Raw genomic sequence first — 114,643 nt, 5'->3', positions numbered from 1 at the left:
AGCGCAAGGGCGGTATTGCCGAAGACGGGAAGACGCAGAACTACTACGTCAACGAAAGCGTAGGGATCGCCTGCGGAATGCTTATCGCAACGCTCCACGACGCGGGCCTCGCGACATTGACGCATACCCCGTCCCCGATGGGATTCCTTCGCGAAATCTGTGAACGGCCGGAGCACGAGAAGCCCCTGATGGTCGTAGTTGCCGGCCTTCCCGCAGAAGGCGCAACGGTCCCAAAACACGCTCTCGACAAGAAGCCCCTGTCGACGATCAGTTCTTGGCTTTGACCCGTCAGGCCTGGCGCGCCAGGAGTTTGTGCGGGTCGATATTCTCGTCCTGCCAGATCTCGTGGCAGCGGCGATAAGCTACCGGTTCCGAGAAACCCAAGGTCTGGCGGGCGTGATGCAGGTCCATCTGCAGGACCTCGCGGATGGGATGCCCGATCAGCCCGGCGCAACCCTTGCCCGCGCGGCGTGCTTCGCGTGCAGCATCGATGACGGGCGCCTGCGTCTGCACTGCCTGCCTGATCTTCAGTGCGCCGGAGTATCCGAGAAGCAAGTGTGCCGGGCTCGGCGAGTGGCCGTGCGTGAACAGGAGGATACACGCCTCTCCCAGCGTATCACGGCCATAGCCGGTCATTACGTGAAGCAGATCATGCGTATCGCGCTGTCGCCAGCCGAACCATTCGATCATATCCCCATAGATCGGTCTGCCGGACCATGTTCCCTTCCTCGCCAGCCCTTCCGCAGTCAGGCCCTGCTCCTCCATGAAATCGCAATAGGCCTGTCCGACCGAACCGGTGGGCATAGCGCGCAGTGCGGCGTGATCGTCCAGAATGTACGGAAGGTAAGGCTCCGACTTGCGGAGCATTTCGCCATGATCGGTCAAGGCCAAACGTTCGGCGTCAGGTTCGAAATGTTCGGAAGGTAGGGCGTCGTAGATATGGAAGACATGCGAGGTGTCTTCCTTGTTTTCGACCAGTTTTCGGTAGTGGTGGAGCGCGCGCCGCAGATTGCGCTTGCGATGCGGTCGTGCCGGGTGCCGGAACGGAATTCCGTCTGCAGCATGATCCACGCCCGGTCCGGCCATATGAGTAACGTCGACTACCATCTTTGATCCCGAATAGGATGGTAGCGCAGTATTGGTGATCTCTATTGGATGGATGCGCCAAAGAATCGTTTCAATTTCAGCCTTCTACCCATTCGGTTCGCGCAATCCCTAGAAGAGATAGCAAAACTGTAAGGTCCTCGCTGACTATTCGGCCGCTTGCGGCATCCCGCGCCTTGGGCTTGGCGCGGTACGCTACGCCGTAATCCGCAGCGACGATCATGGGTATGTCGTTGGCCCCGTCCCCGGTCGCCAGAACCCGCGCACCCTGGCCCAGTTGGCCACGCTCTTCTTCCAGCGTTGCAAGCTTCGTCGATGCATCGCTGACGGGCCCTGCAAGCTTTCCGGTGAGCTTGCCGTCGGAGACAGCGAGGCGATTGCCGACCACTCGGTCGAAGCCGAGCATCTCTGCCACCGGATCGGCGAAATGATGGAACCCTCCGGTGACAAGGACAGGGCGGCAGCCATGGCTTCGCAGGGTCTGGACCAGAGTGCGCGCACCCGCGACGGGGCGAATGCGTTCATCGAGACATTGCTGGATAGCCGCTTCATTCAGCCCCTCCAGCAGTGCGACGCGTTCCCTGAGCGCTGCTTCGAAATCGAGCTCGCCACGCATCGCGCGTTCGGTGATTTCGGCGACATGTTTCTTGATCCCGGCATAGTCAGCCAGCTCGTCGATGCATTCCTGCCCGATCATCGTGCTGTCCATGTCTGAAACAAACAGGCGCGGGACTTCGATCGCATGATCGGCCACCAGCATATCGCAATCGCCGAAACTTTCGGACAGGACGCGCGTGACGGTGTCAGCCTGCCCGTCGGGGAAAGTGATTTCGAGTACTTCGCCGCAGAAATTTAGCATGGCAGCGGACGCCAGCGGCATTCCCGCCTCTTCCAATCCGGCCCGCGCTTTTTCCAAGCGGGTTTCCAGGCCTTCCTGCTCTGCTATCAGTCGCGCAATGAGCACTGCCTATTCTCCTGAAGAACCGTCACTTGAAAAACCGGTGGCGCTCATCGCAGGGCCGACCGCAAGCGGCAAGAGCGATCTGGCGGTGCGCCTTGCGAAAGCCATCGAAGAAGGCGGCGGACGCGGCGTCGTCATCAACGCCGACAGCGCGCAAGTCTATTCCGACCTCAAGGTCCTTTCGGCGCGGCCCGACGAGGAAGAGATGCAGGGCGTCGAACACCGCCTTTACGGTGCATGGAACGGTGCGACCGCCTGCTCGGCAGCGGATTGGGCCGGAGCGGCCAAGCGCGAAATCGCTGCGCTTCATGCTGAACGCGCTGTTCCGATATTGTGCGGGGGCACCGGATTGTACCTACGCACTGTTCTGGAGGGCATCGCACCAGTACCTTCTATCGCTCAACATCTACGTGACGAGGTCCGAGCACTATCTCAAACAGAGGCGCGCGAGGCTCTTGAGGCAGAGGATCCGGAAGCCGCATCACGTCTTGCCCCGGCCGATGTTGCGCGAACCACCAGGGCCCTGGAAGTGGTGCGCTCGACGGGGCGGACGCTCAAGGAATGGCAAGCCAGCAAGACCGGAGGGATCGGCAAGGACATCCACCTCTCCCCGCTCGTGCTGCTGCCCGACCGGGAATGGCTGTACGAAAGGTGCGATCGCCGCTTCGTCATGATGATGGACGACGGTGCGCTGGAAGAAGTCGAACGCTTGCTTGCTAGAGACCTCGATCCGCAACTGCCCGTCATGCGCGCCATCGGGGTGCGGGAAATCGCCGGCTATCTCAAAGGCGAACTATCGCGGGATCAAGCCATCGTCGCTGGCCAGATCGCGACACGTCGGTACGCAAAACGGCAATACACCTGGTTCAGGCACCAGCCGCCGGAAGCATGGCCGCGTACGAGTAACATTAATGACGCTTTGGCGGATGATTTTGTTTCTTTGTTACGTAAATCGGCTTGACAACGCGCTATTCGTTACTCATACGGAGGCTCCTGTCGGCCCGGTGCTATGACCCCAGCGCCGGGCCGATTTGTGACTGAAGTGGAGGAATACCCGTGTCGGAAGAGCGCAGCGGCGCCGCAATCCTGATCGAATGCCTTAAGCGGCAGGGTGTCGAATTCGTGTTCGGCTACCCTGGCGGAGCCGTGCTGCCGATCTATGACGAGCTGTTTGCGGACGACGGTATCCGGCACATCCTCGTGCGCCACGAAGCAGGCGCCGCCCATGCGGCGGAAGGCTATGCACGATCGACCGGCAAGCCGGGTGTGGTGCTCGTCACCAGTGGACCCGGAGCAACCAACGCTGTGACCGGCATCGCCGATGCCTACATGGACTCCATTCCCATGGTGGTGATTACCGGACAGGTCCCGACGGGCCTGATCGGTACCGACGCTTTCCAGGAAGCCGACACCGTGGGCCTCACACGCCATTGCACCAAGCACAACTACCTCGTGAAGGATCCCGAGCGCCTGCGTGCCACGATCGAAGAGGCATTCCGCATCGCCACGACGGGTCGTCCCGGTCCGGTCGTGATCGACATTCCAAAGGACGTCCAGATCGCGCTCGCAGCATGGGGGGATCAGGATGATGCGCCCCTTCCCTCGCATCGGTACCAGCCCGAAGTCGATGGCAGCGCGAGCGAGATCGAGCAGGCGATCCACATGCTGGCCCAGGCAGAACGACCGATCTTCTATACCGGCGGCGGCGTCATCAACGCCGGGCCGAAAGCGACCGAGCGCCTGCGCCAATTGCAGAAGGCAACCGGCGCGCCCGTAACCAGCACTCTCATGGGCCTCGGGGCCTTCCCGGCAGACCATCCCGATTGGCTCGGAATGCTTGGCATGCATGGCACGTACGAGGCCAATATGGCGATGAATCGGGCCGATCTCATCATTGCGGTGGGAGCCCGTTTCGATGACCGTGTGACCGGCCGGCTGGACGCTTTCGCCCCCCAGGCAAAGAAAATCCACATCGACATCGACCGCGCACAGATTAACAAGATTGTGCCCGTGGACCTCGGCATCGTGGGCGATTGCGGCAATGTGCTCGACCAGCTGCTGCAGGAATGGGGAGCGCGCAAACCTAACGACCTGTCGGAATGGCAGGCGCGTATCCTCGGCTGGAAAGCACGCGATTGCCTTGCCTATCCGGAACGCTCCGATGCGATCATGCCGCAAAAGAGCATCGAACGCCTGTTTGCCCTGACCAAGGACCGTGATCCCATCATCACCACCGAAGTCGGCCAGCACCAGATGTGGGCGGCGCAGTATTTCGGCTTCATGGGCCCGAACAAGTGGCTCACCAGCGGCGGCCTCGGCACGATGGGCTACGGCCTCCCCGCAGCCATCGGCGCACAGCTTGGTAATCCCGATGCGCTCGTGATCGACATCGCTGGCGAAGCGAGCATTCAGATGAACATCCAAGAGCTCGGCACGGCAAGCCAGTTTCGCCTGCCCGTTAAGGTGTTCATCCTCAACAACGAATACATGGGCATGGTCCGCCAATGGCAGGAACTGACCTATGAAAGCCGCTATTCGAATAGCTATTCCGACAGCCTGCCCGATTTCGTGAAACTGGCCGAAGCTTATGGCTGGAAGGGGATCCGGATCGAGGACGAAAGCCAGCTCGACGCGGGGATCGAGGCGATGCTCGCCCACGATGGTCCGGTGATCGTGGATTGCCAGGTGGCAAAGGACGCCAACTGCTTCCCGATGATCCCCAGCGGCGCAGCGCACACCGAAATGCTGCTCTACGGCGACCAGGTCGGCGGCACGATGGACGACGAAGCAAAGGCGCTTGTCTGATGGGTATGCACATGAAGATCCCCAACCAATTCGCTCAGCGCGCCGAACGAAAGAAGTGGTTCGCGCGTGAAGATGCAGAACGTCTGCTCGACTGGATCGAGGATGACGGACACCGTTTCATCGGCATGGATGTGGCCGAAAAGCGCGAAGACGGCAGCTGGGTCCTGTTGCTGGACCAGCTAGACCTGTCGCGTCAGACCGACAATTTCGAGGCAGTGCGCCGAGGACGCGATTTCCTGCGCGATTACGACGGCGATGGACGGATGTTCGAACCTGTCTGGCAGGAGCGCCAGCCGTGAAAATCGCGCAGCAAGCAAGCGAACGACACGTGCTGAACGTGATCGTCGATAACGAACCGGGCATTCTCGCCAAGATCACCGGCCTGTTCACCGCCCGCGGCTACAATATCGACAGCCTGACCGTGGCTGACATTTCCGAAGACCACGCGATCAGCCGGATCACAATCGTCACCAACGGCCCCGAGCCGGTGATCGACCAGATCCGCGCGCAGCTTGAAAGGCTGGTGCCGGTTCACAAGGTCATCGACCTGACCGAACATGGCGCGCACGTCGAACGCGAATTGGCGCTGGTAAAGGTTGCCGGAAAGGGTGACGACCGAGTGGAGGCATTGCGAATCGCAGAGCTTTTCCGCGCGAATGTCGTCGACACCACGACACAGAGCTTCGTTTTCGAACTGACCGGCGCGCCGGACAAGATCGACAGTTTCATCGTCCTGATGCGTGAACTCGGCCTCGTAGAGGTCGGCCGCTCGGGGATCGTTGGTATGATGCGCGGGCCAGACCGCGCCTAATATGGGGTTAGAAATGCAAGTTTATTACGACGCCGATTGCGACCAGCAGCTGATCAAGGACAAGAAGGTCGCCATTGTCGGTTATGGCAGCCAGGGCCACGCCCATGCACAGAACCTGCGTGACAGCGGCGTCGGCGAAATCGTCATTGCCCTGCGCGAAGGCTCTGCAACGGCGAAGAAGGCCGAAGGCGCAGGGTTCAAGGTCAAGACTGTTTCGGAGGCTGCCGAATGGGCCGACGTGCTGATGATCCTCGCACCGGACGAGCACCAGGCGGCGATCTATGCGAACGAAGTGGCGGGCAAGATGCGTCCCGGGACAGCCCTTGCCTTTGCGCACGGCCTAAATATCCACTTCGGCCTGATCGATCCGCCCGCAGACGTAGACGTCATCATGATTGCCCCCAAGGGGCCCGGCCACACGGTGCGAGGCGAATACATCAAGGGCGGCGGCGTGCCGTGCCTCATCGCCATCCACCAGGAAAGCAATCAGTCGGGCGGCAACGGCTTCGCCAAGCAGCTGGCCCTTTCTTATGCCAGCGCGGTCGGCGGCGGCCGCTCAGGGATCATTGAGACCGACTTCAAGGAAGAGTGCGAAACCGACCTCTTCGGCGAACAGGCGGTGCTGTGCGGCGGGATCACCCACCTAATCCAGGCCGGTTTCGAAACGCTGGTCGAGGCTGGTTACGCGCCCGAAATGGCCTATTTCGAATGCCTCCACGAAACCAAGCTCATCGTCGACCTGCTCTATGAAGGCGGCATCGCGAACATGCGCTACTCGATCTCGAACACGGCGGAATACGGCGACATCAAGACCGGCCCGCGCGTCATCACGGAAGAGACCAAGGCCGAGATGGGCCGCGTCCTCAAGGACATCCAGTCGGGTCGCTTCGTGAAGGACTTCGTGCTCGACAACCAGGCGGGACAGCCCGAACTCAAGGCCAGCCGCAAGGCCGCAGCCGCGCATCCGATTGAGAAGACCGGAGCGCAGCTTCGCGCCATGATGCCGTGGATCGGTGCCAACAAGCTCGTCGACAAAGAACGCAATTAGTCGAAAATCCTTTGCATTTCAGCGCGATAAGGAGAGGGTGAGGTCATGACAGACCTTGCCTTCTCTTGCGCGTGCGGCACCGTGACGGGTGTCGTGACAAATGTCGGCCCCGGTGAAGGGGACCACGTCTATTGTCACTGCACCGATTGCCAGTCCGTGCCCAAGTTTCTTGGTGCCGAAGTCCGCATCCTGGACGAGGCTGGTGGGACCGAGCTTTACCAGACCCGCTGCGCGAGGCTGGCATTCCAGTCGGGCAAGGACCAGCTTGCCGGTCTTTACATGACCGAAAAGCCGACATTGCGCTGGTATGCAAAGTGTTGCGACACGCCGATGTTCAATACCTACGCGAACGGGAAGCTCCCCTATACCACCGTCCTTGTCGCGAATTGCGATGCGAGCGGCCGATCGGCATTGGGTCCGGTGCGGGGACACCTCTTCTTGGAAGACGCTCCGGGCGACACCGAAGGCCTGAAACCGCTTTCCAGGAACGTCCTGCTGCGCAGCTTCTTCAAGCGCCTGATCCGGGATATTTTCTCCGGCGACCGCAGGCGCAATCCGCTGTTCGATCCGGCGACATTGCAGCCGATAGCCACTCCGCGAAGGCTCACACCGGAAGAACGCCGCACACTCGGTTAGAGTGATCGGATTTTCGTGTCGCCTGATCAGGAACGACGCGAACTCTGCGGTTTTCCAAGAGGGCATTCCCGCAGGAGACCGAACATGAGAAAGCCGATCCTCGCCCTAACCCTCGCCACCAGCGCAGGCCTCGCCGTCACTTCCTTCTCTGCCCAGGGACAAGGTCAGGTGCCGGGTGCAGTCGATGCCAGCCGCGTCGCTGCCGGCAACTACGCCCTCGATCCCTCGCACACTCTCGTGCAGTGGAGCGTGAGCCACTTTGGCTTCAACGACTATCTCGGACTGTTCGGAGATATCGAGGGCACCATGACCTTCGATCCTGCAGACATCGAAGCTAGCACGTTAGACATCTCGATCCCCATCACCAGCGTCGCCGTACCAAGCGAGGGTTTGCGCGACCATCTGCTGCGCCCGGGCAAGGACGGGGCTGAACCGGACTTCTTCGGCCCCGATCCCGAAGCTGCACGCTTCGTATCGACTTCCGTCCGCCGTGTCGGCGACACATCGGCGGTCGTCACTGGACAGCTCACGATGAACGGCAAGACCGGCCCGGTCACCATGCTCGTGGACTTCACCGGCGCAGGCCAGAATCCCATGAACGAGGCGCGCACGGTCGGTTTCCACGCCCGCGCTACCATCGACCGGACGCAGTGGGGCATCGATTACCTTGCGCCTGTAGTTGGAAGCGAAGTGGACCTAGACATAAGCGCAGCTTTCGAACTGCAGTAAGACCTCTCGACAAGCGCATCGCGAGCCTCCACGACGTTCGCATGCGCTTGTCCGACTGTCACAATATCGATGATTTCCGAAAGCTGGCCAAGGCACGCCTGCCTTGGCCGGTGTTCGATTACATCGACGGTGCGGCCGACGATGAAATTACCAAAGCCCGCAACACGAGCGCCTTCGACAATGTGGATCTCGTGCCCGGCGTCCTTGCCGGGGTGGGCCAAATCGACACAAGCTGCACCATCATGGGCCGGAAAAGCGCGCTCCCCCTGATGCTCAGCCCGACAGCGCTCCAGCGGGCATTCCACCGCGACGGAGAACGCGCCGTCGCCTTGGCTGCGGAAAAATTCGGTCTGTGGTTCGGCATTTCGAGCCTCGCCACACATTCCATCGAGGAAATCGCAAGCCTCACCAAAGGGCCCAAGCTGTTCCAGCTCTACGTCCACAAGGACAAGGGTCTCAATGCGAGCATGATCGAACGCTGCAAGGACAGCGGCTTCGACGCACTGGCCCTGACTGTCGACACGATCGTCTCCGGCAAGAGGGAACGCTGCCTGCGCTCGGGCTTCACCACCCCGCCCCGCTTTTCCGCCTCATCGCTATGGAGCTACGCGACGCGACCTTACTGGACGCTCAATTACATCTTCTCGCCCAAGTTCCGGCTCCCCAACCTCGACGGCCACGTGCAGGAGGGGACCGGCAAGGCCGTGAGCATCCAGGATTATTTCAACACCATGCTCGACACGAACATGGATTGGGATACCGCCGCGCGGATACGGCAGGACTGGGGCGGTGTGTTCTGCCTCAAGGGGATCATGAGCGCTGCCGACGCGAGACGGGCGGTCGACATCGGAGCCGACGCGATCATGATCTCCAATCACGGGGGCAGGCAGCTTGATGGTAGCCGCGCACCTTTCGACCAGCTCGAGGAGATCGTCGATGCCGTCGGAGGTCAGATCGAGATTATATCTGACGGCGGGGTTCGACGCGGGACCCATGCACTAAAGAGCCTCGCCATGGGTGCGACCGCTGCTTCCGGCGGGAGGCTCTACCTCTATGCTCTTGCGGCGGCCGGCCAGGACGGCGTCGAACGCGCCCTGTCTATCCTGCAGGACGAAATAGAGCGGGGAATGCGCCTGATGGGCGTCACCAAGGTGGAAGATTTGACCCGCGATCGCCTTCGTTGGCGATAGAAAAGAAAACTTCACCTTGTCCCCGGCGCAAATATGCGCAATTCATGGCGGCATGAACCGCATCGGACTACTTCTGCGACTTACACGCCCTTGGGCGTGAACTCGGTGTGCCGCCACGGTGCACCGCGCACCCAAGGGCCTCTCCGATAATAGCCGAACCCCGATACGAGTTTTCCCATGTCCATGCTTAGCGATCCAAGCGCCAAATATTCGGCCTTTCCCCAAGTCCCCTTGTCGGACCGTCAATGGCCGTCACGCACGATCACGGCTCCCCCCCGCTGGCTGTCGACAGACCTTCGGGATGGCAATCAGGCGATTGTCGATCCCATGGACGCGCACAAGAAAAACCGCTTCTTCGATCTTCTTGTCGAGATCGGCGTGAAAGAAATCGAAGTCGGCTTTCCAAGCGCAGGCGCGACCGAGTTCGATTTCATCAGCGGTCTCGTGCGGTCGGGCCGCGTACCTGACGATGTCCTGGTGCAGGTCTTGACCCAAAGCAGGGAAGACCTGATCCGCACCAGCTTCGCCAGCCTCAAGGGTGCGAAGCAGGCTATCGTCCACCTCTATAATGCCGTCAGCCCTGCTTGGCGCGAAGTGGTCTTCGGCATGACGCGGGAGCAAGTGCGCGACATCGCCGTGCGCGGCGCGAAGGTCATGCGCGACGAGGCCTCGTTGCAGCCCGACACCGACTGGCATTTCCAGTATTCGCCGGAGACCTTCTCGACCGCAGAGCTCGATTTCAGTCTCGAGGTCTGCGAGGCGGTGATGGAAGTCCTTGCCCCCACTCCCGAACATCCGATCATCCTCAACCTGCCGGCTACGGTCGAGGCAGCCACGCCTAACATCTACGCCGACCAGGTCGAATATTTCATCCGCAACCTGCCCAAACGGGAAAGCGCGGTCATCAGCCTGCATACCCATAACGACCGCGGCACTGGGGTCGCCGCAGCGGAGTTGGCGTTGATGGCCGGTGCCGATCGAGTGGAGGGATGCCTTTTCGGAAACGGCGAGCGGACGGGGAATTGTTGTCTCGTTACGATGGCGCTCAACATGTACACCCAAGGCATCGACCCCCGCCTCGATTTCTCGGACATCGACCGCGTCATCGAAACGGTCGAATATTGCAATGAGTTGCCGGTGCACCAGCGCCATCCCTATGGAGGAGAGTTGGTCTACACGGCCTTTTCCGGCAGCCACCAGGACGCGATCAAGAAAGGCTTTGCGGCACACGAAGTCCAGAACGATACCCATTGGCGCGTGCCATATCTCCCCATCGACCCCGCCGATCTCGGCCGCAGCTACGAAGCGGTCATCCGCGTCAATTCGCAATCCGGCAAAGGCGGTTTTGCGTGGGTGCTCGAGCAGGACCAGGGGCTCAAGCTGCCAAAGAAGATGCAGGCCGACTTCAGTCCGCATGTGCAAAGAATGGCCGACGAACTCGGACGTGAGCTCGGAGCCGCGGACATCTGGGATGCATTTAAGCGCGCCTACCACGTCCAGACAACCGACAAGCGCTTTCAGCTGGTCGATTATGACGAGCGGCGCGCTTTGGACGGCACCAGACTGTTCAGCGGGACCATCGCGGTCGACGGGGTCGAGCAAACCGTGTCCGGCAGGGGCAACGGACTCATCTCATCCGTCCTTTCGACCATCGAAGAGGCATTCGGCCTCCAGCTCGAGATCCTGGATTACAGCGAACACGCGCTGACTACCGGCCGTGATAGCCAGGCAGCGGCCTATCTCGAATGCCGGGATGGCGCCGGCAACACCTTGTGGGGATGCGGCATCGACGAAGACGTTGCGACCGCAAGTGTCCGCTCGGTATTGAGTGCGGCAAATTCTGCGGCTGGTCGCGCCGGCAAAGAATAGGACTGTCCCATCTCGGGATTAGATGCTTGATGTATACAATCAAATGTTAGCGTGTATGGTAGAGGCAGGGTCACTATCGCATTAAAACAGGCTGTTATCGCCGCTGGATGAGACGCGCTCCGTTGGAAGACCCCTTCTACGTCATCAAAGCTGATAACCTTCCGGCGCTCTACTACCTGGAGCGGGCCCATCCCCGTCCGCGTCACATGGAATGGATCAACCGCGGCACTAACTCGGTTCTGCGCCCTTCCACTGTCGATATGCTCCTGCGTACGCTTTTCCGGCATCCACGCTCCCCGAGTGTAAAGAAGCTGCACGACTCCGCAGGTCTGCGCGTCACGTTTGGCGTCGACGCGGAGAGGGATCGGTTCGCAAAGGCTTTCCTCGAAGCGCGTCGTCATATGCGCTCCAACTCCGCGCGGGTTGTAACGGCTGTATTCGAGGGCTCGGAATCTGCAGAGGCCGCAGTCGAAAAGCTGCGCGAAGACGGCATTCCCGATAAAGCGGTATCGATGGTGTGGCGCACGAGCCAGTATCTCGATGCAGATTACAAGCCGTCCGAAGGCCACGGTTATCTCGGAATTGCATCTGCCATGGCAGGCGGCGGACTTGCGGGCGCGATGCTGGGCACGGCCATTCTCTTTATACCGGGTGTCGGCCCCATAGCGGTGGCAGGAGCCCTCACCGCCTCGGCTTTTTCGTCGGTCGCTGCCTTTTCCGGTATTGTCGGCGCGACCGGCAGCGGCATCGCGAAGATGCTGACTGATCATGACGTCGATGGCGTGGCAGCCACCCTCTACGAACAGGAAATCCGAAAAGGACGGGTTTTCGTTTCGGTCGACTGCGTCGATGCGAAATGCGACCCTGCAAAAGTTCACCAAACGCTCGACAATGCGGGCGGAAAGACCGCAGGACTGGATTCGGGCGGTCTATCTTGATTACACACGGGGAGATGAGGGATGATGGAAGAGATACTCGAGCCAGAACTGCCGATCATCGATCCGCATCACCACCTATGGGATCTCAGGCCCCTGGTCCCCTCTTTTCCAGAACCGCGCCACGACTTCATCGAGGCGATTGCCGGAGCTGACTACTACACGTTCGACGAACTGCTAGCCGACACCGCCACAGGCCATAATATCGTCGGCACTGTCTTCATGGAATGCGGCGCATTCTACGATGCCGGCCGCGATGACGCGATGAAGAGCGTAGGCGAGGTCGAGTTCGTCAACGGCGTCGCCGCGCAGGGAGCCAGCGGCCTCTACGGCGAGTTCCGTCCCTGCGCCGGTATCGTCGGCCATGCCGACCTTACCCTTGGCGACAAGGTCAAGCCGGTCGTCGAAGCCCTGGTTGCAGCCGGCAACGGGCGGTTTCGCGGCATCCGTCATGCCAGTGCTTGGGATGCCGATCCCGAGGTCCTTGGCCCGCCTTTCCACGCTCCGGAGGGTCTTTATCTAAGCGATGAATTCCGGGCCGGCTTTGCCGCATATACAGAATATGACCTCACCTTCGACGCATGGCTGCTGGAGCCGCAGCTCGGCGACGTGATCGATCTTGCACGGGCATTTCCCGACCAGCAGATAATCCTCGACCACTGCGGTACGCCGCTGAATATCGCCAGCTATCGCGGGAAACTGCACGAGAACTTCGACCGGTGGCGCCGGTCGATCCATGCGCTTGCCGAATGTCCGAACGTGACCATCAAATTGGGCGGGCTGGCTATGGCCTTCTGCGGGATGCCCGAAGAAGGACCGGCCAAGGATCTTGGCTCGGACCACTTGGCCGCGCTGTGGCGCCCGTACATCGAGACCTGCATCGAAAGCTTCGGCCCAGAGCGCGCCATGTTCGAAAGCAACTACCCTGTCGATCGATGGGGGGCGAGCTATCCGGTGTTGTGGAACGCGTTCAAGCGGCTTGCGCAAGGACACTCGCCGGACGAGAAGCGCGCTCTGTTCGCAGGCACGGCGGCGCGCATCTATGGCATCGAAGCATTGCAGGCAGGACACTGACGTTTACGTAACGTCAGCCTCGACAAGCGGCGAGGCGCGCCATAGGCGTGCACCTTCATAAGAGATGAGGAGCCTTACCGCATGAGCCTGCCCGCCCCTTTCGACAAGCTGCGAATCCCGGTAATCGGGTCTCCGCTCTTCATCGTGTCCGGTCCCGAACTCGTGATCGCACAGTGCAAGGCAGGCATCGTCGGCAGCTTTCCCGCGCTCAATGCTCGCCCGCAAAGCGAATTGGACGAGTGGCTTCATCGCATAACCGAAGAGCTTGCCGCACATAACCGTGAGCACCCCGATCGCCCTGCGGCCCCGTTCGCGGTCAACCAGATCGTTCATCGCTCGAACGACCGTATCGAAGCCGACATGGCGACCTGCGCAAAGTGGCAGGTCCCGCTCGTCATCACTTCGCTCGGAGCACGTGAGGAGATCTTCGATGCCGTGCGCGGCTGGGGCGGGATCACGATGCACGACGTGATCAACAATCGCTTCGCACACAAGGCCATCGAGAAGGGCGCGGACGGCCTGATCCCGGTTGCTGCCGGCGCGGGCGGCCACGCAGGCACGCTCAGCCCCTTCGCGCTCATGCAGGAAATCCGCGAATGGTTCGACGGGCTGGTGGCCTTGTCAGGCTCGATAGCACACGGCCGTTCCATCCTTGCGGCGCAGGCACTCGGAGCTGATTTCGCCTACATCGGCTCGCCCTGGATCGCGACCGAGGAAGCCAACGCTGTCGAAGGCTACAAGGAAGGCATTGTGGAAGGCAGTGCCGACGGCATCGTCTACTCGAACCTCTTTACCGGCGTGCATGGCAACTATCTTCGTTCCAGCATCGAGAACGCCGGTCTCGATCCCGAAAATCTTCCGCAGAGCGATCCGAGCAAGATGAACTTCGGCAGTGGCGGCAATACCAAGGCCAAGGCCTGGAAGGACATCTGGGGTTCGGGCCAGGGGATCGGAACTGTGAAAAGCGTCGCACCTGTCGAAGACATGGTCGCCCGCCTCGAAAGCGAATATATCGCTGCCAAGAAGGCGCTCCTGGAAGCGACGAGTTAGGCTGCAGCCGCCCAAAGGATTTCGGACATCGCGTCGAGATCCGTGAAGTCGACACCCGGCCCGACCGGGTCCTTGCTATTGAGCTGGATCGGGCGGGTTTCGTCCAGGAGCTGCTTGCGCAGCGTGTTTTGCAGCGTGTGTAACTGGTCGATGGCTGCATGCCCGGCGGCTTCGCAGTCTGAGACACGAAGCGCTGCCCACGTCGCTTCGATCTCGCCAACGCGCTCTATAACCATGGAATTGTAGTCTCGATGCGGCCCGCGATGGAGCGGTAGGGCGGTCCGCCGCGCAACACTTTCGCAGGACGGCAAGAGCAATCCGTTGATCCGGAAATCATCGAAGCCGATGCGTTCCCGACCCAAGACGGCGAACATCGATCCGAAGCACGTTCGGTTCAGCAGCTGCCGGGGCAGCAAATGATGGCGTTGCATGGCAGGATCATGCCCTTGCGTGCCGCGGCGGTTGACCGCACGAAAAGGCACGCGAAAGCGCCGGTCCAAGGATGTGGGGCGACCCAAAGCGACTTCCTTACATCGAACTTCTCACGATCAGGTTTCCATCGATCGGCTCGAGCGACAGCTTCGTGCCGTCCTCGGTCGACATTTCGACAAGTGTATCCAGCCGTCCTATCGCCACGATTTCATGGATTACGCGCATGGCTATGCGCGTCGCAGAAGTACGATCTCGCGATAGTTCGGCAGAGAGAACGATCTCCCTCCCCACGAACCATTCCATCCCGTCGGTGTGGAGACGGCCTTGGGGATCGACTTTGAAACCGGTCAGGCAAAGCGCGGGAAACGGCCCGCCTTCGATCCAGGAGGTAATCGCCGAGTTGAAGAATTCAGGAGGCATCGCGGTTCTGGCCGGCCCCCATGAGATAGCTTCGACACTTTCGAGATGGCTCGCCAGCTGCGCCGCTAGGTCTAGCAGTGCCCGAACGACCGGAAGGCTGTTCGCGGCATCGGCCAAATGCGGCCCGGGCGTGATGGCAATTGCCTCGAACGCGCCGAAGTTCTGATCCACCGGGATATTCAATCGGTATTCGATCGCTGGAATAAATACCCCCGGACCTGGCGAAAGACCGAGGCAATCGAACGTCATTCCCCACTGTAACAATTCCAGCCAGGTCCCATCCGGGATCGATCGGACGCTTTCACGCGCATGGCTGTGGGCGGAATCACGCCTGTAAGGATCGTGGCTTATCGTCACTCCCTGAATGGTGGAGACAGATTCGATCAGGGCGGACCTATCCGGCCGACGGGAGCGATCGAAAATCAGGAATACTGCGCCCACACTTTCTGAGCGATCGAAAATACCTTCTGACCCCTCAGTCATTGCGCGTCCAAAATCCCCGTCCCTCTTCCCTGTGCCTTTAGCGAAAAGCTGAATTGCGTCGAGGGGCTTGCGCCGAATAACGTCCAATTCGGATCAATAAACATTCTTCAAAAAATGCCGTGACGTAATCCTTCAGCAAATGCCTCACCCAGTGCTTTAGCCTTTGATAAGTTTCTACTTTCAAGGAGTTTCGGAGCCAGGATGGCTTCCGGCGTCTGCGCATCGGTATTGACTATGACATGATCGGCAACCCGTTTCAGTCGCCAGCCTTTGGCTATGCGATCGATCTGCCGCTGCGCGCCCTCACCGTCGGAACCTGCGGCGATGATTGTCGCGTAGGCCCGGCCTTCGATCCTGCCGAGGACCGGATAATAACACCGGTCGAACATCTCCTTCATACAGCCGCTCATGGTGGCGAGATTTTCCGGACAGATGAACAGGTAGCCGGAAGCCGCGAGTATGTCCTTCGGTTGGACATCCTCCGCGCTCATCAGAATGGCATCCCCGTCCGCCCCCTTGTGCGCAGCTTCCGCCAGCGCCTTGCTGGCGCCGGTTCGACTGTGCCAGATGATGAGTAGTGACCGGGTCTGCATCCTGCGCCAGACCATCACGCGTGACTGTCGATTGTCAATGCCGGACGGCTTGCTGCAAGCCTCCCCGAACGGGTAAGATCGGCGCATGGCTACATCTGCGCTACCTTACGTCTACGGCGTCTCACGCTCGCTCACCGGAAAGGCTTGGCGGTGGCGCGGCGGCAATATGGATCTGGGACAGGGCAATTTCTCGGACGGGCAGGACATCTTGCGCCAGATCCTGCTTGCCCGGGGTGTCGATGCACAGGACATCGAGCGCCACATGACCCCGACGCTGCGCGATTTCCTTCCCGATCCGTCCGAGTTTAACGACATGGACGTGGCAGCCGAGCGGCTTGCGCAGGCCGTCCTCACCGGAGAGAAGATTACCGTCTACGGGGATTACGATGTGGATGGAGCGACCAGCTCTGCGCTGCTGATCAGGTTGCTTCGCGAACTCGGCGTCGACGCGGACTATTATATTCCGGACCGGCTGCTGGAAGGTTACGGGCCATCCGGCGAAGCATTGGTCAAGCTGGGTCAGGCCGGGTCCAGCCTCGTGGTTACTGTCGACTGCGGTGCAATGGCACACGACGCGCTTTCGATGGCAAGCGATGCAGGCATCGACGTGATCGTTGTCGACCACCACAAATGCTCGCCTGAACTGCCGCGCACGGTCGCGCTGGTGAATCCGAACCGGCTCGACGAAAACGACCTTGCCGCGGCCCATGGGCACCTTGCGGCGGTTGGCGTGGCATTCCTGCTCGCCATCGCAGTCGTCCGCACACTGCGCAACAGCGGTTATTTCGAAGACCGCACCGCACCCGACCTGCTGGCCTTACTTGATCTCGTCGCGCTGGGCACAGTCGCCGATGTGGCGGCGTTGCACGGCCTCAACCGCGCGTTCGTTGCGCAAGGGCTCAAGGTAATGGGCAAGCGCGCCAATACGGGAATGGCCGCACTTATCGATGCCAGCCGCCTGAAGCGCAGCCCCGTTTGCTCCGATCTCGGGTTCGCGCTGGGACCGCGCATCAATGCGGGTGGGCGGGTCGGAGAATCCACGCTCGGTGTCAGATTGCTAACCACGCAGGATCCAGAGGAAGCTGCGCAGATTGCCGCTCAGCTTTCCGCACTCAACGAAGAACGGCGCGCCATCGAGGCAGAAGTCCAGCAGGCGGCGGAAGAGCAACTGGCCGCCCAGCACAATCGCGCCGTTCACGTGCTCAACGGCGAAGGCTGGCACCCCGGGGTTATCGGCATCGTGGCAGGACGGATAAAGGAGAAGACCGGGAAACCGTCCCTCGTCATCGCGGTGGACGCGGCATCGGGTGAAGGCAAAGGATCCGGACGCTCGATCCCCGGGGTCGATCTGGGCGCTGCCATTATCCGTGCCTGCGAGGAAGGATTGCTGGTCAAGGGCGGCGGACACGCCATGGCCGCTGGCCTTACCGTCGATGCCGACAAGATCGATGCATTGGCCGAATGGCTGGACAGCCATCTCGAACAAGCCGTCGTCCGGGCATCTGACAATCTCGAGATGTTACTCGATATCGCGGTCGCTCCCGGGGGTCTTACACCCGAGCTGGTCGAATCGCTCGATGCCGGCGGCCCATACGGCGTGGGCTGGCCTGGACCGAGGGTCGCGGTCGGCCCGGTCCGGCTCGTAAAATGCGATATCGTCGGAACGGATCACGTACGCCTGATCGCCAGCGGTGATGACGGAAAAAGCTTCAAGGGGATCGCGTTTCGGGCGGCCGATAGCGAAATGGGCCAGGCCCTGCTCCATGGCTCGCGCGGACGCCGCTTGTGGCTGGCAGGCCGCGCGAAGATCGACGATTGGGGCAGTCGCCCGCAAGCGGAGCTGCACCTCGAAGACGCAGCTTTCGCAGACTGATCCGCAAGTTGCACAATTCGAGGCTTGACGCTTTCGACGCCCCCGCCTAAGTGCCCCGCCACGCCACCGACCCGGCAACGGGTGTGGCCCGTTCGTCTAGCGGTTAGGACGCGGCCCTTTCACGGCTGAAACACGGGTTCGATTCCCGTACGGGTCACCACGGTGGCGTTATTGCATCTGCAATCCGCGCAAAGCGCCACATGTGTGGCCCGTTCGTCTAGCGGTTAGGACGCGGCCCTTTCACGGCTGAAACACGGGTTCGATTCCCGTACGGGTCACCACTTCTCGCAAACTTCGCTCCGATTACGGCTGGCGCAGGCAAACGCGGCAAGCTAAGCGGCTTGGCATGAGCGCGCGCTCCTTTCCCTGGTCCGCCTTTGCCCTGGCGATTGCGACGGCCATCGGTCTTCTCGTGCTCGAGATCCCTTTTTTCGTCGTCGCGGTGATCCTGCTGGTCTGGGCCGGGTCGCTGTGGCTCGTTGGCTCGACACCACCGCCGCCTGTAGAGAAGAACAGCGAGGGATCGATCTCGCGCGATTCAATGGGCGATCTGTTCGAGCACTCCGAAACGCCCGTCCTGCTTACCGAGCGTGGACGCGTCATCATCGCGAACATTGCCGCGCGCAGGCTGCTGGGCGCACACATTCTCGGACAGGATGTGAAGATGGCTTTGCGCCAGCCGGAAGCGGTGCGCCTGCTGGAAAAGCCGGAAGACGGTGCCGCCGTTGTGAGGGGCCTCGCTCGGAGGAAGGATATCTGGCGTATCAATCGCAAGAAATTGGACAAGAACCTTTCGGTCATCGAACTCGTCAACAAGACGGCAGAGGCAGATATCAGCCGCGCGCATACCGATTTCGTTGCCAATGCCAGCCACGAATTGCGCACTCCGCTTGCGGCAATCCTGGGATATGTCGAGACGCTCCGCGAAGACGGCGCGGAAATCGATCCCAAGATGGCGGACAAGTTCCTTGGCACCATCCACCGCGAAGCAAAGCGCCTGCAGGATCTCGTAAGTGATCTGATGTCGCTGTCGCGCATCGAAGCCGAAAAACACGACCTGCCTGCAAAAACCGTTGCGCTGGGTGAGTTGGCCAAACGCGCCGCGCACGATGGCGCCGGTGCCGAGCGGATGGATCGCCTCGACTTCGAAGCGCATGGAGAATTTCTGGTCCGTGGTGACGAGCAACAGCTCGAACAGCTGGTGCGAAACCTAGTCGACAATGCGATGAAGTACGGTGCACCGGATACGCCCGTCACGGTAAGGCTTGTACCGCAAGGCGATGCCCGGGTCCTAATGACCGTGACCGATCGCGGCGAAGGCATCGCTCCGGAACATATCCCGCACCTGACGCGACGGTTTTACCGGACAGATCCGGGTCGCAGCCGCGCATCCGGCGGAACCGGGCTCGGCCTCGCCATCGTGAAGCACATCGTCGAACGACATCGCGGCAAGCTGGTTATCGAGAGCAAGCAGGGCGAAGGAACGCGGGTAAAGATCACCCTCCCCCTCGCCGACTAAGCGCCCGCAGCGCCCGTTTTCCGAGATTTCCCACCGCTATGCACACGTAATCCACAGGCTTCGAGCGCCTTGTGAACCTGTGTCACAAACTCGTAATTATCGGGTCATAAAGGCGTCTCCGGATCGTAACCTTGTAAGGGATTCGTCACATGAATTCGCCATTCCGGCTCTCTGTTATCGCGGCCGCGTTGAGCTGCACCATCGCAACTCCCGTTTCTGCGCAGGCCGAAGCTGCCCCTACGGCGCCGCAGGAACTCGCAGAAATGCGGGCTCAACTCGCAGCTCTCGTGACCCGCATCGACCAGCTCGAAGGTGAGCTCGCAGAGGAAAAGGCCGCAAATGCCGCGCAGGATGCGACAATCGCCGCCACTGCCCAAGCGGCTGCCGCCCCTGCCCCTGCAGCGGAGCCGCAGGTTGCTACCCTTAAAAAGAAGGATGGCTGGAGCTTCAAGCCGCGCGGTCGCCTGATGTACGACGCCGGCTTCACGAGCGTTCCTGACTCGACCGGACGCGACGATGGCTTCGCAAATGAAGTGCGCCGCGCACGTCTTGGCGCATCCGGCGGGCTTGGCGGAGGTTTCGGGTACAAATTCGAACTCGACTTCGCCGGCAACGAGGTCGAAGCGGCCGATGCGATCCTGACCTACGAAGACGGCGGTCTGGAAGTGGCGATCGGCCACCACAACAATTTCCAGTCGCTCGAAGAACTGACCAGCAGCCTGCACACGACCTTCATCGAGCGCGCTGCTTTCACCGATGCATTCGGTTTCGAACGCCGGATCGGTGCCTCGGTCAGCTACAGCAGCGGCATCGTCTTGGCGCAGGCAGGCGTCTTCACCGATAATTTCGATGACACTGGCACCGACAATCGCGGTTTCGACGGACGCCTGGTGGTGATGCCGAAGAGCGGGAACACGCAATTCCATCTCGGCGGCTCGCTGCACTACAACGATCTGGGCCAGGAAGACGCCAGTGTCCGCTATCGCCAGCGCCCGCTCGTGCACTTCACCTCGGAGCGGTTCGTGAGCACCGGCAACATCGATGCGGAAAGCGAGTTCGGATTTGGCATCGAAGGCGCGATGGTTTCTGGCCCCTTCCACGCTGCGGCTGAAGGTTTCTGGCAGAATGTCGACATGCCCGCGATGACCGACAACCCGACCTTCTTCGGCGGTTATGCCGAGGTCGGCTATTTCCTGACCAAGGGTGACAGTCGTGGCTACAAGGGCGGGAAATTCGACCGCACGAAGCCCGAAAGCCCGGTCGGCGAAGGCGGCATGGGCTCGGTACAGCTGAACCTTCGCTACGATTTCCTTGACCTCAACGATGCAGGAATCGTCGGCGGCATCCAGAACGGCTACCTCGCGTCGCTGATCTGGAAACCGACGGATTATACGCTCTTCAGCCTGAACTACGGCAAGATGGACTACACCGATGCAGTCCATGCCAAGGCGGATGGCGACACCGATTACACCGTCGATGCTTTCGGAATTCGCGCTCAGGTCGATTTCTGATCCATATCCCGCTAGGGGCATCGACAACGATTCGGTGCCCTGGAGCGGAAGTCACACTTTTGTCGTCACCTTGTAACAATCCCGCGCTTTTGCGCGGCTAGTTGGACAACATAGGGGTTCTACCATGACCAAGACTTTCAAGATTGCTCTCGCCGCCGCTTCGGCTCTCGCGCTCACCGCTTGTGGTGACAATTCCGCCGGTGGCGGTTCGCGCGAACAGATCAAGGCCGTCGGCTCCTCGACCGTCTTCCCGTTCTCGAAGGCGGTTTCGGAAGCCTTCGCCCGCGACACCCAGTTCGCATCGCCGATCATCGAATCGACCGGTACGGGCGGCGGCATGAAGCTGTTCTGCTCCGGCGTCGGCGCTCAAACGCCCGATATCGCCAATGCATCGCGCCGCATGAAGGCCAGCGAGTTCGCTGGCTGCCAGAGCAATGGCGTGACCGACATCATCGAAGTACAGGTCGGCCTCGACGGCATCGCCCTCGCCTCTTCGAAGGGCGGCATCATGATGAACCTCACCCCGAAGATGGTATACGAAGCGCTGGCCGCTTCGCCCTATGGCGGTGAGCAGACCACCAAGACCTGGGCAGATGTAGATCCCTCGCTCCCGGCGCAGCCGATCCTCGTCTACGGCCCGCCGAGCACGTCGGGCACGCGCGACGCGCTCAAGGAACTGATCCTCGAAGCCGGCTGCAAGACCGACGAAGCCACCAAGGCGCTCAAGGAAACCGACGAAGACCGCTACGACCAGGTTTGCACGGAAGTCCGCAGCGACGGCGCTTATGTCGACCAGGGCGAGCAAGACAACCTGATCGTCCAGAAAATCGAAGGCAATCCGAACGCGGTGGGGATTTTCGGCTATTCGTACCTTGAGGAGAATCTCGACAAGGTGCAGGGCCTGCCGATGAATGGCGTCGACCCGACCTACGAGAACATCGCCAGCTTCGAATACCCGGGCGCACGTCCGCTCTACATGTACGTCAAGAAGGCACACCTCGACGCCATCCCCGGCCTGAAGGAGTTCCTCGGCCAGTGGGCGACCATGTGGGACAAGGACGGGCCGCTCGCCAAGATCGGCCTCGTCGCCAATCCCGATGATGTAGCAGCCGCAGCCAAGGCTGCTGTCACCGAGTACACCACGCTCGACGGTTCCGAGCTGAAGTAAGGGTAACCACGCACGCTATGTCGCTAACCATTCTGCTCCTCCTGGCCCTCGGGCTCGGGCTCGCCGGATGGTTGGCGGCTCGTGCGCGTGCGTGGACCTTCCGCAAGGCGAGCCCCACCGGGCGGCTCGCCAGCTTGCCGAGCTACCACGCGTGGTATGTCGCGCTGTGGATAGTGCTGCCCGTTCTTGTCTTCATCGCTATTTGGAGTGCGGTCGCGCCGGGTCTCGTGACCCAGTCGGTCCTTGCCGCCCCTGCCGCAGACCAGCTGCCTGCTTTCGGTTTCCAGCGCCAGACGATCCTCAACGAAGCACGCGCTGTCGCCACTGGCGCAGCGCAAGGCGTCTTCAATCCGCTCGCCCGCGAATTCGTCGAACCTTATCGCGACGCGCTGTCCTTCTACAATTGGATCGGCATCGCCGCGACCCTGGTAATCGCCTTCCTCGGAGGAGCCTTCGCGTTCCTGCGTCTGAAACCCGATTTCACCGCGCGCACTCGGGTGGAACGCATCGTAATGGCGATCCTGTTTGGCGCATCGCTGGTTGCCATCCTGACGACCATCGGAATCTTCGTCAGCCTCGTCTTCGAGACGCTGCGCTTCTTCGGGATGGTCAATCCGATCGACTTCCTCTTCGGGACCCACTGGGCACCCGATCCGATGAGCAATCCTGAAAATCCGGACCCGACACGCTACGGCGCCATTCCGCTGTTCTGGGGCACGCTGTTCATCGGCGCGATCATTGCGATGATCGTGGCCATCCCGCTCGGACTGATGAGCGCAGTCTATCTTACGCAGTATGCCGACCCTCGCCTGCGTGCATGGGTGAAACCGACGCTGGAAATTCTCGCTGGCGTGCCGACCGTGGTCTACGGCTATTTCGCTGCGCTCACCATCGCCCCTGCGATCCGTGACCTTGCGGTCGATCTTGGTGCATCCAACCCGTCCTCCGAAAGCGCCCTCGCGGCAGGCCTGGTGATGGGTGTGATGATCATTCCTTTCGTGTCGTCGATGGCCGACGATTCCATTGCTGCCGTGCCGCAATCCATGCGCGACGGCAGCCTTGCGATGGGCGCCACGACGAACGAGACTATCCGCCGCGTTCTCGTACCGGCTGCCCTTCCAGGCATCGTCGCGGGTGTGATGCTCGCGATCAGCCGCGCAATCGGTGAGACCATGATCGTGGTGATGGCCGCTTCGACTGCAGCAAACCTGAGCGCCAATCCGCTCGATTCCATGACCACGGTGACGGTGCAGATCGTAGCCATGTTGACCGGCGAAGGCAGTTTCGACCATCCGGCAACCCTCAGCGCATTTGCGCTCGGCTTCGTGCTGTTCATGGTCACGCTCGGTCTCAACTTCATCGCCCTGCGCGTCGTAAAGAGGTTCCGCGAAGCTTATGAGTGAGCATATCGCCCCCACGCGCACGCCCGCTTTCGAAGCGCGCTTGAAGAAACGCTATGCTGCGGAGAAACGCTTCCGGTCGCTCGGTCTGGCAGCGATCGTGTTTTCGGTCGCGGTGCTGATCTATCTGCTCGGCACCATGACGTTCAACGGCATCGGCGGCTTCCAGCGCGCTGAAGTCGAAGTGCCTATCGATTTCACCCAGGCGGGTCTTTCTGCCGACCCCGCAACGATGAAAACGCCCCAGGCGCTGCAATCGCTCCAGGGCCAGGGCCTGCCGGAAGTCGTCCAGTATTTCGCTCAGGAATCGCTTGGCGAAGCGGGCGCCGCAGAGCTGGGCGCGCAGGCGTGGCGTGACGTCGCGCAGGCGATCATAGACGATCCGTCTATCGTGCGCGGCGAGCAAACCTTCTGGCTCCCCGCCAGCGCGGACCTCGCCAGCGGCTATGCGGGTGAAGGGTCGCGAGAGCTCCAGGCACTGGCCGCCGAACTCGATAGTGCAGGCAAGATCGACAAGAATTTCGATGTCGGGTTCTTCTCCCGCGCCGACGCCACCAACCCCCAGCAAGTCGGGATCTGGGGCGCTCTCAAGGGTTCGATGCTGACGATGGTCGTCACGCTCCTGCTCGCCTTCCCCATCGGCGTTTTGGCTGCACTTTATCTCGAAGAATATGCACCGAAAAACCGCTGGACTGACCTGATCGAGCTTTCGATCAACAACCTTGCGGCTGTTCCTTCGATCATCTTCGGCTTGCTCGGCCTGGCAGTCTTCCTGACCCTGTTCCCCAACTTGCGCTCTGCCCCCGTGATCGGCGGTATGACGCTCGCGCTCATGACGATGCCCGTGATCGTCATCGCGGGCCGCAACGCGATCAAGGCGGTTCCGCCGAGTATTCGCGATGGCGCGCTGGCCGTCGGTGCATCTCCGGTGCAGGTGGTATTCCACCACGTATTGCCGCTCGCCTTACCCGGCATCCTGACTGGCACGATCATCGGCATGGCGCGTGCGCTCGGCGAAACCGCTCCGCTGCTCATGATTGGGATGCGCGCTTTCGTCGCCACCCCACCCGACGGTTTCACTTCGCCGGCCACTGTCCTGCCCATGCAGATCTTCCTCTGGTCGGATGAAATCGACCGCGGTTTCGTGGAACGAACAAGTGCGGCTATCATCGTCCTATTGCTGTTCCTCCTGCTGATGAACGGCCTCGCCATCTACCTGCGCAACAAGTTCGAGAAAAAGTGGTGACCGTAGTTCACGAAAACCTGGAAGATACCGACGCCAAGATGAGTGCGCGTGACGTCTCCGTTTACTACGGCGACAAGAAGGCTATCGACGAGGTGTCGATCGACATCCCGACGAAGTACGTCACTGCTTTCATCGGACCATCCGGTTGCGGCAAGTCGACCTTCCTTCGCACCCTCAATCGCATGAACGACACGATCCCTTCGGCCCGTGTCGAGGGCGAGATCAATCTCGATGGTGAAGACATCTACAAGTCCGGCATGGACGTCGTGCAATTGCGCGCCCGTGTCGGGATGGTGTTTCAGAAGCCCAATCCCTTTCCGAAATCGATTTATGACAACATCGCCTACGGCCCCAGGATTCACGGGATTGCCGAAGGCAAGGACGAGCTCGACGCCGTCGTCGAGAAGTCGCTTCGGCGCGCCGGCCTGTGGGAAGAAGTGAAGGATCGCCTGCAGGACAGCGGTACGGCCCTTTCGGGCGGCCAGCAGCAGCGCCTGTGTATTGCCCGCGCGATTGCGGTCGATCCCGAAGTCATCCTGATGGACGAACCCTGTTCTGCGCTGGACCCGATTGCCACGGCAAAGATCGAGGAACTGATCGACGAACTCAACGGGCGCTACGCCATAGTCATCGTCACGCACTCGATGCAGCAGGCGGCCCGCGTCAGCCAGCGCACGGCCTTCTTCCACCTCGGAAAGATGGTGGAATATGGTCGTACATCTGACATATTCACCAACCCGCTCGAACAGCGGACCCAGGATTACATCACCGGCCGGTACGGATAAGGCTTTGGAAAAGATGCAAGAACATACCGTTAAAGCCTTCGACGAAGACATTACGCGCCTGCGCGGCCTGATCGCCGAGATGGGCGGATTGGCCGAAGTTGCGATCCAGCAGTCGCTCGACGCGCTTGTCCGCGGCGACGACGATCTGGCGAAGAAGGTCGTCAAAGGCGACAAGAAGATCGACGCGCTGGAAAGCGAAATCGATAAACTTGCCGTGCGCATCATTGCCCTGCGCGCGCCCATGGCGGACGACCTTCGCGAAGTCATTGCTGCGCTGAAAATCGCCGGCGTGGTGGAGCGGATCGGCGATTATTCCAAGAATATTGCCAAGGCGAGCCGCGAGATCGGCGACAATCGCAAAAAGTTCGAACCGCTCACCCTGCTGCCCGCCATGGCGGAAGTGGCGAGCGAAATGGTCCACGATGTGCTGACGGCCTATGCAGCACGAGATCCCGAACTCGCCAAGGAAGTCATCCTGGCGGACGAAAAGGTCGATGCCTTCTACAATTCGATCTTCCGCAATCTCGTCAGCCACATGGTCGAAAACCCCTCGATGATCTCGAGCGCGGCGCAGCTACTTTTTGTAGCCCGCAATCTCGAACGTATAGGGGATCACGCCACTAACGTAGCCGAAATGGTGCACTTTGCAGCTACCGGACAATATCCGGTAGACGAGGACGGCTGACACATTCCTGTAGCCTGGGGGTCATAAAGACGTGTCCAACGAGAAACCACGCTCGCATGGAGACGCGAAAGTGCAGGCTGCCAAACTTCTTCTGGTTGAGGACGATCCCGCCCTCTCCGAGCTTCTGGAATACCGCTTTTCGAATGAAGGCTATAACGTCCGGACCACTCCGGACGGCGACGAGGCGATCCTGCTTGCGAGCGAGGAAACGCCGGACCTCGTTATCCTCGACTGGATGATTGAGGGCACCAGCGGGATCGAGGTCTGCCGCAGGCTGCGGCGCGACAAATCGACGGCACATGTCCCGATCATCATGCTCACCGCCCGCGAGACAGAAGACGACCGCGTACGCGGCCTTGAGACCGGCGCCGACGACTATCTGACCAAACCGTTCTCGCCGCGCGAACTGCTCGCCCGCGTCGCCGCGGTCATGCGACGCATCAGGCCGGTCCTCGCTGGCGAGACCATCGAGGCGGGCGACCTGTCGCTCGACCCGGTCGCGCACAAAGTTATGCGCCGCGGAAAGGTGCTCAAAGTCGGACCGACGGAATACCGCCTGCTGAAGTTCTTCATGGAGAGCCCGGGCCGCGTGTTCAGCCGCAACCAATTGCTCGACGCGGTTTGGGGCACTGAAAGCGACATCGAGCTGCGCACCGTCGACGTGCATATCCGGCGCCTTCGCAAGGCATTGGAAGTCGAGGGCATGAAAGACCCGATCCGCACCGTCCGCAGCGCCGGATACTCGCTCGAAGCGGTCTAGCGGCACAGCCCCCCGCGCCGAGCGCCCATGTCGAAGTGGAAGTGGTCGGCGTGGGCTGCGTTGTAATCTGGCGAAAGCACGATGCCGAAGCTGTCGCAGGCGCGGTCGCGGACTTCGCGCAGGAAGCGGGCCTTGTCCCCCTCCCCGTCCCAGTCGCCGAGGACACTGATGCGCGTACCGTCGGCGAGGACGAAGCCGGCAATATCCAGCGCATTGCCCGTGGCGTGCTGGCTCCAAGGCCCCTCACCGCGACCATAAAGACGGCGGCAGGAATACGCGCCCAAATGCTCGATCTGCGCGACTTCGCTGCCGAAAATCTCTTGCGCCGCCGGATCGATGCCGTCGCGCTTCCACAGTTGCAATCCGATTGCCACCGGACATGTCGTAGGCGGAGTATCCGGGCTAAGGGGGAAATCGGAAAGTTGCGTGCGGTCTTCGCGCCGGCACGGCCCCTCGCCCACAGGTTCGAGCGCGTTGAATGCCACCTCACTCCGCTCCAGCACGGCGCGGCATTGCGGCACATCGCCGCGCAGGGCCTGTAGCTTCGCTTCGGTAGCCCAGCCGACCGGGTCGTTCAGGTCGAGCGGCGCCCAGGGATCGTGCTGGGGGTGTGCAGCCAGCCAGGCGCGGCCAGCTACGGCCAGCGCGATCAGGATCAGAACGGCGATTACCCGACGATCCCCGACGAACTTCCCGATGTGGCGCGAAAGCGTAAAATTCAAATCTGCGTACCCATGAGATCGACCAGGATGGCGATCGCTATCAGGATGAATACGATTCCGATGCCCCGATCGATCCAGACGCGTGTTGCCGCGCGCTCCATCAACCGGGCGAGCCGTTTTCCGGCTGCAATATACAGCCACCCGATGACAAGGTCGGCCACTAGGGCGACCAGGGCCAACACGACGATTTGCATCGGCACGCTCCGCTCCGGATCTACGAAAGGCGGGATGATCGCAAGCATGTAGACAAGGGACTTTGGATTGCCGATCGCGACCGCGATACCGTCACGGAAAGCATGGTTGGATACCTTGCGCGACGGCGCTTCACCCTCGCCTTCGTCCGCGTGGAAAGAATGACGGATTGCCTTCAAACCGAGCCACCCGAGGTAGGCTACACCGGCAATTGCGAGGAGGCGGAAAGCCAACGGATAGGCGCTCGCCAAGGCACCAAGCCCGAGCGCCGCGAAAGCCCACCAGACGAAATAGCCGACCTGCATGCCCATCAGTGCCGCCCAGCCCGAGCGCGGCCCGCGCCAGATGGCCTGCCCCATGACGAACATCATCGACGGGCCTGGCACGATGCTGGTCGTGGCCGTGACGATCAGGAATGCGAGGAGGGTTTCGGCGGGGATCACGCCTGCGCCCTTAACCGCGGCCTCAATGGAAGTCGCGCGATTTCGGAATGATGCGCACATCGCGCGGGTGGCTGCCATGCCAGCCGCATTCGCGATTGCCCGGCGGCGGTTCCTGCCACGGCTCGATGGGCTGGTAGGGATCGTCCTTGCCCTCGCGCAGATTATCGCGTGGATTGAACTTATCCGGTAGCGGCGAAGAGACGTGATCGGCACGTGCGAGCGGAGCGTTGAGCATGTCGTCGGACAGCTTGTGCAGTTCCCCGGTCGCATCGGTCATGTGCTGCGCGATCACATGGATCACTTCGTCATCATATTCGACACGCCCGCGCACCTCCATCAGGCGCGCGCCCATGACCACGCGGCGCTGCTTTTCCTTCAGGTCCGGCCAGACGACGAGATTGATCACGCCCGTCTCGTCTTCCAGCGTGATGAAGCACACGCCCTTGGCGCTGCCCGGACGCTGGCGGATCAGCACCACGCCTGCGACATGGACCATGGAGCGGAATTTCTTCGCGCGCAGGTCGCAGGCGCGCACGAAGCCGCGTTCGGCAAGGCTTGCGCGCAGGAAGGCCATGGGGTGCGCCTTCAGGCTGAGGCGCGTGGTCTGGTAATCCGCGACGACCTCTTCCGACAGCGGCATCTGCGGCAGGCGCGTAGGCTGTTTTTCGGCCCCCTCGTCCCGCGCTGCAGCGGCGGCGAAAAGCGGCAGGTCGGGCCCGCCGACAAGGCTGCGCGCATCCCACAGGGCCTGCCTGCGGGTCAGCTGCATCGAACCGAAGGCATCGGCGCTGGCGAGCCGTTCGACATGCGCGGGGCTGGTGCGAGCGCGGTCGCGCAGCGCGCGCACATCGGCATAGGCACCGTTGGCCTCGCGTTCGGCGATCAGCTGCGCCGCAACCGCTTCGGGCAGCCCGTCGATCTGACGCAGGCCAAGGCGCAGCGCGATATGCTTGTCGAGCCGTCCGCTGTCGCCCGCACCCGCCCTGCCTTCTCCGTTCCGTTCCAGCGTGCAATCCCACTGCGACAGATTCACGTCCGCCGGCAGCACGCGCACGCCGTGTTCCGCCGCATCGCGCACGATCTGCGCAGGCGCATAAAAACCCATCGGCTGCGAATTGAGCAGCGCGCAGGCGAAGGCGGCGGGGAAGTGGCATTTGAGCCAGCTCGACACGTAGACAAGGTGAGCGAAGCTCGCCGCGTGGCTTTCGGGAAAGCCGTATTCGCCGAAACCGCGGATCTGGTTGAAGCAGCGCTGCGCGAACTCGCGGTCGTAGCCGCGCGTGACCATGCGCTCGACCATCATGTCCTGAAGCTCGTCCACCATCCCGCGGCTGCGGAATGTGGCCATGGCCTTGCGCAGGCGGTTCGCCTCCTTGGACGAAAACTTCGCCGCGTCGAGGGCGATCTTCATCGCCTGTTCCTGGAAGATCGGGACGCCCAGCGTACGCTCGAGAATGCTCGACAGCTCGTCCGGCGGGCCGTGCTGCGGACTTGGCGCAGGGATAACCACGGGTTCGGCCCCGCGACGGCGCTTCAGGTAGGGGTGGACCATGTCGCCCTGGATCGGGCCGGGGCGCACGATGGCGACCTGGATGACGAGATCGTAGAACTGGCGCGGGCGCAGCCTCGGCAGCATGTTCATCTGCGCCCGGCTTTCGACCTGGAAGACGCCGAGCGAGTCCCCTGTCCGCAGCATGGCATAGGTCTCCGGGTCCTCGCGCGGGACATTGGCCAGCGTCAGCGTGCGGCCGTGATGATCGTCGAGCAGGTCGAGGCATTTCCTGATGCAGGTCAGCATGCCCAGCGCCAGCACATCGACCTTGAGGATGCCTAGCGCCTCGATATCGTCCTTGTCCCATTCGATGAAACTGCGATCGGGCATGGCGCCATTGCCCACCGGCACCGTTTCGGTGAGCGCGCCTTCGGTAAGGATGAACCCGCCGACGTGCTGCGACAAATGGCGCGGCATTCCAATCATTTGCTCGGTCAGCTTGAGAACCCGCTTCAGGTGCGGATCGGTCACGTCCATGCCCGTCTCTTGCGCGTGTTTCTCGCTGATTTCGCGACCCCACCCGCCCCAAACCGTCTTGGCGAGCGCGGCGGTCACGTCCTCGGTCAGCCCCATCGCCTTGACCACTTCGCGGATCGCCATGCGCGGGCGATAGTGGATCACCGTGGCGCAGAGTCCGGCGCGGTGGCGACCGTATTTGCGATAGAGATACTGGATCACTTCCTCGCGCCGCTCGTGCTCGAAATCGACGTCGATATCGGGCGGTTCCTTGCGGTCTTCGGAGATGAAGCGGTCGAACAGCAACTGGTGCTGTGCAGGGTCGACATTGGTGATGCCGAGGCAGTAGCACACGGCCGAATTGGCGGCGCTGCCGCGCCCCTGGCACAGGATCGGCGGGTCGACCTTCTCGCGTGCGAAATCGACGATGTCCTTGATGGTCAGGAAATACCGCGCGAGGTCCATCTTCCCGATCAGCGCCAGTTCCTTGTGCAGCGTTTCGGTCACGCTATCGGGAATGCCCGCCGGATAGCGCCATTGCGCGCCCTTCCATGTTTCGCTTTCGAGGTATTCCTGCGGTTCGACGCCGCCGGGATAGAGTTCCTCGGGATATTCGTATTTGAGCTCGTCGAGGCTGAAGTTGCAGGCATCGGCCACTTCGCGTGCGGCGGAAATGGCGTGCGGCCAGCGTTCGAACAGGCGGCACATGGTCTCGGGCGGTTTCAGGTAACGCTCGGCATTGCCGTGGAGCAGGTGCCCGGCCCGCGCCACGGTGGTCTTGTGCCGGATCGCGGTCATGACGTCCTGCAGCGGACGCCTGTCGGGCGTCGCGTAATGCACGTCGTTGGTGGCGAGGATGGAGAGGCCGTTCGCGCGGGCGAGCGCATCGAGCCGCTCGATCCGCGCCACATCGCTATCGGTGTAGAGGAAGGCCGCTGCGATATGGCGCAGGGTCGGCAGGCCTGCGGCGAGATGCGGCACGATGTCCTTGAACGGGGCAGCGACCAGGTCCTGTACCTTTTCGCCTGCAAGACCCACGACATTACTCGCCCATGCGGGCACGGTGAACTCGCGCGCGAGGTCGCGCGGAGGCAGCAGGATCAGCTGCACCCCCTCGCTATGCGCGGACAGCATCGGCAGGGAGATGTCGCATTCGCCCTTCTCCTGCCATTCGCCCGACAGGGTGCGCATGCGCCCGGCGGAAATGAGGCGGCACAGGCGACCATAGGCCTTGCGGTTCTTGGGATAGGCGAGGAAGGCCAGCCCCTCGACCGTTTCGATCCGGCAGCCGATGCACGGTTTCAGCTTGAGCGTTTTCGCCTCGGTATGGACGCGCACGACGCCCGCCATCGTATTGGCATCGGCGATCCCCACCGCGTCATAACCCAGCGCGCGCGCCTGCAACACGAGGTCGACCGCATCGGACGCCCCGCGCAGGAAGCTGAAGCAGGAGACGAGGCCAAGCTCGACAAAGGCGCTGCGCTGCGGGGCGTCTATGCCCGCAGGATCGAGCTCGATCGTCCGCTTGGGTATCTGGAGGTCGTTCTCGGGCATCTCACGCCAGTTCCTCCAGCCGCGCGCGGACGGCGGCGAGGTCGGCATCGAACAGCTGCGCCTGCTCCTCGCGCGCGGCACCTTCGAGACGCAGCAGGTAGGATGGATGAGCGGTGACCCAGAGCTCGCTGCCGTCCTCCAGCGGGATCGGCGCGCCGCGGACCCTGGAGATACTCACGGTCTTGCCCAGCAACCCTCGCGCCGCGCTGGCCCCCATGGCGAGCACCAGCTTTGGCTGCACGATCGCGCGCTCGCCCTCGATCCACCAGCGGCAGGTGTCGATCTCCTTCGCGCCGGGGTTCTGGTGCAGCCGCCGCTTGCCGCGCTGGACGTATTTGAAATGCTTCACCGCATTGGTGACGTAGGCCGCGCGCCGGTCGATGCCGACCTTCTCCAGATGCGTGTCGAGCAATTGCCCGGCAGGCCCTACGAAAGGCCGACCGGTCTGGTCCTCCTGATCGCCGGGCTGTTCGCCGACGATCATCAATGCGGCATCCTGCGGCCCCTCGCCCATGACGGCATGGTTGTCGAGCTGGCCGATGGGACACTTGCGGCAGGCGTGGATCGCCTTATCGATCGCGGCGAGCGTATCGGGGCGTTCTTCGAACTCCAGCGCGCCTTTTTCGACCATCCTGGCCTCGCGCCCCTGTGCGCCTGCGACAAGCTCGGGAATGAGCGAAGCCTCCGGCATGTTCTTCCAGTATTTCTTCGGCATCTCCTTCAGCATCGCGCCGATCTTCAGCCGCGCGGGGTTGAAGATGGAAGCGTAATAGGTGCGCCACAGGTCCTCCATCGGATCGCCGCCGGGCGCATCGTGGCGCTCGGCGGGCGGGCCTTCGGACATGGTCTCGGTATCCCAGTGCAGGCTTCCGCGCGGGGTCAGGATCGACCAGCGCATGTTCGAGAAGCGGCGCATGAAGAAGCCGGCATTGGCGCGCAGGATGTGGTGGTCGGGTTCGAACCAGGCGACGTAATGCTCGCCCACGTCTTCGTCTTCACTTTCCACCAGCCGGAAGCGGACGAAGGCGTGCATCTTGTGGCTGTCGCGCCGTACATTCTTGTCGAGTTCCTCCACCCGGCGGACATCGGGATCCGCCTTGTCTTCCATCATCCGCGGGGAAGACTGGAGCCGCCAGAGCAGGCGGTAGAGCAGCGCGAACCGTTCCGGATCGGAGTGCAGGATCGCATTTCTTGCCAGGCTGACGAAGCGGCGGTTGGCACGCACCGGCTTCGCATCCATCGGCGGCACGGGCATGCGCCGCTCGCCGTGAGCGAACAGGTCGCCGCTCCCGCCCGGCTCGACCCAGGCCACGCGGTCGGGCGGCACATCGCTCTGGACCAGCGCGCGCGCCCTCTCGCGCCAGAAATCGAAGTCATCGGCTTCGGGCAAATGCACCACGTAATAGGTGCCTAGCTTGACGTGCTGGAGCGCGGTCATGCGGCGAACAATTCAAGCTGTTCCGACTTCGGCGCGAGCAGGCTGCGCAAATCCGCGCGGTCGGTCAGCGTGATAGGCCGCCAATCGACGGTGCAGATGAAAGGTCGCACCTTGGTGATCGACTGGGTGAGCAGTGCCACGTCGTCCAGCCGCAGCGCGCGGTGGCGGCGGCTGGCGAGGATCTTGCCCACCGCCTTCACGCCCAGCCCCGGCACACGCAGCAATTGCTCCTTGCTCGCGCGGTTCACGTCGACCGGAAAAGCCTCGCGGAACTTCAATGCCCAGGCGAGCTTGGGATCGATGTCGAGCGGCAGGTTTCCGTCCGCCTCGGTCGCCTGCATCACATCCGAAGGCTTGTAGCCATAGAAGCGCATCAGCCAGTCGGACTGGTAGAGCCGGTGTTCGCGGATCAGCGGCGGACGCTTCAGCGGCAGCACGGCGCTGGCATCGGGTATCGGCGAAAAGGCGCTGTAATAGACGCGGCGCAGACGGAAATTGTCGTAGAGCCGGCTCGCCTTGCCAACGATATCCGCATCGGTCGCGGCATCGGCACCGACGATCATCTGCGTCGACTGTCCTGCGGGCGCGAAGCGCGGCGCGTGGCGGAAACGCTTCCTCGCATCCTTCGCCTCGACCAGGTCGGCCTTCACCTTGCCCATCGCGCCTTCGATCTGCCGCGCGTCCTTGTCTGGCGCGAGGCGGGTGAGGCCGCTGTCGGTCGGCAGTTCGACATTGATGGAGACCCGGTCGGCATAAAGCCCCGCCTGGTGGACAATCTCCGGATCGGCCTCGGGTATGGTCTTGAGGTGAATGTAGCCGCGAAAATCGTGCTCTTCGCGCAAGATCCGCGCGACCTCGACGATCTGCTCCATCGTGTGGTTCGAATTCTTCACGATGCCGGAGGAGAGGAACAGCCCCTCGATGTAATTGCGCCGGTAGAAGGCCAGCGTCAGGTCGACCACTTCCTGCGGGGTGAAGCGCGCCCGCGCCACGTTGGAGCTCTTACGATTGACGCAGTAATGGCAGTCGAACACGCAGTGGTTGGTAAGCAGTATCTTGAGCAGCGAGATACAGCGGCCATCGGGCGCATAGGCGTGGCAGATGCCCATCCCTTCGGTCGAACCGATCCCCTTGCCGCCAAGGCTGTTCTTCTTCGCCGTGCCGGACGAGGCGCAGGAAGCATCGTATTTCGCCGCATCGGCGAGAATCTCGAGCTTCTGCAGGATAGTTTGCGCGGCCATTTGTTCACTATACGTTCCGCTGTAGGATTCGCAAATATCAAAAGTTATATTTGGCGGGAACCTCACCGCAGCTTCCGCGTATAAACGCCACGGACCGGGCCCCTCTGGCGTGCAATCGCACGTGATGTCGGACGTAAGTAACGCCGACGGCCTGTCAGAAACGAAACTAAGACATCGTCGGCATACCTACATTCAGCGACCCTCTGGTCGCCAGTCTGGAGTATGCAATGAAATATCTCGCTTCTCTCGCCTTGATCGGTCTTGCGGCAACGCCTCTCGCTGCGCAGGAAAAAGACTGGAGCTTCAGTGACGGCGTATCGCCCGAACGCTGGGCTACCGTAAACGCGGCCTATTCCATGTGCGATGCAGGCCTGAACCAGTCGCCGATCGATCTCAGTGCCGCCAATGCACGCGGCGATATCGAACTGGAAACGAACTTCGGCGAAACCGCAGGCACGATCGTGCTCGGCAAGGAGAAGGTCCAGGTGGACTTCCCCGCCGGCCTCGGAATGAATTCGGGTGGCAAGGATTTCGCCCTGATCCAGGTTCACTTCCACACCCCGTCGGAACACGCGATCAGCGGCAAGCGCTATCCCCTCGTCGCGCACTTCGTCCACGCCACCGAAACAGGGGAACTGGGCGTTCTTGGAGTCATGTTCAAAGAAGGCGACGCCAATCCCGCGCTTGAGACCATCGTGGCGGGTGTCGGAGCCGGAAAGGGTGCCGCCGTCGAATTCGACGTGAACGACATGGTGCCCGAAGACACCGGCATCTATCGCTACATGGGCTCGCTCACCACGCCGCCGTGCAGCGAAGGTGTGAACTGGCATGTTGCCGACGAAGTGATGACCGCCAGCGCGGAACAGATCGCGGCGATGGAAGCCAACCTCGGCCCCTCCGCCCGGTCGATCCAGCCGCTGGGGACGCGCCTCCTCGTCGCACCCGAATAACGGCGAATAACCTCTTGAAACGGGTCGGAAGCTTGTCGCTTTCGGCCCGTTTCCTAATGGCGCGGTAATCCTGTCGGGAAGCGCGACATTTACCCTTCGCAACGCACAAGGCGAAACCAAGGGGAGAAAATGTGTGGGGCTATTCCGCAGGAAGCAAGCCATAGCGCCGCAGGAACGGCGAGCGACCGCCCGCTATGCCGTCGATTGCCCCGCTACCCTCAAGATGCTGGGCGGTGATCGGGTCGGGCGCCTGTCCGACCTTTCCGACGCCGGGGCGCGATTGGAGACGAGCAATCCACCTACCGAAGGCGTGTCGGGCCTGCTTTCTTGGAACGGGCACGAACATTTCGGCAAGATCGTCTGGGCGAACGACAAGAGCTGCGGCATCATTTTCGAAAGACCGGTCCCCATGCACGTCGTGGAAGAGACCGTCGAACAGGTTGAGGTCCAGTCCGGACCCGTGGCCAAGTTCGGCAATATCCCGCTTGGCCAGAAGCGCTCGCGCAGGGCATCGCTGGTTTCCGAAGGCTGACGGTTCAGGCACGCGAAAGCGCGCGGCGGTAGAAGTCCGCGCGTAGGAGATTTCCATGCGTGCTGTCCTTTTCGTATCTTCGCTCGTCGTTTTGGCTACCCCGTCGCTTGCCCAGGAAGCCGATACCCCGGTCGAGGAAGACCGCCGCGAAGTGCGCAAGTGCATCGCGCCGCAAGCAATCGTGCCGACCTTCAACAACACGCCCGAAGCGATGGAACAGTCGCGCATCGCGGCGACGATCGTGGCGGGCGACCAGGTGTGCAAGACCAGCGCACTCAATCCCGAACTTTCCGAATTGCAACATGGGCCCGAAGAGGCTGTTGTGCCGGACGAGGAAGAAGTGGGCGAAGAAGCCGCAACCGAGCCCGCCTAGGCGCACAATCCCTGCAGGTACCAGTCGGGAGCTCCGCCGCGCCCGTCTCCCACGATGCCGAGCCGGTAGATCCAGTAGCGGCGACCACGGTCGTCCTCGATCCGGTAATAGTCCCGCAGCCGCGTGCCACCGCGTTCGCGCCACCATTCCGGCGCGATCCGCTCTGGTCCTTCGACCCGCGTGACCTCATGCACCCCGCCGCGCCAGCGAAAACGCTTGGGATAGCCGTCGGGCGTTGCGTAGAGCACCGAAATCATTTCCGGCTTGTCGAGCATTTTCAATGGCCTCTTGTGGAAAGCGAACTCTCCTTGTGAAGCGGGTTCCGGGTCCAGCGGCGGCTGCCAGCGCTGCGCGCGTTCGGGAATGTGGCTGGCAAAGGCGACGGGACGGCTGACCGCCCTCGCCCCCAGCCGCACGGTCAGCCGGTCGATACAGGCCGACAACGATGTGCCATGCGTTTCGGCCGCCGCCTCGATATCGCCCTGCTCCAGCGCCAGCGGTTCGGCCCAGCTAGCGCGCAGGCGCAGCATCTCGATCCCGAAACCGGCATCGACATCGTCCAGCCGTGCAGCGAACAGGCGGCATATATGCCCCGCCTCGCGCGTGGCAGAGGCCATTTCCAGTCGGCGCACGACGACTTCGCCATCGACGCGCCACAGGCCCAGTTCGAGCCGCCTTGCCCCTTCGCCGCGCCCTTCCAGTTCGCGCGCCATGTCCTGCGCCAAGTCTTCGACGACCTTGTCCAGCAGCTGGCGGTGGCGGATCGGCTCCATCAGGCGGCGCTGCACCAGCGGCATGTGCTGCGGGACCACGGGCAGCAAGGGCTCCGGCACCCGGCCGAGGATCTGGTCGAGGCGGATAAGCGGGTTGGCGGCAGGCGACTTGCGGTTGCGAAAGCGGCGCTGGATGGCATCGCGCCCGCTTCCTCCGTTCTCGATACCGGTCAGATCTCCCAGCCGCTTGAGGCCGAGGCGGCGCAGGACCGTAAGCACATCGTCGTCGAGCCGCAGCGCGGCGACAGGCAGTTCCGCCAGCCGGGCCTCGAAATCGCCTCGCCCCTCCAGGATCGCGCCTTGCGGGCCGAAGTGCGACAGCGCCCAGGCCGCGCCCGCCGTGGGGGCGATGGCACAGCGCAGGCCAAGCTCGCGCCGCGCGAATGCCGCCTCGACATCGGCGACCAGCTTCTCCTCCCCGCCGAACAGGTGCGGGACGGCGGTAACGTCCACCAGCAGGCCGTCGGGTGCATCCATCGCCGACCACGGCCCCCAGCGCCGCGCCCAGATCGCCAGCTTTTCGAGAAAGGCGAGATCGCCTGCCGGATCGCTCGGCGCGGTGACGATGTCGGGACACAGGGTCCGCGCGTCGGCCAGCATCATGCCGCGCCGGGCGCCTGCCACCATGCCTGCGCGGTTCGCTGCCTCGATCCGCGGCCCATGCGCGGTATCGGCGATCAGGACCAGCGGCCGACTGTCGAGCGAGCGGCGGTCCTCGTCCCCGGCGTTTCGCCAGCGGTCCATGGCTATAGCGGGCAGCCAGATGGATAGGATGCGGCGGGAAGATACGGCATCCGGTGTCTTCGCGTTCATCGGGCGCGGGGCGAGCGGCGATGCTGCAACCCGGCCGTCCAGCCCGCCACGGCGCGATCGGTATCCTCGCGCAGCTTACTGGCGGTTAGCGAAGTTTCTCCGTCACTCAGCGTCCAAGTACCCGGAGCATGGGAGCGCGCGCGGAAAAGCTCCGCCTTCCACGCCGGATCGCCGGGGGCCTGTGCGTTCCACGCGGGCGCAGAAGACGGCGCGCTGGCCACTTCCCAGCGCATCCGGGCAGACGACAGGTCGTGCGCGGCATCGATCCGCACGAGGAACAGCGGGATGCCGTGCCGCTCGCTCGTCAGCGTCAAGCGGCGCGAGGCGGTGAAATCGAGCGCCTTGGCATTGCCAGCCATCTCGCCGATCACGAATGCGAAATCGCGACAGCGCAGCCCTTCTTCCAGGGCGAAGAGCGCATCCTCGGCCTTCTCGGCCAGCACATGGACGAGCCGCGATTGCAGGCTTTGCGGAAGGCCCGCGCGATAGGGCCGCCCGCTCAGGCGCACCGCATCGCGGGTTTGCACCCACAGCACGTTGCGCCGATCATCGGCTTCGCTGCCATCCGCCCGCGGCAGGTGCCGCAAATCGTCGAGCGCCAATGCCAGCGCCACCCCTGCCCCTGCCGCATCGCCCGAAGCGGTGAACACTTCGGTGTGGTGAGCGGCCCCCTGCACGGCTGCAAGCCCCGGACGCCAGCGCACGCTGCGCCGTGCGGACAGCGCGGCAACGTCTTCGAAGGCCGTTATCGGCAGGGAGGAAAGATCGGCATGGGACATGAGAGAATCGACTCGTTCGTTCTCATTATGTTCCAATATCGCCGTTTGCGCAATTCATCCCTGCACCCCCTCGCTCCGGCGCGCCTCGCGGAACGCAAGACCTCCCCCGAGCGTAGGATAGACAAACGCAAACACGAGAGGTCACTCATGAAATATTCCGAAGGCAATCCCGACGCGCTCAAGAAGAAGTTCTGGCTCGCCATGTCTGATTCGCCGTTCGTCTTCCTCGAACTGGACGGTCGCTCCGACACTGCGGTGCCGATGACCGCCCAGCTCGACAAGGACGCCAACAGCTCGATCTGGTTCTTCACCCAGAAGAACTCGACCTTCGCCCAGCTCGGCAAGGTCACGGCAAGCTTTGCCGGCAAGGACCACGACATGTTCGCCCGTTTCGACGGCACGCTGTCGGTCGAAACCAGCAAGGAACGGTTCGACCAGTTCTGGAACAACTTTGTCGAAGCCTGGTACGATGGCGGCAAGGACGATCCGGACATCCTGTTCCTGCGCATGGATCTTGGCGATGCCGAAATCTGGAGCGGCGACCTCGGCCTTCTCAACACAGCCAAGATGGCGCTGGGCATGAACGTCCATGACGAAGCAGAAGAGCGCCACGCCGATAACGTCGACCTCTAAATCAGACTACATCGAAAACGCAGAAGGGCCGCCCGCAAAGGCGGCCCTTCTTGCGTCAGGACCCTAGGATGCTGGGGAACAGACCGGTTACCAAGATAACCGTCACTGCGAGCGGGCACAGCCATGCCAGCAGGAAACGCCAGACATTGAACGCCAGCGGCGACAGGCCTGTGGTCGTGCGCAGAAGGTTGGCATCCGCCTTCCAGCCGATGAAGAGCGAAGTCAGCAAGGCACCGACCGGCAGCATCACCTTGCCGGTAAAGCCGTCGACCGTGTCGAGGATGTCGGTATTCTCAAACAGCGACCAGAAGCCGAGCGGTCGGACATCGGCCAGCACGTTGTAGCCAAGCAGGCAGAAGATGCCGATGAGGAAGGCGCCAATGCCGAAGATCAGCGCCGATTTCCTCCGGCTCCATCCGCGCTCGCCGATGCCCCATGCGGTCGGCACTTCGAGCAACGAAATCGAACTGGTAACCGCCGCGACGAGGATAAGGACGAAGAACAGGAAGCCGAATAGAGCGCCGCCGGGCATCGTCTGGAATGCAAAGGGCAAGGTCTGGAATACCAGCGTCGGGCCTGCGGCAGGATCCAGACCGACCGCAAAAACGATCGGGAAGATCATCAGGCCGGCCAGCAGCGCCACGCTCGTATCGGCAATCGCGATCATGGCCGCAGTGCCGCCGAGATTGCTCTTTTCCTTGATGTAGGAGCCATAAGTGATGAGGCCTGCGACGCCCAGCGAGAGCGAGAACAAGGCCTGGCCAAGCGCGGAATTCATCACCTGCGGAGTCAATTTCGACCAGTCGGGGGTGAACAGGAAGGCGAATGCATCGCCAATGTCGCCCTCGATCGCACCATACACGACGAGGCCGACAAGCAGCACGAAGAACATCGGCATAAGGTAGGTCGCGGCCTTCTCGATACCCGAGCTGACGCCGCGAGCGACGATGTAGAGCGTCAGGCCCATGAAGGCGAAGTGCATGGCAAGCAGAAGGCTCGGGCTGGCGAACATATCGCCGAGGCGCTGCTGGATCTGTTCCTGGCTTTCGCCCGCCAGCGCACCGCGGAATGGTTCGCCCGCGCCCACGGCCTGGATGAAGTCGAGACCCATCACACCGGCGTAATAAAGCACCCAACCGGCCACGACCGAGTAGAAGGAAACGATCAGGAAGGCCGCAATTGCGCCCACGCCGCCGAAGATCGACCAGCTTGGCGATGCTTTCGATTCCTGCGAAACCTTGCGGATCGAACCCACCGCATCGGTCTGTCCCACGCGACCGATGAAGATTTCCGCCAGCACCAGTGGCAGGCCGAGCAGGAAAACGCAGGCGATGTAGAAGATGACGAAGGCACCGCCTCCGCTTTCACCGGCAAGCGTCGGAAAACGCCAGATATTGCCGAGACCGACTGCCGCGCCAACGGCTGCCAGAATGAATGCGCTGCGCGAGGACCAGCCCTCGCCCGTGGTTTGCGAAGTAGCGACCATGTGTCGTTAAAATCCCTTGTGTCCAGCGGCGTTCTCCCGTGCCGCTCCTCGGGGTGGGCTTAAAGCACGGAAACCCGTCGCTGTCCAAGCGTTGCTTTGCCTTCTTCCCTGCACTTGCTACGGGACGCACATGTCGACCACTTTCCAGCTCGATACGAGCACCAGCCGCGCAAACCCTACCCCGCAGCCGATGAAGCGGCTCACGGTGCCGAAGATTCGCGCGCACAAGGCCGACGGGGAAACCAAGCAGCCGCTGGTCATGCTGACGGCTTACACGGCCCGTCAGGCGCAATTGCTCGATGCGCATTGTGACATACTCCTGGTTGGGGATTCGCTGGCGCAGGTGATCTACGGCCTGCCATCGACGATTCCCGTCACGCTTGAAATGATGGCCAACCATGCAGCTGCGGTGGTTCGTGGCAGTTATCATGCGGTAGTGGTCGTCGACATGCCGTTCGGCTCCTACGAAGCCTCGAAGGAACAGGCTTTCGAGAGTGCCGCTCGCCTGCTCAAGGAAAGCGGCGCGGCAGCGGTGAAGCTGGAAGGCGGCGAGCAGATGGCGGAAACGGTCGCTTTCCTGAACCAGCGCGGCATTCCTGTGATGGGCCATGTCGGCCTCACCCCGCAGGCCGTGAACGTCCTCGGCGGCTATATGGCACGCGGACGCGACGATGCGGAAGCCAGGAAGATCGTCGGGGACGCGAAGGCACTGGATGAGGCGGGCGCATTCGCTATCGTCCTCGAAGGCGTTCTCGAACCCATCGCCATCGAGGCCACCAAGGCAGTCTCCTGCCCCACCATCGGTATCGGCGCTTCGGCGCAATGCGATGGACAGGTGCTGGTGACCGAGGATATGCTCGGCATGTTCGAACGCGTCCCGCGCTTCGTGAAAAAATACGAGAATATCGCCGAAGTGATCGACCGCACGGTCGCGCAATATGCCGAGGAAGTGCGCGAACGCAGCTTCCCCTCGGCAGATCAGACTTACCAGCCCAAGAAGGGCTAAGGACCTCAAAAAATCGATGGAAACGCTTCGCAAGTACTACACGTTCTCGCTCGTCTTTACGGCAATCTGTTTCGGTCTGGCCGGATGGTACGGGTGGAGCAGCACGGGCTCGATCTCCGCGACACTGGGCATCCTGTGGATCGTGCTCGTCCTGTCGATACTGGAGGTGTCGCTCAGCTTCGATAACGCGGTGGTGAACGCCACCGTCCTGCGCGATATGGACCCGGTCTGGCAGCAGCGCTTCCTGACTATCGGCATATTGATCGCCGTCTTCGGCATGCGGATCGTCTTTCCGATCGCGATCGTGGCAATAGCTGCCGAGATCGGCCCCATGGAGGCGATCAACCTGTCGTTGAACGATCCCCAGGAATACGAACGCTTGGTCTCTGATGCCCACATCGGCATCGCCGGTTTCGGCGGCGCTTTCCTTGCCATGGTTGGCCTGACCTTCTTCTTTGAAGAGGACAAGGAGATACACTGGATCGCAGTGCTCGAACGTACCATCAACAGGTTCTCCAATGTTCCTGCGGTGGAGATCGGCCTCGTCCTCCTGCTGGTCTATTTCGTTTCGACCATGCTGGCACCGGACGATGCGATCGTGTTCCTGACGGCGGCGATCCTCGGCCTCGTCACCTTTATCGCAGTCCACGCCATTGCCGCCATCATCGAGGCGCGCGAGGCCCGCAAGAAGGCCGCTGGCGAGATCGTGAAATCGGGCCTTGGCGGTTTCCTCTATCTCGAGGTGCTGGACGCAAGTTTCAGCTTCGACGGAGTAATCGGTGCGTTCGCCCTGTCGAACAACATGATCATCATTGCGCTAGGCCTGTCGGTCGGCGCCATGTTCGTGCGCTCGATGACCATCCACCTCGTGCGCACGGGTACGCTCGCCCAGTATCGCTATCTCGAACACGGTGCTTTCTGGGCCATCATCGTGCTCGGCATCATCATGCTGCTATCTGCACGCTGGCATATTCCGGAAACAATCACGGGCCTGCTCGGCGCAGTGCTGATCGGGCTCAGCTTCTGGTGGTCGGTGCGTCATAACCGGAAGCATCCGGGCGAAGAGCGGACCGAGCTGCCAGCCGAGTAGCGAGCGGCGCGGCCAGTACCAGCTGGAAGAAATGGTAGAGCAGCAGCGGCAAGACTATGAAGCCTGCTGCTGCCGGCTCGAACAGGACCGTGGCGAGGGGCGCGCCGATTGCCGCGGACTTCTGGGCTCCGGCAAACAGGAAGGCGATGCGGTCCTGGCGCGGTAGGCCGAGGCCAGCGGGCGCGAACCACGCTCCTGCGTGACCCACGACCAGGAACAGTGTCACCAGACCCATTGTCACCGCCCAACCCCAACCGTCGATGCGCGTCCAGATGCCCTGCTCCACCGCGCCCGAAAACGCGACGTAGACGGCGAAGGCAATGATCAGCCTGTCGAGCCATACGATCCGTGGTTTCTGCTGCGCGATGAAGGCCGCAGACTTGCTCTGCACCAACTGTCCGATCGCGAAAGGCAGGATCAGGATTAGGATGATCTTTATAAGCGCATCATTGCCCACCATCCCTTCCCCGCTCCCACCAAGCGAGAGGAAAATGGGCACCGAAATGAAAACACCGAGGATGCTCATCGATGCGGCCGCAATAACCGACAGGGCGATATTGCCGCCAGCCAGCGAGCTGTAGGACGTCGATGACTGGACAGTCGTCGGCAGCGCGCCAAGATAGAGGAACCCAACCGCGAGAAGCGGCGGCAGGATTGCTTCGCCGGCATGGGACAAGGCCAGTCCGACGCCCGACATCGCGCCGAACATCCACAGCGTCAGCGGGAGGAAGAAGCGCCAGTTCGCGATGCCAGAGGCGATCTCGGAGCGGGCGATGCGCATTCCGTTGGCAAGGAACAGGAAGAAGATGCCGAGGTTCGCCGCCATCTGCGCGGCGCTGCGCCAAGTCCCCGTCGCCGGGAAAAACGCAGCCAACACCATTGCGGCAAGCAGGAGCCGCAGCATCGGGTCTTTCGTGATCGTACGGATTGCCATTCGCCTAACGCCCTGCCGAGCCTTTGTGCGCCTGTCTAGCTCTCCGACAGCGCGCGCAGCTTGGCCGCCAGCTCCGAACGAAGCTGCACGTCCTCTTCCGGCAGGGCCGCCAGCAGGGCCGCAATTGCAGGAGGGCTCATGCGCTGCGTCTCATATGCTTCGATTGCCCAGTCGAGCTGGTCGACCCCGTCCCCTTCACCCAGTTCCCGGGCGGCGACGCTGCGCGCGGCGAGGACCCACGGCACTTGCCTCATTCCATTTCCAAGCGCGCGATCCAGCAACCTTGCGGCATCCTCCCATTGACCCGCTGCGGCATAACCATCGGCAGCCAATGCCGCGGCCTCTGCGTTGAGGGGGTTGGCCGCAGCGAAAGCGGCGACCAGGCGCGCGGCTTCTGCCCGCTCGCGAGCAGCCGCCATCCTTAGCAAGAGGGGCCAGTTCCGGCGTACACGCGCTGCGCGCTCATAGGCCCTGAAGGCGGCAACCCGGTCGTTTCGTGCAAGGAGTGCATCGCCCAGCAGGGCTGCCGCGTCGGCGGATTCCGGGTAGGCTTCAGCCATGCGACGGGCCATATCCACCCCGCGCTCGATATCGCCTGCAGACAGCGCAGCGCGAACCTGGTCTCGCCTCATTATTCCTTCATCCCCGGCCTGTTTTTCCCCGCCACGGAGCGGACCCAATACAGTTTCATCGACCGCGGCTAGATCGAGATAGATTGCCGCCTCTTCGCGGCGATCCAGCGCCTCGAATGCCCGCCCGACGAGCGTACGGAGCCATGGTGAGCCTCCGGGGCCGCGTGCCTGGTCGGAAAAGCGATAGATCACTTCCTGCTCATTCCCGTTCTGCGACAGCACAAAGGCCAGCAAGTCGCGGATACGATGGTTCGATGGCTGTTCCCGGCCAAGCTGGTCGAGCTCCTGCGCCGCACTCTGGAAATTGCCGAGCTCCACGTCGATGATGGCCGAGAGCAACCTGGCCGCTGCGGTATCGCGCCGGGCACCTTCGGTAAGCTCGAGCGCCTGGCGTGCCGCGACGAAGTCACCCGTCCGGGCCAGCTCGACTGCCTTGAGATATGGATCGTCGAATTGAGCCAGGATCGACTGTGCCCGCTCGGGCTCACCTGCATCCAGCAGCGTCGCTGCATATTCGATCTGTAATGCGCGATCACTTCCAGCTTGCCCGACGGCTTTCTCAAACCACTGCACGGCAGGCACCATGCCCTCGCTATCCCGTGCGAGCTGTCCACGAAATTTGAGCGCCTCGACATCGGTCGGACCCAGTTCCATCGCGCGGTCAGCCGCTTCGAAAGCAGCGAGATGGTTGCCCAGGCTATAGCGCAAGCGGCCGATAAGGACCCAGACGCGCGGATCGTCCGGCGCGACCATTCTCGCCTGCTCCAACGCGTCCGCAGCGGCGGCGACATTCTCTTCGCGCATTTCGAGATCGGCCAGCAATCGGTATCCAAGGGAAGCCGTCCGGTCGTCGAACTTCCCGTCCGCTAGCCAGGTTCGAGCATCCGCCAGGTCGCCGCGCAACAAGGCGGCCTCTCCTGCATAGGCTGCATAGGTACTGCGCTCGAGCTCGGATTCGACCAGCCGGTCCACCGTCAGCTGCGCTGCACCTGCATCGCCGCGGGCGACTTGCGAGCGAAGCTGCACCAGATCGTCAATCGTCGCAGCCGGTCCGCCGCAGGACGCGACTGCTGCGCACAGGAGCGCGAGGACAATGGCGAGGTCAGGCCTGGAGATCATACTGCTTGAGTAGATCGTAAAGCGTCGGGCGACTGATCCCGAGTATCTTGGCGCTGTTCGAAATATTTCCCTGCGTCCGCGCCAGCGCCTTGCGGATCATCCTACGGTCGGCCTCTTCCCGGGCCTGCTTGAGATTGAGGGCCAACTCGCCGCCGTCCTCGTCCGTGTCCATGTCCAGATCGTCTGCACCGACCAGTTTCCCGTCCGCCATGATGACGGCTCGCTTGATCCGGTTCTCCAGTTCACGCACGTTACCGGGCCAGGTCCAGCTATCTATGGCCGCCAGCGCATCCGGCGCAAACCCTTTGACCTGCGGGTTCATTTCCGCAGCGAACTTCGCAAGGAAATGCTTCGCCAGGAGCACTGCATCGCCCGGGCGTTCGGTCAGCGAGGGGATTTTCACGACGATTTCGGCGAGGCGATAGAACAGGTCTTCGCGGAAGCTGCCCTCGGCAATCATGGCTTCCAGGTTCTGATGCGTGGCGCACACGATGCGCGTGTCCACGGCGATGGGCTTGCGGCCGCCGATACGCTCGATCAAGCGCTCCTGCAGGAAGCGGAGCAGCTTCACTTGCAAGGGCAGCGGAATATCGCCGACCTCGTCCAGGAACAGCGTGCCCCCATTGGCCAGTTCGATCTTGCCCTCCGTGGTTTTGACAGCGCCGGTGAAAGCTCCCTTCTCGTGGCCGAACAGCTCGCTTTCCAATAGGTTCTCGGGGATCGCAGCGCAGTTGATCGCGACGAATGCGCCGTGTTTGCGATCGCTTGCCTCATGCAGGCCCTTGGCGAGCAACTCCTTGCCCGTTCCGCTGGCACCTAGGAGCATGACGGACACATTCGTCGGTGCCACGCGCTCGATCGTGCGGGCAACCTTGGCCATTTCGGGAGCTGCCGTAATCATCGAACCGAGTACGGTCTTTTCCTCGCCCACCTTGTCGGCAAGGCGGCGGTTTTCGGCTTCGATCGCATGCAGCCGATGTGCACGATCGACGATCATGCCCAATTGCTCGATGTCCACCGGCTTCTGGTAGAAATCGTAGGCCCCGCGCTCGATCGCCTGCAAAGCGCTCTCGCGCGCGCCATGCCCGCTCGCCACGACCACCTTGGTATCGGGCTTCATTTCCATGATCGCATCGAGCACGGCAAAGCCTTCGGTCGTGCCGTCTGGATCCGGCGGAAGGCCAAGGTCCAGAGTGACGACCGCCGGCTCTTCCGAGCGCAACAGGGCCAGCGCCTGATCGCGGTTGCCGGCGATCACGACCTCGTAATCGTCATACGCCCACTTGAGCTGGGCCTGCAGGCCCTCGTCGTCCTCCACCACCAGGAGCTTGGGTTTGTTCTCGGCCATCAGACCGTCTCCTCGATATGTTCTTTGGGCCCGGCGTAGATTTCGCGTGCGGATCGCAGTGGCAGGCTGACAGTGAAGCGGGTGCCCAGGCCTTCACGAGATTCCACGTCCAGCCGACCATCCATCGCTCGGATGATCTCGCGCGCTTCATAGGCACCGATGCCAAAACCGCCGTCCTTGGACGACACGAAGGGTTTGAATAGGCCATTGCGGACAAAAGCCGGGCTCATGCCCTTCCCATTGTCGATGATCTGGAACTGGCCGCTGATCCCGTCGCTAAAGGCTTCGATCATCACCGGGACGTCCGGTTCGCTGGCGTCGATGGCGTTCTGGACGAGATGGACGAGCGCCTGCTCCAGCCCCTCGCGGTCGCCGATTACCTCGTTTCCCTCGCAGCGGGAGAGGGCCACGGGATGAACCCCGTCGAAGCTCTTGACGATAGAACGGGCGACGTCTGCCAGGTTGATCGCGTGCATTTCCTCGCGCGCCCCTGTGCCGTAGCGCCCAAGGCGCGCCAGCAGCGAATTGAGCTTGTCCGCGCTGTTCCTGAGCGTGACCAGCATATCCTTGCGGAATTCGGGTTTGTCCGCGTGCTTCTCGGCATTCCGCAGGAGCAGCGACATCTGGCTGGAAAGGTTCTTTATGTCGTGCATGACGAAAGCCATGCGCCGGTTGAACTCGTCGAAGCGGCTTGCCTCGGACAGGGCAGCCTGGCCGCTTTGTTCAGACAGATAGCTCGCCAGCTGCCGTCCGACGATGCCGAGGAGGTCGTAATCCTCCCAATCGAGCTCGCGTTCGATGGCCGGACGCGCAAGGACGACGACCCCTACAAGGCGATCGAAGTGGAGCAGAGGTACGGCAGCCCAGGCGCGGGTTTCGGCATCGGGCCATGCGGGCATATGGGCCAGTTCGCCATGGTGATCCTTGCCGGACCGGACCTCGTCGAAATCGAGGATGAGCCCTTCGCGCTCCAGTATCGCGGCCAGATCAGCGCTCATCACGCAAGGTGGCAGCTGCGAATTGGGCCAGTTCCAATGGGCTCCCATCCCCAGCGCACCGTCGTCGTCGGGCAGCAGCAGGAGCCCGCACGGACTGTCGGTGATATCTGCCAGTGCCTTTATAGCCCGCTCTTGCAGGCTGGTTTCGTCGAAACCGGTCCGGCCGATGGTGTTGGTGAATCGAATCCACTCGTTGCGATAGTCGTAGCGGTGCTTGAACAGGTGTTTGACCGCAGTCACCCGCAGCCAGCCACGCACCCTTTGCGACGGCAACCATATCAGCGCCAAAGCGCCCGCCGCGAGGATCAGGCCGACCTGCGTGAGCGCCCGGATATCGCCGCGCAGCATATCGAGCGAATTGGCCAGCAAGAGCATCAGGATGAAATAGGCACCGATGACCAGCAGCGAGAGCGAACGGAAGGTGAGCGTACGCGATGGACGAAATTCCAGCCCGGCAGCGCTCGAATTGAAGCCGACGGCGAAGGGTATCGCGATAATCGCAGCCGCAAGGCCGCTTATGGCCTGCAATTCCACAGGCACTTCGCCCGTGAGATAGCTGAGCGTGTAGAAATTGAGCGAGAATGCCCACATTCCCGCAAGCGCCGCAGCATTCCATCGCAGGATCCGGCGCGACGACAGGGCTGCGCCAACATATAGATTGTGCAGCAGGACCAGTGCGCCGACCACGGTGAGGGCGCGCAGGATTGCGGACGTTTCGAATACCAGCGTCGCTGCGCCGGGCGAATTCGCATTGCGCAGGGCGAGCATGACAAGAACGATCTGGAAGGTCTCGACGATCCCGAGGACGATTGCAGCGGGGCGCACCAAGCGCAGGGTCTCGTCACGACCGTCGTTTGCGAACAGGCGCAGCAGCACGTAAATCCAGGCGAGATTCTTGGTGACTTCGGTGAGGGCGACCACCGGCTGTTCTGCGCCGAAGCTCGCCGCTGCAAAGCACCAGTTCGCCGTCAGGGCCAACGCGGCAACCCCCGCCCAGCGATCGGATCGCTCTGCCGCTCCCGAGCGCGCGATCCACAACGCCGCCAGTCCGCTGACCAAGGCGCCGAGCAGGAACGACAGCGATCCGATGTTTGCGAGCCAGACCATCAGCGCGCACCTTCCGGCCACAGTATGACGCGGGCCGTCTGGAGAAGGATCAGGAGGTCGAGGAAGGGGGAGTAATTCTTGGCATAGTACAGATCGTATTCCAGCTTGCCGCGCGCATCCTCGATACTCGCTCCGTAAGGGTAATTGATCTGCGCCCATCCGGTTATGCCGGGTTTGACCATGTGACGTTCGGCGTAGAACGGGAGCTTCTCGTCCAGCTCGGCGACGAACTCGGGGCGTTCAGGTCGCGGGCCGACAAAGCTCATCTCTCCCTTGAGGACGCTCCACAACTGGGGCAATTCGTCAATCCGCACGAGGCGGATGAAGCGGCCCACCCGGGTAATGCGCGGATCGTCTTTCTCCGCCCACTTGATGCCCTGCGCCTCGGCATCCTGGCGCATGGAGCGCAGCTTGGGAATCTGGAAGGTCTGGCCGTAAAGCCCGACACGCTCCTGCCGATAGAACACCGGTCCCTTGCTCTCCAGCTTCACCAGCAGCGCGAAGAAACCGATGAGCGGGAGCGTGAGCAACAGCACAGCCAGGCTCACGACGACGTCGAAGACACGTTTGGCGACCGTGGAGATGCGCTGCCCCGCAATGAAGCCATCGGAAAAGATCAACCAGCTTGGATTGAGCGTATCGAGATCGAGCTTGCCGGTTTCTCGTTCGAGGAAGCCCGACAGATCGCTGACATCGACGCCCTTGGTCTTGACGCGAACTAGGTCCTTGAGCGGCAGGGAATTGCGCCTTTCCTGCATGGCGAGCACGACTTCCTGCGCGCGAATGCGTTCCACATATTTGCCGAGATCACCGATTTCCTCGCGGTCGATTGCTCCCGCCACCCGTTCAGTGACAGCGCCCCCCATGGCGACGAATGCCAGCACTCGAAAGCCGCTGTCGGGCCGATTGGAAAGGTCGAGCAGGCGCTGGGCCCGCGGTCCTGCACCAAGGACCAGTATCCGCCTGCGAAATGCCCTGGCGTCGACGACGCGCGTCGCAATCAGGCGGTTCATGACCAGTAGCAACAAGCCAAGGGCCATCGCGTAGAGCAGGATCGAACGCCACAGCGCCGTGCCCGGCATGACGAGATTGACGAAGGAGATCGACAGCATGCCGAGACCGAGTGCCACGAACAGGCGCGCTGTCGCGAACCGGATCGAGCGTAAGGCAAGCGGAGTATAGGTACCGACCGCAATCACCGCGAGCCAGACGATCATGGCAAAACCGCAGATCGCCACCGCCCGTTCCGCAAAGGGCCCCGGGTCGATCGAAAGCTGGAAAGTCCGCAGCTGCCAGCCTGCTTCCCCTGCCAGACCAAGCAACAGCAGGTCGAACAGGCAAAGCAGCATCACCTCTTGGGGGATGTAGTGCTTGAAAACTCTGATCATGGCAGGCGGCGATACCCCGAAGGTTGGTTAAGCCTTCCCTTACCATGGCATTGGTGAACTGTCGGTAAACTTTACACCAAAGAAAACGGCGCCCCGAATTACCGGGGCGCCGTCTTTTTCAGATCGGGGTCTGGATCAGTTATTGACCGCGTCGCCAACGGCGTTGCCAGCTTCCTGGGCCGCTTCTCCAACCTGTCCGGCTGCTTCGCCTACCTGGTTGGCAGCATCGGTGATCGCCTCGTCCTTGGCCACTTCCGCACCGCCCATTTGGGTGAAGACCACGATAGCCACGATCGCGGCAACCAGGAGAATGATCGCTATCAGCCAGCCGGACCCACCGCTGCGACGCGGTTCGTCGGTGACGACAGTGTGCGTCGTATGGGTGTTGCCGTCGGGCGTGCGCGTTTCCGTGATACGTTCTTCCGTCATGGAAAATCCTTTTCCATCCATGTTTTACTGCGGCCCCAACGCGCAGAAGTTCCTCGCCGTTCCCCGCATCAAGGTTAACGCTCGCCGAATTCGAAAGGAGTGTTGCCGCGGCGCATCCGGTCGAATTGCAGTTTCCTACCTCGCGGGGGGAGGGAACGTTGTCGGCAGTTCTGCCTCTGACAGGCTGCGCACCCCGGTCCGATCGGTTGCGCATCTGCCGGATTGAGCGACAATCCGCGGGCCTGGGCAAGGTCGGCCGCAAGCACTGCCTCGATACCGATCGCGACCACGAAACGCGCCTCGCCGGGTGCGCCACTGCCTTCGACGCTGCGCATCATGGTCAGCCAGCCGCCCGCCTGGCCCTCGCCCGCCTGCTCCAGCGCCACGAATTGCGTGACGAGTTCGCCTCCGGTCTCGAAAGCCCGGTGTGCATCCCACAAGGGGCAGGACACATCCGCACTGGCGAAATGCGCCGTGCTCGCGCCGATGAAGCTCTTGGAAAACTGCCCCGCACGGTCGATCCGGACCATGAAGAACGGCAAACCGCGCTGCCCCACACGCTGGAGAGTGGTGAGACGATGCGCCAGTTGTTCGAAACTGACGGAGAATCGCCGCTCGAGAACGAGGAGATCGTATCCGGTTGCCTCGCAGGCACGCAGGAAACGGCCATAGGGCATCAGCAGAGCTGCGGCGAAATACCCTTCGAGATGGCGGCGGAACAACGCGCGCGCCGCCTCCTCATCAAAGTCCGCCCCTTGGGCGACGGCTTCGATTTCCTCACGCTTCTCCAATTGCGCCACCTTGAGGGCGAGCTGGAAATTGCGCGATGCGGGACCGAGCATTTCCGAAAGCTGGATTTGCCTCGCATGGAGATCGAGGCGGCTGAGGCTTTCAGGAAGTACGTCGCGAGGCAGGATCCGGACCGAGAGCTGGTGCCGTTCGCGGAGGCGTTCGGTCAGTGCCAGCCCGATATCGCCGCGTGACAATCGCATTTCATCCGCCAGTTCTTCCGCCGAATGGTCGAGGTCGGAAAAATGGTTGCGCCAGCGTTCGATCTCGCGTCGCGATGCCGCCAGCGCGTCGTCCTGCAAATCGGCATCCGGCCCGGATTTGTCGTATAGGCGAGCGAATGCAGCAGCGACCTGCGGAGCGGTGGACAGGAATTCCTCCGCTTCGTCGCGATCGATGTCGAGATCGGCGAACCTTTCGTCGGCAAGACGGCGCATCAGGCCGTCGAGGCCGCCAACCGCCTCGTCTTCCCGCAAGGATCGGGGATCGAAGTCGAATTTCTCTACCAGCGCCATCACGACACGCGCGCTGACAGGTCGCTGATTGCGTTCGATCAGGTTCAGGTAGCTAGGCGAAATCGCCAGCCGAGTGGCCATGGCCGCTTGGGTCAGGTTTTCACGTTTACGCAGTCGACGTATTGCTGGTCCGGCCAGGAGCGCGGCGTCTGCCATTTGTAAATTCCTTTACATCATTACAGCACGATCTGCCAGATTGGCGCGATTCAGACAACAAATTCTGTAAATTTTCCTGTCACGGAGCCGCTAATCGCCCCAAGTTCAGGGGCAAGGCCACCGCGCCAGAAATTACAGGAGATTCGCCATGACCTATCAGAGCCGCATCGCCGAACTCGGCAAGACCATCTCGGAAAACGGGGCACCCTGGGGCGCTATCGACGCTGCCAGTGCTGCACGCATGGCCGTCCAGAACCGCTTCCCCACCGGTCTCGACATCGCGCGCTACACCGCGAAGATCATGCGCGAAGACATGGAAGCCTATGATGCCGACCCGGCGAACTACACCCAATCGCTCGGCTGCTGGCACGGGTTCATCGCGCAGCAGAAGATGATCTCGATCAAGAAGCATTTCGGCAGCACCAAGCGCCGTTACCTCTATCTTTCGGGCTGGATGGTTGCCGCCCTGCGCAGCGACTTCGGCCCCCTGCCCGACCAGTCGATGCACGAGAAGACCAGCGTTCCTGCGCTGATCGAAGAACTCTACACCTTCCTGCGCCAGGCCGACGCCCGCGAGCTGGGCGGCCTGTTCCGTGAGCTCGACGAAGCCAAGGCCAAGGGCGACGCGGTCAACACACACCGCTTGCTGAAGGAGATCGACGAGCATGAAACTCATGTTGTGCCGATCATTGCCGACATCGACGCAGGTTTCGGCAATGCCGAGGCGACCTACCTGCTCGCCAAGAAGATGATCGAGGCCGGTGCCTGCGCCCTGCAGATCGAAAACCAGGTGTCGGACGAAAAGCAGTGTGGCCACCAGGACGGCAAGGTCACGGTCCCGCACGAGGAATTCCACCAGAAGATCCGTGCAATCCGCTACGCCTTCCTCGAACTCGGCGTTCCCGACGGCATCATCGTTGCCCGCACCGACAGCCTCGGCGCCGGGCTGACCAAGTCGATCGCCTATTCGAAGGAACCGGGCGATCTGGGCGACCAGTACAACAGCTTCCTCGATTGCGACGAAGTCGACGCAGCCGACATCAAGAACGGCCAGGTCTTCATCAGCCGCGACGGCAAGCTGCTGGCACCCAAGCGCCTGCCCAGCAATCTCTACCAGTTCCGTCCCGGAACCGGTGAAGACCGCTGCGTCCTCGATTGCATCACTGCGCTTGAGGCGGGTGCCGACCTGCTGTGGATCGAGACCGAGAAGCCGCACGTCGAACAGATCGCCGGCATGGTCGACCGTGTCCGCGAAGTGATCCCCAATGCGAAGCTGGTCTACAACAACTCGCCCAGCTTCAACTGGACGCTCAACTTCCGCCAGCAGATCTTCGACAAGTGGGAAGCAGAGGGCAAGGACGTGTCGGGTTACGACCGCGCCAAGCTCATGAGCATCGACTATGACGGCACCGAACTCGCCGCCGAAGCCGACGAGAAGATCCGCACCTTCCAGGCCGATGGCGCGAAGCGTGCCGGTATCTTCCACCATCTCATTACGCTGCCGACCTACCACACGGCCGCGCTGAGCACCGACAACCTCGCCAAGGAATACTTCGGCGAACAGGCGATGCTCGGTTACGTCAAGAACGTACAGCGCGAGGAAATCCGCCAGGGTATTGCCTGCGTGAAGCACCAGAACATGGCCGGTTCGGACATCGGCGATGACCACAAGGAATACTTTGCCGGAGAAGCGGCCCTGAAGGCCGGCGGCAAGGACAACACGATGAACCAGTTCGCTGCAGCCTAACGGAGAGGAAGGATGACTACGATGACCGAAGACACTCCCAAGACCGAGCCAGGCCGCGCACGCGCCCTGTTCTCGACCGCCGATTTCCGTCTCCTGCGCACCGCTCTCACGAGCTACGCGCGCCAGACCGAAGACCGCGAGGAGCTGGCGAAGATCAACGCCCTGCACCATCGCCTCGGGACCTACGTTCCCTCGGACGGTTGAATAACGTCCGGGCTAAAGCAGCGAAGCGGTAGCCCAACAAAGACACCAAGTTCTCCTGGGGAGGAGAAACGGCCGTCGCAGCACCCCCAATGCTGCGGCGGCCGTCAATTTATGGGTCAGCCCCCGTTGCGGGGCATCAGGTCGAGCGCCGCACCGGCCAGCGCTTCGGCACCTGTCGCCACTACCTTTTCAGCGTCGGGCGCCCAGAACGGCGAATGAAGCGAGGGAAGTGGCTTCCCATCTTCCTTGAGCGCAGTGAGCATTTCGTCGGTCGTGCCGCTGATCCAGAAAATCATGCTCTTCACGTCTTCGGGCGAAGCGCGGCGGAACTGGCTGAAATCCTCGCCGCCCATGACCGCCGGCCATTGCATGACGCGCTCTTCACCGAAACGCGCGCGGAAGGATGCCGCACGCTCCTCGGAGAACTCCGGATCGTTGAAGGTCGAGGGCGTGTACGGCTCTTCCACCGTCACCACCGGGTGCAGTTCCTCGGGCAGGCCGGCTGTGATCGCTTCGCCCTTCGCAACACGGCGGATGCCATCGAGTAGCAGCTGCCGGCTCTGATCCGAATAGCTGCGCACTGTCAGCTGCAGCTTGGCCTCGTCAGAGATGATGTTGTGCTTGGCGCCCGCATGGAAGCTGCCGACTGTGATCACCGCCGGATCGAGCGGCGAGGAGCTGCGGCTCACCACCGTCTGCACCTTCATCACGATGGCACTGCCGAGCACCACCGGATCGATCGTGGTGTGCGGATAGGCGCCATGCCCACCGATACCCTTCACCGTGATGTCGACGCTGTCGACATTGGCCAGCGCATAACCCGGCGTATAGCCGATGGTGCCTGCCGGAGCGGGCGCAGCGGCGTCGTGGAAGGCCAGCACGTAGTCCGGCTTGGGAAAGCGCGTGTAGAGCCCGTCCTCGATCATCGCGATCGCGCCAAGGCCAAGCTCTTCGGCGGGCTGCAGGATCATCACCAGCGTGCCCTGCCATTGGTCCTTGTGCTCGACCAGGAGCTGCGCGGCACCGATGAAGCCCGCCATGTGCGTATCGTGGCCGCAAGCGTGCATCACACCGGTCGTCACGCCGCTGGCGGGCGTCGCCATTTCCTTGCTTGCGAAGGGCAGCCCGGTCTGTTCGATCACAGGCAGTCCGTCCATGTCGGCGCGCAGCATGACCACGGGACCGTTACCGTTCTTCATCACGGAGACGACGCCGGTCTGGCCAACGCCCTCGGTCACCTCGAAGCCCAGATCGCGCATCCGCTTGGCCAGCTTGGCAGCGGTCTTGTGCTCTTCGAAGCTCAATTCCGGATGCGCGTGGAGATCGCGGTAAAGCTCCATCAGGCCGGGCATATCGTCAGCGAGCGAAGCGCGCAGATCCTGCGCCGAGGCTGGCGTAACGATGGCCATAACGGCGAGCGCGGCGAGTGTTGGACGCAAGTTGGACTTCATTGGTATCTCCCCCACAGAGTGGAACATGTGGAACACGGTCCAGGAGAAGAAAACCCGGCACCGCATCCGGCGTTCGATTGCGCGCCTGTCTGGCACGCCCGGCGTCGGTAGGGAAGGCCTACAGTCCGTAGGTGAATACAAGGGTGGTAGAGAGCGCCACGACCATGATGATCACCAGCGGCACGCCGGTGCGCACGTAATCGAAGAATTCATAGCTGCCTTCGGACATGATCAGCATGTTCGTCTGGTAGGCGATCGGCGTCGCATAGCAGAGGTTGCAGCCGAACAGCACGGCAAGGACCATGGGTTCGGGCGGCAGGCCCAGCTGGGTTGCGATGGCGAAGGCGATGGGCGTGCCAACCGTTGCAGCCGTGGCGTTCGAGGCGAAGTTGGTGATCACCGTCATGGTGAGCATGATCACCGCGAGCGATGCGGCAGGGGTGAGATATTGCAGGCCGCTGGCCATCACCAGGCCGATCCAGTCCGCCGCACCGCTTTCGAGGATCACGCGTCCAAGCGCGATACTGGCCGCAACCAGCACGATGACCGAGGCCGACAGGGCGCGGCCTACACGGTCGAATTTCACACATCCGGTCACGAACATCAGGATTGCACCGAGCAGCGCCGAAATCGCAATCGGGACCTTCAGGAGATAGAAGCCTTCCGATCCGTAGAACGGCAGGCCCACCGATGCGAGCGCCACCGAAGCGCCCATGATCGCCGCCGCGAGCACAGCCTTGGAACGACGCGGCAATTCACGCCGCCCTTCGAGCGTCAGAAGGCCGTCGGCACGTGAGAAATGCTCGATGTCGTCAGGCAGGCCCATCACCAGAAGGACATCGCCTTCGATGAGGCGCATGTCGCCGCCTTCGGAAAATTGGTCCTTTTCGCCCATCAGCCGCTCCGGCCGGTGGGTGCCGATGACTGCTACGCCGTAGAGGTCGGCGATGCCCGAACTTGGCAGCGTACGACCGATCAGGCGCGAATCCGCTGTCACGGTCATTTCGACCACCGCGATGTCGACGCCCTTGTCATGCGAGTTGCGACGGATGCGGTCGATTACCCAGCTGGGCGCGGCATCGCCGCGCAGGACCGACATGGCTTCTTCGATTGCTGCGTGAGTGCCAGTCATCAGGAGGCGATGCTGGGGCCTGAGCAGGCCGGGCGGGACATCATGGAATTCGATCCCGTCGGGCAGGCGCGAAGCGACTTCCGACAGCTCACGTCCGTTCAGCACGGAATTTTCGGTAATGCGCAGGCGGGTTTCGAATTTGCGCAAGGCATGGACCTGTTCGATCTGGTTGCTCTTGAGCATGCGGGGCATGACCAGCCAGACATATGGCAGGGCGACAAGGCAGGCGACGATGACGATCGGGGTGAAGTGGAACACGCCCATACGCTCCATCCCCAGGTCTACCGCAATCGAAACGACAAGGATGTTGGTCGAGGTCCCGATGGTGGTCGCAAGCCCGCCGAGGAGTGATGCAGCGTTGAGCGGGATCAGCGTCTTGGAGGCGGGCATCATCCCACGCTCCGCCAACGCCACGAAGATCGGGATCAGCAGGACCAGGACCGGCGTATTGTTCACGCCCATCGACAAAATGAAACACACCACCAGCGAGAACAGCAGTCCCAGCTGGAGGTTGATTTTGAAAACCCGTTCCAGGAACCGCGCCGCCGGCTCGAGCGCGCCGGTTACGACAAGGCCGCGCCCCATCACCATCAGCGCACAGATCGTGATCAGCGCGTAGTGACCGAAGCCGGAGAATGCGAGCTGCAGGCCGTCCGTCGGTGCGCTGCCTTCGAGCGGGAAGAAATAGAGACCGACCGCGATTACCGCGATTGTCAGGAGTGAGATGATCTCAATGGACATTCGTCCGCGCGCAAAGGCGACGAACATGGCGAGGGTAACCGCCATTGCGGCAATCGCGTGATAAGACGGCATGCCGATCATTCGCCGCGGTGAATTCCACCGCTACGCAGGAATATCAAGGGTTTTCCCGCAAAAGGGCGCTTCTCAGGCCTCGCTGAGGGATCTTTCCGCCCACAGCAGGGTCAATGCCAGCAAAGCGGTGGCCGCCGTGCCTGCCCCGCCTGCCGGGAGAGTCCACGCCTTCGCATCCATCATCGCGAGAAGGTTGAGGACTATTGCCCCAAACCCAGCGATTGCCGTCAGGACGCCAAGGCCCTTTCCCCATCCAGATCCTTTGCGCGCAAGGCTTACGCCTACGCCAAGCGCCGCTGCGCCGAGGATCAGCTTGGCGAGGAAATAGAGGAAGAACGCGCCAGCCAGCACGGTCGCGAACAATTGCGGTTCGCTCTCGCCGGCTTCCATTGCCGGTGCGAACATGGAGAGGCCCATGCCCACTTGCAGCAGGTTGAGCATTCCCGACACAGCGATTGCGGCCCACAACACGGATTGCCCGGGTCTGCGCACCGATAGGGATAGCGCGAGGATCAAGACTGCAGCAAACGCGAAGAGTTCGGTGAACCACGTGAGCGGCCGCAACATCTCGTTCGCGGAGCCCGAGACGACGGTGATGTAGAACACCTGGCTCGCCACTGTGAGCAAAAGCGCTGCACCGACAGCGCCTACCTGTGACTGTGTTTTCATGGTCAGTCCCCTTGCCGCCCCTTGTGGGCAGTCATGCACCACCATTCGTGCCGGCAGGCAAGAAGGTTACGGCAAAGAGAAGAGTGGTACCCCCGGCCGGACTCGAACCGGCACTTCGTAAGAAACTCGATTTTGAGTCGAGCGCGTCTACCAATTCCGCCACGGAGGCCCATGATGGACGGCGGGGATTAGCCCCGCTCGCCCATGCCATCAAGCGCTGTTTTCACCCTATTTGAGCGCGCCCGCCAGCATCTTGTGCAATTTGGAGTGCAGGACATCGTTCGCGGCAAGCACCTGCTTGGAATGGATCGGCTGCGAACGGCCCCGGAAGTCGGAGACAAAGCCTCCTGCTTCGCGCACGATCAGGCAACCGGCTGCGGTGTCCCAGTCGTTGAGACCGCTCTCCCAGAAACCGTCGAACCGGCCTGCCGCAAGCCAGGCTAGGTCGAGCGAGGCGGCGCCGAAGCGGCGGATGCCTGCGACATTGGGGCCGATCGCACCGAAGATGCGCGACCATTCGGCAAAGTCGCCGTGGCCCTGGAAGGGAATGCCGGTGGCGATCAGCGCTTCGGACGGCGCGCGGCGCGAGGAAACGCGCAACCGCCCGTCGTGCAGCCATGCACCGCGGCTCTTTTCCGCCCAGAAGGTTTCGTCGGTGACCGGGTTGTAGACGACGGCAGCGGTCACATCGCCCCAGTCGTCGCTGCCCAGCTTACGTTCCTGCACCGCGATGCTGATCGCGAAATGCGGAATGCCGTGGAGGAAGTTGCTGGTGCCGTCGAGCGGGTCGACGATCCAGCGCGGCATGCCGTCTGCACCTTCGATGGTGCCGGCTTCTTCCATTTCGAAGCCCCAATCGGGGCGCGCCTGGAGCAGCTCGTCATAGATCGTGCGCTCTGCACGCATGTCGGCCTTCGACACGAAGTCGGCAGGGCCCTTGCGGCTTACCTGCAAATGTTCGATCTCGCCGAAATCGCGGCGCAGGCGGCCACCCGCCTTGCGTGCGGCTTTCTCCATCACGCGGATCAGTCCGGAAATTGCGGCCATGGGTATCTCTTACTCGGTGAGCACGCGGATCGAACGGGCTTGCAGGTGGATGTCTCCCCACTCGCAGGCCATGTCGAATTTCGTGCCTTCAATGTTGAACGTGTCGATTGCGAAACGGCGTTGCTTGCCCTCGCCGCCGGTTTCGCGGCGGTCGAGGTTGAGCTTTGAAATGCCCGCGAATTTGAGCATTCCGGGGTGGAAGCAGCATTCTTCCCCCGCGCCCGGCGCCTCGTATTCGGGATGCTCGGGCTCGAGGCAGAAATCCATCTCCAGCGTCAGTTCGTCATCGTTGATGATGACCGCACGCAGGGTGCTCTTGGCGATATCGACATTGTCGAACCGGCTGGCGATGGACTTGCCCATGGATCAGGACGCCTTGCCGACGTAGCTCTGTTCGTAGACGTCGACGATGATGCGCGTGCCGCTTTCGATGTGCGGCGGGACCATGATGCGAACGCCGTTGTCGAGCACGGCGGGTTTGTAGCTGGACGAAGCGGTCTGGCCCTTCACCACGGCATCGGCCTCGACGATTTCTGCTTCGATCTGGGCGGGCAGTTCGACCGAAATCGGCTTTTCTTCCCACAGCTCCAGCTTCACCTGCATGCCGTCCTGGAGGAACGGCCGGGCATCGCCCAGGAGGTCGCTCGGCAGGTTGATCTGCTCGTAGGTGTTCTGGTCCATGAACACGAGCATGTCGCCGTCTTCATAGAGGAACTGGTATTCCTGCGTATCGAGGCGCACCTTCTCGACCGTGTCGGCGCTGCGGAAGCGGACGTTGGTCTTGCGGCCATCCTGCAGGTTCTTCATCTCGACCTGCATGTAGGCGCCGCCCTTGCCGGGCTGGGTGTGCTGGATCTTGGCGACCTTCCAGATGCCGCCTTCGTATTCGATGATGTTGCCCGGACGGATGTCCACGCCGCTGATCTTCATGAGGAACCTGCCTTCGATGTGAAAGAGCGCCGCCCCTCAAATGACACGCGGATTCGTGCGGGGCGGTCGTGCGCCGCGCGCCTTACCCGAGGCGGGGCCAAGGGGCAAGGCAATGGAAAATTCAGCTTGCCCGCGCTATAGGGGTGAGTGGAGGAAATTGGTCATGACACGCCGCATCGCAATCGGCATCGCTGCAGCTTCGCTTTTCGCGCTGTTCCCCGCCACGGGACAGGCGCAGGGACGTTTGGGCCTGCTCGAACAGGGCGAATATGTTTGCGCCCTGCCCGGAAGCGCGACTGGCCCTGCCTGGCAGGAGATGGAAGCGCATAATTTCGCGATTACCGGGGCATCCAGCTACCGCACCGAGAAAGGCGTCGGCACCTACCTGCTCGAAGGCAAGCGCGTTACGTTCACCCGCGGCCCGATGAAGGGGCATCGCATGATGCTGCTCTCGTCCGGCCTGCTGCAGGAACTGGGGCGCGACGGAAAGCTCGGCCGCCTGCGCTGTCACCGTGCCGGTCCGCTCGTAGACTGACCTACTGCTCTCCGGTGAGCAGCGGATACGGGTTCACCGCGTTGGCGGGTTCCCACCACTCCGCATCCGCCGTGGTCTGCAACACCGCGAAATGCAGGTGCGGCGCCTGTTCCGAGGCATTGCCGCTGGACCCGACAGTGCCGAGCCGCTGGCCGCGGCGCACACGCTGGCCCTCCTTCAGTCCTTCCGCATATTCGTCGAGGTGGGCGTAATAATGGATCGTCTCGCCGTCGTTCGAGCGCACATAGATCGTGTTGCCGCCTGCATCGGAGCGAAACAGCTTTTCCACCGTACCGGGTGCTGCTGCCACGACACTGGTTCCTGTCGGGGCCATGATGTCGATCGCTTCGTGCAGGCGGACGCCTTCACCGCGCGAATCGCTGAACGTGTCGCTCAGATCGGATACGCGGATGTTCTTGACCGGGATCAGTAGCCGGTTGCTGGCATTCTGCGCCGGTGACGTTGGCATGGCCGTATCGAGACCGGCCGCCTCTTCCATCGTCTCGCCTTCTGTAGGACTTGGCTCCGGGCTGGGCGCCACTTCGGCCGGGCGCGTGTTCTTGCGCTGGCTGTCGCTGGTGGCGTTTTCGATGAGACTGCCGCCCGCCACGATCCAGACGATGCTGGTAATCGTGGCGGTGACAACGATGGTAAGAATGCGATCGACGATATTCATGGCTCCTCCCTAGCCGATCAGGCCTCGAAGATCACCTGCGTCGACGGCGACACCATTTGCGCAAGGCGCGCAGCATCCCAGTTGGTCAGGCGAACGCAGCCGCTGCTCTGCGCACGGCCGATGGTTTCCGGGTCCGGCGTGCCGTGGATGCCGTAGTGTTCCTTCGACAGGTCGATCCATACGACCCCGACCGGACCGTTCGGTCCGGGGGGCAGCTTGTAGGTTTCGCCATCACCCTGCCCCAGAACCTCGGGGTCGTAGGAATAGGGGGGATTGTATGCCTCACCTAAGATATCCCATTCGCCGATCGGCAGTGGAAACTCGCTGGATCCCGAGCTGACTGTGAACATGGCGATAAGCTTGTCGCCCTGGTAGGCCTTCAGCGTGTCTTCCGACTTGCTCACGACAATACGATCGACCTCCGGCTGGTCGCTACCGACTCCGAGCGCCGCGAGGGTCTTTTGCCAACCCTGGTCGGTGATCGAACCCGGCTTGATCGCATCGCCGCCGATGTTCGGAACGCGGATCTGCTGGCCGGCACGGAAATAGCCGTCACCGGGGCGTTTGGTCGGCGGAGCGTCGGCTTCGGCATCGTTCGTAGACGGCTGGGCCGTATCCGAAGAACCGGCAGGTCTGCCATTCGGATTGAGCTGGCGCAGGACCTCGACGGTGGTGTGAAAACGCTCTGCCAGCTTTTCGTCGAGCGAAGTGTATCCGAGGTTTTCCATTTCTGCCTTCTTGACAGTGTCTTCGGGCATTTCCTTGAATTCGATATCGCCCCAGCTGGCGGGGATGGTAACGACGCGCGTGGCCGCGATACGGTCCCACTCTGCCAATGCGCTCTTCGTTTTCTCATCGAGCTTGCCAGTCACTTCGAGGTCGTTTGCCTCCTGAAAGCCCGACAGTGCGTTCTCGGTGCTCATGCCCATCTTGCCGTCGATCACGCCGGGTCCGAAGCCGATCCTGTCGAGCACGACCTGCGCCTGCATGATCGGGCGATCTTCGGGATCTTCGATCTGTGCGTCGGAGCTGCCGGATGCAGAGCTGGCTTCGTCGTTCGATGCCATGCTGTCGGCATGATTGTCGTCGCTGTAGGTTTCGTACCCCTGATCGGAAGCGGAATTAGCTTCTGCCGACGCGGAAGTCGTTTCGGTTTCGTCCTCCGCACCATCCATGCCGCAGGCGGCAAGAGCGAGGGACGAAGCGGCGATAAACAGGAATTGGCGCATGGAAGCTCCCCAAAAACGGGGCGCAGTCCGCCCCTTTCGGAAGCTACAACTCACTTGGCGGCGATTTGCTCCGCAAATGCTTGAACTGCCTTGACTTCGTCGCCCGACCAGATCGCACCTGACACGGCAAGGAAGTCTGCCCCGGCTTCGATCAAGGGTTTGCAATTGGCGGGCGTGATGCCGCCGATGGCAACCGAGGGTATCTCCACCATCTCGTGCCACCATTCGAGCAGCGCCGTATCCGCAGTATGCTCGGTTTCCTTGGTCGTGCTGGGGGAGAAGGCGCCGAATGCCACGTAGTCGGCTCCGGCCTCGCCCGCTTCCAGAGCAAGGTGGCGCGAACCATGGCAGGTCACGCCGATCTGGGCTTCGCGACCGAGTTCCTCTCTTGCGTCGCGCGGGTCGCCATCGCCCTGCCCCAGGTGGACGCCATCTGCGCCGAGCCGCTTGGCGAGCGCAATGTCGTCATTGACGATGAACGCCACTTCGCGGGCAGCGCAGATTTCCTGCAGCGGCTCTGCCAGTGCGGCGGCATCGTGCTGGTCCAGTCCCTTCACGCGGAACTGGAACGCGGTCACGACGCCCTTCCCGGCATCGAGCGCCCGTTCGAGACGCTGCGGAAAGTCCCCGCCGACTTCGAGCGGGGAGATGAGATAAAGCTGGCAAGGAGTATTGGTCATGCGCGGCGCTCTATCGCCGGATGACCGATACGCCAAGCAGATCGTCTAGGGCGTCAGGCTCCGGTGCTCGCGCAGGCGATCTCGTCGATCGCATTGCCCAAGGCCTGGTCGAACTGCTGGTCGTCCATCTTGGCTTCGAGAACTTCGAGCAGGGCGCGGCTGAAGCTGGCGATCATGCCGTCGTTCTTCGCCAGTTCGCGGCACGCGTCCTCGCGGCTGTAGCCGCCCGACAATGCCACGACGCGCAGCACCTTGGGATGGTCGATAAGCGACTTATAGAGGTTGGGCTCGCTCGGGATCGTGAGCTTGAGCATGACCTGCTTGCCTTCCGGCACCCGCTCCAGCTGGTCGAGCATGTTGGACAGCAGCAGGGCTTCGGCCTGCGGACGGCTTGCGCTGTCGAGGCTGACTTCCGGCTCGAGAATCGGGACGAGACCGAAGGAGAGGATTTCGAGACCGTAATCCATCTGCTGCGCGACATTGGCAGCCACACCCTCACGGTTCGCTTCGTGGATGACCGAACGCATCTTCGTGCCGAAGACGCCCAGTTCCTTGGCGCGCTTGCACAGCGCTTCGAGTTCGGGGATCGGCTTCATCAGCTGCGCGCCGTTCTCGACGTCGTGCATGCCCTTGTCGACCTTGAGGAAAGGGACCACGCCGCGGCGGCTCAGCAGTTCGGGAATGGGCGAACCTTCGGCGTTGCAGCCTTCCATGGTCTTTTCGAACAGGATCGCCCCGATCACCTTGCCGTTCGAGAAGGACGGGGAATCGACGATACGGCAGCGCATTTCGTGGATCTTGGCGAACATTTCGTCATCGCCGTCCCATTCGGCGTCTTCCACGCCATAGGCCCGGAGCGCCTTGGGAGTGGAACCGCCCGACTGGTCCAGAGCCGCGATAAAGCCCTGTCCGTCGCGCATTTTCGCCGTCATTTCCTCGAAATTCATGTCCGTCCTCGCTGGTGCATGCATAGGTATGCGCGGCCCATACAAAGGGCTTCGCCCTGCCGCAACGCCCTGCCGGTAACTTTACCCGCCCTCGTTCGTAATAGTGGCAAAGGAGCGACAATGCTGGACGATACCCAAGAGCGCCTGTGCGCCGAGAACGAGACCGATTTCTCCGACCTCAAGGCGCTGACGATCAACTGCACGCTGAAGCGATCGCCCGACGGCTCGCACACGGACAAGCTGCTTGGCGTGGTCGAGACGATCCTGGTGCGCAACGATGTCTCGCTCGAACAGGTAAGGCTGGTCGACCACGACATCGCACCCGGGGTCTATCCCGACATGACCGAACACGGTGCAACGCGCGATGATTGGCCTGCGATCTGGGAAAAGGTCGAGGCCGCCGATATCCTCGTCGTCGGCACGCCGATCTGGCTGGGTGAGAAGTCCTCGGTATGCCAGCGCCTGATCGAACGGCTCTACGCCCACTCAGGTCAGCGCAACGACCGGGGCCAGTACATCTTTTACGGCAAGGTCGGCGGCTGCATCGTCACCGGCAACGAGGACGGCATCAAGCACGTGGGCATGGGCGTGCTCTACTCATTGCAGCACGTCGGCTACACCATTCCCCCGCAAGCCGATGCGGGCTGGATCGGCGAAGCCGGGCCCGGGCCGAGTTACGGCGACGCGAAGGAAGACGGATCGGGCTATGTCGGTTTCGACAACGATTTTACCAAGCGCAACACGACCTTCATGACATGGAACCTGATGCACATGGCACGCATGCTGAAAGACGCTGGCGGCATCCCCTGCCACGGAAACTCGGTCGATCTGTGGAACGAGGGCCGCCGCTTCGACGCGCCGAACCCCGAATACCGTTAGGCGGTCAGCGCAGCTACGCCGGGAAGATCCTTGCCTTCCATCCATTCGAGGAAGGCTCCGCCCGCGGTCGAGACGAAGGTGAAATCGTCCTTCACGCCGGCATGGGCGAGCGCGGCAACGGTGTCGCCCCCTCCTGCGACCGATGTCAGCGAACCGTCCTGCGTCAGGGCAGCCGCGGTTCGAGCCAGTGCCACGGTCGCGGCATCGAAAGGCTCCGTCTCAAACGCGCCGAGCGGGCCGTTCCAGACCAGCGTGCGGCAGGTCTTCAGCACATCGCCGAGCGCTTCGACCGCCTGCGGACCAACGTCGAGGATCATCTCGTCCGAGGCGACCTCATGGACGTTGCAGGTCCGCAAGGAAGCTGGGTTTTCCGCGAATTCCTTCGCCACGACCACATCGTAGGGCAGGTGCACGGTGCAACCCGCGTGATCGGCCGTGTCCATGATCTTGTTCGCGGTAGCAGTCAGATCATGTTCGCACAGGGACTTGCCGACATCCACACCGCGAGCGGCGAGGAAGGTGTTGGCCATGCCGCCACCGATGATCAGGTGCTGGACCTTGCCGACGAGGTTCTCGAGCACGTCGAGCTTGGTCGAAACCTTGGCCCCGCCAACGACCGCTGCGACCGGCTGCTCGGGCGAGCCGAGCGCGGCTTCGAGGGCCTTGAGTTCCGCTTCCATCGCGCGCCCGGCATAGGCGGGCAGCTGGTGCGCCAGCCCTTCGGTCGAGGCATGGGCGCGGTGCGCGGCGGAGAAGGCATCGTTAACGTAGAAATCGCCGTGAGCAGCAATGCCTTTGGCAAATTCGGGGTCGTTAGCTTCCTCGCCGGGCCAGAAGCGAATGTTGTCGAGCAGGCCGATATCGCCGTCGGAGAGGATGCCGATCGACTGTTCGACCACCGGCCCCATCACTTCGGGGATGAACATGATTTCGCGGTCGAGAACGCGTTCGATGTCGCCCTGCACCATGCTGGTGCTCATGGTCGAGTGGCGCTGGCCCTTGGGCCGGCCGAAATGGGCAAGGAGGAGAACCTTCGCGCCCTTGTCGGCCAGCTCGAGGATGGTGGGCTTCACAGCTTCAACCCGGGTGACATCGCTGGCGCGCCCTTCCTGCATCGGAAGGTTCAGATCGACGCGTACGAGCGCGACCTTGCCGGTCACGTCGCCAAGATCATCCAGGGTCTTGAAGCTGCTCATATCGGGGTTTCCTTAGAGGAACTTCGCCATGACACCGGCGGTGTCGATCATGCGGTTGGAGAAGCCCCACTCGTTGTCATACCACGAAACCACGCGGGCAAGCTTGCCTTCCATGACGCTGGTTTCGAGACTGTCGATGGTCGAGCTGGCCGGATGGTGGTTGAAGTCGCTCGAAACGAGCGGCTGGTCGGTAAAGTCGAGCACACCCTTCATCGGACCATCGGCCGCGGCCTTCAAAGCGGCATTCAGTTCCTCGGCGCTGGTGTCGCGGCCGGGGGTGAAGACGAGATCGACGAGGCTGACGTTCGGCGTGGGTACTCGGACCGAGCTGCCGTCGAGCTTGCCGGCTAGTTCGGGCAAGACGAGGCCGACCGCACGGGCAGCGCCGGTGGTGGTCGGGATCATGTTCTGCGCACCGCCGCGGGCACGGCGCATGTCGGAATGCATCTGGTCGAGCATGCGCTGGTCGTTGGTGTAGCTGTGGATCGTGGTCATGAAGCCGCGCTCGATGCCGACCGTGTCGTGCAGCACCTTGGCCATCGGCGAGAGGCAGTTGGTGGTGCAGCTGGCGTTCGAGACGATCACGTCTTCGGCGGACAGGACATCGTGGTTCACGCCGTAGACGATCGTGGCCGACACGTTCTTGGCCGGGGCCGAGATCAGGACGCGCTTGGCACCAGCATCGAGGTGCGGGCGGCAGGCTTCGTCAGACTGGAAGAAGCCGGTGCATTCGAGAACGATGTCGACGCCCTGTTCGCCATGCGGCAGCTTGCCGGGTTCACGCTCGGAAGTGACCGCGATCGACTTGCCGTTCACGATGATGGCATTGTCGCCGACTTCCACCGTGCCGGGGAAACGGCCGTGGGTGCTGTCATACTGGAACAGCAGGGCATTCGACTTGGTGTCGGCCAGATCGTTGATCGACACGAGGTCGAGATCGTGATCCTCACGCTCCAGGATAGCGCGCGCCACCAGGCGACCGATGCGTCCGAAACCGTTGATTGCAACCTTGGTAGCCATGCGAAAAGCTCCTGCTTAACCGTTTAATTTGTTCATGATTTGCGGAACGATATCGTCCGCAGTGAGACCGAATTTCTTGAAGAGATCGCCAGCCGGTGCCGATGCGCCGAAGCGGTCGATGCCGATGTTGAGACCATCCGTGCCAGTGTAGCGTTCCCAGCCGAAGGTGGTGCCCGCCTCGACGCTGACGCGCAGCGTATCGGCCGGGATCATGTCGGTACGATAGTCTGCCGACTGTTCGTCGAACAGCTGGGTGCAGACCATCGAGACCACGCTGGCACCGATGCCTTCCTTCTCGAGCCGCTCGGCGCATTCGAGAGCGACGTGCACTTCCGAACCGCTGGCCACCAGGGTGACCTTGTGGGCGTTGCTCGATTTCTTGAGGCGGTAGGCGCCCTTCGAAGACATGTCCGTTTCGTCGGGTGCATTGCGCAATTGCGGCAGACCCTGGCGCGTCAAAGCCAGAACCGTCGGGCGATCCTTCTCGCGCAGAGCGATCTCCCAGCACTCCGCCGTTTCGACAACGTCCGCCGGACGCATGACGAGGAGGTTGGGGATCATGCGCAGGCTCTGCACATGCTCGATCGGCTGGTGCGTCGGGCCGTCTTCACCCAGCCCGATGCTGTCATGCGTCATGACGTAGATCGCGCGGGTCTGCTGCAAGGCCGAGAGACGGATTGCAGCGCGGCAATAATCGGTGAACACAAGGAAGGTGCCGCCGTAAGGGATCACGCCGCCGTGCAGCGCCATGCCGTTCATCGCGGCGGCCATGCCGAATTCGCGGATGCCGTAGTAAATGTAACGGCCCGAGTAATCGTCGGCTGTGAGCGGGCCGATGCCGCCTGCCTTGGTGTTATTCGAACCGGTGAGATCGGCGCTGCCGCCGATGGTTTCGGCGAGCTTGCCGTTGATCTGCGCCAGAGCCATTTCGCTGGCCTTGCGGGTCGCGACCTTCTGCGGTTCGGCCATCAGCTTCTGGATGTAGTTATCGAGGCTGAAGCTTTCGGGCAGGTCGCCTGCCATGCGGCGTTCGAATTCCTTGCGCTGGCCGCTGGCGTTCAGGCGATCCTGCCACTCGTCGCGGGCCTTGGCATGGTCCGCATTCTTGGCGCGCCAGTCGGCGTAGACCTGCTCGGGAATTTCGAAGGGCTTGGCATCCCAGCCGAGCACTTCGCGGGCAGCCGAAATCTCTTCGTCGCCCAGCGGCGCACCATGCGTCGCGCTGGTGCCCTGCTTGGTGGGCGCACCCTTGCCGATGATGGTCTTGCAGGCGATCAGCGAGGGGCGATCGTCGGCCTGCGCTTCGTTCAGCGCGCGGCGAATATCGTCGAAGTCGTGGCCGTCACAGCTCGTGACGTGCCAGCCGGTCGCTTCGTAACGGGCCTTGATGTCTTCGCTGGTCGACAGGTCGGTCGAACCGTCGATGGTGATGTTGTTGTCGTCCCACAGCACGTTCATCCGGCCCAGCTTGAGGTGGCCGGCGATACCGATCGCTTCGTGGTTGATGCCTTCCATGAGGCAGCCGTCGCCTGCGATCACCCAGGTCTTGTGATCGACCAGGGCGTTGCCGAAGGCGGAATTGAGATGACGCTCGGCAATGGCCATGCCGACTGCCATCGCCAGGCCCTGGCCGAGCGGACCGGTCGTGCATTCGACACCTGGCAGCAGAAAGTTTTCCGGGTGTCCCGCGCAGGGGCTACCGATCTGGCGGAAGTTGCGAATGTCTTCGATTGTCGGCTGCTCATACCCCGCAAGGTGAAGCAGCGAGTAGATCAGCATCGACCCGTGGCCTGCCGACAGCACGAAACGATCGCGGTCCGCCCAGTCGGGTGCCTTGGGATCGTGGCGGAGATATTCCGACCACAGCACGGCGGCGGCATCGGCCATGCCCATCGGCATGCCGGGGTGCCCCGAATTCGCAGCCTGCACCGCATCCATCGAAAGAGCCCTGATGGCGTTGGCCATCTGGACCATGCGGGCAGTGTCGATTGTCATGCTTGGTATCTCCGCGAGAGGGGTCGATTCGACGCGCGCGCACCCTTCGCGAACGCCGCGCGCGAGGTCAACCTTGGTACACGAGTGATGCCCCGCCGCCCGGTTTTGGAGCGATTTATCAACAGCACGGCGCAAACCTTTGCGCTGCAACACCAATCTTGGTATTTCTTCCCATCATGAGCGAAGCGCGCATCTTATCTGCCATCGACAGGATTGAAAAAGCGCTCGCGCGAATCGAAACGCAAGCCGCACTTGCAAGCAGTCAGGGACAAGCCGGCGATCTCGCCGCAAAGCATGACGCTCTGCGCAGCCAAGTCACCGCTAGCCTTGCCGAACTCGACACGCTGATCGGGGAGATGGAGCGATGAGCGACGTCAAGCTCACGGTCGGGGAGCGGTCCTACACCGTCTCCTGCGCAGACGGCCAGGAGCAGCATGTCGAACACCTTGCCGGCATGGTCGATGCCAAGCTCAAGGCCATGGGCGGCAATCTTACCGCCAACGAGGCGAAGAACCTCCTGTTCGCCGCGCTCATGCTGGCGGACGAAGTCGACGAGGCGGGCAAGAGGCCGGCCGCAGAAGCGCCTGCCGGCACGGCCGCAACCGGTTTGGACCAGAGCGATGCCATAGCCGCGCGGCTGGAACGTCTGGCCACCGCATTCGAAAACGCTGCATCAGCACTTGAGGGTGGACCTGCGGCCTCCTAAATAGACGGCGACGGGGCTGCCCGGCACGAGCCGCATGAACATCCCTGAGGCTATAAGCAATCCAAGGGAGCCGTCCCTACCGGATTGGCGGGTTTGTCCTGGCAATCTGGATACATGGCGCCCACCTGACGTGAAGGCGTCAGAGGATTTTCCGGCAACGACCCATGGCGGTCCCGTCACTTGATACGTCGCGCTACCGCTTCGCTGCTTGAGCGCGGGTGGGCGCTTACGGCCTCATCGAGAGAAGCAGGTGGGTATTTGACCAAGGACGAACTTCGCAAGCAATTGCGCGCTGCGCGCCGCGATCAGGTGGCCGCGTTGCCCGACAGTATGCGCGCGCTTGTCTTCCATCGCCCGCCCGCGCCGCTTCTGGACATTGTCCCGCAAGGAGCGACGATCGGTCTATACCGCGCCAATCCGTTCGAGGCCCCGGCTGCATCCTATGCCAAGTTCTTCCTCGACATGGGCCATGAAATCGCTCTGCCGCGCTTCGAAAGCCGCAACGCGCCGATGGAGTTTGCACGCCACTCCGATCCGTTCGACGAAGAAGACCTGGAGGTTGGACCGTTTGGCCTGCTCCAGCCTTACGCCGACGCGCCTGCTTTGCGGCCCGACTTGCTGTTCGTGCCGCTCATAGGCTTCACCGATAGTGGTGAGAGGCTTGGTCAGGGCGGCGGCCACTACGACCGCTGGCTGTCCGCGCATCCGGACACCCGCACCATCGGGCTCGCCTGGGATTGCCAGCGCGTCGACAGCCTGCCCACCGAGGATCATGACGCGCGCCTCGACGCCATCGTCACGACAACACGCTTTTACGGACCTTTCGCATGAGAGACGAACCCACCTGGCGCATTCCCGTCGGACTGCTCGGACTCCTGCTTGCCCTGCTCGTCTACGGGATCCTGATCGCACGCTACCTTCCCGGCTTGATCGGCGATTGGAACGCGCTGGTGCAGACCGTCATCTACCTCTTCCTGGGCCTCATCTGGCTGGCCCCCTTGCGTCGTTTCCTGACCTGGATGGAAACAGGCCACTGGTCCGCCCCGCCCAAGAAAGATTGACCTCACGTCCAAGTGCCCTACCCTCCCCGTAACGGGAGGAGAGCCCCTTGACGCAAGACACAACGGCGACGGCAGCGTCCGTCGACGCGAGCGAGAAAATGCCTGTCTGGCTAAAGCTGGCACACGGTTCGGGGGCAGCCGCCTTCGGCATCAAGAACAACGGCTTCGACTATTTCCTGCTGATTTTCTACGGCACCGTCATCGGGCTCGAGCCGTCGCTCGTCGGCCTCGCCATCCTGATCGCGCTGGTGTTCGACGCGGTATCCGACCCGCTGGTCGGCTACTGGTCCGACAATCTGCAGTCGCGCTGGGGACGCCGACATCCCTTCATGTATGCGGCGGCCATACCGGTCGCATTGAGCTACTTCCTGCTGTGGAACCCTCCAGAGATGGGTCAGACCGCGCTTTTCCTCTATCTGACCAGCCTGGCAATCCTGATCCGCACCTTCATCACCTTCTACGAAACTCCGAGTTCGGCACTGATCCCGGAACTGACGACCGATTATGAAGAACGCACCAGCCTCCAGTCCTATCGACTGTTCTTCGGCTGGACCTTCGGCGCACTGATGAGCGTGATCATGTTCGGTGCGCTGCTGACAGGCCCACAAGGCCTCCTCGATCGGGATGCCTACGCCACCTACGGCATGATCGGCAGTGCGATGATCTTCATCTTCATCATGATTTCTTCGGTCGGCACGCATAGCCGCATCCCGCACCTGCATCGCCCCGTGACCCGGTCCGAGAGATACAGCGTCGGCCGGATCTTTCGCGAAATGATCGAGACATTGAGCGAGAAGAGCTTCATTGCGCTGTTCTTCGCGACCGTGCTTTTCGCCATCGCGACCGGACTTGCGGCCTCGCTGAATTACCTGCTGCTCACATATTTCTGGGAATTCTCGTCCTACCAGATCTTCCTGTGGACCTGCACCGTGGTCCTTTCGGCCCTTTTCGGCTTCCTGCTGGCGCCCTGGGCCACGCGCAAGATTGGCAAGAAGCCAGCGGTTATCGTGCTAGGCCTGCTGGCTTTCACGATCCAGCCCGCACCTGTCCTGTTGCGTCTCGCCGGCATGATGCCCGAAAACGGCGACCCGCTACTGTTTCCGATCGTCCTTGGCGTCAATGTCATCGATCTGGCGCTGATCATTGCCGTCCAGGCGGTATCCTTCTCGATGATCGCCGACCTGGTCGAGGCGAACCAGGTGAAGACGGGACGCCGCTCGGAGGGCGTCTACTACGCCGCGATGACGTTCACCCGGAAAACCACCCAAGGCCTTGGCGTGCTGGCCGCAGGCCTGATCCTGTCCGGCATCGGCTTCCCCGAAGGAGCTGACCCCGGCACCGTCGACACGGATACCGTGTGGCAATTGGGCGCGTTCTACGCTCCTTCCCTGCTCGTGCTCTATCTGGGCGCGCTGTTCTTCGTCACGCGCTACAAGATCGACAAGCGCGGACACGAGGAGAACCTGCGCCGTCTTCGCGAGAGTGCTGCCGCGCAATAAAGCCCAAACGAAAAAGCGGGGCCGAAGCCCCGCTTTCGCATTCATCATTCGAAGAATGTCCCAAGTGGCGCGAGTGACGGGACTCGAACCCGCGACCCTCGGCGTGACAGGCCGATACTCTAACCAACTGAGCTACACCCGCGCATCTAGGCGCTGTGCCTCTTGGGAGCCGCGCATCTAGGCGGCGGTCCGATTCCTGTCAATGCAGTTTTCGTGCCTTTTTTCGCTTCTTTTTACCGCGCCGCAATTTACCTGAAAGTAACCACTTGCGCGCGACAGTGACCCACGCATTTCCACGTGGGGTAACGGGGGAAGTCGCATGTTACAGGGCGCATTACTCGCCGCATCGCTGGCGCTGCTTGGAGGCGGCGCGCTGGTCGCGAAATCGGCGATCGATATCCAGTACGACTGCTATCAGGCGCCCGCGCCCTGATCAGTCGACCAGGATCAATGCAGGTGTTTCGAGCATTTTCTTAAGCTCCTGGACGAAACTCGCCGCATCATAGCCATCGACGACCCGGTGATCGCAGCTGATGGAAATATTCATCAGCTTGCGCTTCTCGATACGCTCGCCGGCAGCACCGTCGCTGACATACATCGGGCGTTCGATAATCCGGTTGGGCCCGATGATCGCGACCTGCGGCCGGTTGATGACCGGTGTGGTCGCCACGCCGCCAAGCGGGCCAAGAGAGGTCACGGTCAGCGTGCCGTCTTCCATCTCTTCCTTCTTGGCCGTGCCATTGCGGGCCGCCTCTGCAAGGCGCGAAATCTCGTTGGCGAGCTGCCACAGGTTCATGCCTTGGGCATTCTTGATGACCGGCACCATGAGGCCCGCATCGGTCTGTGCCGCCATGCCCATGTTGACCGCACCGAACCGCGTTACCACACCCGCTTCGTCGTCATACCGCGCATTGATCATCGGGAATTGCGGCAAGGTCTTGCAGATCGCCGTGATCAGGAGCGGGAGGATCGTCAGTTTCGGCTTGTCGCCGCGATTGGTGTTCAGCTGCGCGCGCAGCACTTCCAGATCGGTGACGTCCACTTCCTCGACATAGGAGAAGTGGGGGATGTTGCGCTTGGACGCCGCCATGTTCTCGGCGATGCGGCGACGCATGCCGATGACCTTCTTCTCCTCGTCCTGGCGAGTGGGTGCAGCCGCCGAATAGCCGGAGTTGTAGGAGAGGAACTGGTCGAGGTCGCCGTGGCGCACGCGGCCATCTTCGGCAGGCTTCACCTGCGAAAGGTCGACGCCAAGGTCCTTGGCGCGCTTGCGCACGGCAGGCGTGGCGAGAACCTTTGCCGAGGGTGCCGGAGCAGGTTCGGGCGCAGGCGTCGGGGTCGGAGCCGGCGGCGGGCTGGGATCGGCCGCCATCGCATCGTCGGCATCGCTCGCATCGGAGGTTTCCACTTCGATGCGCTCTTCGACCTTGTCTGCCTTGGGAGCGGGGGCCGGTTCGACGTCTTCCGCGACATCTTCAGGTACGTCGCCTTCGACCTCGATCACGACCAGCATCGAGCCGATCGAGACCATGTCGCCCTCTTCACCCGCGATCTCGATGATCTTTCCGTCGACCGGGCTTTCCATCGGGACGGTCGCCTTGTCGGTCATCATGTCGACGAATTCCTCGTCTTCACGGACCGTGTCGCCGACCTTCTTGTGCCACTGGACGATTTCCGCCTCGGCAATGCCTTCGCCGATGTCGGGCATGTTGAATATGAACTTTGCCATTGCGGTTACTCCGCCAAAATCTTGTCGAGGGCCTCGCCGATGCGGATCGGGCCTGGGAAATAGGCCCATTCGAGGCTGTGGGGATAAGGTGTGTCGAAGCCGGTCACGCGTTCGACCGGCGCTTCGAGATGATAGAAACAGCGTTCGGTGACGAGAGCCGAGAGTTCGGCGCCGAAACCGGCGGTGCGGGTAGCCTCGTGCACGATCAGGCAGCGGCCGGTCTTCTTCACGCTTTCCTCGATCGCTTCGATGTCGAGGGGGACGATCGTGCGAAGGTCGAGGATATCTGCTTCGATACCTTTCTCTGCGCAAACGGCTTCTACCACGTGGACCATGGTACCGTAGGCCAAGATCGTCAGTTCCTCGCCCTCGTTCGCCAGCCGCGCCTTGCCGAGCGGGATGGTGTAGTGCCCCTCGGGCACGATGCTCGCATCGAACTTTTTCCACGGTTGTACGGGCTTGTCGTAATAGCCTGTAAACGGGCCGTTATAGATGCGCTTCGGCTCGAAGAAGATGACGGGGTCATTGTCCTCGATGCAGGAGATCAGCAGGCCCTTGGCGTCGTAAGGCGTGGCCGGGATGACGGTTTTGAGGCCGGAGACGTGCGCGAAGATCGCTTCCGGGCTCTGGCTGTGGGTCTGGCCGCCGAAAATACCTCCGCCGAACGGGCTGCGGACCGTCATCGGCGAAGTATATTCGCCTGCCGAACGATAGCGCAGGCGCGCCGCTTCGGAGATCAGCTGGTCCAGACCGGGGTAGATATAATCGGCAAACTGGATTTCGGGTACGGGGCGCAGGCCGTAAGCGCCCATACCGACTGCCGCCGCGATGATGCCGCATTCGGAAATCGGCGTGTCGAAGACGCGGCTCTTGCCGTATTTTTCCTGAAGGCCTGCCGTGCAGCGGAAAACCCCGCCAAAATAGCCGACATCCTCGCCCATGACGACGATATTGTCGTCGCGCGACATGGTCACGTCGAGCGCTTCGTTGATTGCCTCGATCATGTTGAGGCGGCGTTCAGCGGGCGCTTCGCTTGTCGGCGCGGTTTTGGTTGCGGTGTCGCTCATGCGCCCTTCCCTTCGTTAGGAAGCCCTTCGGGAAACTTCGTCTCGCGTTCGCGGATGGCCTGTTCGCTCTGCTCCTTCAGGTGCCAGGGCAGTTCTTCGAAAACGTCTTCGAACATGGTGCGGAACGGGTGGTGAAGGCCATGACCGAGGATGCCGTTGGCTTCCGCTTCCTTGGTGACCTTCTTGACGTATTCCGCCGCTTCGAGGTCCATCTTCTCCTGACGCTCCTCGTCCCATTCACCGATGGCGATGAGGTGGTTCTTGAGGCGCATGACGGGATCGCCCAGCGGCCATTCCTCGCGTTCCTGCGCGCTGCGATAGCCGCTCGGATCGTCGGAGGTAGAATGGCCTTCCGCGCGATAGGAGAAGAACTCGATCAGCGTTGGCCCGGCATTGGCGCGGGCGCGGTTGGCGGCCCATTGCTCTGCTGCGTAGCAACCCAGCGGGTCGTTACCGTCCACGCGCAGCGATGCGATACCGTATCCCACGCCGCGCGCGGCGAAGGTCGAACGCTCCGCCCCGGCAAAGCCGCTGAAGCTGGAAATCGCCCACTGGTTGTTCACGACGTTCAGGATGACCGGCGCGTTATAGACGGTCGCGAACAGGCAGGCGGAGTGGAAATCGCCTTCCGCGGTGCTGCCCTCACCCACCCAGGTCGCGGCGATGCGGCTGTCGCCCTTGATTGCGGAAGCCATCGCCCAGCCGACCGCCTGCGGGGTCTGTGTGGCGAGATTTCCCGAGATCGAGAAGAAATTGTGCTCGCGGCTGGAGTACATGATCGGCAGTTGGCGGCCCTTCAGCTTGTCGCCCCGGTTCGAATAGATCTGGTTGATCATCTCGATCATCGGGTAGCCACGCTGGATCAGGATGCCCTGCTGGCGGTAGCTGGGGAAGACCATGTCGTCGGCGGCAAGTGCCATTGAAGCGGACACGCTGGTCGCCTCTTCGCCGGTGCACTTCATGTAGAAGCTGGTCTTGCCCTGGCGCTGGCCGCGGAACATCCGCTCGTCGAATGCACGCGTCATGGCCATGTGGCCGAGCATGGTGCGCAGCGTTTCTGGATCGAGCTTGGGATCCCAGGGTCCGTGCGCCTTGTTGTCTTCGCCCAGCACGCGGATCAGGTCATGCGCGAGATCGAGCATGTCCTTTGGATCGGCGGTCTCGTCGGGCCGTGCCTGCGCGCCCGCCTCTGGAACCTGGATGTGCGAAAAATCGACCGCATCGCCGGGGCGGTACTTGGGTTCGGGGACATGGAGCGAAAGCGCAGGGCGGTTGTCGCCCGCGCTCGCGGCATTCCGATCTCCCTCGGCGGGGGGCCGTGCGGCCATAAACTCTCTCCAGACGCAATCTTACGCTTGCGCGTTATTTTATTTCACAGGAGTGAAACGGTCAAGTGAGAGCCGGATCACACTGCGACGGGCGCCTTGATGGGCCCGTGCGGCGTGTAGTCGTGAACCGCGAAATCCTCAATGCGATAGTCGAAGATCGAGGCCGGACGCCGCAGAATCTCAAAGGTCGGATGGCCCTGCGGTTCCCGCGACAGCTGCTCTTCCACCAGGTGCTCGTGATTGAGGTAAAGGTGCGTATCTCCGCCCGTCCATACGAGTTCGCCCGGTTCGAGGTCGACCTGCTGCGCGATCATCCGTTGCAGCAAGGCCGCCGACCACAGGTTGAACGGCAGGCCCAGCGCGACATCGCAACTGCGCTGGTAGAGAAGGCAATTCAGCCGGTCGCCTGCGACATGGAACTGGTAGGTCTTGTGACACGGCGGCAGCGCCATCGAATCGAGTTCGGCGACATTCCAACCCTCGATGATGTGGCGCCGGCTACCCGGATTGGTACTGAGCGATTCGACGACCTCGGCGACCTGGTTGACGCTGCCGGTGCGGGCATAGCTGCCATCGCCCGTGGGCGTGTAGACGGGCCAGTCGACCCACTGCTTGCCATAGACCGGGCCGAGATCGCCCCATTCCGCGGCAAAGTCTGCATCCTCTGCAATGCGCTGCGCAAAGTCCTCGACCGAGATGTCCTGGCCGGTCGCCTTCACATATTTGGCGTGCGGCCACTCGTTCCAGATTTTCACGCCCTGCTGCACCAGCGGGCGGATGTTCGTGTCTCCGGTGAGGAACCACAGCATCTCGCGCGTGGCGGTTTTCCAGTAGACGCGTTTGGTCGTGATCAGCGGCATCGCGCCTTCGGCGAGGTCGAAGCGCAACATCGCGCCGAAGACGGACCTCGTGCCGACTCCGGTCCTATCGCGGCGTTCGTCGCCTTCGCGCCAGATGCGGCGCATGAGATCGAGATATTGCTGTTCGTAATGCTGGTGTGACACGGCGGAAGCCCTATCCCGATTTTCGGCAAAATGCCTGCTTGCGTGTGCCGCAATCCACACCTATAGGGCGCGCCTTGCTTCGCACCCGCAGCGATTGTTCACTGCGGGCCGATCCGGTCGGGGAGTAGCTCAGCCTGGTAGAGCACTGTCTTCGGGAGGCAGGGGCCGGAGGTTCGAATCCTCTCTCCCCGACCATTTCGATCACGAACGAAATACGCGCCGCGGCGACTGGCAATCCTTCGGGAACACCCAGCCACCAGCGGCGCGTTTTCGTTTGCGGGTTGATACCCGCTGACGTCAGAACGAGTATTTCGTCGAGACCTGGATCTTTTGCAGATTGCCCGACTGGCCGTTTTCCAGTGTCCGTTCTGCGTACATGTACTCAATCCCGATATCGACCGGTTTGACTGGCGAATAGATGATGTTCGCCAGCACGTTCCAGCTTTCGTCGGTCACCGCGCCGGAGGTCAGCAATACCGGATTGTCGGCCTTGAAATAGGACGCCGCGATGTTGGAGCGGACCTTGTCGGACCACATATGGCGATAGGCGCCGAAACCCGAATAGGTGAAGATCGGGTCGAGATCGCCGTCGAGGTCCAGCGCAGCATCATTGACGATATTGAGGCCGATATAGCGTCCCAACCCGTCACCCACCGTTCCCATGAACCGGAAATCGTCGCGTTCGCCCAGCTTGAGCTTGCCGGACAGGCTGACCCCGTATCCGATCGCGCTGTCGCCATCGGTGCCGAAATCATCCTCCGAGATCTTCAGATTGCGCAGGATGCCGGAGGCTGACAGCGAGCCCCAGTCGCCGCTGAAATTGTAGCGGGCAACGATATCTGGGAGCGAATCGTCGCCCGCTATGACCCTGGCGCCCGTGCTCGATGTCACGGTCGTTTCGGGCTGTTCCACAGCCAGCATCAAACCGCCGTCGGTGTAGCGGATCATCGGCTGGCGGGCGAAGATCGTACCCGGCGTCGTGCCGATGAAATCGAGGCTTTCCGGCAAGGCGCCGACATTCTGGAAGGTCGTCCAGGCCTGGCCGAACAGCCAGTTGTCGTAGGTGATGAAGGCCTGCCGCAACCGGGGGGTATAGCTATTGGAAATCCGCTCGTCGCCGTCGGGCGTGACCATGAAATCGAGCTCGATTTGCGAGTTGAGCGTATGCTCGGCCCCGACATCGGTCGCGGTCTTGAAGATGAACCGCGATTGGCGCGCATTGAAATCCGTGTCCCAGCCCGACCCGTCTCCGCCGACAGGGATGGCCCCGGGGATCAGAAAGTCACGCACGATGCTGCCGGATGCGACCTGTCCGCCGCTGGTGCGCTGGCTGATCGCGTCGAGCTTTACATAGCCGGCGTAGGACACCGTGGTGTTGCCGACGCGGAAGCCCTTGTCTTCCTGCTTCTTGGGCTCGTCGATCTGCGCGGCAAGTTCTTCCTGCCGCAGTTGCAGGGCGCGAGTCTCGGCCAGCGCCTGCTGTGTGGCCGCGACGGTTTCCGCGCGGGCCGCATCCATTTCGCCATCCTTGGCGTCGAGGCGTTCCACCAATTGCATGACCAGCGCTTCGAGCCTCTCGAGCCGCTGTTCGACGTCGGCATCCTGCGCCGAAGCTGGCACGGCGATCAGGCAGGTCGAAGCGAGCAAGCCGGTTCGCAGCGCCAATTTCAAGGACTTCCCAGTCATTCCAACCTCCCTCTATTTCTTGTCGGGCGATTATGATGGGCAAGGCTGGACTGGATAAATGGGCGATTGGTCGTAAGACCTTCGTCTGAAAGCGCGACTGGCCGCTTACCTGCTATGCCGTCGCTGAAGGGAGACACTTTCATGCTCGACACCGTCAAACGTCCGCAGAGTTCGGCAGCCACGCACTGCACCAGCAGCGACTACGAAACGATGTACCGCCGTTCGGTGGAAGAGAGCGATGCGTTCTGGCTCGAGCAGGCGGAGCGGCTGGACTGGGTGAAGGCTCCGACCAAGGGCGGTGAGTGGTCTTTCGACCCGGTCGATATTGCGTGGTTCGCCGACGGCAAGCTCAACCTGTGCCACAATGCGGTGGACCGCCATGCCGCATCGCGCCCCGATGCGACGGCGCTGATTTTCGAGCCGGACGATCCGCAGAGCCCGGGGCGCACCCTCACCTATCGCGAATTGCAATCCGAAGTGGTCGCTATGGCGAACGCGCTGAAGGCGATCGGCGTGAAGAAGGGCGATCGCGTGACGATCTACATGCCGATGATCATCGAAGGCGTGCTGGCCATGCTTGCCTGCGCCAGGCTCGGAGCAATCCATTCGGTCGTCTTCGGCGGCTTTTCGCCCGAGGCGCTGGCCGGCCGTATCGAGGGCTGCGGCAGCCGGTTCGTGGTCACTGCCGACGAGGGCCTGCGCGGGAGCAAGCGCGTGCCGCTCAAGACCAATGTCGATGCCGCCCTGGCAGAGCCGGATCACGACACCCCGCTCGACGGAATGCTGGTCGTCAAGCACACCGGCGCAGACGTCCCGATGACCGATGGCCGCGACCACTGGTACCATGACGTGCGCTCCGACGCGGATTGCCCCTGCGAGCCGATGGATGCCGAAGATCCGCTGTTCATCCTCTACACCTCCGGTTCCACCGGAAAGCCCAAGGGTGTGGTGCATACGACCGGGGGCTATGGCGTGTGGACGGCGACGACATTCAACTACATTTTCGACTACCAGCCGGGCGAAGTCTTCTGGTGTTCAGCAGATATCGGCTGGGTCACCGGGCACAGCTATATAGCCTACGGCCCGCTGCTGAACGGGGCCACGCAGGTTATCTTCGAGGGCGTGCCGAACTACCCCGATCACGGCCGCTTCTGGCAGGTCGTCGAAAAGCACAAGGTCAACATCCTCTACACGGCCCCGACCGCGATCCGCGCATTGATGCGCGAAGGCGACGACTTCGTGACCAGGCACGACCGCTCGTCGCTCCGCCTCCTCGGGACGGTCGGCGAACCGATCAACCCGGAGGCATGGCGCTGGTATTTCGAAGTGGTCGGGGAAGAGCGCTGCCCCATCATCGATACCTGGTGGCAGACCGAAACGGGTGGCTGCATGCTGACGACCCTTCCCGGCGCCCACGACATGAAACCGGGCAGCGCCGGACTGCCATTCTTCGGAGTGCAACTGCAGCTGGTCGACAACGACGGCGCGGTGCTGGAAGGCGCGAACGAGGGCAATCTTTGCATCACACACAGCTGGCCGGGCCAGGCGCGGACCGTTTACGGCGATCACGAACGCTTCGAGCAGACGTATTTCCAAACCTACAAGGGCAAGTATTTCACTGGCGATGGCTGCAAGCGTGACGAGGACGGCTATTACCGCATCACCGGCCGGGTGGACGATGTGATCAACGTGTCCGGCCACCGCATGGGGACCGCCGAGGTGGAAAGCGCGCTGGTCTCTCACCCGCTGGTCGCCGAAAGCGCGGTCGTCGGATACCCGCACGACATCAAGGGCCAGGGCATCTACTGCTATGTCACGCTCAACGCGGGCGAGGATGGGTCCGATGCGCTTTACACCGAACTGCGCAATCATGTCCGGACGGAAATCGGCCCGATCGCTTCACCCGACCACATCCAGTTCACCGACGGCCTTCCCAAGACGCGGTCTGGCAAGATCATGCGCCGTATCCTGCGCAAGATCGCGGAGAACGACTACGGTTCGCTGGGCGATACCTCGACCCTCGCCGATCCGAGCCTCGTCGAGCGGCTGATCGAAGGGCGGCAGAACCGCTGACCGCCCATGACGCAGCGCATTATCATCGCCGACGACCACCCGCTCTTCCGCACGGCGTTGAGCCATGCGGTGGGCAAGGTCTGGCCGGATGCCGAGATCGTGGAAGCCTCCTCCGCCGCACAAGCGCGCGCCGAGGTCGAAACGGGGGCGGAGGCCCTGCTGCTCGACCTCCACATGGAAGACTCGCGGGGGCTGTCTGCCCTCATGGACTTCCGGCAGGACTTTCCCGCCCTGCCCGTGGCGATCGTTTCGGCGAGCGAGGATCCGCGCGTCTATGCGGCTGCGAGCCAGCTCGGCGCTGCGGCTTTCATTCCCAAATCTGCCCCGCTGGAGCAAATGCGCGATGCTCTCGCCTGCGTCCGGGACGGAGATGAGTGGTTCCCCGTGACCGACGCCGACCCGGATGAAGACCTGGCCAAGATCGCGACCCTAACACCTGCCCAGCGCCGTATCCTGGCACAGCTCAACGAGGGCCTGCTCAACAAGCAAATCGCTTACGAACTCAATATCAGCGAAGCGACCGTCAAAGCTCACATCACGGCGATTTTCCGCAAGCTTGGCGTGGTGAACCGGACGCAGGCTGTATTGCTGGCCGCGAAGCTGGTCGTAGATCAGGACGCGGCGGAGTCGGCTTCGGGCTGACTGGCGGCCCCGCTGCGGGCAACGCAATCGGCAATCAGTGCTCGCAATGCGGCCGGGGAAGACGGCTTGAGCAGGCGATTGGCCCCCATGCGCCGTGCGGCTTGCTCCGTTTCCTCTCCCGCTTCGGCAGTCAGCAATATGGCCGGAGGGCGTGCACCCCAGTGCGCGCACAGCTGTTCATAGACGCCATCGCCGCGCGCATCGCCATCGAGCCGGAAATCCATGAGCGCGACGTCAGGCGCCGTGGGTGCGACGCGAAGCGCTTCTTCCTCGCCGAGGGCGCAGACCACCTCCAGTCCCCATCTCCTAAGCAAGGCAGTGGTCGCGCTGAGGGCGGCGGGATCATTATCGACGACGAGCACGCGCGCATTGGCCAGCGTCGAGGCCTTGCGCCTGGGAGCCGCCGCAGTCCGCGCACCCCAGCGCAGGACCGGCAGGCGCACTGCGAAAGTCGTCCCCTGCCCGACCATGGAGCGTGTCTCGACCTCTACATCCAGCAAAGCCGCAATGCGCCTCACGATCGCAAGGCCAAGCCCCAGCCCTTCCCTGTCGCTGGTTTCCCCGCGCTGGAATTCGTCGAACAGACGCTCGACGTCCTTCTCCGGAATACCGGGACCGGTGTCGCAAACGCATAGATCGATCCCGTCACCGACCCTTCTCGCACCCAGGAGCACGCCGCCGCTTTGCGTATAGCGGATCGCATTGCTCATCAGGTTGCGCACGATGCTCGCCATCAAGGCGCGATCGGTCTGGATCCATGCGCTGCTCCGCACTCGTGCGAACCGCAAGCCCTTGCTGTGCGCCTGCACGGCAAACTCGCGCATGATTTCGTCGAATATGTCGTCGAGCGCGACCGGTTCCATACGCGGTTCGATGCCGCCACCGTCCAGCTTGGAAATATCCAGTAGGGCGCGGATGAGGCGGTCGGCCGAGGTGATCGAGCCGTCGAGATCCTTGACCAGCCGCACCAGCTGGTCCCTGCCCCGTACCTCCTCACCCAAGGCCGAGGCGAACAGGCGAGCCGCGTTGAGTGGCTGGATCAGGTCATGGCTTGCCGCTGCCAGGAAGCGCGTCTTTGAACGCGTAGCCGCTTCGAGCGCGGCGTTAGCCTCGCTCAATTGCTGCGTGCGTTCGGCCACCTTGGATTCGAGCGCCTGCTCTGCCCTGCGGTCGGCAGTCACGTCGCTATAGCTGGTCACATAGCCGCCGCCGGGCGCGGGATTGCCGACGATACGCATGATGCGCCCGTCATGCTGTTCGCGCTCCATCCGGTGCTGGCGGCCCGCGCGCATATGCTCCAGCCGTCTTGCGACCTGCAGTTCAACTTCGCTTTCGGGCGTGCCGCTCTGGCGCAGGTTGAAGCGGATCAGGTCGGCAATCGGAGTTCCCACGCTGGCCAGCTCATCCGGCAGAGCGAACATCTCCTGGTAGCGGCTGTTCCAGGCGACAAGGTTCATGTCCTTGTCCACCAATGCGACCCCCTGGTCGATGTTCTCGATGGCAAGCTGCAGAAGGTCGCCGCTGAAAGTCAGCCTGCGGTTCGTTTCGTCGAACATGGCCACGACTTGTTCGAGCGGCACCGGATCGCCCTGCGACCAGCTCGACAGAAGCATGCGTGCAGAAGACGTGCCAACGACGCCGGCAATCGTGCGTTCGACCATCGCCAGCATATCCTGATCCGCAGGGTCGCTGTCGCGAAGGCCCGCCCCCATCGCCTCGATTGCGGCACTAGCGCGCTTCTGGCCAACGAACTGGGCGAGCAGCAGGCGGATGTCGGCCACGCGCTTGGCCGTGACGAAGCCCGGCCGCGTACCCGGCGCGGTCGTGCCCACGAATGCAGCCGCTTGTGCCGCATCGACCAGCGTCTCGCGGCTCACGGCCGAGCCCATCCAATATGCCGCGATATTGGCGCCAAGACTCAGCAGCACTCCGGACACAAGCGGATCGGGGTGAATGGAAAAGATTGCCGACTCGCCCGTGGCGGCGGGCAGTATCAGGAGGATCAGCCAGCAAGCGAAACCGACGGTCAGGCCGGCTACCATTCCGCCCTTGTTGCCGTGGCGACTGGTGACCCCGAGGATGAGACCGGGCGCGAATTGCGCCATCGCCGCGAATGCCAGTGTGCCCAGCCCCGCCAGGTCGGCCACAGCACCGAAGCCAAGGTAAAAGAGGTAGGCGAAGAACAGGAGTGCCGCGATGATCAGGCGGCGCACCATGAGGAGCCGTGCGGCGAGCCGGGTGCGATCGCCCGTGCCGCGCAATTCCCTGCGGAACAGCAGCGGGGACACGAGATCGTTGGTGATCATCGTGGACAAGGCCACGCTCGCCACGACGATCATTCCGGTCGAGGCAGAAAATCCGCCGATAAAGACCAGCAGGGCCAGTGCCTCGCTTCCCGTCGCGAGCGGCAATGCCATGACGATCATATCGGCCTGTGTGCCCTGGGGGAGCACCGCAAACCCCGCCAGCACGATGGGCACGATAACCAGCGAAGTCACCGCCAGATAGGTAGGAAACAACCATTGCATGGTACGCGTCGCGCGCTCGGTCTGCGCTTCGACGAACGCCATGTGGAACTGGCGCGGCAGGCACAGCGCCGCACACCCCGCGATGATGGTCAAAACGACAAAGCGCGCATCGAGCTGGGCCATCGAAAATGGCGAGGCGGTGCGCCCTGCCGGAAGGTCAGAAAGGACGGCCAACGCCAATGCCGCGATCGCCAAGAGCGCCAGCAGCTTCACCACCGATTCCACCGCAATCGTCAGCACCAGTCCGGCGTTGTCCCCCGCCCGATCGCCGCGACGCGAACCGAACAGTATGGCAAACAGCGCCATGCTGGCAGCGACCAGCAGGACCAGCTCTTCGGTCGAAACGCTTGCCTGCAATTCGGGATCGAGCGCCAGCAGCGAACTGCCGACCGATTGCAGTTGCAAGGCCATGTACGGGAGCGAGCCGACTGTTGCGATGATCGTGACCAGAGCAGCCACGCTCGCGCTCTTGCCGTATCGCGCGGACAGGAAGTCCGCGATCGAGGTCGAATGCTGGGCCTTGGCCTGCGCAAGGATACGGCGCACCAGGCCGAAGCCGAAGGTGAACACCAGGATCGGCCCGAGGTAGATCGGCAGGTAGTGCAGCCCGCTGTTGGCCGCCGACCCGACGCCGCCGAAAAAGGTCCAGCTGGTGCAATAGACCGCAAGGCTGAGGCCGTAGATCCAGCCCCTCCGGCGGCGCGACGGCGCATACCCTTCCTCCGCCCGCCGGTCCTGCCGCGCGGCGAGCCAGAACAGGGTAATCAGATAAAGTGTCGCTGCAGCAATCGCGGCGCCGAACAGCATCGCTCTCCTCCCTCCGTACCGGAAGCTATCGCAAGCATCCGATTATGCAACGAAAAGGGCGGCACCTGTCGGCACCGCCCCTTCCTGCTACGACCCGTCGCGTTCAATGCGCGTGGGCGTCCCCGGCACCGCGCGGTACGCGGATGGAGTCCACCAGCTTGCGGATTTCGACCGGCGGGCTGGCCGTCACCTTCGAGATCGCGATCGCGACGGCGAAGTTCAGTACCATGCCGACCACGCCGATGCCTTCGGGCGAAATACCGAACAGCCAGTTGTCCGCGACATTCGCCGCCGGGTTCATCAACTTGAAGTAGAAGATGTAGCCGAAGGTGAAGACCAGACCCACGACCATGCCGGCAATGGCGCCCTCCTTGTTCATGGACTTGGAGAAAATGCCCATGAAGATGGCGGGGAACAGGCTGGCAGCGGCAAGTCCGAAGGCAAAGGCCACGACCTGTGCCACCCATCCCGGCGGATAGATGCCGAGATAGCCTGCCACCACGATTGCCGCAGTAGCCGCGACACGGGCCGCAAGCAGTTCACCCTTCTCCGAGATATTCGGCTTGAAGGTGGACTTTAGCAAATCGTGGCTGACCGAGCTGGAAATCACCAGCAACAGTCCTGCCGCAGTCGACAAGGCTGCGGCAAGGCCGCCGGCTGCGACCAGCGCAATCACCCATCCCGGCAGATTGCCGATTTCCGGATTGGCCAGCACCATGATGTCGCGGTCGACATAGACCTCGTTCTCGCTGTCGGCGACGGGAGCGTTGGTCACGACACGCTCGCCCGAAGGACCGGTGCCTTCCGCGAATTCCGGCGCACCTTCGAAGGCGTCCCCGCTGCGGTACTGCATTACGCCATCGTTGTTCTTGTCCTGGAAGGCGATCAGGTCGTTGCGCTCCCAGTTCTTGAACCAGCCGGGAGCCTCGGAATAGCTCGTCTCGTTCACCGTATCGATGAAGTTGATACGGGCGAAGGCGCCGACTGCCGGAGCGGTGGTGTAAAGCAGGGCGATGAAGACCAGCGCCCAGCCCGCCGACTTGCGTGCATCGGATGCCTTGGGCACGGTGAAGAAGCGCACAATGACGTGCGGCAGACCTGCCGTACCCACCATCAGCGCCAGCGTGATGCAGAACACGTCGATCATGCTCTTGGAGCCGTCGGTATAGTTCCCGAAGCCCAGGTCGGAGAGCACGAGGTTCAGTTTCTGCAAGACGTATAACCCCGATCCGTCGTCGACCGTCGAACCCAGCCCGATCTGCGGGATCGGATTGCCGGTGATCATGAAGCTGAGGAAGAAGGCGGGGACCATATAGGCGAAGATCAGCACGCAATATTGCGCGACCTGCGTATAGGTGATGCCCTTCATCCCGCCGAGCACGGCGTAGACGAAGACGATGCCCATGCCGATGATCACGCCGAGCGTGATCGGCACGTCGAGGAAGCGCGAGAACACGATCCCCACGCCGCGCATCTGGCCTGCGATGTAAGTGAAACTGATGAAGATCAGGCAGATCACCGCCACCACGCGTGCGGTCTTTGAATAGTACCGCGTCCCGATGAAATCGGGCACGGTGAACTGGCCGAACTTGCGCAGGTAGGGCGCGAGCAAAAGCGCCAGCAACACGTAGCCGCCGGTCCAGCCCATCAGGTAGACCGACGCGTCATAGCCGAGGAACGCGATGAGGCCGGCCATCGAGATGAAGCTTGCCGCGCTCATCCAGTCGGCCGCTGTCGCCATGCCGTTGACGACCGGGTTCACCCCGCCGCCGGCAACGTAGAATTCCTTCGTCGAACCGGCGCGCGACCAGATCGCGATACCGATGTACAGTGCGAAACTGAGACCGACGAAAATGTAGATCAGGGTCTGTGTGTCCATGATCGCCTCCTCAGTCGTCGAGATCGTACTTGCGCTCGAGCTTCTTCATCCTGACGACGTAGAAGACGATGAGCGCGATGAAGATGTAGATCGAACCCTGCTGGGCGAACCAGAAGCCGAGCGGGTATCCCCCAAGCATGAACTGGTCGAGCCATTCGCGGAACAGGATGCCCGCCCCGAAGGAACAGGCGAACCAGATCGCCATCAAACTGACCAGCAGGCGGATATTGTCGCGCCAGTAGGCGCCCTCCGCTTCGCTGGTTTCATGGGTTTCGTTCGTTTCGGCCATGGCCTCCCCCTTCCTCCTATGTGTCGAGCACCCGCAGATTCGGGAGCTTCTTCACGAGGCTATGGAAGACCCCTCGCAAGGGCGAGAGCGACATAAGTCTAATAGGGCGTCCTACCAGCTTTCGAGTGATCCGAGCCTGACGTCCGCGGGCAGCCTGGATAGCTGTGCGAGGAAAAGTTCGGCAGTCGCCAGGGCGTCGGACAAGGCATCGTGCTGTGCGTATCCGGGCAGATTGTGCCGCTTGCGCGCGGCCGACAGGCGATAGGCATCGCTACCCACCAGGTTGGGGCTGATCCTGCGTTCCAGGTGCAGCGTGCAGATCGCGCGTACCGGCGCTTCGATACCGAACATCGCCCTGGATATCCGCCGGATGACGTCGCGCTCGATCGACGAGCCGTGGGCCACGAGTATCCTGCCCGCAAGGTCGCCAAGGAAGCTGCGCGCTGCCTCCTGCAACGCCACCCCCTGACGCGCGCGCTCTTCGCCGATGCCGTGCACTGCGACAGCGCTATCGTCCAACTGCCTGAGACTGCGGACATCGACCGAACGCGCTCCTGCAAGAGCTATCCCGCCGCTATCGAAACCGATCCAACCCGCCTGCAGGACATGGGCATTACGCGCCAGGCCATCGAGCTCGAAATCGAGCGCCAGCAGCGGCGCCTCGCGTGCAAGAATGTCCGGCGAAGGCCATGCAGCAGCGGCGTAGCGGGTCAGGACCTCGTCGTCGGCTGCAGCGCAGGCTTTGAGGCCGCGCGCGAAACGCCAGCGTCCCACCCGCTCACGCAATGCCGCCCGCCAGATTGCGCTTGAGCGATTCCAGTCCGGCCCGGACGACGGGGAATGCATCCTTCAGGTAATCGCGCTCCAACGGCGAAAGCGTCGCGGGAGCGATCCGGTTGTCGGGCGCGATGCCGGCGCGCACCTGCGCGGCCTGGTGAGCGATGCGCAGTTCATTCACGAGGAGGAATGCGTCCTTAAGGCTCTCCGCATCACCCCGGGCCATTTTTCCCGCATCTGCCAGCGCATCCAGCCGTTCGAGCGTGCCGACGGCGGCAATGCCCTCGGAGAATGCAAGGCTGCGGGCGATATCGATGATCGGCAGGATGGCCTGCGCCTTGGCATCGAAGATCTTCTCGCCGTCGGCTGATTTCTCCAGCACTAGGTTGCGAAAAATGCCCAGCGGCACGCGGCTGCGCTGGGCGTCGCGCGCAAGGTAGCTGATGAACAGGGGGCTGGCCTTCGCCTGCTCGAGCACAGGACTACGCAGGTTCGCCGCAAGCTCGGCGGAACCGTGGACTGCGCGCATATCGAAGAAGATCGTCGCACGCAGGATGCTGTCTTCGTCGGGATCGGATATCCAGCGCGAATAGCGGTCTCGCCATTCGCCGACGGTAAGACGCTGATCGGCATTCCCGGCCATGATCCCGCCGTTGCAATAGACATATCCGGCATCGTTCAGGATGTCCGAGACGCGCGCTCCCAGAGCCGCGAAATATTCCCGCCCTGCCCCGTCCACAGCGTCGTCCATGACGATGCCGTTATCCTGGTCCGATCCCACCAATTGTTCACCGCGGGCAAGCGAGCCGAACACCAGCAGCGCATAGGGCACCGGAGGCGGCCCCAGTTCCGCTTCTGCCAGCTGTGCCGCACGGCGGTGTACCGCCTCACCAAGGGCCGAGGTGAAACGCATGGTGTGTTCGGCATGGAAGCCGCCCGCCTCCATGCGCGCAAAGCCTTCGGGAATTTGCCTCGAGGCGGCTATCAGGGCGTCGGGCGATGCGGCATTCGACACCAGCATTCCGGTATCGATCGCACTGTCGCCGAGATGCGCGAGGATGTCGGTCGCGCTCAGGATCGCGCGCAGTTCCCCTGTCGGGCCAAGTGCCGGTATGTGGCGAAAACCCCCGGCCGCCATCATGCCCATCGCCTCGGACAGGCTGGCCCCTTCCGGCAGTGTCAGCGGAGACGGCGTCATGACGTCGGAAATCGGCGCATCGAGCGACCTGCGCATGGCGACCACTCGGTTGCGCAAATCCTTGTCCGTGAAAATGCCCTTCAGCCGCCCGTCGCTGTACACCGCCAAGGTGCTGACGTCCCGGTCGCTCATCAGGGAGGCGGCATCGGCTATCGAAAGATTGGGACTGCACGACACCGGCTCGCGGTGCGGGACCAGCGAGCCGATTGTGATCTGTTCGAGCGATTGTGACCGATTGCATTTGAGGTCGCGAACCGCGCTGCGAATGCGTTCCTGCTCGCTATCGGCGAAATAGTCGCGAAAGCCTTGCGAACTTTTCCGCAAGGCATGGAATTCGTCCGCCGGAAGCAAATAACAGAGCGTGTCTTCCAGCGCTGTCGTCGTATTGCGCACCTCGCCGCCGCGCAGCAGCGAGGGGAAAGCGAAGCACCCGCCTTGCTCCAGTCGCGCGGTCAACTCGTCCCCCGCCAGCCGCAATTCCACCGCCCCCGATCGCACGACGAACAGGAAGTCGTTGTGCTCGCCGCTGCGCAGGATTTCATCTCCGCTCCGGTAATAGCGCACCGTGATCTTGCGGACTATGGCGCGAACCTGCTCATCGCCGAGCCTGTCGAAAGGAGCGGTCGATTTGAGAAAGCTTTCGATCTCGCTGAGTTCGCTCGCCATCGGCCGAGCATAGCAGACTACGAGGGAATGCGCATTTCGACCTTTCTCCTAGTCATACCGGATATTCGCCGCAGCATGGAAACCCCTGCCTGCCTGCCTCGTTCAAGCGATATGGCTTCCCAATCCGTTCTGTTCGTGTGTCTCGGCAACATTTGCCGCTCCCCCCTTGCCGAAGCGGCCTTCCGGCGCGCGGCTGAAAATGCGGGCCTCGACGTGAAGGTCGATAGTGCCGGGACCGCTGGCTATCACGTCGGCGAGCCGCCTGATCCGCGCAGTATCGATCAGGCCCGCAGCGAAGGGATCGACATCACCGGCTATCGCGGCCGCCAGCTGGCAGCAGAAGATTTTCACGAGTTCGACTTCATCATCGGCATGGACCGCTCGAACATGCAGGACATCGCGCGGCGCGACCCGGGCAATGGCAAAGCGAAAACCGCCATGCTGCTCGATATCGTGCCCGGGCAGGAAGGACGCGAAGTCGGCGATCCCTACTACGGCGGCGCTGACGGATTTGCCGTTACCTGGAGCGAAGTCGATGCCGGGGCCCAGGCGCTGGTCGCGGTGATGTTGTCCGAAAATGGCGGATGAAGACAAGCGCCGCGCGCGCTCGGTTCCCTCTTCCCGCATAGGAAGGCTGGCAGGCTTCGGCGGTCTTGCCGGAGGCATGGTCGCAGGCGCGCTAGGCGAAGGTGCGAGGCGCCTTGCCGCAGGCGAGCGCCCCAGCATGGATCAGATGCTGCTGACGCCGGGCAATGCCAAACGCCTTGCCGATCGGCTCGCACATATGCGCGGCGCGGCGATGAAATTGGGCCAGATGATCTCGATGGACGCAGGCGATGTCCTGCCGCCCGAACTTGCCGCCATCCTCGCCCGCCTGCGCGAACAGGCCGATTTCATGCCGCCGCGCCAGCTCGACAAGGTTCTTGCCGAACAATGGGGTAAGGATTGGCGCAAGCTATTCCGACGGTTCGAGCCGAGGCCTATCGCGGCCGCATCCATCGGCCAGGTCCACCGTGCGCTGACCCGCGACGGCAAGACCATGGCGATCAAGGTCCAGTATCCCGGCATCGCACAGAGCATAGAATCCGATGTCGACAATGTTGCCGGGCTGCTCAGGATGACGGGCCTCCTGCCCGAAGAACTCGACATTGCGCCGATGCTCGCTGCAGCGAAGGCCCAATTGCGCGAGGAAGCGGATTACGAGCGCGAAGGCCGCATGATGCAATGCTATGCCGAATTGCTCGAGGGCGATGATCGTTTTGCCCTGCCGACGCTCGATCCCGCACTCACACGCTCGCAGATCCTGGCGATGAGTTTCGAGGAAGGGCGCCCGATCGAGGCCCTTGCGGACGAGCCGCAGGATGTGCGCGATACTGCCTTTTCCAATCTCATCGAACTGGTCGGGCGCGAACTGTTCGATTTCGGGTTCATGCAAACCGATCCCAACTTCGCGAACTACCGCTATCGTGCGGATACCGGCCAGATCGTGCTGCTGGATTTCGGTGCGGCGAGGATGGTCGATCCCGCGATATCGGCCGACTACCGCAGATTGCTGGAAGCGGGACTTGCCCAAGATCGCCCGCGCGTACGCGACGAGGCGGTCGCTGCCGGTTTCATCGCCCCGCAGGCAATCGAGCGCCACCCCGAACGCATCGACCGCGCCATCGATATCGTGGTTACGGAAATGTCGCGCGAGGGAAAGCTGGATTTCGGCGACCGCGCCTTCGTCCCGCAAATCCGCAACGAGGTCATGCCGATCGCGAAGGACAAGGCCAGCTGGCACCTGCCTCCCCCCGAAACGCTCTTCGTCCAGCGCAAGGTCAGCGGTACTGCCCTGCTCAGTGCAAAGCTCGGCGCGCGGGTGGATGTCCGCGGGATCGTCCAGCGGATTCTCACGGAGACAGCATGACGGAGGAGCAGCTCGCGACGATCGAAGCGATCTGCGGTGCTGCTGTCGAGAATATCGAGCGCTTCCCCGGCGGCGATATCTCTGGTGCATCTGCGGTCAGACTGGCCGATGGTCGCAAACTCGTGGCAAAATACGGCCCCGTCGTTGCGGTAGAAGCCGGAATGCTGCGCGCAATGCAGGCAGCTTCCACTCCTTCGCCAAGGGTAATCGGCTGCCGCGATGATGTAATCGTTATAGAGCATCTCGTAGCGGATGGCGCCTTCCAGAATGCATGGGATAGCCTTGCCGAAGCGCTCTTCGGATTGGGCGAGCTGACCAGCGAGAGTTACGGCTGGCACGAAGATTATGCCCTGCGTCACGTCCAAGTTGAGAATTCGCCATGCGACAGCTGGTCGCGCTTCTGGGCGGAGCGGCGCCTGGCATGCCATGTTTCGCATCTCGAGCCATCACTGGGCAGGCGGATCGAGAAGCTGGCCGATGCGCTGGAAGAGATCATTCCGGCAAAGCCTGTCGCAACTTTCGTGCATGGAGACTTGTGGGGTGGCAACGTGCTGGCATCGGGCAACCGGATAACCGGGCTTATCGATCCTTGCGCCTGCTGGGGTGACCGCGAGGTCGACGCGGCGAGCCTGACTGTGTTCGATCATCCTCCAGAGAGTTTCTTCGCCGCGCTCGACCTTGAATCGGGGTGGCGCGAACGGCAGCCCGTCTACCGGCTGTGGATGTGGCTGCTTCACGTGAGGCTGTTCGGCGACAGCTACCGGCCCGCCGTCGAGCGCGAGCTCGATACGCTGGGCTTCTAGCCTCCCCTAAGGGTCTTAACGCCGAAATCGCGTTCGAAGAGGTAGAGCAGGATCCGCGCAGCCTCCCCGCGCTTGCCCTCCAGCCCGCCGTCGCGTTCCATCAGAAGGCGCGCATCGTCGTGGGCCTTGGGCAAAAGCTCCGTGATCTGTTCGAAACTGGCGATCGTGAAAGGCGTGTCGCCGGACTGCCGCGTGCCGAGCAACTCGCCGCCACCGCGAAGGCGCAGGTCTTCTTCGGCAAGCAGGAAGCCGTCCTGCGTCTCCCGCATCAGCGCCAGCCGTTTCTGCGCCGTTTCGGACAGGTTTTCGCCGTGGAGGAGAACGCAAAAGCTCTTCTCGCTCCCGCGCCCGACGCGCCCACGAAGCTGGTGCAACTGCGCCAGTCCGAAGCGTTCAGCCTGCTCGATGACCATCAGCGTCGCGTTGGGAACGTCGACCCCTACCTCGATGACCGTAGTTGCCACCAGCAGGCGCGCCTCGCCGCGCGCGAAGCGCTCCATGGCGGCGTCCTTCATTTCCGGTGCCAGCTGGCCGTGGACCATCACCACGTCGTTGCCGAACCGCTCCTTCAGCGAGGCATAGCGCGCCTCGGCGGCGGCGATTTCCTCTGGCCCGTCCATTTCGCGGACCATCGGGCAGACCCAGAAGGCCTGCCTTCCCTGCTCGAATTGCGCGGCCAGCCGTTCCGCCAGCGCGGGAATCTTGTCCTGCCCCATGACCACGGTGTCGATCGACTGGCGACCGGGCGGAAGCTCGTCCAGCTTGCTCACATCGAGCTCGCCATACTGGGCAAGCGTCAGCGTGCGCGGGATCGGCGTTGCGGTCATGGCGAGCACATGCGGGGCGCGTTTGCCCTTGCTCGCCAGCATCAGCCGCTGCCCGACCCCGAACCGGTGCTGTTCGTCGATCACGACCATGGCCAGATTGCGATAGGCCACCTTGTCCTGGAAAATCGCGTGGGTTCCGACGACTATGTCGATGCTGCCATCGAGCAGCCCCATCAGCGTCCCCTCGCGTGCCTTGCCCTTGTCGCGCCCCGTGAGGAGCGCGACCTGCGCTCCGGTCGGCTCCGCCATGCGGCGCAGGCTTTCGTAGTGCTGGCGGGCGAGGATTTCAGTCGGCGCCAGTAAGGCGGCCTGCGCCCCTGCCTCCACCGCGATCAGCATTGCCTCAAGCGCGACGACCGTCTTGCCCGCACCGACATCGCCCTGGAGCAGGCGCAGCATGGGGGCTTCCTGCGCCATATCGCCTTCGATTTCGGCAATGGACCGCTTCTGCGCACCCGTGAGCGGGAACGGCAGGTCCAGCTTTCCGCGATAGCTGCCATCGCCCTGCAACGGCTGGCCTTTGCGTTTGCGGTTGTCCGCGCGCACCAGCATCAGCGCCAGCGCATTGGCCAGCAATTCGTCGTAAGCCAACCGGTCGCGCGCCGCCTTGTGTTCGCCCTTGTGCGCAAGGCGCATGGCCTCCTGCCAGGCGGGCCAGTCATGCTTGTCGACCTGCGTCGGCTCGATCCATTCCGGCAAGTCGGGACAGCGATCCAGCGCCTGCCCGACCAGCCCTGCGACTTTCGGCTGCGTCAGGCCTTCCGACAGGCGATAGACCGGCTCGCACAATCGCTGGAGAGTATCGCCGCCCTCCTCCACCACATGGTCGGGATGGACCATCTGGAGCATATCGCCATACCGTTCCAGCTTGCCCGCTACCCAGCGGGTCTCGCCCACCGGGAGCTGCTTCTTCGCGGTATAGGAAGCGCGGCCGAAATAGGTGATCGCCAGCACATTGCCGATGCTGTCCTGCGCCAGAACACGGTAAGGCGCGCGCGGCGACCTGCCGCCGCGATGTTCTGTCACCGTCAGGCGAATGACGATGTTTTCGCCCTCACCCGCTTCATCCAGCGTTTCGACCGCGCGGCGCGTGACGAAGCGATCCGGCAAGTGATAGGCGACATCCCTGATCCGGGTGAGCCCAAGCTTCTCGAGCGGCTTCTTCAGCTTCGGACCCACGCCGTCCAGCGTGTCGGTTTCGGCAAACAGGGGATTGAGCACGTCGGGCCGCATAGTGATTTGCGCTATAGCCGCTTGCGCGCATTTGGCGAGTGCCCTACCCGCGCAGCCATGGCAGAATTGCTCACCTTCGACGGCAGGAAACAGCGCGCCCGGTTTCGCGCCTGGCACCGCGGCACCCGCGAAGCAGACTACATGATCGGCGGTTTCTTCGACCGGTATCACGCCGATTGGGGCGCGGAAGAGCTTGGCTGGTTCGAGGCGCTCCTCGAAGAAGACGACGTCGACGTGATGGCATGGGCGCTTAAGACCCAGCCCACACCGCCGCGTTTCGAAGGCCCGCTGATGGCCAAGATGCAAGAGCTCGATTACGTCGATATTCCGCGTTGAGCGCGCAATAGTGCGTTGACGGGAACACGCGGCGCGTTATCGCGCTGTCCCTTCAATGCCCGACCTTTCCCGCATCCTCAAAGCTCGCCAGCCTCTGACGCTGGCCCAGGTGGCGCGCGGCGCGCAGCCGCTGGTAATGGCCGACCTCGCGCGGGCCAGCACCGGACGCGCGGTTTTCATCGCGCCCGACGATGCGGCGATGAGAGCCGTGACGGATGCCGCGCATTTCTTCGCGCCGGAACTGGAAGTCATCGAATTTCCTGCGTGGGATTCGCTCCCCTATGACCGCGCAAGTCCGGCGCTCTCGGTCAGCGCGAAACGCCTGGCCGCCCTGCACCGCTTGCAGACGGGCAAGGCGAACGCCCAGCTGGTCGTCACAACCGCAAATGCCGTGCTCCAGCGCGTGCTTACGCCGTTTCGCATTCGCGAGAGCGTGCGCGAGTTCAAGCCCGGCACCGAGATCGGGCGCGAAAGCCTGTCGCTGCTGCTCCAAAAGCAGGGCTACAGCCGCACTGACACCGTTATCGACAAGGGCGAATACGCCATCCGCGGCTCAATCGTGGACGTGTTCCCCTCCGGCATGGACGAGGCGCTGCGCCTCGATTTCTTCGGCGACGAGCTGGAATCGCTGCGCAGCTTCGATCCGAATACGCAGATGAGCACCGGGCGGCTGGGCAATCACTTGCTGCTGCCCGCCAGCGAGGCGCTGCTCGACGAAGACAGTATCAAGCGTTTCCGCAGCCGGTATCGCGAAATGTTCGGCGCAAATGCGACGCAGGACCCGCTTTACGAAGCGGTCAGCGACGGCCGGCGGCTTGCGGGGATGGAGCACTGGCTCCCGCTGTTCGAAGAGCGCCTGACGACGCTGTTCGATCACCTGGGTGACGACGATCTGGTCGTGATCGACCAGGCATCGCTCGCCGCTGCGGAAGAGCGCATCGGCGATGTGTCCGATTATTACGAGCAGCGCACGGCGACCACGGGTCAGGCCAAGGGCAATTACCGACCGCTCAAGCCCGAAGCGCTTTACCTTACGCACGACGAATTCAAGACCGCCCTGGCCGACGCCCCCGCCCACCGCGCGACGCCCTTCGACGAGCCGGAGAGCGAGAGCGTCGTCGGCTTCGGCTTCCGTTCGGGACGCGATTTCGCACCCGAGCGGGCACGCGGCGACAATGTCTATCCGGCGCTTGCCGATCACCTCAAATCGCTCGGCAATGCGGGCAAGCGTCCGCTGCTCGCGACCTATTCGACCGGCAGCCGTTCGCGCATTGCCTCGATCCTCGAAGAAGCGGGCCAGCCTGTCGCGCTTGCGGACAGCTGGCAGGAAGCGCTGGGACTGTCGGCGAAAGGCAAGCCAGCCGCAATGGTGCTGCCGCTTGAGGCCAGCTTCGCCAATGACGAGATGGAACTGCTCACAGAGCAGGACATTCTCGGCGACCGCCTCGTGCGCCGCAAGAAGAAGCGCAAGGACGCCGACGCCTTCCTGGCGGAACTTCAGGCGCTCTCCGTTGGCGACCTGATCGTCCACACCGAGCACGGCATCGGCAAGTATCTCGGCCTCGAACCGATCGCGGTGGGCAAGTCGAAGCACGACTGCGTCCAGCTCGAATATCGCGGCGGCGACAAGCTGTTCATCCCGGTCGAGAATATCGACGTACTCAGCCGCTATGGTTCGTCCGAAGAAGCGGTCCAGCTGGACCGGCTCGGCGGCGAGGCATGGCAGAAGCGCCGGGCGCGCCTGAAGGAACGTATCCGCGAGATCGCGGGCGAACTCATGCAGGTTGCAGCCCAGCGCGCGCTCAAGAAAGCGCCGGTGCTGGAAGTGGAGGAAGGACCCTACAACCAGTTTCTCGACCGCTTCCAGTACGAGGAAACCGACGATCAGGACCGCGCCATCGCCGACGTGCTGTCGGACCTCGAAAGCGGCAGGCCGATGGACCGGCTGGTGTGCGGCGATGTCGGCTTCGGCAAGACCGAGGTCGCGCTGCGCGCCGCATTCGTCGCCGCCATGAACGGACAGCAGGTCGCCGTGGTCGCCCCGACCACCCTCCTCGCCCGCCAGCATTTCGAGAACTTCAGCCAGCGCTTCAACGGCTTCCCGCTCAAGGTCGGCCGCCTGTCGCGCCTCGTTTCCGCCAAGGAAATGAAGGAAACGCGCGAGGGGCTGGAGAAAGGCGATATCGACATCGTCGTCGGCACCCATGCGATCCTGTCGAAGAACACCAAGTTCAAGGAACTCGGCCTCGTCATCGTCGACGAGGAGCAACGCTTCGGCGTCACGCACAAGGAAAAGCTCAAGCAGCTGCGCGCGGACGTGCATATGCTTACCCTGACCGCCACGCCGATCCCGCGCACCTTGCAGATGGCGATGACGGGCCTGCGCGAACTTTCGACCATCCAGACCCCGCCCGTCGACCGGCTGGCAGTACGTACTTACGTGATGGAATGGGACGACATGGTGATGCGCGAAGCCCTGCTGCGCGAACACCATCGCGGCGGGCAGAGCTTCATCGTCGTGCCCCGCATATCCGATATGGAGGCCATTTCGGACTGGCTGCACGAGAACGTGCCCGAAGTGAAATTCGTGTCCGCACACGGCCAGATGAGCGCAGGTGAAATCGAAGAGCGCATGAGCGCGTTCTACGAAGGCAAGTACGATGTCTTGCTCGCGACCACGATCGTCGAAAGCGGTCTCGACCTTCCGAGCGCGAACACGATCATCATCCACCGTGCCGATATCTTCGGGCTGGCCCAGCTATACCAGCTGCGCGGCCGCGTTGGTCGCGCGAAGCTTCGCGCCTACGCCTATCTGACGTACGAGAAGGACACGCAGCTTTCCGAAGTCGCAGAAAAACGCCTCAAGGTACTCGGAGATCTCGACAGCCTCGGTGCAGGCTTCCAACTCGCCAGCCACGACCTCGACATCCGTGGGGCCGGTAACCTCCTGGGCGACGAGCAGTCGGGCCATATCCGCGAAGTCGGCTTCGAACTCTACCAGTCGATGCTGGAAGACGCGATTCTTGCTGCCAAGGCCGGCGAGATGGGCCTAGAAGCCAAGCCGGAGACCGTCAGCCCGCAGATCACGGTCGATGCCCCGATCATGATCCCCGAGGAATACGTCCCCGACCTGGCGGTACGCATGGCCCTGTATCGCCGCCTCAACGACGCCGAAAATGCCGCCGAGATCGAGGCGCTTGCCGCCGAGATGATCGACCGTTTCGGCCCGCTGCCCTCGGCCACGGAGAACCTCGTCAGGCTGATCAGGATCAAGCTGCAGGCAATCGAAGCCAATATCGCCAAGATCGATGTCGGCGCCGCAGGCACGCTGGTTACCTTCCACAAGGATAACTTCCCCGACGGCCCCGGCCTCATCGCCTATGTCGATCGTCTCCAGGGCACCGCAAAACTGCGGCCGGACATGAAGCTGGTGATCAGCCGGGTCTGGAGCTCGCCGGAAAGCAGGCTCAACGGCCTGTTCCAGCTGACAAAGGGCCTGTCCGGGATCGCGCGCAAGGCTCGCAAGCGCGAGAAAGCCTAGCTCCGGGCGAGAAAATCGAATTCCGTGGCGGTCATCGGCTCTGCACGCAGGAAACCCTGATAATACTCGCAGCCTTCCCGGGCGCAGAAATCACGCTGTTCCTCGGTTTCGATGCCTTCGACCAGCACGCTAAGGTCGAGCGCGCGGGCCATACCCATAATCGCCCGGAAAACCGCCTGGTCGCGTTCGTCGTCGAACACGCCGTCCATCATGGACCGGTCGAGCTTGATGCAGTCGAGAGAGAGGACCTTGAGGTAGCGGAAATTGCAAAAGCCTGCGCCGAAATCGTCGAGCGCTATGCGGCAGTCGAGCAGTTTCAGCTGATCGAGCACGCTCTTCACCCGGTCGAGATCGCCGAGCAGGACCTGTTCGACGATTTCCAGCGTAACCCGCTCCATCGGAAAGCCGACGGAATCGGAAAGCCGCGCAAAGTCGAGAGCGAAATTGTCTACCGCAAGATCCGCAGGCGTAATATTGAGCGACAGGCGAAGGCCTTCGGGCCAGCTGCGCGCACCCTGCAGCGCACGCTCTGCGATATGGCGGGACAGCTGTGCAGTGTGGTCGGCCCGCTCGGCAATTTGGAACAGGGCACCTGCCCCGACCTTCCCGATGACCGGATGATGCCACCGGGCCAGCGCCTCTGCGCCGATCATCGCGTCGTCTGCCAGCGAGAATTGCGGTTGGAAGAGAATCTCGATTTCGTCGCGATCGATCGCAGCCAGCAAGTCGGCCTCCAGCTCGTGGCTGGAGCGCTTGCCCTGCGCCACGACTCCGCTCGACCAGGCGATGCGCGATCCGGCGGACTGACGGTTGCGCTCTGCCAGTTCCGACAAACGATCGAGGATCGTGTCGGCATCGTCATGCTCGCTCGCACGCATCAGCGCGACACGCGGCCATAGCCGCAGGTTCGATCCGCCTTCCGGGTTCACGATAGGTCCGGCAATCGCGTCGGCCAGGGCCTCGGCTAGCCATTGCCAGCGTTCGCGGCTGCATTCTTCGCGCGCAAGCAGCATGAAATTTCCGCCGTTGAGCCGCGCGGCGAGCCAGACGCCGCTTTCCAATTCATCGGACGCGAAATGGCGGATGCGCTGGGCGACTTCGACAAGGGCTACGTCGCCGGCGCTTTCACCGAAGGCAACGTTGACGGTGTCGATCCGGCCGATCGTGATCAGCATCGCGTGGATCGGGCAGGTTCCGCCCGGTTCTGGCCATTCCGACTGCCAGCGCGCGACCGTCCGGCGCAGTTGCGCCGGGTCGGCAAGGCCCGTCAGGATGTCCTTCGTTTCGTCCATAATCGTTTCATCTGCGCGACCCATTGACCCTGCTTATCCACTCGCGCGGCAAATATTGCCAGAATTTCCGCATTTGTTGCCAAATGGGACGCTCGCCCATAGGGGTTCGCTTCAAGGGCCGTCCGGTGGATGGCTGAAAACGGGACAGGCAATGGCCGACTATAACCGACTGGCACTCTTGGTATCGGATTCGGACCGCGCGCAGGAAGCTGCGGCGGAAGTCTACCGCCCCATGGCCGACTGGGTTCCAATCGAAGAGGCGGACGCGGTTGTCGTCCTTGGCGGTGACGGGTTCATGCTCCAGAGCCTGCATTCCATGCTCGATACAGGGCGGATCATTCCGGCCTATGGCGTGAACCTGGGCACCGTCGGTTTCCTGATGAACCGGAACCGCCAGCCGGACAAGCTGCTGAGCCGCCTTGCGCGCGCCAAGGAGCTGAACATCAGCCCGCTGGCGATGGAGGCGGAAACGCAGGACGGGCGGACGGAACGGTTCTGCGCCATCAACGAAGTGTCGCTGCTGCGTGAAACCCGCCAGACCGCCAAGATCGAGGTACTGGTGGACGGCAAGGTGCGGATCAAGGAACTTGTCTGCGACGGTGTCCTGCTTTCGACCCCTGCCGGTTCGACCGCCTACAATTTGTCTGCGGACGGGCCGATCCTGCCGCTGGATTCGCAGCTCCTCGCCCTCACCCCGATTTCCGCGTTTCGTCCGCGCCGCTGGAAGGGCGCGATCCTCCCGGATCGCAGCTGCATCACCTTCCGCGTGCTTGAATCGGAGAAGCGCCCCGTTGCCGCCGTTGCCGACCAGCGCGAGCTTCGCGACGTCGCCGAAGTCCGGCTGGAGATCGCGCGCGACAAGACCCTGACGCTGCTGTTCGATCCTGGCCACACGCTCGACGAACGCATTGTGGCCGAGCAATTCCAGGTCTGAAAAGCGGCGCCGGCCAAGGCACCGGCAATTTTTTGCAAAACCCCGCTTGCCAAAGCAAATCCCCGCCCATATAGGCGCACCCCTGCCGTACAGGCTGCTCCCCGATAGCTCAGCGGTAGAGTAGGTGACTGTTAATCACTTGGTCGTTGGTTCGAATCCAACTCGGGGAGCCACTTTTCTCTTACAATCCAAAGAGTAGGCGCGCGCCCACCCACGCGGTGAGCGCGGCTGTGCCCCATCGTATCCAGCGCTGGGGAAGGTATTTGAGCGCGAGCAGGCTGCCGATCTGCCCGCCTATTGCTACCGCGACGAGCAGCGGCAGGCCCACGTCCAGCGCCGCAACGAACCTGCCATCGCCCCCCTTCAGTATCTGGCCTGCCAGCCCGAAGAGCGAATTCACAAGGATGAAGAGGCTGGCTGTCGCGGCGATGGCGCGTGCCGAATTCCATTTCAGCAGGTGCAGCAGCGGCGCGAGGAAAATGCCTCCTCCGATCCCAACAAGTCCTGCCAGATACCCGAGCGGCGCAGCGAACAGCCAGGCCCACATCCCGCGATTCCGCGATTGCCGCTCCATGTCGCGCACCGGCAACAGCATGGTCACCGCGGTCAGTAGCAGGGCCGCACCGAGCAGCGTCAGGAACGCCGTCTCCGATATCGGGGTCAGCCCTCCGAACAGCGCGGCAGGGGCGGCAATTGCGGTGAGCACACCAGCCTGACGCCACGGCGTCACCCCCGCCCTCCCAAAGCGAATGGTACTTCCAGCGACTACCACGATGTTACACGCGAGCGCGATCATCGGGAGGATGCGGTAATCTACGCCCGACAGCGCCAGCAACGCATTATAAGTCGACCCACCGCCGAAACCGACACTTGCGTAGAGCAAGGCTGTGACAAAAAACGCGATGAGGAGCGGCACCATCGCAATCACCTAGACCGCGTGCCTGTTCGCATCTAGCCTTTGAATTAGGAAGGGGATCGAATGACGGCGGACGACATCGAACTGGGCGACGGACTCGTGCGCGCCAAGGCAGAAGAAGGCGGCCTCGTCGGCGACATTACGGCCGAGGCATTCCGCAACGACCCCTTCAATCTCTGGATGCTCGGCCGCTATCCGGCCATCCGTGCGCTGTTCCGCCATCAGGCGAAGCGCATCTACGTGCCCCGGGGCTTCGTTTACCGCGCAGGGGAGGACGGCGCGTGCATGTGGGCGCTGCCCGGAACGGATACGCTTTTCACCCGCCTGGACTATTACCTCTTCGCGCTGCCGACGCTGGTCTACAGCGGGCCGGCGGCCATCGCGCGTGCAGTGAAGACCGGGGAGGCAATGGAGAAGAGCCACCCGACCTTCCCCCATGCATACCTGTTCAGCATCGGCGTAAGGCCCGAAAAGCAAGGCACGGGCCTTGGCCGCAAGCTGATCCAGCCCGTGCTGGATGCGTGCGACCGTGCGCAGATGCCCGCTTATCTGGAAAATTCGAACCCGGCGAATACCGGGTTCTATGCCTCGTGCGGGTTCGAGCCCGTTGGCGAGATCAGGCCGACGCCGGACGCGCCTCCGCTGGTGCCGATGCTCCGCCAGCCCCGCCGCTCATAGCGACGGGGCGGCAGGGCGATCAGGCTTTCGCCCCGACCGAACCGTGGCAATGCTTGTACTTGCTGCCCGAACCGCAGGGACACGGCGCGTTGCGGCTGATTTCCATGCCTGCGAAGGGATTGTCGTGCGAGGATGCACCACCCGGGCTAGCGGCCGCGCGCGGGCTTCCGGCAAGCGAACCGAACAGGTCGGCGCGGCTTTCCGAACCGTCGCCATCGGCCGAGTTGTCGGCCCCGGTGAGCGGATCGATATGGCCGGTGAGGAAATCGGGCAGTTCCGGCAATTCGACTGCCGGTAGCGGAGCGGGCTCTGCCAGTTCGATGCGCAGCAGCTTGGCTGTTACGTCTTCGCGCAGATTGTCGAGCATGCGCTGGAAGAGCGCAAAGGCTTCCTGCTTGTACTCGTTGATCGGCTGCTTCTGGGCATGGGCACGCAGCCACACGACCTGGCGCAGGGCGTCGAGGGTGGAGAGGTGTTCTTTCCACTGGTGGTCGAGTTCCTGCAGCAGCAGGCTCTTCTCGATACGGCGCCACAAGCCTGGGTCGGCATTGGCGATCTTCGCGTCCATGCGGCCGTCGGCCTCGGCGAGGATGCGCTCTTCGATGATCTCCGGCTCGATCTGGTCTTCTTCGAGCCAGTCTTCGAGCGGGAAGCTCATGCCGAAGGCCTCGTCGAGACGCGTTTTGAGTCCTTCGACGTTCCACTGTTCGGGATAGGATCCGGGCGGGCAGTTCTCCGAAACGATGGCGTTGATCGCATCGTGTCGCATGTCGACGACGACATCGTCCACCGCCTCGCTGTCCATTATCTCGGCGCGTTGTTCGTAGATGACCTTGCGCTGGTCGTTCATGACGTCGTCGTACTGCACGACCTGCTTGCGGATTTCGTAGTTGCGCGCCTCGACCTTCTTCTGCGCGGTCTCGATGGCCTTCGACAACCATTTCGAACCGATCGCCTCGCCATCTTCGAGGTTCGAGTTCATCATGCGGGCGAACAGCGTGTCCGGCCCGAAAATGCGCAGGAGATCGTCTTCCAAGCACAGATAGAAGCGGCTGAGACCCGGGTCGCCCTGACGACCGGCACGGCCGCGCAGCTGGTTGTCGATACGGCGGCTTTCGTGACGCTCCGTACCGAGGACGAACAGGCCGCCCGATGCGAGGACTTTCTCGCGTTCGGCGGCGACTTCTTCCTTGATCTTGGCGATCGCGGCGTCGCGCTCGGGGCCTTCCGGCATGTCGGCGAGCTCTTCCTCAACCCGGAACTCGACGTTACCGCCGAGCTGGATGTCGGTCCCGCGGCCAGCCATGTTGGTGGCGATGGTCACGGCGCCGGGACGACCGGCCTGCGCGACGATGTGCGCCTCACGCTCGTGCTGGCGGGCGTTGAGGACTTCGTGAACGACGCCTTCCTTCTCGAGGAATTGGCTGAGCAATTCCGATTTCTCGATCGAGACCGTACCGACGAGTACCGGCTGGCCAATCTCGTTCTTTTCGCGGATAGCCTTTGCAATCGCGGCGAACTTGTCGAGCGTGTTCTTGTAGAACTCGTCGTCCTCGTCGATGCGCTGGACGGGTACGTTGGTCGGGATCTCGACCACGTTCATCTTGTAGATGTCCCAGAATTCCGCCGCTTCGGTGGCGGCCGTACCGGTCATGCCCGACAGCTTGGGATACATGCGAAAGTAGTTCTGGAAGGTGATCGAGGCGAGCGTCTGGTTCTCCGGCTCGATCTTGACGCCTTCCTTGGCTTCCACCGCCTGGTGAAGGCCGTTCGACCAGCGGCGCCCGTCCATCATGCGGCCGGTAAATTCATCGATGATGACGACTTTCTCGTCCTTCACGATGTAATCCGTGTCCTTCTTGAACATGATGTTCGCTTTGAGCGCCTGGTCGAGGTGGTGCACGACCTGCGTGTTCTCGACGTCGTAGAGGTTGTCGGTTTCTAGGAGGCCGGTTTCCTTGAGCTTCTCCTCGATCGCGTCGGTGCCCTCTTCGGTCCAGGTAATGTTCTTCGTCTTCTCGTCCGCGTCGTACCATTCGGGATCGAGATCCTTCACGATGGCGTCGATGGAGACGTAGAGATCGGACTTGTCCTCCGTCGGACCCGAAATGATCAGCGGCGTTCGCGCCTCGTCGATCAGGATGGAATCGACCTCGTCGATTACGGCGAAATTGAAGGGGCGCTGCACCATCTGGCCGCGCTCGTGCTTCATGTTGTCGCGCAGGTAATCGAACCCAAATTCGTTGTTCGTACCGTAGGTAATGTCCGCGCCATAGGCGTCGCGGCGCTCCATCTCGTTGAGGTTCGGCACGATCACGCCGATGGTCAGGCCGAGGAACTGGTGCAAGCGGCCCATCCATTCCGCGTCGCGGCGGGCGAGGTAATCGTTGACGGTGACAACGTGGACGCCCTTGCCCTCGATCGCGTTGAGATAGGTGGCAAGCGTGGCGACCAGCGTCTTACCTTCACCGGTCCGCATTTCCGCGATTTCGCCGCGGTGGAGCACGATGCCGCCGACCATCTGCACGTCGAAGTGGCGCATGCCGAGGACGCGAACCGAGGCCTCGCGCACGGTCGCGAAGGCTTCGGGGAGGATGTCGTCCAGCGTCTTGCCGTCTTCCAGCTGGGCGCGGAACTTGTCCGTCTGGGCACGCAGTTCGTCGTCGGAAAGCTCCTGAAGCTGAGGCTCCAGCGCATTGATTTCATTAACGATCTTGCCGATCGACTTGACGTAGCGTTCGTTGGACGAACCGAAGAGGGATTTGGCGAGAATCTTGAACATGGTGGGGCGCAGGCCTCGAATGAGCGAGCTGGAATGCTGGCGAATTAAGAGAAAATGCCCGCGCACCATCGTTGGGTGCCGGGCATAAAACCGGATCTAATTGTCAGGAGTTATTCGTAAGCGCGGTCAGCGCCGAACATCACCGTGGGAATATAGATCGTGACCGGTTGCTGTTCCTTGCAGGGAGCCAGCTTGTCGGTCCGGGATTTCTGTTTGCGCTGCTTTTCCGAGCAGGGGGACTGCGCGTCCTTCGCATCGTCCTGGTCGGCGCGCTGTTCCACACCGATCCGCGTCGTGCCATCGAATGCCGCCTGTACGGGCGCACCCATGGCCGCAAGGCCGGTGAGAAGCGCAAGGAAGGCAAGAAGACGTCTGGTCATCGTCCGCCCTAGGTAATGCGTAATATGCATGGCGTCCACCCCGACTCCCTGTTTTCCCTAATTCGATGCTTGCCAGTATTTGGTGAATACAAGTTGAACTGCCATCAGTCGTCGTCGCTTAGCGGCAGCCGTTCGATTACATGAGTCAGCCGATACCGGCGCTGTTCGAGTGTTCCGTCATCGGCCCTTGGCGGCTCGAAAGTGGGCGCGACGTCGCAGGGATCAACAGACTCGTCGTCCGGCAGGCCTTCGACTTGGCACTCCTTTACCGACCCATCGCGATCGACGAGGTATTCGAGGATCACGCGGCGTTCTTTGGGCAGACTTGTCGCGCCCGGCAGGACGAAGCGAACCGACTGTTCGTATCGCGAGGCGATCGGGATGCCCTTCTCGTCGCGAGCAGGTTTGAACCGTGCGCGCTGCCTCAGCTTCTCGCAAGCGGTGCGATCAAGATCGGGAATGTCGCTGCTGACGATGATGCGACAGGCGCTGACCCGCCCGGACTTTTCGATCACCAGTTCCGTCACCACCCTGCCCTGCGTACCGCTTCGTGCCGCCCAGTTGGGGTAATCGGCGGTCGTCACCCAGGTGGCTGGATTTTCGGTCGGCTGCGCCTTTTCCGCAGGCTCTATCGGCAGTATCCGGACCGGCCGGACTGTATCGCTTTCTTGCGCCACCGCGGGTGCGGATACTGTTACAGCCAGAAGCGTGATGAATTTATACATTGCGACCCCTTCCGTATCTGCCAATCGATAAGAACTCACCGCCGCAAATACATTGGGCGAGGTATCGCGCGATACGGCTTGACGCAACCCGTCATGCGAATAAGCCACAAGCCATGGATTTAACCCCTTCCCCGCTCGCCCGGCCCTTTCCCGACATGCCGCCGATTGCCGGTGCCGAGCTGCGCGTGGCCCGCGCACGCTACAAGAATTGGGACAGGGCCGACCTTACCTTCGCCAAGCTATCGCCGGGCACAAGCATCGCAGGCGTCTTCACCAGCAGCGCCTGCGCGTCGAGCGAAGTCGAACTGGGGCGCGAGCAGGTAAAGCTCGGACAGGCGCGCGCACTTGTGGTCAATGCGGGCAATTCCAACGCCTTTACCGGTATCCGCGGGCGTGAGGCCGTCGAACAGATCATGGCGCAGGTCGCCGAGGCCCTCGATTGCAAACCCAGCGAAGTGCTGGTTTCCTCGACCGGCGTCATCGGTGTTCCCTTGCCGAAGGACAAGGCCCGCAAAGGCATCGCCGCGGTTCTTGAGGCCCCGCCCTGTAGCTGGGAAGAGGCAGCGCAGGCGATCAGCACGACGGACACTTTCACAAAGGGCGCTCACGCAGCGGCAATGCTCGGGGAAACCCGCGTCGAGATGTGCGGCATCATCAAGGGCAGCGGCATGATTGCGCCCGACATGGCCACCATGCTCGGATACATTTTCACCGATGCAGCTGTCGCCCCCGCTTTCCTTCAGGAAATGCTTTCCAGGGCCAATGCGGAGACGTTCTCGTGCATCACTGTCGATGGTGACACTTCCACCAGCGACACGGTCCTTGCCTTCGCAACGGGCAAGGCCGGCAACGCCGAACTGGCGTCCTGGGACGATGCGGGTGCAGATGCGTTCTACGCCGCCCTGCTTTCCGTTTGCCGCGAGCTAGCGCAATTCGTCGTGCGCGATGGTGAAGGGGCGCAGAAGCTTATCGAAATTGCCGTCACCGGAGCAGTCAGCGACGACAGCGCTCGCCGGGTCGCCCTTTCCATCGCCAATTCGCCGCTGGTGAAGACCGCGATTGCAGGAGGGGATGCCAATTGGGGCCGGGTCGTGATGGCGGTCGGCAAGGCCGGGGAGCCGGCCGACAGGGACCGCCTGTCCATCGGGTTCGGCGGCGTGTGGGCGGCCAGAGATGGGCAACCCCTGGCGGACTACGACGAGGCGCCCGTCGCAAAACACCTCGAGGGCCAAGAAGTACGGATGGATGTCGACCTTGGCATGGGTGATGGCAAGGCCACCGTGTGGACCTGCGATCTGACGCATGGCTACATCTCGATCAACGCGGATTACCGCTCTTGAATGCGCTAGACCGCCAGATCAGGTCTTTGATGGAGCGCGTAACCGACGCGGCGATCCTGCCGCGCTTCCGCAACCTGACCTCCGGCGATGTCGAGGACAAGGGCGGCAACGATCCGGTGACCATCGCCGACCGTGATGCCGAAAAGCGGCTTCGCGAAGCTCTCTACGCCCTTGAACCCGGCCTTGCCTTCGTCGGAGAGGAGGCAGCGCACGATGATCCGGCAACGCTCGACCGGTTGAGCGACGATTGCTGGATCGTCGATCCGGTGGACGGGACGCGCAATTTCGCTGCCGGTCATGCCCCTTTCGGAATGCTTATCGCACGGGCTAGCGGCGGCTTCACCCAATCGGGATGGATTTACGATTGCCTGACCGGTCGCTTCTGCGCTGCCCACCGCGGCACAGGCGCTTTCGTGAATGGCGAAAAGGTCACGGCGAGGCCGTCGGGCCGCACACCGCCAGTTGCAGCAATATCGCTCGTCTACATGGACGATGCGCGCCGCGAAGCGACGAAGCGCCATATCGAGCCGAACTACGAACTCGTCGACATCCCCTACTGCGCGGCCGAGCAATACCCTCGCCTCGCTCTGGGCGAGAACGACGTCTCGATCTTCGAACGGACGCTCGCATGGGATCATGCAGCGGGTGCGCTATGGCTGGAGGAGGCCGGCGGCAAAGTCGCCCGGCCGGACGGGTCGGCCTATCGGGTGGACGAACATGGTCGCACGGGGCTCATCGGCGCATCGAGCCCCGGTCTGTGGGACGATCTGGCGACGCTCTATGCCGAAATGTGACGGTGATCTGACCGTCCCCGACAATCGGTGACTTCAAGGACGGGTTTCAAATAGCGCACCTTCATCCTACATTCGCAAGGCAGCTATCGAAGGAATATTCGTGACCTTAGGCAATGCTCCCGGTTCCGGCGATGACGCCGAAACGAACGATGCAGGCGTGGATGCGCCCGTTGCGCCGCAAGCGGCGGAGGAGCGCTACACCAATCGCGAACTGTCCTGGCTCAGCTTCAACCGTCGAGTCCTCGCGGAAAGCGAGAACGAGCGATATCCCCTCCTCGAACGCCTGCGTTTCCTGTCGATTTCCAGCAGCAATCTGGACGAATTCACGACGGTCAGGATCGCCGGCCTCGAAGGTCAGGTCCAGCGCGGTATCGAAACCACGGGGATCGACGGTCTCAGTCCACGGCAACAGCTCGATGCGATCCGCGAACAGGTCCTGGGGCTGGAAGATCGCCAGCAGGAAAGCCTTGAAGTCCTGCGGGACCTGCTGGCTAGCGAAGGCATCTTGATCGCGACGGTCAACCAGTTGGACCGCAAGGCGCAAACTTACCTCAAGGATTATTTCACTACCGACATCCTGCCGCTGATCACCCCGCAGGCGATCGACCCGTCACACCCCTTCCCCTTTGTGGCGAGCGGCGGGATGGGCGTGCTGTTCCGCCTCAAGCGCGGCAAGCGCAAGGGCGAGCTGGTCGAAATGGTGCTGATCCCGTCGGGCGTTCCGCGGTTCGTCCGCGTTCCGGGTGAACTGGCGATCTACGTCGCGATCGAGCAATTGGTGACCCAGTTCGCGGACCAGCTTTTCCCGGGTTTCAAAATCCTCGGCGACGGCGTTTTCCGCGTTCTTCGCGACAGCGATATCGAGGTCGAGGACGAGGCGGAAGACCTCGTTCGCTATTTCCGCACCGCCATCCAGCGGCGACGCCGTGGCCGCGCAGTCATGCTGGAACTCGACGACGAGTGCGACGCTTCCGCCGAAGCGCTCTTGCGTGAGCACTTCGATGTCGATGCCGCGATGATCGTGAAAACCGGAGGCATGCTGGGGCTTCACGACCTGTCGTCGATCTGCAACGAGCCGCGCCCCGACCTCAAGTTCACACCCTTCTCCCCGCGCTATCCCGAACGCGTTCTGGCCCATGATGGCGATTGCTTCTCCGCAATCCGGGAAAAGGACATCGTCATCCACCACCCCTATGAAAGCTTCGAAGTGGTGGTCGATTTCCTGCACCAGGCCGCGGTCGATCCAAGCGTCGTCTCGATCAAGCAGACGCTTTACCGCGCTGGCGACCAGTCGCCCGTGATCGCCGCCCTCGTCGAGGCTGCGCAGAACGGCAAGGCGGTGACTGCGGTGGTCGAATTAAAGGCGCGTTTTGACGAAGAGCGTAACCTGCGCTGGGCCAACGAGCTGGAGCGTGCCGGCGTCCAGGTCATCTACGGCTTCACCGAATGGAAGACCCACGCCAAGGTCAGCCTTGTCGTCCGCCGCGAAGAGGACGGCTACCGCACCTACTGCCATTTCGGAACCGGTAACTACCACCCGGTCAATGCGCGCATCTACACCGATTTGAGCTACTTCACCGCTGACGCTGCCCTGGGCCGCGATGCCGCCAAGATGTTCAATTTCATCACCGGATACATCGAGCCCGACCGCCTGGAGAAGATCGCCGTTTCCCCCATCGGGATGCGCCAGAAGCTGTATGATCTGATCGACGTCGAAATCGCCAACGCCAGGGCGGGCAAGCCTTCCGGCATCTGGGTGAAGATGAATTCGATCACCAATCGCGAACTGATCGACAAGCTCTACGAAGCGAGCCAGGCTGGCGTGGAAATCCGCATGGTCGTGCGCGGGATCTGCTCGCTACGCCCGGGCATTCCGGGCATGAGCGAGAACATCAGTGTGAAATCGATTATCGGGCGCTTCCTGGAACATGGTCGCCTGTGGGCCTTCGCAAACGGCAAGGAACTGCCAAGCCGCCAGGCGAAGGTGTACCTGACAAGCGCCGATGCAATGAGCCGCAATCTCGATCGCCGCGTGGAAGTCCTGGTACCGGTCACCAACAAGACGGTGCACGACCAGCTTCTCGGCCAGGTGATGCTCGCCAACATCCTCGACACCGAGCAGGGCTGGAGCCTCGATTCCAATGGCCAGTATGAGCGGATGCGCAAGGGCGAGGACGGGTTCAACTGCCACGAATACTTCATGTCTAACCCTTCGCTGTCAGGTCGTGGATCGGCTCTGCAAAGCCATGAGGTTCCCCGATTGACCCTTACCGGAGCGCGCAAATGACTTCAGTGAAGACAAGCGGCGCCAAGTGGCAGCGGCGCCTCCTCCATCCGCCCCGCGCCGTGATCGATATCGGGTCGAACACCGTACGCCTCGTCCTTTACGAAGGCACCGCACGTGCCCCGGAGACAGTTTGGAACGAAAAGGTCGCTGCACGGCTGGGTCGCGATCTATCGGAAACGGGCCGCATTCCCGACGAAGCCATGGACGAGGCGCTGGCCGCTCTCGAACGCTACGCGCTCATCATCCGGGACCGCGGCATCGACAATGTCCAAACCGTAGCCACCGCTGCCGCACGCGATGCGAAAAACGGCGCGGAATTCCTGTCGCGCGTCGAAGCGCTTGGCCTGTCGCCTCGCCTCCTGACCGGCGAAGAAGAGGCCTGCGCATCGGCGTTCGGCGCGATTGGGGCCTTTCCCGGCACTCACGGCATGGTCGCGGACCTTGGCGGTGGAAGTCTCGAACTGGTGTCGATCGGTGATGGCGAGTGCAAGGACGCTGTCAGCCTGCCCTTCGGAACCCTGCGCCTGCCGGCACAGCGCGCCGCCGCGGATGACTTCGGCGCGACGGTGCATGAAGCGCTTTCGCAAGTGGGCTGGGCGTCGAACCACGGCGGGCCGCTATACATGATCGGCGGCACTTGGCGTGCGCTGGCTCACTACGCCATGCGCGACAGCGATTATCCGCTGACCGATCCGCATGGATTTTGCCTCTCGGTTGAAGACGCAAGGAAACTGGCTGCCGATCTCGTCGATGCCGATCCCGACGAATTGGTGCAGATTTCCGGAATCTCGGACATGCGCGCAAACTATCTTCCGGATGCTGCTGCACTCCTCCAACCGCTGCTGGCCGAATTGAAGCCGGAGCAGCTCGTTTTTTCCAGCTGGGGTATTCGTGAAGGTCTGCTGTTCAGCCAGCTGTCCGACATTACCCGTTCGCTCGACCCCTTGCTCGCGGGCGTTCACGCCTTCGCAGAGCCACGCGATGCGCCGATCGTCGACGCTACCCGCATCGTGGGATGGACTGTCGACCTCGCCAATGGCGCGGGGAAACGGAACGAACGGATCCGGCTTGCCGCTGCACAACTTGCCCTCGCGCTCCAGCGTGTGGAGCCGAATATGCGGGTCAACCACGCCACCGAATGGGCATTGGACAAGCGCTGGATCGATTGCGACGCGCGCGATCGGGCGATGATCTGTGCAGCATTGTTCGGCAGCCTCGGCCGCACAGCCCTTCCCGAAAAATTGCGGGTTCTGGCAAGCGACGAAGACCTACGCGAAGGCGTTACCTGGGGTCTGGGGTTCAGGCTGGCCCGCAGGCTCGGTGCCGGAGCGCGCACCGCGCTCGCCTCGAGCCGCCTAAGGCTGAAGAGGAAATCCCTCGTACTCTATCTCGACAACAGCCGCGCAGCGCTGGCCACATGGCCGCTGACCAAGGACTTCGAAATCCTGGCCGAATGGCTGGACCGCAAGCCCAAGATCAAGACGGGCGATTTCCACTTCGAGAACGATCTCGAGGAAGAAGATGAAGAAGAGTAGGCCCTAGTTCGCTGTCGCAGGCGCGGCGAGCGGGAAGAAGGGAATGCGAACCTCGAATGGCGAGCCGTCTTCGCGGTGGAAAGTGTAGAACCCTTCCATCGACCCGAAAGCGGTTTCCAGCGGGCATCCCGAAACATAATCGTGACTTGCCCCCGGCGCGAGCGAGGGCTGTTCGCCAACGACACCTTCGCCATCGACATGCGCGACCATTCCGCGCGCATCGGTAATCCGCCAGTGACGGGTCTTCAGCTGGACGGTTTCGTGCGATCCGTTCTCGATCCGGATGTGATAGACCCAGAACCATTTGTCCGCATCGGGTTGGGACTGTTCCGGAAGGAAATTCACGGCGACCCTGACGGTGATCCCGTCGGTCGTGGCGGCGTGTTGAAATAGCTCCTTGATCACAGTGACAATCTAGGAATTGTGGCGCGATGGACAAGGTTTGGAAGGCGTCAAAACGGCATTTATCCGCCATTTTTTGATCCGGAAGGTCTCCACGGCTGAAAAACTATCGCGGACGACTGCCGGGTCGTTTTCGGAAGACCCTATGGTTAACATCGATTTACCGCGGTTCGCGACAAACTCTTAGCAAGGTCTGTTTTATCAGGGAGGCTGACGAATTCGACCACCGGGGGAAACAGGGATGCGTAGCCGTATCGGGACATTTCTGAAGCGCCTGAGAAAAGACGTCTCGGGCAATATCCTGCTCATGGCAGGAGCCGGAACCACGGCCCTCATCGGCGCGGCCGGGATCAGCGTCGACACCGTCCAGTGGTATCTATGGAAGCGCCAGATGCAGCAGGCGGTCGACACAGGCGCGGTCGCCGGCGCGCTCGCCATGTCGTTCGGCCGGGATCACAATTCCGCTGTAACGAGCGAAGTCGGGCGTACCGCCAACACAGCGCATACGATCGAACTGGTATCTACCCCGCCCACCTCCGGCGCATGGACGGGTGACAACGGCGCTATCGAAGTCGTAGCCACGACCAGCCAGGTTCTGGCGTTCTCATCCATCTTCCTCGACACCCCGCCGACCATCCGGACCCGCGCGGTCGCAACAGCGGTGGCGACGGGCAATCCTTGCGTTCGTGCCCTTGCAACGGACGGCACCGGGATCGAGGTGTTCGGTAATGCACAGGTCAACCTCGGCTGCCCGGTTTCTTCGAACTCTCCAGGAGGCGTTTCGGTCGACCTTGGCGGTTCGAGTTACTTGGACACCAATCTCGTGCTCAGTGTCGGCGGTATCGACTACGGCAGCAGCAACATACCTTCGGACACGGCGCTGGTCTCCTATGGCCTGCCGGTGGAAGATCCGCTCGCCGACCGCAACCTCACGTGGCACAACGACTGTCCGCAAAACAATTTCCGCGTCCGCCCGAGCGATACGACAACGCTGAATCCATGCCGTTACAACAACGGCCTGCGCATCCAGGGTACGGCTTATTTTAACCCCGGTGTCTACGTGATCCACGGTGGGACCTTCACCATCAACTCTGGTGCGCAGCTGCGCATGGCGCCGGGCACCACGGGCGGCGTCACCTTCGTTCTGACCGGCAACAGCGCAAACACGGTCGCGACCCTGTCGATCAACGGTAGTGCCGATATCGACCTCAAGGCCCAGACGATGTCCGAGGATCCGCTGTGGGGCGGCATCCTGTTCTACCAGGACCGAATTTCTTCCGACCTCAGCAACACGATCAACGGCGG

At 62.4% G+C, this 114,643-nt stretch carries 101 protein-coding genes, 6 tRNA genes and 1 other RNA gene (2 of these 108 cut by a window edge); 56 read left to right on the top strand and 52 right to left on the bottom strand.

Annotation, left to right across the window (positions count from 1 at the left end):
• Positions 1–284: the 3' portion of a nitroreductase family protein gene (locus CVE41_RS13095; protein ID WP_100261048.1), read on the top strand. Its footprint begins 388 nt before the window's first position; the window shows 284 of its 672 coding nt (coding positions 389–672); its start codon lies beyond the left edge, outside the window; the stop codon is at positions 282–284.
• A 4-nt stretch (positions 285–288) separates the two neighbouring features.
• Here CVE41_RS13095 and CVE41_RS13090 read toward each other — a convergent pair whose 3' ends face one another.
• Both CVE41_RS13090 and serB read right to left on the bottom strand, forming a co-directional pair.
• Positions 289–1,107: a Coq4 family protein gene (locus tag CVE41_RS13090; protein ID WP_100261047.1), complete on the bottom strand. Its 819-nt coding sequence runs from the start codon at positions 1,105–1,107 to the stop codon at positions 289–291.
• Between the two features lie 76 nt (positions 1,108–1,183).
• On the bottom strand, positions 1,184–2,068 hold the full coding sequence (serB, locus tag CVE41_RS13085; RefSeq protein ID WP_100261046.1) for a phosphoserine phosphatase SerB: 885 nt from the start codon (positions 2,066–2,068) through the stop codon (positions 1,184–1,186).
• Here serB and miaA point away from each other — a divergent pair.
• From miaA to CVE41_RS13025, 12 genes are all read left to right on the top strand, one after another.
• On the top strand, positions 2,061–3,026 hold the full coding sequence (gene miaA / locus CVE41_RS13080; protein WP_100261045.1) for a tRNA (adenosine(37)-N6)-dimethylallyltransferase MiaA: 966 nt from the start codon (positions 2,061–2,063) through the stop codon (positions 3,024–3,026). The two genes, serB and miaA, sit on opposite strands and share 8 nt — an antisense overlap.
• A 95-nt stretch (positions 3,027–3,121) precedes the next feature.
• The gene (gene ilvB / locus CVE41_RS13075) at positions 3,122–4,870 is read left to right on the top strand and encodes a biosynthetic-type acetolactate synthase large subunit (RefSeq protein ID WP_100261044.1); all 1,749 of its coding nucleotides are present in this window, start codon (positions 3,122–3,124) and stop codon (positions 4,868–4,870) included.
• The gene (locus CVE41_RS13070) at positions 4,870–5,169 is read left to right on the top strand and encodes a hypothetical protein (protein WP_100261043.1); all 300 of its coding nucleotides are present in this window, start codon (positions 4,870–4,872) and stop codon (positions 5,167–5,169) included. The genes ilvB and CVE41_RS13070 overlap by 1 nt, the downstream gene beginning before the upstream one ends.
• Entirely contained in the window at positions 5,166–5,681 is a 516-nt protein-coding gene (ilvN, locus tag CVE41_RS13065; RefSeq protein ID WP_100261042.1) for an acetolactate synthase small subunit, read from the top strand. The genes CVE41_RS13070 and ilvN overlap by 4 nt, the downstream gene beginning before the upstream one ends.
• A 13-nt stretch (positions 5,682–5,694) precedes the next feature.
• Positions 5,695–6,729: a ketol-acid reductoisomerase gene (ilvC, locus tag CVE41_RS13060; RefSeq protein WP_100261534.1), complete on the top strand. Its 1,035-nt coding sequence runs from the start codon at positions 5,695–5,697 to the stop codon at positions 6,727–6,729.
• 45 nt (positions 6,730–6,774) lie between these two features.
• On the top strand, positions 6,775–7,365 hold the full coding sequence (locus CVE41_RS13055; protein ID WP_100261041.1) for a DUF6151 family protein: 591 nt from the start codon (positions 6,775–6,777) through the stop codon (positions 7,363–7,365).
• 84 nt (positions 7,366–7,449) lie between these two features.
• Positions 7,450–8,094 carry a YceI family protein gene (locus tag CVE41_RS13050; protein WP_100261040.1) on the top strand — a complete coding sequence of 215 codons (645 nt, stop codon included), beginning with the start codon at positions 7,450–7,452 and terminating at the stop codon, positions 8,092–8,094.
• Between the two features lie 41 nt (positions 8,095–8,135).
• The gene (locus CVE41_RS13045) at positions 8,136–9,284 is read left to right on the top strand and encodes an alpha-hydroxy acid oxidase (RefSeq protein WP_100261039.1); all 1,149 of its coding nucleotides are present in this window, start codon (positions 8,136–8,138) and stop codon (positions 9,282–9,284) included.
• A gap of 177 nt (positions 9,285–9,461) precedes the next feature.
• On the top strand, positions 9,462–11,153 hold the full coding sequence (gene leuA, locus CVE41_RS13040; RefSeq protein WP_100261038.1) for a 2-isopropylmalate synthase: 1,692 nt from the start codon (positions 9,462–9,464) through the stop codon (positions 11,151–11,153).
• Positions 11,154–11,260: 107 nt separating this feature from the next.
• On the top strand, positions 11,261–12,091 hold the full coding sequence (locus tag CVE41_RS13035) for a hypothetical protein (RefSeq protein WP_100261037.1): 831 nt from the start codon (positions 11,261–11,263) through the stop codon (positions 12,089–12,091).
• 21 nt (positions 12,092–12,112) lie between these two features.
• Positions 12,113–13,162, top strand: coding sequence for an amidohydrolase family protein (locus CVE41_RS13030; protein ID WP_100261036.1), 1,050 nt, complete (start codon positions 12,113–12,115; stop codon positions 13,160–13,162).
• A gap of 81 nt (positions 13,163–13,243) precedes the next feature.
• Positions 13,244–14,212, top strand: a complete 969-nt coding sequence (locus CVE41_RS13025; protein WP_100261035.1) for an NAD(P)H-dependent flavin oxidoreductase — start codon at positions 13,244–13,246, stop codon at positions 14,210–14,212.
• Here the strand turns inward: CVE41_RS13025 and CVE41_RS13020 are convergent.
• The 3 genes from CVE41_RS13020 to CVE41_RS13010 form a co-directional block, all read right to left on the bottom strand.
• Positions 14,209–14,694, bottom strand: coding sequence for an AHH domain-containing protein (locus CVE41_RS13020; protein ID WP_269800155.1), 486 nt, complete (start codon positions 14,692–14,694; stop codon positions 14,209–14,211). The genes CVE41_RS13025 and CVE41_RS13020 overlap by 4 nt on opposite strands.
• A gap of 46 nt (positions 14,695–14,740) precedes the next feature.
• The gene (locus tag CVE41_RS14665) at positions 14,741–15,235 is read right to left on the bottom strand and encodes a hypothetical protein (RefSeq protein ID WP_157799512.1); all 495 of its coding nucleotides are present in this window, start codon (positions 15,233–15,235) and stop codon (positions 14,741–14,743) included.
• A 419-nt stretch (positions 15,236–15,654) separates the two neighbouring features.
• The gene (locus CVE41_RS13010) at positions 15,655–16,140 is read right to left on the bottom strand and encodes a flavodoxin family protein (protein WP_100261532.1); all 486 of its coding nucleotides are present in this window, start codon (positions 16,138–16,140) and stop codon (positions 15,655–15,657) included.
• Positions 16,141–16,225: 85 nt separating this feature from the next.
• Between CVE41_RS13010 and recJ the strand changes: the two genes are divergently transcribed.
• From recJ to phoB, 11 genes are all read left to right on the top strand, one after another.
• Positions 16,226–18,013, top strand: coding sequence for a single-stranded-DNA-specific exonuclease RecJ (recJ, locus tag CVE41_RS13005; protein WP_100261033.1), 1,788 nt, complete (start codon positions 16,226–16,228; stop codon positions 18,011–18,013).
• Between the two features lie 85 nt (positions 18,014–18,098).
• Positions 18,099–18,173 (top strand) — tRNA-Glu (locus CVE41_RS13000).
• A 46-nt stretch (positions 18,174–18,219) separates the two neighbouring features.
• Positions 18,220–18,294, top strand: a tRNA-Glu gene (locus CVE41_RS12995).
• Between the two features lie 65 nt (positions 18,295–18,359).
• On the top strand, positions 18,360–19,532 hold the full coding sequence (locus CVE41_RS12990; protein WP_100261032.1) for a sensor histidine kinase: 1,173 nt from the start codon (positions 18,360–18,362) through the stop codon (positions 19,530–19,532).
• Positions 19,533–19,681: 149 nt separating this feature from the next.
• Positions 19,682–21,043, top strand: a complete 1,362-nt coding sequence (locus CVE41_RS12985; protein ID WP_100261031.1) for an OprO/OprP family phosphate-selective porin — start codon at positions 19,682–19,684, stop codon at positions 21,041–21,043.
• A 124-nt stretch (positions 21,044–21,167) separates the two neighbouring features.
• Positions 21,168–22,211: a substrate-binding domain-containing protein gene (locus CVE41_RS12980; protein ID WP_100261030.1), complete on the top strand. Its 1,044-nt coding sequence runs from the start codon at positions 21,168–21,170 to the stop codon at positions 22,209–22,211.
• A 17-nt stretch (positions 22,212–22,228) separates the two neighbouring features.
• A complete protein-coding gene (gene pstC, locus CVE41_RS12975; RefSeq protein WP_100261029.1) occupies positions 22,229–23,614 on the top strand; it encodes a phosphate ABC transporter permease subunit PstC in 1,386 nt (461 codons plus the stop codon).
• Positions 23,607–24,857: a phosphate ABC transporter permease PstA gene (gene pstA / locus CVE41_RS12970; RefSeq protein WP_100261028.1), complete on the top strand. Its 1,251-nt coding sequence runs from the start codon at positions 23,607–23,609 to the stop codon at positions 24,855–24,857. The genes pstC and pstA overlap by 8 nt, the downstream gene beginning before the upstream one ends.
• Before the next feature lie 38 nt (positions 24,858–24,895).
• Positions 24,896–25,642 carry a phosphate ABC transporter ATP-binding protein PstB gene (gene pstB, locus CVE41_RS12965; RefSeq protein WP_232725863.1) on the top strand — a complete coding sequence of 249 codons (747 nt, stop codon included), beginning with the start codon at positions 24,896–24,898 and terminating at the stop codon, positions 25,640–25,642.
• A 13-nt stretch (positions 25,643–25,655) separates the two neighbouring features.
• On the top strand, positions 25,656–26,327 hold the full coding sequence (gene phoU, locus CVE41_RS12960) for a phosphate signaling complex protein PhoU (protein ID WP_090479900.1): 672 nt from the start codon (positions 25,656–25,658) through the stop codon (positions 26,325–26,327).
• Between the two features lie 70 nt (positions 26,328–26,397).
• Complete coding sequence (gene phoB, locus CVE41_RS12955) at positions 26,398–27,087, top strand: phosphate regulon transcriptional regulator PhoB (protein WP_100261027.1); 690 nt, start codon at positions 26,398–26,400, stop codon at positions 27,085–27,087.
• Here the strand turns inward: phoB and CVE41_RS12950 are convergent.
• The 5 genes from CVE41_RS12950 to CVE41_RS12930 are packed head-to-tail and all read right to left on the bottom strand — an operon-like array spanning position 27,084 to position 34,685.
• Positions 27,084–27,809, bottom strand: a complete 726-nt coding sequence (locus tag CVE41_RS12950) for an extensin-like domain-containing protein (protein WP_100261026.1) — start codon at positions 27,807–27,809, stop codon at positions 27,084–27,086. The two genes, phoB and CVE41_RS12950, sit on opposite strands and share 4 nt — an antisense overlap.
• Positions 27,806–28,444, bottom strand: coding sequence for a LysE family translocator (locus CVE41_RS12945; RefSeq protein ID WP_157799511.1), 639 nt, complete (start codon positions 28,442–28,444; stop codon positions 27,806–27,808). The genes CVE41_RS12950 and CVE41_RS12945 overlap by 4 nt, the downstream gene beginning before the upstream one ends.
• A 22-nt stretch (positions 28,445–28,466) precedes the next feature.
• Entirely contained in the window at positions 28,467–32,006 is a 3,540-nt protein-coding gene (locus tag CVE41_RS12940; RefSeq protein ID WP_100261530.1) for an error-prone DNA polymerase, read from the bottom strand.
• Position 32,007: 1 nt separating this feature from the next.
• On the bottom strand, positions 32,008–33,444 hold the full coding sequence (locus tag CVE41_RS12935; protein WP_100261024.1) for a UdgX family uracil-DNA binding protein: 1,437 nt from the start codon (positions 33,442–33,444) through the stop codon (positions 32,008–32,010).
• Positions 33,441–34,685, bottom strand: a complete 1,245-nt coding sequence (locus tag CVE41_RS12930) for a putative DNA modification/repair radical SAM protein (RefSeq protein WP_100261023.1) — start codon at positions 34,683–34,685, stop codon at positions 33,441–33,443. Before CVE41_RS12930 ends, CVE41_RS12935 begins: the two co-directional genes overlap by 4 nt.
• A 227-nt stretch (positions 34,686–34,912) precedes the next feature.
• Between CVE41_RS12930 and CVE41_RS12925 the strand changes: the two genes are divergently transcribed.
• The 3 genes from CVE41_RS12925 to CVE41_RS12915 all read left to right on the top strand — a co-directional run bounded on the left by CVE41_RS12925 (position 34,913) and on the right by CVE41_RS12915 (position 36,540).
• On the top strand, positions 34,913–35,635 hold the full coding sequence (locus CVE41_RS12925; protein ID WP_100261022.1) for a carbonic anhydrase: 723 nt from the start codon (positions 34,913–34,915) through the stop codon (positions 35,633–35,635).
• A gap of 133 nt (positions 35,636–35,768) precedes the next feature.
• Positions 35,769–36,167 carry a PilZ domain-containing protein gene (locus CVE41_RS12920; protein ID WP_157799510.1) on the top strand — a complete coding sequence of 133 codons (399 nt, stop codon included), beginning with the start codon at positions 35,769–35,771 and terminating at the stop codon, positions 36,165–36,167.
• 55 nt (positions 36,168–36,222) lie between these two features.
• Complete coding sequence (locus CVE41_RS12915) at positions 36,223–36,540, top strand: hypothetical protein (RefSeq protein WP_100261020.1); 318 nt, start codon at positions 36,223–36,225, stop codon at positions 36,538–36,540.
• On the opposite strand, the gene CVE41_RS12910 is transcribed toward CVE41_RS12915, so the two are convergent.
• Complete coding sequence (locus CVE41_RS12910) at positions 36,537–38,126, bottom strand: Y-family DNA polymerase (RefSeq protein ID WP_100261019.1); 1,590 nt, start codon at positions 38,124–38,126, stop codon at positions 36,537–36,539. The two genes, CVE41_RS12915 and CVE41_RS12910, sit on opposite strands and share 4 nt — an antisense overlap.
• The gene (locus tag CVE41_RS12905) at positions 38,123–38,905 is read right to left on the bottom strand and encodes a hypothetical protein (RefSeq protein ID WP_100261018.1); all 783 of its coding nucleotides are present in this window, start codon (positions 38,903–38,905) and stop codon (positions 38,123–38,125) included. The genes CVE41_RS12910 and CVE41_RS12905 overlap by 4 nt, the downstream gene beginning before the upstream one ends.
• 147 nt (positions 38,906–39,052) lie before the next feature.
• Between CVE41_RS12905 and CVE41_RS12900 the strand changes: the two genes are divergently transcribed.
• Complete coding sequence (locus CVE41_RS12900) at positions 39,053–39,538, top strand: pyridoxamine 5'-phosphate oxidase family protein (RefSeq protein WP_100261017.1); 486 nt, start codon at positions 39,053–39,055, stop codon at positions 39,536–39,538.
• A gap of 55 nt (positions 39,539–39,593) precedes the next feature.
• Here the strand turns inward: CVE41_RS12900 and CVE41_RS12895 are convergent, their stop codons facing one another.
• On the bottom strand, positions 39,594–41,024 hold the full coding sequence (locus CVE41_RS12895) for a sodium-dependent transporter (RefSeq protein WP_100261016.1): 1,431 nt from the start codon (positions 41,022–41,024) through the stop codon (positions 39,594–39,596).
• A gap of 130 nt (positions 41,025–41,154) precedes the next feature.
• Here CVE41_RS12895 and panB point away from each other — a divergent pair, with 130 nt between their 5' ends.
• Both panB and CVE41_RS12885 read left to right on the top strand, forming a co-directional pair.
• A complete protein-coding gene (gene panB / locus CVE41_RS12890) occupies positions 41,155–42,030 on the top strand; it encodes a 3-methyl-2-oxobutanoate hydroxymethyltransferase (protein WP_100261015.1) in 876 nt (291 codons plus the stop codon).
• Positions 42,031–42,046: 16 nt separating this feature from the next.
• Entirely contained in the window at positions 42,047–43,120 is a 1,074-nt protein-coding gene (locus CVE41_RS12885) for a DUF475 domain-containing protein (protein ID WP_100261014.1), read from the top strand.
• On the opposite strand, the gene CVE41_RS12880 is transcribed toward CVE41_RS12885, so the two are convergent.
• From CVE41_RS12880 to CVE41_RS12850, 7 genes are all read right to left on the bottom strand, one after another.
• Complete coding sequence (locus tag CVE41_RS12880) at positions 43,047–44,054, bottom strand: bile acid:sodium symporter family protein (protein WP_100261013.1); 1,008 nt, start codon at positions 44,052–44,054, stop codon at positions 43,047–43,049. The two genes, CVE41_RS12885 and CVE41_RS12880, sit on opposite strands and share 74 nt — an antisense overlap.
• A gap of 35 nt (positions 44,055–44,089) precedes the next feature.
• Complete coding sequence (locus CVE41_RS12875; RefSeq protein ID WP_100261012.1) at positions 44,090–45,805, bottom strand: tetratricopeptide repeat protein; 1,716 nt, start codon at positions 45,803–45,805, stop codon at positions 44,090–44,092.
• Positions 45,789–47,153, bottom strand: a complete 1,365-nt coding sequence (gene prsR / locus CVE41_RS12870; RefSeq protein WP_100261011.1) for a PEP-CTERM-box response regulator transcription factor — start codon at positions 47,151–47,153, stop codon at positions 45,789–45,791. The genes CVE41_RS12875 and prsR overlap by 17 nt, the downstream gene beginning before the upstream one ends.
• Positions 47,153–49,258 carry an XrtA/PEP-CTERM system histidine kinase PrsK gene (gene prsK, locus CVE41_RS12865; protein WP_100261010.1) on the bottom strand — a complete coding sequence of 702 codons (2,106 nt, stop codon included), beginning with the start codon at positions 49,256–49,258 and terminating at the stop codon, positions 47,153–47,155. Before prsK ends, prsR begins: the two co-directional genes overlap by 1 nt.
• Positions 49,258–50,646 (bottom strand): TIGR03013 family XrtA/PEP-CTERM system glycosyltransferase, encoded by a 1,389-nt coding sequence (locus tag CVE41_RS12860; protein ID WP_100261009.1) that lies wholly within the window; start codon positions 50,644–50,646, stop codon positions 49,258–49,260. Before CVE41_RS12860 ends, prsK begins: the two co-directional genes overlap by 1 nt.
• A 135-nt stretch (positions 50,647–50,781) precedes the next feature.
• On the bottom strand, positions 50,782–51,075 hold the full coding sequence (locus tag CVE41_RS12855; RefSeq protein WP_100261008.1) for a hypothetical protein: 294 nt from the start codon (positions 51,073–51,075) through the stop codon (positions 50,782–50,784).
• A gap of 74 nt (positions 51,076–51,149) precedes the next feature.
• Complete coding sequence (locus CVE41_RS12850) at positions 51,150–52,535, bottom strand: helix-turn-helix domain-containing protein (protein WP_100261007.1); 1,386 nt, start codon at positions 52,533–52,535, stop codon at positions 51,150–51,152.
• Positions 52,536–52,683: 148 nt separating this feature from the next.
• Here CVE41_RS12850 and CVE41_RS12845 point away from each other — a divergent pair, with 148 nt between their 5' ends.
• Both CVE41_RS12845 and CVE41_RS12840 read left to right on the top strand, forming a co-directional pair.
• Positions 52,684–54,282 carry an isocitrate lyase gene (locus CVE41_RS12845; protein ID WP_100261006.1) on the top strand — a complete coding sequence of 533 codons (1,599 nt, stop codon included), beginning with the start codon at positions 52,684–52,686 and terminating at the stop codon, positions 54,280–54,282.
• Between the two features lie 21 nt (positions 54,283–54,303).
• Positions 54,304–54,486 (top strand): hypothetical protein, encoded by a 183-nt coding sequence (locus tag CVE41_RS12840; RefSeq protein ID WP_006832439.1) that lies wholly within the window; start codon positions 54,304–54,306, stop codon positions 54,484–54,486.
• Positions 54,487–54,602: 116 nt separating this feature from the next.
• On the opposite strand, the gene CVE41_RS12835 is transcribed toward CVE41_RS12840, so the two are convergent.
• The 7 genes from CVE41_RS12835 to efp form a co-directional block, all read right to left on the bottom strand.
• Complete coding sequence (locus tag CVE41_RS12835) at positions 54,603–55,937, bottom strand: amidohydrolase (protein WP_100261005.1); 1,335 nt, start codon at positions 55,935–55,937, stop codon at positions 54,603–54,605.
• Positions 55,938–56,055: 118 nt separating this feature from the next.
• Positions 56,056–57,891: an SLC13 family permease gene (locus CVE41_RS12830; protein ID WP_198507668.1), complete on the bottom strand. Its 1,836-nt coding sequence runs from the start codon at positions 57,889–57,891 to the stop codon at positions 56,056–56,058.
• Positions 57,892–57,954: 63 nt separating this feature from the next.
• A complete protein-coding gene (locus CVE41_RS12825) occupies positions 57,955–58,551 on the bottom strand; it encodes a hypothetical protein (RefSeq protein ID WP_157799509.1) in 597 nt (198 codons plus the stop codon).
• An 84-nt stretch (positions 58,552–58,635) separates the two neighbouring features.
• Positions 58,636–58,720, bottom strand: a tRNA-Leu gene (locus CVE41_RS12820).
• 59 nt (positions 58,721–58,779) lie between these two features.
• Entirely contained in the window at positions 58,780–59,598 is an 819-nt protein-coding gene (locus tag CVE41_RS12815) for an inositol monophosphatase family protein (RefSeq protein WP_100261003.1), read from the bottom strand.
• A 9-nt stretch (positions 59,599–59,607) separates the two neighbouring features.
• A complete protein-coding gene (locus CVE41_RS12810) occupies positions 59,608–59,961 on the bottom strand; it encodes a hypothetical protein (RefSeq protein ID WP_100261002.1) in 354 nt (117 codons plus the stop codon).
• A 3-nt stretch (positions 59,962–59,964) separates the two neighbouring features.
• Positions 59,965–60,528 (bottom strand): elongation factor P, encoded by a 564-nt coding sequence (efp, locus tag CVE41_RS12805; RefSeq protein WP_090480322.1) that lies wholly within the window; start codon positions 60,526–60,528, stop codon positions 59,965–59,967.
• Positions 60,529–60,691: 163 nt separating this feature from the next.
• Here efp and CVE41_RS12800 point away from each other — a divergent pair, with 163 nt between their 5' ends.
• Positions 60,692–61,063 carry an elongation factor P gene (locus CVE41_RS12800; protein WP_232725709.1) on the top strand — a complete coding sequence of 124 codons (372 nt, stop codon included), beginning with the start codon at positions 60,692–60,694 and terminating at the stop codon, positions 61,061–61,063.
• A 1-nt stretch (position 61,064) separates the two neighbouring features.
• Here CVE41_RS12800 and CVE41_RS12795 read toward each other — a convergent pair whose 3' ends face one another.
• From CVE41_RS12795 to CVE41_RS12780, 4 genes are read right to left on the bottom strand one after another with little or no spacing between them, the layout of a single operon-like run.
• Entirely contained in the window at positions 61,065–61,739 is a 675-nt protein-coding gene (locus CVE41_RS12795; RefSeq protein ID WP_100261001.1) for a M23 family metallopeptidase, read from the bottom strand.
• Positions 61,740–61,756: 17 nt separating this feature from the next.
• The gene (locus CVE41_RS12790) at positions 61,757–62,968 is read right to left on the bottom strand and encodes a L,D-transpeptidase family protein (RefSeq protein ID WP_232725708.1); all 1,212 of its coding nucleotides are present in this window, start codon (positions 62,966–62,968) and stop codon (positions 61,757–61,759) included.
• 50 nt (positions 62,969–63,018) lie between these two features.
• Positions 63,019–63,648 carry a thiamine phosphate synthase gene (thiE, locus tag CVE41_RS12785; protein WP_100261000.1) on the bottom strand — a complete coding sequence of 210 codons (630 nt, stop codon included), beginning with the start codon at positions 63,646–63,648 and terminating at the stop codon, positions 63,019–63,021.
• A 53-nt stretch (positions 63,649–63,701) separates the two neighbouring features.
• Positions 63,702–64,595: a fructose bisphosphate aldolase gene (locus CVE41_RS12780; RefSeq protein ID WP_100260999.1), complete on the bottom strand. Its 894-nt coding sequence runs from the start codon at positions 64,593–64,595 to the stop codon at positions 63,702–63,704.
• 120 nt (positions 64,596–64,715) lie between these two features.
• Between CVE41_RS12780 and CVE41_RS12775 the strand changes: the two genes are divergently transcribed.
• Positions 64,716–65,474 (top strand): flavodoxin family protein, encoded by a 759-nt coding sequence (locus CVE41_RS12775; RefSeq protein ID WP_100260998.1) that lies wholly within the window; start codon positions 64,716–64,718, stop codon positions 65,472–65,474.
• Here the strand turns inward: CVE41_RS12775 and CVE41_RS12770 are convergent.
• From CVE41_RS12770 to tkt, 3 genes are read right to left on the bottom strand one after another with little or no spacing between them, the layout of a single operon-like run.
• Complete coding sequence (locus CVE41_RS12770; RefSeq protein WP_100260997.1) at positions 65,471–66,670, bottom strand: phosphoglycerate kinase; 1,200 nt, start codon at positions 66,668–66,670, stop codon at positions 65,471–65,473. The genes CVE41_RS12775 and CVE41_RS12770 overlap by 4 nt on opposite strands.
• 12 nt (positions 66,671–66,682) lie before the next feature.
• Entirely contained in the window at positions 66,683–67,690 is a 1,008-nt protein-coding gene (gene gap, locus CVE41_RS12765) for a type I glyceraldehyde-3-phosphate dehydrogenase (RefSeq protein WP_100260996.1), read from the bottom strand.
• A 15-nt stretch (positions 67,691–67,705) separates the two neighbouring features.
• Positions 67,706–69,685, bottom strand: a complete 1,980-nt coding sequence (gene tkt / locus CVE41_RS12760; protein WP_100260995.1) for a transketolase — start codon at positions 69,683–69,685, stop codon at positions 67,706–67,708.
• Between the two features lie 176 nt (positions 69,686–69,861).
• On the opposite strand from tkt, the gene CVE41_RS12755 reads away from it, so the two are divergent.
• The 6 genes from CVE41_RS12755 (at position 69,862) to CVE41_RS12735 (ending at position 72,951) form a co-directional block, all read left to right on the top strand.
• On the top strand, positions 69,862–70,053 hold the full coding sequence (locus tag CVE41_RS12755) for a hypothetical protein (protein WP_100260994.1): 192 nt from the start codon (positions 69,862–69,864) through the stop codon (positions 70,051–70,053).
• Positions 70,050–70,391 carry a cell division protein ZapA gene (locus CVE41_RS12750; protein WP_100260993.1) on the top strand — a complete coding sequence of 114 codons (342 nt, stop codon included), beginning with the start codon at positions 70,050–70,052 and terminating at the stop codon, positions 70,389–70,391. Before CVE41_RS12755 ends, CVE41_RS12750 begins: the two co-directional genes overlap by 4 nt.
• A gap of 10 nt (positions 70,392–70,401) precedes the next feature.
• Positions 70,402–70,569, top strand: a non-coding RNA gene (gene ssrS / locus CVE41_RS15050) — 6S RNA.
• An 80-nt stretch (positions 70,570–70,649) separates the two neighbouring features.
• Positions 70,650–71,222: a 5-formyltetrahydrofolate cyclo-ligase gene (locus CVE41_RS12745; protein ID WP_100260992.1), complete on the top strand. Its 573-nt coding sequence runs from the start codon at positions 70,650–70,652 to the stop codon at positions 71,220–71,222.
• Complete coding sequence (locus tag CVE41_RS12740; protein WP_100260991.1) at positions 71,219–71,452, top strand: DUF2842 domain-containing protein; 234 nt, start codon at positions 71,219–71,221, stop codon at positions 71,450–71,452. The genes CVE41_RS12745 and CVE41_RS12740 overlap by 4 nt, the downstream gene beginning before the upstream one ends.
• Positions 71,453–71,499: 47 nt before the next feature.
• Positions 71,500–72,951 (top strand): MFS transporter, encoded by a 1,452-nt coding sequence (locus CVE41_RS12735; RefSeq protein WP_232725707.1) that lies wholly within the window; start codon positions 71,500–71,502, stop codon positions 72,949–72,951.
• A gap of 65 nt (positions 72,952–73,016) precedes the next feature.
• Here CVE41_RS12735 and CVE41_RS12730 read toward each other — a convergent pair.
• The 5 genes from CVE41_RS12730 to thyA all read right to left on the bottom strand — a co-directional run bounded on the left by CVE41_RS12730 (position 73,017) and on the right by thyA (position 78,079).
• A tRNA-Asp gene (locus CVE41_RS12730) sits at positions 73,017–73,093 on the bottom strand.
• Positions 73,094–73,384: 291 nt separating this feature from the next.
• Entirely contained in the window at positions 73,385–74,680 is a 1,296-nt protein-coding gene (locus CVE41_RS12725; protein ID WP_100260990.1) for a dihydrolipoamide acetyltransferase family protein, read from the bottom strand.
• A gap of 5 nt (positions 74,681–74,685) precedes the next feature.
• Entirely contained in the window at positions 74,686–75,747 is a 1,062-nt protein-coding gene (locus CVE41_RS12720; RefSeq protein ID WP_100260989.1) for an alpha-ketoacid dehydrogenase subunit beta, read from the bottom strand.
• A complete protein-coding gene (locus CVE41_RS12715; protein ID WP_100260988.1) occupies positions 75,744–77,075 on the bottom strand; it encodes a 3-methyl-2-oxobutanoate dehydrogenase (2-methylpropanoyl-transferring) subunit alpha in 1,332 nt (443 codons plus the stop codon). Before CVE41_RS12715 ends, CVE41_RS12720 begins: the two co-directional genes overlap by 4 nt.
• Positions 77,076–77,152: 77 nt before the next feature.
• Positions 77,153–78,079 carry a thymidylate synthase gene (gene thyA, locus CVE41_RS12710; RefSeq protein WP_100260987.1) on the bottom strand — a complete coding sequence of 309 codons (927 nt, stop codon included), beginning with the start codon at positions 78,077–78,079 and terminating at the stop codon, positions 77,153–77,155.
• Positions 78,080–78,197: 118 nt separating this feature from the next.
• On the opposite strand from thyA, the gene CVE41_RS12705 reads away from it, so the two are divergent.
• A tRNA-Pro gene (locus CVE41_RS12705) sits at positions 78,198–78,274 on the top strand.
• Between the two features lie 102 nt (positions 78,275–78,376).
• Here CVE41_RS12705 and CVE41_RS12700 read toward each other — a convergent pair.
• Complete coding sequence (locus CVE41_RS12700; RefSeq protein WP_232725706.1) at positions 78,377–79,765, bottom strand: DcaP family trimeric outer membrane transporter; 1,389 nt, start codon at positions 79,763–79,765, stop codon at positions 78,377–78,379.
• A 141-nt stretch (positions 79,766–79,906) separates the two neighbouring features.
• Here CVE41_RS12700 and acs point away from each other — a divergent pair, with 141 nt between their 5' ends.
• Both acs and CVE41_RS12690 read left to right on the top strand, forming a co-directional pair.
• Entirely contained in the window at positions 79,907–81,838 is a 1,932-nt protein-coding gene (gene acs / locus CVE41_RS12695; RefSeq protein WP_100261524.1) for an acetate--CoA ligase, read from the top strand.
• A gap of 6 nt (positions 81,839–81,844) precedes the next feature.
• A complete protein-coding gene (locus CVE41_RS12690; protein WP_100260986.1) occupies positions 81,845–82,480 on the top strand; it encodes a response regulator transcription factor in 636 nt (211 codons plus the stop codon).
• Here the strand turns inward: CVE41_RS12690 and CVE41_RS12685 are convergent.
• From CVE41_RS12685 to CVE41_RS12665, 5 genes are all read right to left on the bottom strand, one after another.
• The gene (locus tag CVE41_RS12685) at positions 82,450–85,815 is read right to left on the bottom strand and encodes a hybrid sensor histidine kinase/response regulator (RefSeq protein ID WP_100260985.1); all 3,366 of its coding nucleotides are present in this window, start codon (positions 85,813–85,815) and stop codon (positions 82,450–82,452) included. The genes CVE41_RS12690 and CVE41_RS12685 overlap by 31 nt on opposite strands.
• Before the next feature lie 103 nt (positions 85,816–85,918).
• Complete coding sequence (locus CVE41_RS12680) at positions 85,919–87,694, bottom strand: sodium:solute symporter family protein (protein WP_100260984.1); 1,776 nt, start codon at positions 87,692–87,694, stop codon at positions 85,919–85,921.
• Between the two features lie 10 nt (positions 87,695–87,704).
• Positions 87,705–87,983, bottom strand: a complete 279-nt coding sequence (locus CVE41_RS12675; protein WP_090480089.1) for a DUF4212 domain-containing protein — start codon at positions 87,981–87,983, stop codon at positions 87,705–87,707.
• 111 nt (positions 87,984–88,094) lie between these two features.
• Positions 88,095–88,757: an exonuclease domain-containing protein gene (locus tag CVE41_RS12670; RefSeq protein ID WP_157799508.1), complete on the bottom strand. Its 663-nt coding sequence runs from the start codon at positions 88,755–88,757 to the stop codon at positions 88,095–88,097.
• Positions 88,758–88,761: 4 nt separating this feature from the next.
• Positions 88,762–90,624 (bottom strand): DUF294 nucleotidyltransferase-like domain-containing protein, encoded by a 1,863-nt coding sequence (locus CVE41_RS12665; protein ID WP_100260982.1) that lies wholly within the window; start codon positions 90,622–90,624, stop codon positions 88,762–88,764.
• Between the two features lie 111 nt (positions 90,625–90,735).
• Between CVE41_RS12665 and CVE41_RS12660 the strand changes: the two genes are divergently transcribed.
• Genes CVE41_RS12660 through CVE41_RS12650 form a run of 3 tightly spaced genes read left to right on the top strand, consistent with a single transcriptional unit; the run spans position 90,736 to position 93,336 of the window.
• Positions 90,736–91,212 carry a low molecular weight protein-tyrosine-phosphatase gene (locus CVE41_RS12660; protein ID WP_100261523.1) on the top strand — a complete coding sequence of 159 codons (477 nt, stop codon included), beginning with the start codon at positions 90,736–90,738 and terminating at the stop codon, positions 91,210–91,212.
• Positions 91,202–92,533, top strand: a complete 1,332-nt coding sequence (locus tag CVE41_RS12655; protein WP_100260981.1) for an ABC1 kinase family protein — start codon at positions 91,202–91,204, stop codon at positions 92,531–92,533. Before CVE41_RS12660 ends, CVE41_RS12655 begins: the two co-directional genes overlap by 11 nt.
• Positions 92,530–93,336 carry a fructosamine kinase family protein gene (locus CVE41_RS12650; protein WP_100260980.1) on the top strand — a complete coding sequence of 269 codons (807 nt, stop codon included), beginning with the start codon at positions 92,530–92,532 and terminating at the stop codon, positions 93,334–93,336. The genes CVE41_RS12655 and CVE41_RS12650 overlap by 4 nt, the downstream gene beginning before the upstream one ends.
• Here CVE41_RS12650 and recG read toward each other — a convergent pair.
• The gene (gene recG, locus CVE41_RS12645) at positions 93,333–95,396 is read right to left on the bottom strand and encodes an ATP-dependent DNA helicase RecG (RefSeq protein WP_100260979.1); all 2,064 of its coding nucleotides are present in this window, start codon (positions 95,394–95,396) and stop codon (positions 93,333–93,335) included. The genes CVE41_RS12650 and recG overlap by 4 nt on opposite strands.
• Positions 95,397–95,453: 57 nt before the next feature.
• Here recG and CVE41_RS12640 point away from each other — a divergent pair, with 57 nt between their 5' ends.
• Positions 95,454–95,732 (top strand): FAD assembly factor SdhE, encoded by a 279-nt coding sequence (locus tag CVE41_RS12640; RefSeq protein ID WP_100260978.1) that lies wholly within the window; start codon positions 95,454–95,456, stop codon positions 95,730–95,732.
• A 55-nt stretch (positions 95,733–95,787) separates the two neighbouring features.
• On the top strand, positions 95,788–99,273 hold the full coding sequence (gene mfd / locus CVE41_RS12635) for a transcription-repair coupling factor (protein ID WP_100260977.1): 3,486 nt from the start codon (positions 95,788–95,790) through the stop codon (positions 99,271–99,273).
• Here mfd and CVE41_RS12630 read toward each other — a convergent pair.
• Positions 99,270–100,589 (bottom strand): bifunctional diguanylate cyclase/phosphodiesterase, encoded by a 1,320-nt coding sequence (locus CVE41_RS12630; RefSeq protein ID WP_100260976.1) that lies wholly within the window; start codon positions 100,587–100,589, stop codon positions 99,270–99,272. The genes mfd and CVE41_RS12630 overlap by 4 nt on opposite strands.
• 127 nt (positions 100,590–100,716) lie before the next feature.
• Between CVE41_RS12630 and CVE41_RS12625 the strand changes: the two genes are divergently transcribed.
• Positions 100,717–101,499 carry an NAD kinase gene (locus CVE41_RS12625; protein WP_100260975.1) on the top strand — a complete coding sequence of 261 codons (783 nt, stop codon included), beginning with the start codon at positions 100,717–100,719 and terminating at the stop codon, positions 101,497–101,499.
• Between the two features lie 98 nt (positions 101,500–101,597).
• A tRNA-Asn gene (locus tag CVE41_RS12620) sits at positions 101,598–101,672 on the top strand.
• An 8-nt stretch (positions 101,673–101,680) separates the two neighbouring features.
• On the opposite strand, the gene CVE41_RS12615 is transcribed toward CVE41_RS12620, so the two are convergent.
• The gene (locus CVE41_RS12615; protein WP_100260974.1) at positions 101,681–102,418 is read right to left on the bottom strand and encodes a sulfite exporter TauE/SafE family protein; all 738 of its coding nucleotides are present in this window, start codon (positions 102,416–102,418) and stop codon (positions 101,681–101,683) included.
• A 60-nt stretch (positions 102,419–102,478) separates the two neighbouring features.
• Here CVE41_RS12615 and CVE41_RS12610 point away from each other — a divergent pair, with 60 nt between their 5' ends.
• The gene (locus CVE41_RS12610; RefSeq protein ID WP_100260973.1) at positions 102,479–103,093 is read left to right on the top strand and encodes a GNAT family N-acetyltransferase; all 615 of its coding nucleotides are present in this window, start codon (positions 102,479–102,481) and stop codon (positions 103,091–103,093) included.
• A 19-nt stretch (positions 103,094–103,112) separates the two neighbouring features.
• On the opposite strand, the gene secA is transcribed toward CVE41_RS12610, so the two are convergent.
• The 3 genes from secA to CVE41_RS12595 all read right to left on the bottom strand — a co-directional run bounded on the left by secA (position 103,113) and on the right by CVE41_RS12595 (position 106,980).
• Positions 103,113–105,875 (bottom strand): preprotein translocase subunit SecA, encoded by a 2,763-nt coding sequence (secA, locus tag CVE41_RS12605; protein ID WP_100260972.1) that lies wholly within the window; start codon positions 105,873–105,875, stop codon positions 103,113–103,115.
• 110 nt (positions 105,876–105,985) lie between these two features.
• Positions 105,986–106,255 carry a hypothetical protein gene (locus CVE41_RS12600; protein WP_100260971.1) on the bottom strand — a complete coding sequence of 90 codons (270 nt, stop codon included), beginning with the start codon at positions 106,253–106,255 and terminating at the stop codon, positions 105,986–105,988.
• Positions 106,256–106,359: 104 nt separating this feature from the next.
• Positions 106,360–106,980, bottom strand: a complete 621-nt coding sequence (locus CVE41_RS12595; protein ID WP_100260970.1) for an energy transducer TonB — start codon at positions 106,978–106,980, stop codon at positions 106,360–106,362.
• A 113-nt stretch (positions 106,981–107,093) separates the two neighbouring features.
• On the opposite strand from CVE41_RS12595, the gene argJ reads away from it, so the two are divergent.
• From argJ to CVE41_RS12575, 4 genes are all read left to right on the top strand, one after another.
• Positions 107,094–108,320: a bifunctional glutamate N-acetyltransferase/amino-acid acetyltransferase ArgJ gene (argJ, locus tag CVE41_RS12590; protein ID WP_100260969.1), complete on the top strand. Its 1,227-nt coding sequence runs from the start codon at positions 107,094–107,096 to the stop codon at positions 108,318–108,320.
• A gap of 29 nt (positions 108,321–108,349) precedes the next feature.
• Positions 108,350–109,114: an inositol monophosphatase family protein gene (locus tag CVE41_RS12585; RefSeq protein ID WP_100260968.1), complete on the top strand. Its 765-nt coding sequence runs from the start codon at positions 108,350–108,352 to the stop codon at positions 109,112–109,114.
• Positions 109,115–109,214: 100 nt separating this feature from the next.
• On the top strand, positions 109,215–111,401 hold the full coding sequence (locus CVE41_RS12580; RefSeq protein WP_100260967.1) for an RNA degradosome polyphosphate kinase: 2,187 nt from the start codon (positions 109,215–109,217) through the stop codon (positions 111,399–111,401).
• On the top strand, positions 111,398–112,936 hold the full coding sequence (locus CVE41_RS12575; RefSeq protein ID WP_100260966.1) for a Ppx/GppA phosphatase family protein: 1,539 nt from the start codon (positions 111,398–111,400) through the stop codon (positions 112,934–112,936). Before CVE41_RS12580 ends, CVE41_RS12575 begins: the two co-directional genes overlap by 4 nt.
• Before the next feature lie 3 nt (positions 112,937–112,939).
• Here the strand turns inward: CVE41_RS12575 and apaG are convergent, their stop codons facing one another.
• Complete coding sequence (apaG, locus tag CVE41_RS12570; protein WP_100261522.1) at positions 112,940–113,338, bottom strand: Co2+/Mg2+ efflux protein ApaG; 399 nt, start codon at positions 113,336–113,338, stop codon at positions 112,940–112,942.
• A gap of 241 nt (positions 113,339–113,579) precedes the next feature.
• On the opposite strand from apaG, the gene CVE41_RS12565 reads away from it, so the two are divergent.
• On the top strand, positions 113,580–114,643 hold the 5' portion of the coding sequence (locus CVE41_RS12565) for a TadE/TadG family type IV pilus assembly protein (RefSeq protein WP_100260965.1). It continues 202 nt past the right edge of the window; only the first 1,064 of its 1,266 coding nucleotides appear in the window; it begins with the start codon at positions 113,580–113,582; the stop codon falls past the right edge of the window.

It is taken from the genome of Qipengyuania seohaensis (genome assembly GCF_002795865.1).
Taxonomy (GTDB): domain Bacteria; phylum Pseudomonadota; class Alphaproteobacteria; order Sphingomonadales; family Sphingomonadaceae; genus Qipengyuania; species Qipengyuania seohaensis.
The sequence above is the reverse complement of the archived record's forward strand: the minus strand, read 5'-3'. Positions and strand labels throughout refer to the sequence as shown.

What these genes read in the sequence shown, in the direction of transcription:
- recG (WP_100260979.1), bottom strand. Translation starts at nt 95,396, where the DNA reads ATGCGGCCCGACGTGCTCAATCCCCTGTTTGCCGAAACCGACACGCTG.
- CVE41_RS13090 (WP_100261047.1), bottom strand. Translation starts at nt 1,107, where the DNA reads ATGGTAGTCGACGTTACTCATATGGCCGGACCGGGCGTGGATCATGCT.
- CVE41_RS12615 (WP_100260974.1), bottom strand. Translation starts at nt 102,418, where the DNA reads ATGGTGCCGCTCCTCATCGCGTTTTTTGTCACAGCCTTGCTCTACGCA.
- CVE41_RS12980 (WP_100261030.1), top strand. Translation starts at nt 21,168, where the DNA reads ATGACCAAGACTTTCAAGATTGCTCTCGCCGCCGCTTCGGCTCTCGCG.
- phoU (WP_090479900.1), top strand. Translation starts at nt 25,656, where the DNA reads ATGCAAGAACATACCGTTAAAGCCTTCGACGAAGACATTACGCGCCTG.
- CVE41_RS13045 (WP_100261039.1), top strand. Translation starts at nt 8,136, where the DNA reads ATGCGCTTGTCCGACTGTCACAATATCGATGATTTCCGAAAGCTGGCC.
- CVE41_RS12595 (WP_100260970.1), bottom strand. Translation starts at nt 106,980, where the DNA reads ATGTATAAATTCATCACGCTTCTGGCTGTAACAGTATCCGCACCCGCG.
- CVE41_RS12640 (WP_100260978.1), top strand. Translation starts at nt 95,454, where the DNA reads ATGGCAGAATTGCTCACCTTCGACGGCAGGAAACAGCGCGCCCGGTTT.
- CVE41_RS12680 (WP_100260984.1), bottom strand. Translation starts at nt 87,694, where the DNA reads ATGGACACACAGACCCTGATCTACATTTTCGTCGGTCTCAGTTTCGCA.
- miaA (WP_100261045.1), top strand. Translation starts at nt 2,061, where the DNA reads ATGAGCACTGCCTATTCTCCTGAAGAACCGTCACTTGAAAAACCGGTG.
- CVE41_RS12610 (WP_100260973.1), top strand. Translation starts at nt 102,479, where the DNA reads ATGACGGCGGACGACATCGAACTGGGCGACGGACTCGTGCGCGCCAAG.
- CVE41_RS12830 (WP_198507668.1), bottom strand. Translation starts at nt 57,891, where the DNA reads ATGATCGGCATGCCGTCTTATCACGCGATTGCCGCAATGGCGGTTACC.
- CVE41_RS12875 (WP_100261012.1), bottom strand. Translation starts at nt 45,805, where the DNA reads ATGATCTCCAGGCCTGACCTCGCCATTGTCCTCGCGCTCCTGTGCGCA.
- CVE41_RS12930 (WP_100261023.1), bottom strand. Translation starts at nt 34,685, where the DNA reads ATGGCCGCGCAAACTATCCTGCAGAAGCTCGAGATTCTCGCCGATGCG.
- CVE41_RS12815 (WP_100261003.1), bottom strand. Translation starts at nt 59,598, where the DNA reads ATGGCCGCAATTTCCGGACTGATCCGCGTGATGGAGAAAGCCGCACGC.
- CVE41_RS13025 (WP_100261035.1), top strand. Translation starts at nt 13,244, where the DNA reads ATGAGCCTGCCCGCCCCTTTCGACAAGCTGCGAATCCCGGTAATCGGG.
- CVE41_RS12880 (WP_100261013.1), bottom strand. Translation starts at nt 44,054, where the DNA reads ATGGCAATCCGTACGATCACGAAAGACCCGATGCTGCGGCTCCTGCTT.
- CVE41_RS12775 (WP_100260998.1), top strand. Translation starts at nt 64,716, where the DNA reads ATGCTGGACGATACCCAAGAGCGCCTGTGCGCCGAGAACGAGACCGAT.
- argJ (WP_100260969.1), top strand. Translation starts at nt 107,094, where the DNA reads ATGGATTTAACCCCTTCCCCGCTCGCCCGGCCCTTTCCCGACATGCCG.
- CVE41_RS12925 (WP_100261022.1), top strand. Translation starts at nt 34,913, where the DNA reads ATGAAATATCTCGCTTCTCTCGCCTTGATCGGTCTTGCGGCAACGCCT.
- CVE41_RS12885 (WP_100261014.1), top strand. Translation starts at nt 42,047, where the DNA reads ATGGAAACGCTTCGCAAGTACTACACGTTCTCGCTCGTCTTTACGGCA.
- CVE41_RS12780 (WP_100260999.1), bottom strand. Translation starts at nt 64,595, where the DNA reads ATGAATTTCGAGGAAATGACGGCGAAAATGCGCGACGGACAGGGCTTT.
- CVE41_RS12600 (WP_100260971.1), bottom strand. Translation starts at nt 106,255, where the DNA reads ATGACCAGACGTCTTCTTGCCTTCCTTGCGCTTCTCACCGGCCTTGCG.
- CVE41_RS12740 (WP_100260991.1), top strand. Translation starts at nt 71,219, where the DNA reads ATGAGAGACGAACCCACCTGGCGCATTCCCGTCGGACTGCTCGGACTC.
- CVE41_RS12790 (WP_232725708.1), bottom strand. Translation starts at nt 62,968, where the DNA reads ATGCGCCAATTCCTGTTTATCGCCGCTTCGTCCCTCGCTCTTGCCGCC.
- pstC (WP_100261029.1), top strand. Translation starts at nt 22,229, where the DNA reads ATGTCGCTAACCATTCTGCTCCTCCTGGCCCTCGGGCTCGGGCTCGCC.
- CVE41_RS12660 (WP_100261523.1), top strand. Translation starts at nt 90,736, where the DNA reads ATGGCTTCCCAATCCGTTCTGTTCGTGTGTCTCGGCAACATTTGCCGC.
- CVE41_RS13055 (WP_100261041.1), top strand. Translation starts at nt 6,775, where the DNA reads ATGACAGACCTTGCCTTCTCTTGCGCGTGCGGCACCGTGACGGGTGTC.
- CVE41_RS12575 (WP_100260966.1), top strand. Translation starts at nt 111,398, where the DNA reads ATGACTTCAGTGAAGACAAGCGGCGCCAAGTGGCAGCGGCGCCTCCTC.
- CVE41_RS12655 (WP_100260981.1), top strand. Translation starts at nt 91,202, where the DNA reads ATGGCGGATGAAGACAAGCGCCGCGCGCGCTCGGTTCCCTCTTCCCGC.
- recJ (WP_100261033.1), top strand. Translation starts at nt 16,226, where the DNA reads ATGGCTACATCTGCGCTACCTTACGTCTACGGCGTCTCACGCTCGCTC.
- CVE41_RS12825 (WP_157799509.1), bottom strand. Translation starts at nt 58,551, where the DNA reads ATGAAAACACAGTCACAGGTAGGCGCTGTCGGTGCAGCGCTTTTGCTC.
- CVE41_RS12810 (WP_100261002.1), bottom strand. Translation starts at nt 59,961, where the DNA reads ATGGGCAAGTCCATCGCCAGCCGGTTCGACAATGTCGATATCGCCAAG.
- CVE41_RS12720 (WP_100260989.1), bottom strand. Translation starts at nt 75,747, where the DNA reads ATGAGCGACACCGCAACCAAAACCGCGCCGACAAGCGAAGCGCCCGCT.
- CVE41_RS12855 (WP_100261008.1), bottom strand. Translation starts at nt 51,075, where the DNA reads ATGACGGAAGAACGTATCACGGAAACGCGCACGCCCGACGGCAACACC.
- CVE41_RS12675 (WP_090480089.1), bottom strand. Translation starts at nt 87,983, where the DNA reads ATGGCCGAAACGAACGAAACCCATGAAACCAGCGAAGCGGAGGGCGCC.
- CVE41_RS12800 (WP_232725709.1), top strand. Translation starts at nt 60,692, where the DNA reads ATGACACGCCGCATCGCAATCGGCATCGCTGCAGCTTCGCTTTTCGCG.
- CVE41_RS12905 (WP_100261018.1), bottom strand. Translation starts at nt 38,905, where the DNA reads ATGTCCCATGCCGATCTTTCCTCCCTGCCGATAACGGCCTTCGAAGAC.
- gap (WP_100260996.1), bottom strand. Translation starts at nt 67,690, where the DNA reads ATGGCTACCAAGGTTGCAATCAACGGTTTCGGACGCATCGGTCGCCTG.
- pstB (WP_232725863.1), top strand. Translation starts at nt 24,896, where the DNA reads ATGAGTGCGCGTGACGTCTCCGTTTACTACGGCGACAAGAAGGCTATC.
- CVE41_RS12845 (WP_100261006.1), top strand. Translation starts at nt 52,684, where the DNA reads ATGACCTATCAGAGCCGCATCGCCGAACTCGGCAAGACCATCTCGGAA.
- CVE41_RS12900 (WP_100261017.1), top strand. Translation starts at nt 39,053, where the DNA reads ATGAAATATTCCGAAGGCAATCCCGACGCGCTCAAGAAGAAGTTCTGG.
- CVE41_RS12840 (WP_006832439.1), top strand. Translation starts at nt 54,304, where the DNA reads ATGACCGAAGACACTCCCAAGACCGAGCCAGGCCGCGCACGCGCCCTG.
- pstA (WP_100261028.1), top strand. Translation starts at nt 23,607, where the DNA reads ATGAGTGAGCATATCGCCCCCACGCGCACGCCCGCTTTCGAAGCGCGC.
- efp (WP_090480322.1), bottom strand. Translation starts at nt 60,528, where the DNA reads ATGAAGATCAGCGGCGTGGACATCCGTCCGGGCAACATCATCGAATAC.
- CVE41_RS12630 (WP_100260976.1), bottom strand. Translation starts at nt 100,589, where the DNA reads ATGGGTCGCGCAGATGAAACGATTATGGACGAAACGAAGGACATCCTG.
- CVE41_RS12650 (WP_100260980.1), top strand. Translation starts at nt 92,530, where the DNA reads ATGACGGAGGAGCAGCTCGCGACGATCGAAGCGATCTGCGGTGCTGCT.
- CVE41_RS12700 (WP_232725706.1), bottom strand. Translation starts at nt 79,765, where the DNA reads ATGACTGGGAAGTCCTTGAAATTGGCGCTGCGAACCGGCTTGCTCGCT.
- secA (WP_100260972.1), bottom strand. Translation starts at nt 105,875, where the DNA reads ATGTTCAAGATTCTCGCCAAATCCCTCTTCGGTTCGTCCAACGAACGC.
- leuA (WP_100261038.1), top strand. Translation starts at nt 9,462, where the DNA reads ATGTCCATGCTTAGCGATCCAAGCGCCAAATATTCGGCCTTTCCCCAA.
- CVE41_RS12935 (WP_100261024.1), bottom strand. Translation starts at nt 33,444, where the DNA reads ATGACCGCGCTCCAGCACGTCAAGCTAGGCACCTATTACGTGGTGCAT.
- prsK (WP_100261010.1), bottom strand. Translation starts at nt 49,258, where the DNA reads ATGGTCTGGCTCGCAAACATCGGATCGCTGTCGTTCCTGCTCGGCGCC.
- CVE41_RS12850 (WP_100261007.1), bottom strand. Translation starts at nt 52,535, where the DNA reads ATGGCAGACGCCGCGCTCCTGGCCGGACCAGCAATACGTCGACTGCGT.
- thiE (WP_100261000.1), bottom strand. Translation starts at nt 63,648, where the DNA reads ATGACCAATACTCCTTGCCAGCTTTATCTCATCTCCCCGCTCGAAGTC.
- CVE41_RS13070 (WP_100261043.1), top strand. Translation starts at nt 4,870, where the DNA reads ATGGGTATGCACATGAAGATCCCCAACCAATTCGCTCAGCGCGCCGAA.
- CVE41_RS12625 (WP_100260975.1), top strand. Translation starts at nt 100,717, where the DNA reads ATGGCCGACTATAACCGACTGGCACTCTTGGTATCGGATTCGGACCGC.
- CVE41_RS13050 (WP_100261040.1), top strand. Translation starts at nt 7,450, where the DNA reads ATGAGAAAGCCGATCCTCGCCCTAACCCTCGCCACCAGCGCAGGCCTC.
- ilvC (WP_100261534.1), top strand. Translation starts at nt 5,695, where the DNA reads ATGCAAGTTTATTACGACGCCGATTGCGACCAGCAGCTGATCAAGGAC.
- CVE41_RS13035 (WP_100261037.1), top strand. Translation starts at nt 11,261, where the DNA reads ATGAGACGCGCTCCGTTGGAAGACCCCTTCTACGTCATCAAAGCTGAT.
- CVE41_RS12585 (WP_100260968.1), top strand. Translation starts at nt 108,350, where the DNA reads ATGGAGCGCGTAACCGACGCGGCGATCCTGCCGCGCTTCCGCAACCTG.
- CVE41_RS12665 (WP_100260982.1), bottom strand. Translation starts at nt 90,624, where the DNA reads ATGGCGAGCGAACTCAGCGAGATCGAAAGCTTTCTCAAATCGACCGCT.
- tkt (WP_100260995.1), bottom strand. Translation starts at nt 69,685, where the DNA reads ATGACAATCGACACTGCCCGCATGGTCCAGATGGCCAACGCCATCAGG.
- CVE41_RS12835 (WP_100261005.1), bottom strand. Translation starts at nt 55,937, where the DNA reads ATGAAGTCCAACTTGCGTCCAACACTCGCCGCGCTCGCCGTTATGGCC.
- mfd (WP_100260977.1), top strand. Translation starts at nt 95,788, where the DNA reads ATGCCCGACCTTTCCCGCATCCTCAAAGCTCGCCAGCCTCTGACGCTG.
- CVE41_RS12895 (WP_100261016.1), bottom strand. Translation starts at nt 41,024, where the DNA reads ATGGTCGCTACTTCGCAAACCACGGGCGAGGGCTGGTCCTCGCGCAGC.
- acs (WP_100261524.1), top strand. Translation starts at nt 79,907, where the DNA reads ATGCTCGACACCGTCAAACGTCCGCAGAGTTCGGCAGCCACGCACTGC.
- CVE41_RS12795 (WP_100261001.1), bottom strand. Translation starts at nt 61,739, where the DNA reads ATGAATATCGTCGATCGCATTCTTACCATCGTTGTCACCGCCACGATT.
- CVE41_RS12860 (WP_100261009.1), bottom strand. Translation starts at nt 50,646, where the DNA reads ATGATCAGAGTTTTCAAGCACTACATCCCCCAAGAGGTGATGCTGCTT.
- CVE41_RS12690 (WP_100260986.1), top strand. Translation starts at nt 81,845, where the DNA reads ATGACGCAGCGCATTATCATCGCCGACGACCACCCGCTCTTCCGCACG.
- prsR (WP_100261011.1), bottom strand. Translation starts at nt 47,153, where the DNA reads ATGGCCGAGAACAAACCCAAGCTCCTGGTGGTGGAGGACGACGAGGGC.
- CVE41_RS12715 (WP_100260988.1), bottom strand. Translation starts at nt 77,075, where the DNA reads ATGGCCGCACGGCCCCCCGCCGAGGGAGATCGGAATGCCGCGAGCGCG.
- CVE41_RS12750 (WP_100260993.1), top strand. Translation starts at nt 70,050, where the DNA reads ATGAGCGACGTCAAGCTCACGGTCGGGGAGCGGTCCTACACCGTCTCC.
- CVE41_RS12685 (WP_100260985.1), bottom strand. Translation starts at nt 85,815, where the DNA reads ATGCTGTTCGGCGCCGCGATTGCTGCAGCGACACTTTATCTGATTACC.
- CVE41_RS12915 (WP_100261020.1), top strand. Translation starts at nt 36,223, where the DNA reads ATGCGTGCTGTCCTTTTCGTATCTTCGCTCGTCGTTTTGGCTACCCCG.
- CVE41_RS12755 (WP_100260994.1), top strand. Translation starts at nt 69,862, where the DNA reads ATGAGCGAAGCGCGCATCTTATCTGCCATCGACAGGATTGAAAAAGCG.
- CVE41_RS12990 (WP_100261032.1), top strand. Translation starts at nt 18,360, where the DNA reads ATGAGCGCGCGCTCCTTTCCCTGGTCCGCCTTTGCCCTGGCGATTGCG.
- CVE41_RS13010 (WP_100261532.1), bottom strand. Translation starts at nt 16,140, where the DNA reads ATGCAGACCCGGTCACTACTCATCATCTGGCACAGTCGAACCGGCGCC.
- CVE41_RS12985 (WP_100261031.1), top strand. Translation starts at nt 19,682, where the DNA reads ATGAATTCGCCATTCCGGCTCTCTGTTATCGCGGCCGCGTTGAGCTGC.
- CVE41_RS13030 (WP_100261036.1), top strand. Translation starts at nt 12,113, where the DNA reads ATGATGGAAGAGATACTCGAGCCAGAACTGCCGATCATCGATCCGCAT.
- CVE41_RS12910 (WP_100261019.1), bottom strand. Translation starts at nt 38,126, where the DNA reads ATGAACGCGAAGACACCGGATGCCGTATCTTCCCGCCGCATCCTATCC.
- CVE41_RS12940 (WP_100261530.1), bottom strand. Translation starts at nt 32,006, where the DNA reads ATGCCCGAGAACGACCTCCAGATACCCAAGCGGACGATCGAGCTCGAT.
- CVE41_RS12725 (WP_100260990.1), bottom strand. Translation starts at nt 74,680, where the DNA reads ATGGCAAAGTTCATATTCAACATGCCCGACATCGGCGAAGGCATTGCC.
- panB (WP_100261015.1), top strand. Translation starts at nt 41,155, where the DNA reads ATGTCGACCACTTTCCAGCTCGATACGAGCACCAGCCGCGCAAACCCT.
- CVE41_RS12770 (WP_100260997.1), bottom strand. Translation starts at nt 66,670, where the DNA reads ATGAGCAGCTTCAAGACCCTGGATGATCTTGGCGACGTGACCGGCAAG.